This window comes from Terasakiella sp. SH-1 (assembly GCF_004564135.1).
GTDB lineage: Bacteria > Pseudomonadota > Alphaproteobacteria > Rhodospirillales > Terasakiellaceae > Terasakiella.
Window position 1 is genome coordinate 146,956 of sequence record NZ_CP038255.1, and the last position, 115,343, is coordinate 262,298.

Here is a 115,343-nt window from a genome sequence, read left to right on the forward strand (position 1 = left end):
TCCGGTGGCGATGGTGATGACCATATCCTTGGGGGCAGCGGCAATGACCGTCTGGATGGCAATGCCGGTGATGATGTGATCACTGGCGGTGACGGCAGTGATGTTCTTAATGGTGGTTCCGGTTCTGACACCTATGTGTGGAACAATGGCGATGACCGTGATGCCTATCGCGACAACGGCAAGGATGGTCAGGACACGATTGTCAGTACGTCGCAGAACTTTGATGGTCTGCAATCCAGCTTTAATGCCAAGAGCCACGGGATTGAAGCGATTGAACGCGACAATGGCGGTGATCTGACGGTTCGCGGTACGGACGGTAAGGAAAGCTGGAACTTCACTGGCGCAGATCTGCAAGACGGCAGCAAAATCAGCACCAAGGGCGGGAACGACACGGTCTATGGTTCGGCCAATTCTGAAACCATTGATGCCGGCAGCGGCAACGATTATGTCTCCGGCGGTGAAGGTGATGACCATATCCTTGGGGGCAGTGGCAATGACCGCCTTGATGGTAATGCCGGTGATGATGTGATCACTGGCGGTGACGGCAGTGATGTTCTCAATGGTGGTTCCGGTTCTGACACCTATGTGTGGAACAATGGCGATGACCGTGATGCCTATCGCGACAACGGCAAGGATGGTCAGGACACGATTGTCAGTACGTCGCAGAACTTTGATGGTCTACAGGCGAGCTTTAATGCCAAGAGCCACGGGATTGAAGCGATTGAACGCGACAATGGCGGTGATCTGACGGTTCGCGGTACGGACGGTAAGGAAAGCTGGAACTTCACTGGCGCAGATCTGCAAGACGGCAGCAAAATCAGCACCAAGGGCGGGAACGACACGGTCTATGGTTCTGCCAATTCTGAAACCATTGATGCCGGCAGCGGCAACGATTATGTCTCCGGCGGTGAAGGTGATGACCATATCCTTGGGGGCAGTGGCAATGACCGCCTTGATGGTAATGCCGGTGATGATGTGATCACTGGCGGTGACGGCAGTGATGTTCTCAATGGTGGTTCCGGTTCTGACACCTATGTGTGGAACAATGGCGATGACCGTGATGCCTATCGCGACAACGGCAAGGATGGTCAGGACACGATTGTCAGTACGTCGCAGAACTTTGATGGTCTACAGGCGAGCTTTAATGCCAAGAGCCACGGGATTGAAGCGATTGAACGCGATAATGGCGGTGATCTGACGGTTCGCGGTACGGACGGTAAGGAAAGCTGGAACTTCACTGGCGCAGATCTGCAAGACGGCAGCAAAATCAGCACCAAGGGCGGGAACGACACGGTCTATGGTTCTGCCAATTCTGAAACCATTGATGCGGGCAGCGGCAACGATTATGTCTCCGGTGGCGATGGTGATGACCATATCCTTGGGGGCAGCGGCAATGACCGCCTCGATGGCAATGCCGGTGATGATGTGATCACTGGCGGTGACGGCAGTGATGTTCTCAATGGTGGTTCCGGTTCTGACACCTATGTGTGGAACAATGGCGATGACCGTGATGCCTATCGCGACAACGGCAAGGATGGTCAGGACACGATTGTCAGTACGTCGCAGAACTTTGATGGTCTACAGGCGAGCTTTAATGCCAAGAGCCACGGGATTGAAGCGATTGAACGCGATAATGGCGGTGATCTGACGGTTCGCGGTACGGACGGTAAGGAAAGCTGGAACTTCACTGGCGCAGATCTGCAAGACGGCAGCAAGATCAGCACCAAGGGCGGGAACGACACGGTCTATGGTTCTGCCAATTCTGAAACCATTGATGCAGGCAGCGGCAACGATTATGTCAAAGGCGGGGACGGCTATGACACGTTGCTTGGCGGTTCTGGCAACGACCGTCTTTACGGTAATACGGGCAATGACTGGTTGAACGGTGGTTCTGGCAGTGATGTTGTTGATGGTGGTAGCGGCGTTGATGTGTCTGAGTTTTCAGGCAAGATTCAAAATTATGAAGTGACGAAGCTGTCTGGAGAAAAATATCGGGTTAAGAACTTACGTAATGGGGAAATCGATACTGTTGTCGGTGTGGAACGCCTTAAATTCGATGATGGATTTGTCTTCTTTCAGGAAAATCAGGAACCTGTTGCTGAATATTTTGAAACAATCATTGCTGAGGATGCACCTCTTTTAGAAAGTTCTGTCGTTGCCTCTGATCTTGACGGTGATCGCCTGGTCTTCTCTTTACTAAGTGATGTTCCTGCTGGACTCACATTTAATACGGATGGCACTTTCAGTTTCGATGCTTCTCATGCTGCTTATCAGCATTTGGCTGTGGGCGAAGAAGCAATTATTCAATTTACCTATCAGGTGGAAGATGGCTTTGGTGGAAGTGATAGCCAGAGCGCCAGTATTATCGTGACAGGGACAAATGATGTGCCTGTGGCTGTTATGGACGAAGCTACAACAGATGAAGATACGGCCATCTTGATTGATGTCTTGGCAAACGACACAGATGTTGATCAAAGCGATACGCATACCATTGAAAGTGTTGAGATCCTTTCTGGGCAAGGAAATGTTAGTATCGCTGATAATAAGCTTCGCTTTGATCCCGGTGCTGCATATCAAGAACTTGAAAGTGGGGATGTTGCTACAGTAACCCTTTCCTATACTATGCGTGATGCTCATGGCGCCCTGAGTACAGCCACGGTTGATATTAATGTTGATGGCTTGGCTGAGATGGGCCTTGGCCCCGTCATGCAGGCATCTGCTCATGAAGAGCTTGTGAACACGCGTGTGATTGATGCGCAGTCCAATCCGGATACGACGGCGTTGAAAGACGGTGGTTATGTGGTGAGCTGGACGTCGAACAATCAGGATGGGTCCGGTGCAGGGGTTTATGCCCAGCGTTTTGATAGCGATGGTCATCCGCAAGGTGTTGAGTTCCGTGCCAACAGCCGGACTTCTCATGGGCAATTCCATTCAGCGGTTGCCAGCCTTGAAGATGGCGGCTTTGTCATGACGTGGGAAAGCCAGCATCAGGACGGGTCGGATTCAGGGATTTACCATCAGCGTTTTGATGCACAGGGCAACCGGGTTGGTGCAGAAGGGCTGGTCAACAGCTATACCCCTCATAATCAGACCCGTCCGGAAATCACCGGTCTGGCCGATGGTGGGTATGTGATCACCTGGCAGTCGCAGCATCAGGATGGCTCTGGCTATGGGGCGTATGCGCAACGTTACGATGCGCAGGGCAACAAGTTTGGCAAGGAGTTCATGCTGAGTGATGTGGGCAGTGGTGATCAGGCTTACCTGGATGTTACGTCCCTTGAAGACGGTGGCTTTGTTGCAACCTGGGGCTCGCGTGGGGACATTCGAGCACAGGTGTTTGATGCCGACAGCGAACGTGTGAATGGTGGCGAGGTTCTGGTCAACCTGCAGACGCGTGACGATCAGAATGAACCGAAGATTTCTGCACTAAGTGGCGGTGGCTTTGTGGTGAGCTGGCACAGCAAAAACCATGATGGCGATGGGTATGGCGTTTATACACGTCGTTTTGATGCCAAGGGTCAGGCGATTGATACACGTGATGTGCTGGTGAACCAGTATGTTCGCTCCAATCAAATGCATAGCAGCGTGACGGGCCTGGATGACGGTGGTTATTTTGTGACCTGGTCGTCTTATGGTCAGGATGGCGACAACTGGGGTGTTTATGGGCGTCGTTATAGTGTTGACGGTCAGGCCATGGGCAATGAGTTCCGGATGAACAATTACACGGGCAGTTGGCAGATTGCCCCTGATGTGTCCAGCCTTGAAGACGGTTCTGTACTTGTAACCTGGCATTCCCATGGTCAGGACGGTTCCAACGACGGGATCTATAGCAAGATCTATCGCTTCACCGATGAAGGCATGCTGGTCGAAGGCACAAACGGCGACGACGTTCTGTCCGGTGCACGCGGTGATGACACTCTGGTCGGCGGTGCCGGTGATGATGTGGTTGAGTTCAGCGGGGCACGTGAGGATTATTCCATCGTGCAAACCAGCAACGGTCTGGTGGTCAGCGATAAGCGTCTGGTCGGTCAGGGCGATGGCCGTGACGTGCTGCAAGAGATTGAGACCCTGCGCTTTAGCGATGGGGACTATAGTGTGGCCGATGCTCTGGGTGTGCGTGATCTCGGTGCTGTCATGCAGGCATCTGCTCATGAAGAGCTTGTGAACACGCGTGTGATTGATGCGCAGTCCAATCCGGATACAACGGCGTTGAAAGACGGTGGTTATGTGGTGAGCTGGACGTCGAACAATCAGGATGGTTCTGGTGCAGGGGTTTATGCCCAGCGTTTTGATAGCGATGGTCATCCGCAAGGTGTTGAGTTCCGTGCCAACAGCCGGACTTCTCATGGGCAATTCCATTCAGCGGTTGCCAGCCTTGAAGATGGCGGCTTTGTCATGACGTGGGAAAGCCAGCATCAGGACGGGTCGGATTCAGGGATTTACCATCAGCGTTTTGATGCACAGGGCAACCGGGTTGGTGCAGAAGGGCTGGTCAACAGCTATACCCCTCATAATCAGACCCGTCCGGAAATCACCGGTCTGGCCGATGGTGGGTATGTGATCACCTGGCAGTCGCAGCATCAGGATGGCTCTGGCTATGGGGCGTATGCGCAACGTTACGATGCGCAGGGCAACAAGTTTGGCAAGGAGTTCATGCTGAGTGATGTGGGCAGTGGTGATCAGGCTTACCTGGATGTTACGTCCCTTGAAGACGGTGGCTTTGTTGCAACCTGGGGCTCGCGTGGGGACATTCGAGCACAGGTGTTTGATGCCGACAGCGAACGTGTGAATGGTGGCGAGGTTCTGGTCAACCTGCAGACGCGTGACGATCAGAATGAACCGAAGATTTCTGCACTAAGTGGCGGTGGCTTTGTGGTGAGCTGGCACAGCAAAAACCATGATGGCGATGGGTATGGCGTTTATACACGTCGTTTTGATGCCAAGGGTCAGGCGATTGATACACGTGATGTGCTGGTGAACCAGTATGTTCGCTCCAATCAAATGCATAGCAGCGTGACGGGCCTGGATGACGGTGGTTATTTTGTGACCTGGTCGTCTTATGGTCAGGATGGCGACAACTGGGGTGTTTATGGGCGTCGTTATAGTGTTGACGGTCAGGCCATGGGCAATGAGTTCCGGATGAACAATTACACGGGCAGTTGGCAGATTGCCCCTGATGTGTCCAGCCTTGAAGACGGTTCTGTACTTGTAACCTGGCATTCCCATGGTCAGGACGGTTCCAACGACGGGATCTATAGCAAGATCTATCGCTTCACCGATGAAGGCATGCTGGTCGAAGGCACAAACGGCGACGACGTTCTGTCCGGTGCACGCGGTGATGACACTCTGGTCGGCGGTGCCGGTGATGATGTGGTTGAGTTCAGCGGGGCACGTGAGGATTATTCCATCGTGCAAACCAGCAACGGTCTGGTGGTCAGCGATAAGCGTCTGGTCGGTCAGGGCGATGGCCGTGACGTGCTGCAAGAGATTGAGACCCTGCGCTTTAGCGATGGGGACTATAGTGTGGCCGATGCTCTGGGTGTGCGTGATCTCGGTGCTGTCATGCAGGCATCTGCTCATGAAGAGCTTGTGAACACGCGTGTGATTGATGCGCAGTCCAATCCGGATACAACGGCGTTGAAAGACGGTGGTTATGTGGTGAGCTGGACGTCGAACAATCAGGATGGTTCTGGTGCAGGGGTTTATGCCCAGCGTTTTGATAGCGATGGTCATCCGCAAGGTGTTGAGTTCCGTGCCAACAGCCGGACTTCTCATGGGCAATTCCATTCAGCGGTTGCCAGCCTTGAAGATGGCGGCTTTGTCATGACGTGGGAAAGCCAGCATCAGGACGGGTCGGATTCAGGGATTTACCATCAGCGTTTTGATGCACAGGGCAACCGGGTTGGTGCAGAAGGGCTGGTCAACAGCTATACCCCTCATAATCAGACCCGTCCGGAAATCACCGGTCTGGCCGATGGTGGGTATGTGATCACCTGGCAGTCGCAGCATCAGGATGGCTCTGGCTATGGGGCGTATGCGCAACGTTACGATGCGCAGGGCAACAAGTTTGGCAAGGAGTTCATGCTGAGTGATGTGGGCAGTGGTGATCAGGCTTACCTGGATGTTACGTCCCTTGAAGACGGTGGCTTTGTTGCAACCTGGGGCTCGCGTGGGGACATTCGAGCACAGGTGTTTGATGCCGACAGCGAACGTGTGAATGGTGGCGAGGTTCTGGTCAACCTGCAGACGCGTGACGATCAGAATGAACCGAAGATTTCTGCACTAAGTGGCGGTGGCTTTGTGGTGAGCTGGCACAGCAAAAACCATGATGGCGATGGGTATGGCGTTTATACACGTCGTTTTGATGCCAAGGGTCAGGCGATTGATACACGTGATGTGCTGGTGAACCAGTATGTTCGCTCCAATCAAATGCATAGCAGCGTGACGGGCCTGGATGACGGTGGTTATTTTGTGACCTGGTCGTCTTATGGTCAGGATGGCGACAACTGGGGTGTTTATGGGCGTCGTTATAGTGTTGACGGTCAGGCCATGGGCAATGAGTTCCGGATGAACAATTACACGGGCAGTTGGCAGATTGCCCCTGATGTGTCCAGCCTTGAAGACGGTTCTGTACTTGTAACCTGGCATTCCCATGGTCAGGACGGTTCCAACGACGGGATCTATAGCAAGATCTATCGCTTCACCGATGAAGGCATGCTGGTCGAAGGCACAAACGGCGACGACGTTCTGTCCGGTGCACGCGGTGATGACACTCTGGTCGGCGGTGCCGGTGATGATGTGGTTGAGTTCAGCGGGGCACGTGAGGATTATTCCATCGTGCAAACCAGCAACGGTCTGGTGGTCAGCGATAAGCGTCTGGTCGGTCAGGGCGATGGCCGTGACGTGCTGCAAGAGATTGAGACCCTGCGCTTTAGCGATGGGGACTATAGTGTGGCCGATGCTCTGGGTGTGCGTGATCTCGGTGCTGTCATGCAGGCATCTGCTCATGAAGAGCTTGTGAACACGCGTGTGATTGATGCGCAGTCCAATCCGGATACAACGGCGTTGAAAGACGGTGGTTATGTGGTGAGCTGGACGTCGAACAATCAGGATGGTTCTGGTGCAGGGGTTTATGCCCAGCGTTTTGATAGCGATGGTCATCCGCAAGGTGTTGAGTTCCGTGCCAACAGCCGGACTTCTCATGGGCAATTCCATTCAGCGGTTGCCAGCCTTGAAGATGGCGGCTTTGTCATGACGTGGGAAAGCCAGCATCAGGACGGGTCGGATTCAGGGATTTACCATCAGCGTTTTGATGCACAGGGCAACCGGGTTGGTGCAGAAGGGCTGGTCAACAGCTATACCCCTCATAATCAGACCCGTCCGGAAATCACCGGTCTGGCCGATGGTGGGTATGTGATCACCTGGCAGTCGCAGCATCAGGATGGCTCTGGCTATGGGGCGTATGCGCAACGTTACGATGCGCAGGGCAACAAGTTTGGCAAGGAGTTCATGCTGAGTGATGTGGGCAGTGGTGATCAGGCTTACCTGGATGTTACGTCCCTTGAAGACGGTGGCTTTGTTGCAACCTGGGGCTCGCGTGGGGACATTCGAGCACAGGTGTTTGATGCCGACAGCGAACGTGTGAATGGTGGCGAGGTTCTGGTCAACCTGCAGACGCGTGACGATCAGAATGAACCGAAGATTTCTGCACTAAGTGGCGGTGGCTTTGTGGTGAGCTGGCACAGCAAAAACCATGATGGCGATGGGTATGGCGTTTATACACGTCGTTTTGATGCCAAGGGTCAGGCGATTGATACACGTGATGTGCTGGTGAACCAGTATGTTCGCTCCAATCAAATGCATAGCAGCGTGACGGGCCTGGATGACGGTGGTTATTTTGTGACCTGGTCGTCTTATGGTCAGGATGGCGACAACTGGGGTGTTTATGGGCGTCGTTATAGTGTTGACGGTCAGGCCATGGGCAATGAGTTCCGGATGAACAATTACACGGGCAGTTGGCAGATTGCCCCTGATGTGTCCAGCCTTGAAGACGGTTCTGTACTTGTAACCTGGCATTCCCATGGTCAGGACGGTTCCAACGACGGGATCTATAGCAAGATCTATCGCTTCACCGATGAAGGCATGCTGGTCGAAGGCACAAACGGCGACGACGTTCTGTCCGGTGCACGCGGTGATGACACTCTGGTCGGCGGTGCCGGTGATGATGTGGTTGAGTTCAGCGGGGCACGTGAGGATTATTCCATCGTGCAAACCAGCAACGGTCTGGTGGTCAGCGATAAGCGTCTGGTCGGTCAGGGCGATGGCCGTGACGTGCTGCAAGAGATTGAGACCCTGCGCTTTAGCGATGGGGACTATAGTGTGGCCGATGCTCTGGGTGTGCGTGATCTCGGTGCTGTCATGCAGGCATCTGCTCATGAAGAGCTTGTGAACACGCGTGTGATTGATGCGCAGTCCAATCCGGATACAACGGCGTTGAAAGACGGTGGTTATGTGGTGAGCTGGACGTCGAACAATCAGGATGGTTCTGGTGCAGGGGTTTATGCCCAGCGTTTTGATAGCGATGGTCATCCGCAAGGTGTTGAGTTCCGTGCCAACAGCCGGACTTCTCATGGGCAATTCCATTCAGCGGTTGCCAGCCTTGAAGATGGCGGCTTTGTCATGACGTGGGAAAGCCAGCATCAGGACGGGTCGGATTCAGGGATTTACCATCAGCGTTTTGATGCACAGGGCAACCGGGTTGGTGCAGAAGGGCTGGTCAACAGCTATACCCCTCATAATCAGACCCGTCCGGAAATCACCGGTCTGGCCGATGGTGGGTATGTGATCACCTGGCAGTCGCAGCATCAGGATGGCTCTGGCTATGGGGCGTATGCGCAACGTTACGATGCGCAGGGCAACAAGTTTGGCAAGGAGTTCATGCTGAGTGATGTGGGCAGTGGTGATCAGGCTTACCTGGATGTTACGTCCCTTGAAGACGGTGGCTTTGTTGCAACCTGGGGCTCGCGTGGGGACATTCGAGCACAGGTGTTTGATGCCGACAGCGAACGTGTGAATGGTGGCGAGGTTCTGGTCAACCTGCAGACGCGTGACGATCAGAATGAACCGAAGATTTCTGCACTAAGTGGCGGTGGCTTTGTGGTGAGCTGGCACAGCAAAAACCATGATGGCGATGGGTATGGCGTTTATACACGTCGTTTTGATGCCAAGGGTCAGGCGATTGATACACGTGATGTGCTGGTGAACCAGTATGTTCGCTCCAATCAAATGCATAGCAGCGTGACGGGCCTGGATGACGGTGGTTATTTTGTGACCTGGTCGTCTTATGGTCAGGATGGCGACAACTGGGGTGTTTATGGGCGTCGTTATAGTGTTGACGGTCAGGCCATGGGCAATGAGTTCCGGATGAACAATTACACGGGCAGTTGGCAGATTGCCCCTGATGTGTCCAGCCTTGAAGACGGTTCTGTACTTGTAACCTGGCATTCCCATGGTCAGGACGGTTCCAACGACGGGATCTATAGCAAGATCTATCGCTTCACCGATGAAGGCATGCTGGTCGAAGGCACAAACGGCGACGACGTTCTGTCCGGTGCACGCGGTGATGACACTCTGGTCGGCGGTGCCGGTGATGATGTGGTTGAGTTCAGCGGGGCACGTGAGGATTATTCCATCGTGCAAACCAGCAACGGTCTGGTGGTCAGCGATAAGCGTCTGGTCGGTCAGGGCGATGGCCGTGACGTGCTGCAAGAGATTGAGACCCTGCGCTTTAGCGATGGGGACTATAGTGTGGCCGATGCTCTGGGTGTGCGTGATCTCGGTGCTGTCATGCAGGCATCTGCTCATGAAGAGCTTGTGAACACGCGTGTGATTGATGCGCAGTCCAATCCGGATACAACGGCGTTGAAAGACGGTGGTTATGTGGTGAGCTGGACGTCGAACAATCAGGATGGTTCTGGTGCAGGGGTTTATGCCCAGCGTTTTGATAGCGATGGTCATCCGCAAGGTGTTGAGTTCCGTGCCAACAGCCGGACTTCTCATGGGCAATTCCATTCAGCGGTTGCCAGCCTTGAAGATGGCGGCTTTGTCATGACGTGGGAAAGCCAGCATCAGGACGGGTCGGATTCAGGGATTTACCATCAGCGTTTTGATGCACAGGGCAACCGGGTTGGTGCAGAAGGGCTGGTCAACAGCTATACCCCTCATAATCAGACCCGTCCGGAAATCACCGGTCTGGCCGATGGTGGGTATGTGATCACCTGGCAGTCGCAGCATCAGGATGGCTCTGGCTATGGGGCGTATGCGCAACGTTACGATGCGCAGGGCAACAAGTTTGGCAAGGAGTTCATGCTGAGTGATGTGGGCAGTGGTGATCAGGCTTACCTGGATGTTACGTCCCTTGAAGACGGTGGCTTTGTTGCAACCTGGGGCTCGCGTGGGGACATTCGAGCACAGGTGTTTGATGCCGACAGCGAACGTGTGAATGGTGGCGAGGTTCTGGTCAACCTGCAGACGCGTGACGATCAGAATGAACCGAAGATTTCTGCACTAAGTGGCGGTGGCTTTGTGGTGAGCTGGCACAGCAAAAACCATGATGGCGATGGGTATGGCGTTTATACACGTCGTTTTGATGCCAAGGGTCAGGCGATTGATACACGTGATGTGCTGGTGAACCAGTATGTTCGCTCCAATCAAATGCATAGCAGCGTGACGGGCCTGGATGACGGTGGTTATTTTGTGACCTGGTCGTCTTATGGTCAGGATGGCGACAACTGGGGTGTTTATGGGCGTCGTTATAGTGTTGACGGTCAGGCCATGGGCAATGAGTTCCGGATGAACAATTACACGGGCAGTTGGCAGATTGCCCCTGATGTGTCCAGCCTTGAAGACGGTTCTGTACTTGTAACCTGGCATTCCCATGGTCAGGACGGTTCCAACGACGGGATCTATAGCAAGATCTATCGCTTCACCGATGAAGGCATGCTGGTCGAAGGCACAAACGGCGACGACGTTCTGTCCGGTGCACGCGGTGATGACACTCTGGTCGGCGGTGCCGGTGATGACACCTACTTGTTTGAGCTTGGTGATGGAAATGATTTAATTATCAACCATAATGAAGGCGCAAGTAACGATACCCTTTTGTTTGGAGAGCAAATTGACAAAGATCAGTTGTGGTTCTCGCGTGATGGCAATGACCTGAAGGTACAAGTTATTGGGACGAAGGATACTATCGTTGTTGATGATTGGTACGAGGATAATGGTGCCAATCAGGTTGCTGAATTTGAAACATCAACAGGTGACACGATAACGTCTACCAATGTGGAGAACCTCGTACAGGCAATGGCTAGCTTTACTGCACCAATTGAGGGCGAAATGGAGCTGTCTCAGGATTTGCAAGGAGCACTCGATCCGGTTATTGCTGCAAATTGGGAGTAATTGTTAGATCTCAAAGCCTATTTAAGGCTGATAGAGAATGAAGGGCATCTGAGTGTCCTGAAAGGAAAGTCCATTAGGTGTTGTGCTTAATGGACTTTTTCTGTTTTAATTTTTTTTGGGGGTAACAGACATCATTTCACTTTCCTTGGACAACCACTGGTTCAACGTGGGTATGCCAATGTCAAGATGAGCTGCAACTTGTTTGTGAGATAGCTTACTTGTCCGTGCAAGTGGAATAACGGCATGTTTAGATTTATCAGATTTTTTGAGACTCATTTATACCCCCCTGTAAATCTCAATTTAACAGAAGGTAATCTCCAGGTTTAAGGAGCATGTCCATGTTTTTGATCGGACGTGATTTTACGTATTTAATCAATCGGCAAGAAATATTTTTGAGGATTATTCAAAATAGTTTTCTGTGGCGCGGGCGAAGGCTTCCAGGACTTTGGGGGCATGAATGCCTCTTTTTTCCAGGGCGCTTTTGCGCATGGCAACAAGATATTGTTCTGATGAGGTAATCGGGATGTCTTTGATTTCTTTACCGTCTTTTAAAATATGCAGGGCATATTCGGCGGCGGTTTCGCCTTGTTCATAAGGTGAGGCCCCGACCGAGATCATGATGCCATCGCGTGTGTTGAAATCATTGATGCCAATCACGGGAATGGGGGAGTTTGCCTCCGTCCAGCTGCCGACTTCGGTGGATGTGACGAATTTCCGCTCATTGGCCTTATCTTCATCATTGCGATACATTTTACGATAGGCACCAACCAACAAGAGGTCAGCCGTGTTATCAACGGTGCGTACATAGCTTTGCCAAGCTTCAAACGTATCGAAGGCGATGGGAGACTGGAAGTCTAAAGCTGTCCATTGGTTATCGGTCAAAAATTTCGCATCAATTGAGGCGGAGAAAGACGTGTCGCTGGCAAAGACTGCCTTTGGCAGCTTGTCTTTGAAATGATCAGCAAAAAGCATTTTGACGAGTTCTTCAACGGCATCAACGGGTTTGCATTCCAAAATGCCTGTCGCATTTGTGGCTTCGCGATAGCCATAGGATTCCTGACAGCCATTGACCCCGGCAAAAACGATCTTCATTTTGGGATCGTTGATGTAATGTTTTGCGGCCAGTTTTTGTGCATTGTCATCAATGGCGATGAGGACATCGGGCTGCATATCATCAATGGCTTTGCGTGCGGCAACGCCTGCGCGGTGTTTAAAGTTTTTGCCGCCTTTTTTCTTGGTCCCCATATAATGGTAGCGAATATCCAGCCAGCTTTCCTGTTCCAGAATGCGCTCCAGCCCGACATTAATTTCACGGGTCCAGATATAGTCAGTCGAATAACTGTGCAGGATTAAAACAGTTGGTCTGGACATATTGAGCCACAGCACAAACAGAATAAACCCCAGAAAAAAAGCCCCCATTGTGAGGTTTCTTAAAATGACGGTCATTAGAGTAACCCCAGATACTGCCAGAAAGGAATAGAGGCATAAATTGCAATCAGCTTAAAGCCGAAGGTCAAAAAGTTCAGGATAACCAGCTTGCGATCATCAGCACGCCCCTGTGGCCCGACCAAAGAAACAAACATGGTGTAATAAGATGCCTGATAGGGCCATAGGAAGTTTTCAGCCAACAACAAAATAATAAAACCGACAACCCATGGGTTGACCCCGATATTGATGGCTGTGGGGATTAATAAAGTGGCGAAAATAATCACGGTGGCATTGATGGGCAGGGCCAAACGGATGACAAAAATCGTTGCGGCCAAGACGAGGATAAACAGGTTGAACTCGTTTTCCATATAAGTCCCAAGCCAGGAAATTTGCTGGCTGAGCCAGTCATCCAGTTCAACATAACGCATGGCCCGCACAACACCGATTAAGGCCCCAAGAAAAATCAGGAAGCTCCAGTCAATTTTCTCACGAAAAGCTTTTTTGCCAAGAAAGCCAAAAATCAGAAGGGACATGACAATGGCGAGGGCAACCCAAGGGATCTCAATGCCGTGTAATCCCGTGGTCAGGAAACTGGCAAAAAGGACGCCAAGGCCGAACATACAGGCCCATTCTGGCGGGGTGATCGGGCCTAAAATCCGCTTTTGTTGCAGGACCAGGGATTTGGAAATGGACGGATTGCTTTTGTTGCGAAACAGAAGCCAAAGCCCCAGAAAATAAAGTGCCATCAAAATCGCCCCGCAAAGGGAGGCTGCATAAAGCCAGTAGAGCCACTGAAAACGAAATTGCTCCTGAAACGGCAGCATACCGAAAATCACAAAATTAACGGATTTACTGCTGAGGAAAACTGCAGAGAGCAGGCTGACCCCACCAACGACACTCCCCGCCAGACGAGAGGCTTCGGCCTTGGCATCAGCGGGTTTAAAAGCGCGCAACAGGTCAGACATAAAGGGGGAGACAATGGCAATCCGCCCATTGGTCGTCGGTACCATAGGGGTCAGCGCTGTGCCTGTGATGAATAAACTGAAATTATACCACGCCTTATGGGCAGGGCCGAGTTGCAACAACCATAAAAGGGCACGGAAACTCAGACCTGAAAAGGTAATGACGGCACTGAGACCCAGAATACTTAAGGCCATAAAGAAACTGTCAGAGGCAAAACCACCCAGGGCAATATCTGGCGGGGCAACACCGGTTAGGATAATACTGAGAACGAGAAACAGGGCGGGGACGAAATCCGGCAGTAAACGAAAGACCCACATGCTAATGGCGGAACTGAGTGTGCAAAGCAAATAAAGCGCCTGCGTGTTGGGCAGGCTATCGCTTGCATGAAAATACCAAAACAGCAAAAGAGGGGCGCATAAGGCTACCAGCCAGCCCAGAAACAGGCGAGGGGAGTCTTTGCTTTTATTTGAGGCCGTATGATGCCGGGTGCCCGTTTCATTGGTATCGGGGTTTAAACGTCCGCCAAAAGAGGCGAGCAGACGACTTTTTAATGCAGGTTGTTCGGCCAGTTTGGAAATGGCCTTTGCTGGCATGACAAGAACTTTGGCAGGGGTCGAGGCTTTGATGGTTGCCCCATAGCGATCAAGGCCAATGGCGGCTTCTTCCCCAAGAAAACCATTTTGGATGGTGATTATTTGACCATCTTTTTCGATAATTTCAAAAGCCCCTTCCAAAATAAGAAACATTTCAGCAGCTGGGCGTTCTTCTTGTTGCAAGACCTCACCGGGTTGGAGAGAACGTTCTTTTACATAAGGCAGAAAGCGAGCCAACTCGGCAGGGGAGCAACTTTGAAAGGTTGCTTCTGATAACAATGCGCTTGCAAGGTTATGATGGTCCGGTGTCGGGAGGGCTGAAGCCGGGGCGACACGATCAGGCACCAAAGAGCGCATGCCACAGTTCCTTTAATTTTTTAAGAAAGAAGGGTTGGGTTTTTTCAATGTAGTAGGCCGTGGTGAGTTCATGGGCCACTTTCATAGTCATATTTTCAAGGTGGGTTTGGTCTGTTTTGCTGAAGGGACCACCTTGTTTGTTGAGCATCTGAGCAACACCGATAATGTCGCCTTCCAGTGTTTGGATCGGGACACATAGAATATTGCGTGTGGTAAACCCGGTGTTGGCATCAATCTCTTTATTAAACCGTTCATCATCATAGGCATCATCAATGATCAGGCTTTCCCCGGTGGAAAAAACATGACCTGCGATCCCTGTGTCGGGAGCAATGCGAATTTCTTCGGTCAGGTTGCCCATGGCAATGCGGGAAAACAGCTCGTGTGTTGTGTCGTCATAAAGAAACAGCGTGCCCCGTTCGGCGTTACTTTCCATTGTGGTGATTTCCAACAGGCAGAACAGGACTTCATCCAGACTATCCTTGTCAGAAATTTCCTGTGAAATGTCCAGCAACAGCTCGGTATGGCGGGGGTTTCGGCTTGTGGCATCAGGCGGCATCTGTTTGGAGGCTTTCAGTTTGCGGTGGTTTCAGTTCGTTGATGAACTGCCAGATTTCATTCCAAATGCGGTTGACCACATCTTTGTCGGCATCGGTGGCATGAACGATTTTAACCGCGTATTCGATATGTTTGGTGGTGACAGTTTTTACGCTAATGGCGATTTTATCTGTGCCATCAATAGCTTCACCAATTTCCTTGACCTTTGCCATGACCATATGGGGGTCAAAACAACGGTCCAGACTGATGGTCAGGTCGCCTTTTACCACGGCATTGGAACTGCTGAGGTTATTGATTGTGGTGTTGGCCATGGTGCCATTGGGCACAGAGATGATGGTTTTATCATTGGTTTTGATTTTGGTAGCTCGCCAGTTCATATCGACGACTTCACCGGAAATATTATTAACCTTTACCTTGTCGCCAATCTTGAAGCTTTTTTCCAGACTGATGGCAATGCCGGAGAAAATATTGATCAGGTTTGGTTGCAGGGCCAGACCAATGATCATGGCAAGCAGGCCAGAAGTCGCCAGCAGTTTGGTCAGATCTTGTTCAAAGACAAAGGCAAGCAGCCCGAGGACGGACAGGGCATAAATGATCACCATGCCAAAGTTGCGCACAATTCGGGGAATGGGGCGATCAGTTTTTTTCTCAAGAGGGGCCCAGACAAATAGGGCGACGGCGCGCTGAATGAAGTGTCCACCTATCAGCCACCAGGCAACTTCGAAACCATTGCTAATGGCTTGTAAATACATATGGCCCCAACGTTCAGCACACCATCCTAAAATAACGGCTTCGCCTGCTGAAAGGAGAACCATCCAGGTGAGAACATCAGACAGCCAGACAGGCCATTCTTTATGAATGCCGGGGTTCTTTTCAGCAATAAACATAAAACCAAGAACAGCCAGAATGCTCAGGGCAAGAGCTGTTCCCTGAATGGCTGGCGGGATAATGCCGCGCAGGCGCAAACGGTTTTCTGAAACAGAGAGCATCATGGTGAAACGGGAATAATCCGATAAATCTGAAACCGCTGATAAAAGTTCCGGGTTGCCGTAAGCTTCTTTACGCATGCTGTCTTGAAAAACAGCCGCATCACGAATGGCCCAGTCGGTCGATCCATCAAAGAGACGTTCTTTGCGTATTTTATTGCGCCAGTTTTGCATGCCTCCCATACCGATATCATCGGCAACATAAATCAGATTGGCACCGGGAAGGGACTGGTGGCGAAAGGAAATGCCGAGATTATATTCACCAAAGGCATCCCGGCCTTTGACGGCTTTGGCCTGAAAGCGCCCTTTGATCCGATAAAGCTGATAAGGGATTTGACCGTTCAGGCGTTTTTCAACCGCATCGCCAATTTCCAGATCACCAATGGCGTTGAGGAAATGAATGTTGTGTGGATCAAAATCAGCACCACCGCGAAACCACAGGTAAAAATCGGCTTCATAAGTCAGGGTGACAGGGTCAAAATTGGTTAGGTTGATGGGGGAAATACCTGTGTAAATGACATCTGTTTTATAAAACAGGTTATCATTCATTTCCAACACCCGCCCTTCGCTGAGGTCCAAAGACGAAACCAGGCGCGGGTTCTGGATATCTTGGAGCTGGGTGGTGGCCGAGACCAGACGATTGTCACGAAACATCCCAACATGAACGGATTTGGCCACATTACCGTTGTCGTCAAAGGAAATTAACCCTGTGATACCACGCATGGCGTTAGAGGGGCTTTTCATATCATGCAGATGGGCGTGAATGTTTTCTCGAACCTGTTGATGGTTCATGCCCTCTGTCCATGCCCCATTTTCCAGAGCCTGACCGATCAGATGAGCTGCGTCGTAATAAGCTGCGGCAGAAGAATCCGCCTCAATACCGTAGTGTTTTTCATAAAGGTGGGTGAAGTTTTGTGCCTTTTCACCCGCCACATCAAAAATCAAAGAGGAAAGGGCCAGAAGATTGTCGGTATAGAAACCCGGCTGTTTCTTTTCCTGAGGCAGGCCGTCAAACAGTTGGGGGAAGGTTTGCTTCCCGATTGAGGCACTGCCAATCATCGGCCAGTCAAACCCACGATTTTTAATATCACGAATGACAATCGCGCCTTCATCATCATGTAAGGCCAAAAAAATGAGATCGGGTTTGGGGCCTTGGGCAAGGGCACTGACAATGGCTTTGCTTTGTTCGTTGAGGTTTTTGACCTCCGTATCCAGCTTGTGGCTGGAAAAGGCATTCAACCCCAGTTCGTTTGCACTGTTTTTGAAAGATTCATAAAGGGAGGTCCCGTATGTATCACTATCATAAATGACGCTGATGTTCTGGTGCCCGTTGGATTTGGCGTAACGGGCGACAAACTGCCCCTGTAAGGTGTTGTCGGGCACAACCCGGAAAATCCAGTCCTTGTTTTTTGTAACAGCCGGGGCTGTCGCTGTTCCCGCAATCATGGGGGTTTTATGGGTATTATAAATGGTTGAAGCCGGGGTTGTGGTCCGGCTGGAACGGTGGCCCAGCACGGCAATCGTCTTGTTATCTGTCGCGATCTGCTGGGCGATTTTTTGAGCCTGTTCAGCGTTGTTGGCATCGTCATGGACAACAAGTTCCAGCGGGCGTTCTTCATTGCTGCGTTTGGCATTATATTCGTTAATATAAAGGCGTGCCCCGTTTTCCATCGCCTTGCCGTATACTTGATCCTTGCCGCTCATGGGGCCAACAAGGGCGATTTGATAGGGCTCGACCTGACGTTTGGTTGATAAGGATTTATCGGAAAAAACACTAAATCCCCAAACGCCTATGGTGAGTATTGCTGCCAATAAGATTAGTAAACGCTTCATTCTTTCCACCCAATGCACTTAGTCAGGGAAGGACTACCACAATAAGGTGAAAAACTCGAGTAAAGATGTAAATTTAAATAGTCTTACGCATTAATGGTTGAATGTTGGTTCGCTAAAGACATTGGGAATAGAGGATGGTACCATTCTACCAACGTGAAATAACAAAGTAATGCGTAGATATGGTTGAAGAGAGTGTTTCTATCACAAATTCTGTTTTCTTTGAGAAATCACAAGATGGGTTTCTGATTCTGAAGGAAGGCAAAATTTCATCGCTTAACCGGGCCGCTGTGACCTTGCTTGGTTATCAGGAAAAAGAGGACCTCCTTCATCAGGCATTTGTGGACCTATCTTTATCTGAACAGGCTGATGGTCAGGATGTTTTGCAAAAATGGACGCAGGTACAGGCACAGCTGGCAACATCTGGGGAGTGTGAAACAGGCTGGTTTTTTTGTGCACCATCAGGACAGTATGTTTATGTGGATGCTGTCTTTGCGCCCTCGCAAATACCGAATGATGAGGCGTTATATGTTATTTTAAAGTCTGCACAAACGGACAAGAATGAACATTTTCGCTTGCTTGTTGAAAATTCACCGGACTGGACATGGGAGGTTGATGCTCATGGAATTTATACTTATGTCAGCCCGCAAGTCTTTAATCTGTTGGGCTATCACAGTGAAGAATTGCTGGGGAAAACACCCTTTGATCTGATGCCTGCCCAAGAGGCGGAAGAACTCAGGGAAACATTTATTGAAATTGTTCGCGAAGCCAAGCCGTTTTATTCATTAAAAAATATCAACTTACATAAAAACGGCGAACAGGTCGTTCTGGAAACCAGCGGTATTCCTTTTTTTGCCCCCAACGGGGAATTGTTGGGTTTTCGCGGCATTGATCGTAATATTACAGAACGCCATAACAGCAATATCAAAGTCAGGAAATTACAAAGCCAGCTTAATCTGGCGATTGAAAGTATGTCTGAGGGATTTGCCCTGTTTGATGCCGATGACAAGATGGTGGCCTGTAATGATGTTTATCGGGAGATGTATGCCACCCATGTTCATGCAATCAAGCCCGGCAACAGCTTTGAAGCTATTTTACGGGCAGGTATTGCCGCCAATGCCTTTCAACAAGCCGTCGGGCGTGAAGAAGAATGGCTGGCAGAACGGGTGGAACAACATAAACAGGAACATGCACAGATTGAACAGCAGCTTAAGGATGGGCGCTGGTTGTTAATCAGTGAAAGACGTATCGCTGATGGTGGTTCGATCAGTGTGCGCCTTGATATTACAGACCTGAAAAAGAAAGAAGAAGAACTCCTTGAGGCGCAAAAACGCCTGGAAGATTTTGTCACGGCCTCTTCAGACTGGTTATGGGAAACCGATGAACAGAACCGTTTGATTTTTATTTCTGACATGTATGAGGAATATACAGGGATTAAAATTAAATCAGTCTTGGGAAAAACAAGGAAAGAGCTTTTTGCCAATAATGGAGTAAGAGAGGTTTGGGATAGCCATTTTGAAACAACGGATGCCCAAAAACCGTTTAAGGATTTTGCCTATAGCTTCACATCAGGCTCTGGTGAAAAGCTTCATATCGCCATCAGCGGAACTCCTTATTTCGATTCTCAGGGAGCGTTTAAGGGCTATCGTGGGAGCGGTAAAAATATTACCGCACAGGTGCGTGCAGAACACAAACTGCAGGAAACCCAAAGCGAATTGCGCAAAAGCAACGAAAATCTGGAAATGAAGGTTCAAGAACGCACCCTTGAACTTGAACGTTTGATGGAACAGGCGAGGCAGGCCAACGAAAATATTGCGGCTTCTCGGGCTTATCTGGATGCATTGGTCAATAACTTGCCTGATGGCGTTGTGGTTATTGATACCAAGGGGCGTATCATTGGCTTTAGTCCGGCGGCAGAAAAAATCTTTGGGTATCAGGAACATGAAATTCTGGGCAAGAATGTCACGATTTTGATGACGGAAGAAATGACCGCAAAACACGATGGTTTTTTAAGAGAAGCCTTAAACGGTAAAGCTGTGCGCGGCAGTCATGCCATTGAACTGGAAGCCGTGCATAAAGAAGGTCATGTAATCCCGGTTGATATTGCGGTCAGCATGGCCCAAACGGATAAAACGAAATTCTTTACAGGTATTGTGCGCGATATTTCCAAACGCAAGGATAATGAACAGGCGTTGATGGAAAAAGAAAATCAGTTGCGTGATGCGATTGAGAATATATCAGACGGTTTTATCACCTTTGACCAAAATGACCGTCTGGTTATCTATAACGAGATGTATAAGAAAATGTTCCCCCAATTGACCGATCAGGTCTTTGAGGGAAACAGTTATGCCAATATTTTGGATAAGTTTGGTTCAAGCGGCCTGATTGAATCAGAAGAAGATTTTGCTGCTTATAAAGAAAAACGCTTGCAGGAACATCTCTGTCCAACAGGTGTGCCTGATGTTCAACAGTTTCGCGATGGGCGCTGGATCCAAACCCGTGAATTTCCAACCCCCAGTGGCGGGGTGGTGGCCTTGCGTGCTGATGTGACGGAACAAAAAGAAATGGAACTGGCCCTTGCGCGGCAAAACAGAAATATCAATTTCTTGCACGAAGTTACCAATAACCTGTTTAAGGAAGAGAATTTATCGTCCACCTTTGAAATCTGTCTCAATGACATTCTGGCCTTCATGGATTGGCCTTTGGGATATCTGCACATGGTCCGCCAGACCTTAACCGGGATTTATCATTTTGATAGTTTCTGGACAGGAGAGCCTACCGGCAAAGCACGTGATATTCAAAATGAACTGAGCAAAGACAATAACAAGTTAATCGTAGAATTTGCAGACCGGGCCATTGATGAAAAACATGTGATCATTCAACACAAACAATTCTCATTTGAAAATGCGAACTTTATGGTCACTTCCAAACGCCACGTGCCGATGACGGTCGTGGTCGTTCCGATTTTTATGTTTAATATTCCTATTGCCGCCGCAGAAATCTTTATTGACCAAAAGGTGAGTGTGGATCGAGAAACCCTTAAGCTTTTAGAGTCAATTGGCAAGCAGCTTGGCGATAATATTGAAAGAAAAGTTTCCCGTCTGGAAATGGCGGAACGTTCGCGCAAGCTGAAAGACAGTATTGATAAAATTGAACGGGCGCGCAAAGCGGCGATTAATGTGATGCAGGATGCCCAGCTTCAAAAGAAACGGGCGGAAGAGACGGCTTATGAACTGGAAAAATCTCGTCAAAGCCTTGAGGTTGCCCGCCATCAGGCCGAAACGGCGAATGTGGCAAAGTCGGAATTTCTTGCAACCATGAGCCATGAAATTCGCACTCCAATGAATGCCATTATCGGGATGTCTGATCTGGCGTTGAAAACGGACCTGGATTCAAAGCAGCGCAATTACGTTGAAAAAGTCCATTATTCTGCGGAAGCCTTATTGAGCATTTTGAATGATATCCTCGATTTCTCCAAGATCGAGGCCGGCAAGCTTTCCATGGAGATGATCGACTTTAACCTGAGTGATGTGATTGATAACGTTTCACACCTTTTTGCCTATAAAGCGCGGGAAAAAGGGCTGACAATCCTGTTTAACATGGATGCCAATATGCCGCTGGGCCTGAAAGGGGACCCAACACGTTTGGGGCAGGTTTTGACCAACCTTGGATCAAATGCATTGAAATTCACCCATGAAGGGGAGATCGTGTTTGATATCAAGCTGCTGGAAGATCAAGGCCAGCAGGTCAAGCTGCATTTCCTTGTGCGTGATACGGGGGTGGGCCTGTCCAAAGAAGCACAAGGCAAACTGTTTCAGGCTTTCACCCAAGCTGATAGTTCGGTCACAAGAAAATATGGGGGCACAGGTCTTGGCTTGACGATTTCCAAGCGCCTGACAGAACTGATGGGCGGCGAAATCGGTGTGGAGAGTGAAGAAGGCAAGGGAAGCTGTTTCCATTTCACAGCTGTCTTTACCAAAGGAAAAATCATTGCGGACCAAGCTTATTGTGGCAGGTTGCCCCAAGGGTTGCGAGCCCTTGTTGTGGATGATAATGCCAGTGCGCGGGAAATTCTCTATGAAACCCTGAAAAGTCTGGGCTATGTGGTTGAGGTTTTATCCTGTGGTGATGAATGTTTACCAGCGCTATTGGCCGCAGAACAGGAAGGGACACCTGTTGACCTTCTTGTTCTGGATTGGCATATGCCGGACCTGAATGGTGTTGAGACATTCCAGCTGGTGCAGGAAAGCCAAAAACTGGTCCATAAACCACCAGCGATTATGGTGACGGCCTATAATGAAAATGAACTGGCTGAACAAGTAAAAGGGCTTGGCATTCAGGCGATTTTGTCCAAGCCTTTGTCTCCTTCCAGTCTGTATGAGGTTTTATCTAAACTCTATGATTCTTCTTCAATAAAGGGCACAGTTGAAGACGAGGTGGGGAGTGAACCTAAAACAGGGGCAGCAGCCCTTGTGGGAAGCCGGGTGTTGTTGGTGGAAGATAACGAGATCAATCAGGAGATTGCACGCGAGAACCTTGAAGAAATTGGCATTCGCTGTCAAATCGCCAATCATGGTCAAGAAGCTTTGGACTGGCTGGAAAAAGAAACGTTTGATGGGGTGTTGATGGATTTCAATATGCCGGTTATGGATGGTTTGACAGCGACCAAAATTATTCGGAAAACATATGGGTTCGATGATCTGCCCGTGATTGCTATGACAGCCAATGCCATGTCCAGTGATCGGGAAGATGCAATGGCCGTTGGGATGAATGATTATATTACCAAACCGATCAAATTTGAGGAAATGATTGAAACAATGGCGCGCTGGATTGCCCCAAAAGATGGGGTGGTCATTCAAACAGAAAGGGATCAACACCCCATGCAGACGGTGCTTGACGAGGAAGGTTTCCCTGCGATTGCTGGGGTGGATACAGCCTATGGCCTGAAAATTGTTCGGGATAATAAAAAGCTTTATTGCAAGCTGTTGGATAAGTTCCAGCAAACCCAGTCTGAATTTTTATCGCGTTTTTCCGATGCCTATAATGCAGGTGATGAGGAAACGGCCGTGCGAGAGGCCCATTCGTTAAAAGGGGTCGCTTCCAGCATTGGGGCGCAGGAAATTTCCACATCTGCGGCAAAGCTGGAACAAGCGGTCAAGAAAAAGCAGGAACGCCATGAGATTGACCCCTTGCTTCAGGAATTGGAAAGTTTGTTTAAGGTTGTTTTAGGCGGAATATCCCAGGCTTTGTCGCAGGTAACTGGAACAGTGCAAGGTCAGGTAAAGGGCGGGGATGTCGTTGCCTTGTCTGAAATGAAAGTACAACTATCAGTGTTGTTTGGTTTGTTGGAAGGCTTTGATACCGATGCGGTAAACCTTCTTGAGGAGTTGATGGCACAAAATATGGCACCGGACGTAACCTCTTGTATGGAAGAGATGAATGGGTTGGTGAATGAATATAATTTCGAACCTGCTTATGAACTATTGCAAGACTTACTCAAAAAAAATGATATAATCCTTGATAGATAAAAATAAAAAAACATCAACTTGCACAGGGCGCTATGAAGCAAACAGTTTTGGTCGTCGATGATACGCCGCTTAATATTGATCTTTTAAAAGACGCGCTTGGCGATGAATATAAAGTAATTGCCGCAACATCGGGTGTGACTGCGATCAAGCTGGCCTGTGGCAAACAGATGCCGGATTTAATTTTGCTGGATGTGATGATGCCGCAAATAGATGGCTATGAGGTGTGTGAAACCTTAAAGAAGAATCCATTAACCGCAAAAATTCCGGTTATTTTTGTGACAGCCCTTGAAAAAGTTGAAGATGAAGAAAAGGGGCTGATGTTAGGGGCAGTTGATTATATCACCAAGCCGATACGCCCCGCAATTGTACGTGCCCGTGTTGCAACCCATCTTGCGCTTTATGACCAAAATCGCACCTTGGAAAAACAGGTTTCCCAACGTACCGAAGAGCTGGAACAAACACGCCTTGAGGTGATCCATCGCTTGGGGCAGGCTGCGGAATATCGCGATAATGAAACTGGCCTGCATGTCATTCGAATGAGCCACTATTCCCGCCTGTTGGCCGAAGCATTAAACTTTCCCAAACATGTGGTTGATCTGGTTTTTCATGCCGCCCCCATGCATGATGTGGGCAAAATTGGTGTGCCGGACAGTATTTTGCTCAAGCCCGGTAAATTAAGCGATGAAGAATGGGCGATAATGCGTGAGCATCCGGCAATCGGTGCTAAAATCTTGGGGGAGGAATCATCTGAATTGATGCGGGCTTCCCATGATATTGCGATTGCCCATCACGAAAAATGGGATGGCTCTGGCTATCCCTATAATTTGAAGGGCGAAGATATTCCTTTGTTTGGTCGTATCATTGCCGTTGCTGATGTGTTTGATGCTCTGACAACGGCACGGCCTTATAAAAAAGCCTGGGCGGTGAAAGATGCTGTTCAATTTATCAATGAACAAAGCGGGCAGCATTTTGATCCGCAGTTGGTGGGACTGTTTAACAATCTCATTGATGAAATTTGTAAAATCAAAACTAAATATGAAGAAACAATCGAGTTTGCTTAGAGGTTGGAGGAAACGTGGCGTATAAAATCCTAACTGTTGATGACAGCAATTTTGCAAGAATGCTGCTTAAAAAAGCGATTCTGGAAGCTCAAAGTGATGTAGAGATCAGCGAGGCAGATTGTGCTGAGGCAGCGCTGAAAATGCTTGCGGGGAATTCCTATGATATTTTCTTCATTGATGTGAATATGCCGGGAACAAACGGTTTTGAGCTGGCCATGCAAATCCGGGAACAATTGCCTGAGGCCCATTTGGCAATTTTGACAGCCAATATTCAGGATGCAAGTCAGAAAAAAGCCCAGGAGTTGGGAGCAGCCTTTATTGCCAAGCCGGTAACGACTGAAAAAATCCGCAGCTTTCTCCAACAGGTGGGAGAAACGGATGGCTGAATTTGATGACCTTGAAAAAGATATATTTATCGAGCTGTTAAACATTGCCGTCGGGCAGGCCGCTGCGGGACTGAGTGAACTTGTTCAGGAAAAAATTGACATGTTTGTGCCCAATTTGCACACGCTGTCTGAACGCGAAGCTTCTGCTTTGGTCGATGAGAAACTGGGCCATCAGGCCACGGTGATTTCGGAACGTTTTTCCGGGATTGTACCCGGGCAGATTATGCTGCTTTTTCCACAAGCTGAAAGCCTGATCCTTGTACGTAAAATGCTGGGCGAAGAAATGGACGAGGCAAGCGCCTCGGAAGTGGAACAGGAAGCTTTATCTGAAATTGGCAATATGATTTTAAATAGCTGCTTGTCCAGTCTGGCGGATGCCTTTGAAGGGCGTTTTATCGGGGAATTGCCGGTTTATGCCTCTGGACAGGCCAGTCGACTCTTCAAGGGAAAGGAAGATCAGGAAATCCTGTTTATCGAGGTGAATTTCCGCCTGAGTGAAAGTGATATCAATGGCTATATCGTGATTATCCTGAGTATCGAAGGTATGGCTGAATTGCAGCAATATCTTAAAAACATTGTGACGCAGAATATATAGTGTGATCTATGGATAAGTTTGGTTGGTTATCACGTGCTGCTTTTGACGCTATTGTTGGCGGGGTTATTATTCTGGATACCCGCTTTAAGGTGGTGCTGTGGAATGACTGGATGTCGATTGTGACACACACGCATGCCCATGATGCAGAAGGCCAGAGGCTGATTGATATTTTTCCTGAACTGGAAAAAAGCCGAATTATCCAGTCGACAGAACGGGCCATTGATCAAGGTATGGCCTCCTTCTTATCTCATTCCCTTAATAAAAGGCTTTTCCCCTTAAAACGGAAAGATCAAATGGAGGGGAAACAGACTGAAATCTGTCAAAATGTGACGATTAAGCCATTTTTTGATGAGGAGGGGGAGAAATACTGCCTTATCCAGATTGAAGATGTCAGTAAGACAGTTATGAGGGAGAACCTGCTGAAAAGTGCAAGTGAGCGTTTTCAGGCTATTTTCAATACGGTAAAAGACGGGATTGTGATCACTGATCGAAGCGGGATTATTGAATCGTTGAACCCTGCTGCATTGGAAATTTTTGATTGTCAGCAGGATGATTTGATCAATCGTAAAATCACAGACCTGTTAACTGAAACTGATATGTATGGATTTTCCAAGGGGGAAAAGACCCCGCAGGAACACAGATATGAACAGGTGCTTACGACGAAAACGGGGAAAACAACGGTTATTGAATATGATGTCAATGTCATGACATTAGAGGGGCAAGCCCATTATGTCAGCATCATTCAGGATGTGACATTGCGCAAACAAAATGAAAAGGAATTGCGTTCAAGAACGCGAGAGCTTGAACAATTTAACGATGCCATGGTCGATCGTGAAATCCGCATGATTGAACTAAAAGAAGAAATCAATAAATTGACGAAAGAACTCGGCCGTCCCATTCCATATGAAGAAATCTGGAATGATCAGGCTGATTAAAGAGAGGCAGGAAGAGCAATGAGTGAAGCCCAAAACACAATTTTAGTGGTCGATGATACACCTGAGCACATCCAGATTATTTCAGAAAATCTCAAACCAGAATTTAAAGTGCTGGCTGCTAAAGATGGGAAACAGGCCCTGAAACTTGTTTCATCCAGTCATCCCGATATTGTGCTGCTGGATATTAATATGCCGGGCATGGATGGCTATGAAGTGTGTAAGGAAATCAAAAGCGATCTTGAAACGCAGGATATTGAAGTGATTTTCATTTCGGCCAATGATTCTTTGGATGAAATTATGGCAGGCTTTGATGCCGGGGCCAGCGATTATCTGATCAAGCCGATTGAACCTGCCCCTTTGCTGGAAAAAGTCCGTATTGCCATCAAGAATATCGAAAGACATCGCTCGTTAAGTGATGACAAAAACATGGCCTTTCAAACGGCCATGTCTGCGATGACTAATACGGCTGAACTTGGGGCGTTGCTGGAATTTGAAAAAGGGTGCCGCAAGGTGAAAGACCTGCCGGAACTGGCTGATCATGTTGTATCCTCTATGGAAAATTTCTCTTTAAATTGTTGTGTGCAAATTCGGGTCGATGATCTGGAACTCAATGAAAGCTCAACAGGGATTGTCTCGCCCTTGCAGCTGAATTTGATGAAACGCTCTTTGGAAGGGGACCGGATTAAGTCTTATAAGGACTGTCTGGTTGTTGCCTATCCTCATGTCACTGTTGTGATGTGGGGAATGCCTGTGGATGATGAAGAAAAAACCGGGCGCTATCGGGATCATCTGGCGGCTTTGGTGGATAGCTGCGATCAGACAATTCGCATTATTCTGGAACGTGAAGCTGTTAATAAGCGCAATAAGGAACTTCTGGCTTTGGTGGTTGAATCCGAACAGGAGTTGCTTGCCCTGCAAAAGGCACAGGAAGAACACAAGCGGGTTAACAAACATATCAGCGAAAATATGCTCGATGATCTTCAATCTTGTTTCCTGGCCTATGACCTGATGGAAGAACAGGAACAAGAGCTGATCCGCATGGTGAATGACAGCGTTGAAAAATCCCAGACCCATTATGAAGAGGGCCTTCACCTAGATAGCAAACTGAAGGATATTCTGAACCGTATTATGGATTTTGCGAAAAGCTGATTTTTCTTTCCTGTAGGGATCAATCACCATTGGCAACGGTTACAATCAGGTCCTTCTCGTTTGGATTGCCCTGTTTGTCTTTGATATGCATGCGAATGCGGTGGCGACCAGATGGGAAGGCTGCATCTTTAACATCCAGCTTGGTGCCGTGCAGATATTCACGCACGCGATCTGTAATATCAAAATCAAAGAAGCCCACGACGATAACTTTCAGGCTTTTCATATCCGGTTGATGGCCGCTTTGGCCCGGTGTGAAAGAGACCGAAATATCAATCGGCGGGGTGACTTTGGACAACAGCTTGGGATTGCTCACCAGAATTTTGGGGCCATTCCCCGGTTTGGAGGCAGCTGGTTCCTGCATCTGGGATTGTTTCCCGATCAGTTCAGCTTCTTGCGCGGTGAGGAGCCATTTGGCTTCAGCGCTGTGTGTGTTGCCCAGTAACAGGGCAACACCAAGAGCCAAGTTTGAAAAAGCACGATATATCATCATGCACCTTCCCTTCATTCATCAGTTGAGTTTGTTGCGTGCTTCCTGAATTTCGCGCTCTAAATCCTGAAAGGCTTTGGCTGAGCGGATCTTGGCTTCCAGTCGGGCGTTTTTCTTGATTTTATCAACCATGATGCGGTTGGCCTTGCCAAGGGGGAAGCGGATCATGGCATAGACACGATATTGCGTGCCCATGGGTTTGACCTCGACCTTTTCCCGCATGAAGCCGGATAGGTCCACCTCGGTAATCAGGTTGGCGGTGACACGTTCGACTTCGCTGATGACCTGGCTGTCTTCATCGGTACCGCTTTCAGTGACAAATTCTTTCATCTTGGAACTGATCTTGCCTTTCATGGCATCGGCCAGGGATCGTTTGGCATTGAGCATGGCCTTATCAACGGCCATTTGTACATCTGAGGAGGTGGCTGTGCCCACGCCATAGGCGCTGATGTCATCTTTGGGCGGGCTCAGATACCAGGATGGCAGTTCATCAATGGTGTCTTCGACATTGTCTGCCTTGGCTTCCATTTGCTGTTCATGGGCAAGAAGGGCGGCTTCCGGTGTGCCGGGTTCCGGGGTGGAGCAAGCGCTGACGCCTAAGGCAAGCGCGGTGAGAAGACAGGAGGTTTGTTTGAGTTTGAACATGTTATGTTTCCTTTTTTCCTAATGCGCTAATGGCATCATTGATCAGTTGAACTTCGCCTGAAACGTCAATCCCTTGTGTTGATAGATCGTTCAGATCGGTTAATGTTTTTTGCGCCTGCCCAAATCGTCCCTGTTTGATATAGGCCAGTGCGGCCCCGTAATAGGCATCTGCGGCTTCATTGAGTTCCCCGGCATTTTGTAATGTTACCCCCATGTTGTAATAGGCATAGCCATTGGCCGGGTCCTGTTTCAGCGCCATTTGATAGGCTGCAAAGGCTTTGTCAGGGTGGCCCAGAAGGGAATTTACATATCCAATACCGTTGAGATATTCGGCATTCTTTTCATTTAAGGCACTTGCCTTAAGATAAGCTGACAAGGCTTCTGGATATTGTGACGTTTTGCTGAGCAGGCGTCCTTGCAAGAAATGAATTTGGTCATCTTGCGGGTTGAGCGCGATGGAGTTTTGGGTCACGTTGATCGCTTCACTATAATCGCCTGCATGGGCGAGATAGCGGGCAAAATCATTGTGGCGTTGTGGGTTTTTAGCATCCAGAATAACCAGCTGTTCATGCAGGGCCTGGCGTTCCCCAAAGGGAAAGCGTTTGGTCTGGAGTGCATCTTCAAGGGTTTTAATCTGGGCTTCTGTTTCTTGATCTGACAGGGTGTTGAGGAAGTCTGAAAGTGTTTCTTCCTTATAGCGGGTGAGTACGATTTTTTCTTCGACAATGGGCTCATCCAGCACCGCAATATTGTCATCGGGAATGGTGCTGACCAGTCGGCGTGAAAGATCATCAATCAGACGCAGGGTCTGTTCTTCTTCCATATTGGTGGCCGCATCCAAAATGCCCATGGCCAAACCAATGGGAGACAGGGAAACACCACCGCCATGGCTTTGGGCGATATGGCGGGCTTTCCATAACAGCTCGCCATCAGAAAGGCGCACCATTTCCATTTCTGCGCCCACGGCCACACGGGAATAAACACCGAAGAACTGGCTTTCAAATTCAACAAGCTTGCCCCGGATGATGGCATCGCAATTGAGCACCCCTTTCATAGCCTCAAGCTTGTCGGTATCTTTCTCATCCAGTTTGTTGAGCAGAAAATCAACGCGCGGCAGTTCAATATCGCGTTTGCCCTGTGGGGCAAGATGGGCATAAAAAGCTTGACGCACAGCCTTGCCTTCATCAAAGGACAGGGAAGCCTTTTCGCTGTTGTCATGCTCATTTGTCAGGGGCAGGACAGCCACACAATTGGGGGGAGATTGCTTATAGCTGTCATAGACTTTGAAATGGACTTCATTTAACGGATTGAGCGACAGGTCGTCTTTACCTTCTTCCACATAAGATGGGGTCGTACAGGCATTTAAGGTGATGAGGCAGACCGCCAGTGTGAAGATATATTTCATAGGGAGCCTCCAAGGATGGTGTAACCTTTTTTAATGATGCGACTGTCGCTGCGCGGGATTTCCAACAATTTGGTGCGAAGCTCTGTCAGGCTATATTGGGAACGCAAAGACAGGGGCTGGCGTGTGGCAATGATCATGAGATATTCATCCCAGTGACGCTGTGTCGATTGAATGTGTGCAGGCGGGGCCAAGGCGAGTGCATAGGATTCCTTATGCGTGCTGCGCGGGATGGTCCCTGCGCCTTTGAAATGAGCATCCTTTTCAAATCGGTTGGGAAAAATGCGCAAGACGGGCTGGTCCTCCTCATAAGGGAGCCATTGAAAAACCTGAATATACATGGGCTGACTTGGGGCAAGGCTCAGGGTCAGTTCTTCACCGGGGCGAAACATGCTTTGATTGAGTGTGACCCCTAAATCAAAAGAGGCATCGTGAAATCCACGCTCTGTGGCAATATCGGCTTGCAGGTGAACGGTGCATTTACGTACGCCTTCAGCAATTTCAGAAAGGGAAGAGGTGCGGTTTTTAATCGACCGGATTTCCCCATCGGCCAGTGACCAGGTGAGGCGATTAAGGGTGCAGTTTGATTGTTCAGAACTTTCATTACAAATCATGAGGTCATCAGCAAGCAGCCTTTCCCCCGTGGTTTGTTCAAGGGCTGTGCGTTTGGCCTTGGCTTCGGCGCGCAGGCAGGCGGTGGATTGGGCGGTTTCGGGACCGAAGAAGCTGCTGCCTTGCACATTTACCCATTCCCCATAAGCGGGGAAATAAGTGACAAGCGTGATAAGGCAGGATGTGAGAAACTGTTTCATGAGACCCCCTTGGATGCAATCAGGACGACGCTTGGCAACATGCGCTGATAAAGGTCTTCCAGTGACATATTTTGTGGCAGGGCCGTTGTTGGTGTTGGTTTGCTTGCTATGAGGTCACGCAAGGAATTGGCCTTGATTGCCAAATTCATATCTTCGGCCAAATGGCCCCGTTCTTCATAGACACCCATGACATCCAGTTTTGCCACGGCAATACCGATCAAGGCCCCTTGCTTATTAAAAATCGGCCCACCGCTGTTGCCTTTGTTCATTTTTGAAGAAATTAAAAAGGTGCGCTGATCATCGCCCAGACCACTATCTTTACTGACAATGCCGTCTGTTAAAGAAGGCGTGTTCTGACCTAGAAGGTCCATTAAAGGAAAGCCCATCACAATGGCTTCTGAGCCCGGTGTTGCACGGGCAAGATGGTTTAAAGATACGGCATAATCGGCTTGAAACGGTTGATCGGTTTTTAAGATGGCAAGGTCGTCTTTGGTGGAGACCTTATAGATGGTTGCCATATGCAGTTCACCCAGACCATTGCGCACAGCGATTTTGTCATTGGGGGAGGACAAGTGGTCAATCACATGGCGGTTGGTGACGATATATTGGCCTTGCCCAATGATAAAGCCACTGCCTGTTTTAAGAGCTGTTCCCCGTTTAAAGGGAAGGGGGACGGGGCTTGCGAGATTCTTTCGCACAACTTTTTGAACCGGGGCAGCTTTGATCGGGGGAAGCTGTTGTGTTTGCTTGACAGGTTGTGCTTGTACGTGTCGGGTGGGGCTAAGGGCGGCAAACTGTTCAGCAAGCAGGTGATTGCCAGCCTGTTTATAAAGGTGGGCCGCCATTTTAAAATAGGTCTGTGCCTTATCGCTCAACCCCCATTGCTGATAGATATTGGCGAGCATTTTAGCCGCCTGGGCGCTGGTGGGGGTGGTTTGGAGAAAATGCTCTAAAACGCGGCTGGCTTCGTTGAGGGCCTGTTGTTTGACATTGAAAGAAGCATAGGCCAGAACAACCGCTTCGTGATTTGGATATTGACGATGGAGCTTTTCCAGCCTGTTGCGTGCTTGGGGGGCATGTGCGGACATTTCTTCGATAGCGGCCAGTACCAGTTCGGCGTCAACCTTGTGCGAAACGGAATGGCGCAGCATTTTTAAATGACGCCGGGCATGATCAAATTTGCCCAAGGCCAGTTTGGTTTTGGCAAGCCCGAGATAGACAGCTTCGTCATTATCCAGAACCTGAAACTGTGCGGCCTCAAAAACTTCCAATGCTTTGTGGATTTGCCCGGTTTGCAGATAGGCTTCACCGAGCAAAAGATTTTCTTCTCTGTCATTTGGGTCGGCTTGAGTGATGACCTGTTCTGGCTGGTCTGTTTGTAAGAACAGCTTAAAACGTTCTGTGTCATTTGCTGTCGCTGGTGAGGCTGATAGGCAAGCGAATGTCCAGAGACTGAGGGCAAAATATATCTTTGTCTTAAATGATCTGGTCATATCCAAACCCAATAGTTTTATAATTCAGGGTAAGGATGGCACGTGAAGCTGACTGCTAACTGACAGGATGATGTTTTTTAGAAAAAGTGACTGTAAAAACTGCCCCGCCTTCTGGATGGTTGTCCGCTTCGATTGACGCGTTGTGGAGTTTCACCGTTTGAGCAACGATGGAAAGCCCAAGGCCGGAGCCTTTCTGGGTATCTGTACGATCCGCACGCCAGAAACGTTTAAACAGATTATCCTTTTCCCCAAGAGGGATGCCGGGGCCATGATCGCGAATAATAAGGGCAGGGGTCTCTTTCAGGATCAAGGTGACGGTGCTGTCTTTGGGCGTGTAGGTCAGGGCATTTTCCAGAAGGTTGCGCATCATATGATAAATGGCATCATAATTTCCCTGAATGGGGGGGATTTCCCCCTCGCTTTCTACTTCCAGCATTTTACCCTGTTTAACCGCCAAGGGGGTCAGCAGGCTCACCACATCCTGACTGCATTCAAGTAAGTTGACCTGATCATCAGCTGTGATTGTCAGACTATCGAGCTGGGCTGCTTTGAGAAGCTGGGCCACCAGCCGGGTCATGACTTTGGTGTCTTTTTGTAATAGCAGGGCCAGTTTAGGGTCGTCTACACTTTCAATGCGGGCATTCAACACGGCCAATGGCGTGCGCAATTCATGGGCGGCATCAGCGGTAAAACGGCGTTGGAGCTGATAGCCTTCTTCTAACCTTTCCAAGGCGTTGTTGATCGCCTGGACCAAGGGTAGGACCTCTGTCGGGACGCCTTTTTCCGGCAGGCGGATATCGGTGTTGGAGGGGCCGATTTGTTGGGCCTTGCGCGATACGGTGTGGAGCGGGTTAATGGTGATACGCAAGATCAAGGTACTGCCAAGCAACAACGCAATGAAGAAAAAGGGCAGCATCCAGCCGATGTTTTCAAAGAATTCATCAGCCAGGGTATCGGCCAGAATATCATAATGACTTTCATCTTGCGCGACCTGAATCCAGACGGTACGGGTGTCAATCTGGACTTGATAACTTGCCCCGAAATAGGTCAGTTCCTGTGCGATATCTTCAAACTGGAAATATTGCGAATTTGATGTGTTGGGATCAAAGGGATAGAGCGGGAAGTTGCGTTCATCAGAGGCAAACAGAAGTTTGCCGTTTGTATCTGAGACCGTAAACAGATAAATACTGCCGCCTTTATAATAGGCTTGGGCAAGACTGTCGGGCAGGTCCAGAGAAAGAAGGTTATTGGCGTCAATATGAAGGGCACGGGAGATGTCTTCGGCCTGTGTACGCAAGGTGCCTTCACGTAAGTTTGCACCAACAGACTTATATTCATTATAAAGCATGCCAACGGCAATGGCGAAAAACAGACCAAGCAAAACAGCTTGTGAAAGAATAATGTTGCGTACCAACGAAGGGGCTTTAGTCGTCATCCGTATTATCCGCCAAAATATAACCTACGCCACGTATGGTATGTACGCTAATACTTGCCGTTGTTTTGTTCAATTTTTTTCTAAGCCGTGAAATATGGGCTTCAACAGAATTTGATCCCACGTCTTCGTTAAACCCATAAAGGCTTTCTTCCAGGGCTTGTTTGGAGACCACACGGCCATAACGACGCATGAGTTCTTCCAGCACATCCAGCTCACGTCGGGCCAAGGCAATGACATCACCATCGATTTGTACTTCGCGTGATACGGTGTCAAAGGTAAGATTACCGGCATTTAGCTCAACACCCAAGGCTCCGCCAGGGCGACGTAAAAGAGCGCGAATGCGGGCAATGAGTTCTTCCATCTCAAAGGGTTTGAGGCAATAGTCATCTGCCCCCAGATTTAAGCCTTTCACCCGGTCTTCCAATCCGTCACGTGCAGTGAGAATCAATACAGGTGTCATATTTTGTTTGGCCCGCAAGTCGGTGAGAATATCCAGCCCATCCCCATCGGGCAAGCCAAGGTCCAGCACGATGCAGTCATAGCGCATGGTGTCCAGAACGCTATAGGCATCCTCAGCCTCGTTGAAGGCATCAACAGCAAAGCCTTCTTTTTGCAGCCTTTCCTGTAACAGGCTGCAAAGTTCGGGGTTGTCTTCAACAATAAGCAGTTTCATGGTCTTTTTCCTTCACTCCCTGAGCGCCTCTAAGGGTAGGGTAGAAGTCTGACAGGGAGCTGACAATTATCCATTTTGCAATGCCTGAAGGAAATCATCCACACCTTTTGTTAATTCAATGCTGAGCTGAGAAATCTCTTCAGAGGCATTTAAGGTATGATTTGCCATGTCTCCAACATGATCTGAGGCTTGGATCACATCTTCTACGGCATTTAATGTCGTTGTGGTTTGGGTCGAGGCTTCATTCATATTATCGGTGATATTCGCGGTTTCTTTTGCCTGTTCATTGACCGCAATGGCAATTTCAGAGGCAATCTGGTTGGCCTCATCAATGGCATTACCCGCAGCCTGTACAGAACTAACAGCGGTTTGGGTGGCGGATTGAATGCTGTTGATCTGTTCGGAAATATCCTTGGTTGCCTGTGCTGTTTGATTGGCGAGATTTTTAACTTCTGAGGCCACAACGGCAAAGCCTTTGCCAGCTTCACCGGCACGGGCAGCTTCAATGGTGGCATTGAGGGCCAGCAGATTTGTCTGTTCTGCAATATCTGCAATCATGGAGGCGACTTCGCCAATTTTGCCAGCAGCACTGGCAAGCCCCTGAATTTCCGTATCAGCCAGTTGTGCACGTTCGGTAGCTTGTTTGGAATATTGTGCAGAACGATCCGTATTTGTGCGAATTTCATGAATGGACTGGTTCAGGCTGGAGGCACTCAGGTTTGCCTGATCAACACGGTGATGAGCGGTTTGTGAACTGGCCACCACATGATTGGCTTGAGACAGGCTTTGTTTGGAGGCAGAGGACAGGGACTGGGCTGTGTTTTGTAAGTTATGTGCCGCATGGCTCATGCTTTCCATAGCACCTGTGACGGTATTTCTGAAACGTTCAGCCATTTGGTGCATCATATCTGTACGTTCCTTGTCAGCCTTTTGTTTGAGCTGTTCTTGTTGCTGGCGCATGTCTTCCATTTGGGCGGCATTTTGTTGGAAAATCGCAAGAGCACGCGACATATCGCCAATTTCATTTTTCAGATCTTGCGCGGAGATAACAACGGAACGTTCCCCTGCTGCAATGCGTTTGGTGGTATCGACCAGATGGTGTAAGGGGGTGGAGATCGTTCGCCCGGTCATCAGGCTGAGGATAAGACACAGGCTTCCCCCAAAAGCGATCACCCCAAGGAAAACAAGGCGTCCTTTGGCCGCACCGGTTTCAAAGGCAGTGTCTGCTATAGCACTTTTTTCGGCGATGATTTTTTCAAGGGCGTCCAGATGTTTTCTGGCTGGCTTGTAGAAGGTTTTAAAAAGGCCCGCCTGTTCTCCCCGCTTAATATACAAAGATGCCATTTGGGTGAAGTCCGTTACATAACTGTTTAAGGTACGTTCCAGTGTTCTTTGGTCATTGTTTTGCAGGAAGTTGCTTTTCAGTATTTGTGTCAGAGCTTGGGCTTCTGAGGTGACTTCATGGATATATTTTGCATCTTTTCGGGCCAAAAGCTCCATCTCACCTCTGCGGATTTTGGCGACCATTGCAAATAAGGGGTCGTCTGACTGACCAAGGCTTTCCATGTAAGTTTCATTGCGCTCAAAAATATCATGGCTTGCTTTTGCCAAGCTTTTTGAGGCGTGGCGTGCTTTCCCATAAAGGCCGCTTTTTTTATTGTAGCCCAGTGTCTTATTAAGGCTGAGGAAGCGTTCCCAATGCAGGAAATACCCTCTCATCTTTTGATGGATTTCTTCAATATGGGTTTGTTCGTTGGGACTATTTAGCTCTTGGTCCAATTGGGCAATGAGCAGGTCAACCTGTTTGGCTGTATTGCCTTGGCGTTTTTCGTATTTGTCTTTGGGCTGAATGACATATTCTTTTTCCGTATAGCGTGCTGTCAGCATATGATTGCCAAGGGCGCGAATATTTTTGAGGGCCTGATTATAGCGCGATTTTTGCAAATAGGTTTCTTCCTGATAGGCGGTGAGCTGAAAATACACCCCCCCCAAGCTCAGAAATGAAAGCAAGAAGAAAACGGAGATTAAAACCAGTCGTTTCATCACACTCATATGCAGAAAAAGAGAAAGCATTTTTATCACCTAATACTGAAATCAATGTTGGGTGATATAATGAAGGTGTAAACTTACAGGTGCCTGACATATAAAAGTTTTTTCTATTATCCTATGTGTGTTTTGACACGGGTGTAGCGCCAAATGCCATCATTATGACGACAGACATTGCCAAAGAAATTACGCTGGAATTGACCAAAGCTAATCGACTGTTCAAAGGTGCGGCAAAACAGGGCACGATCTGTTCGATACGACTTGATGGGTTTAATGCGGCTTTGGGCGCGATTGCCTTTGCCAAACCAGGTGATCTCCATACCGCTGACATTTTGTTCCATGGCAAGCTGAAAGCTTTCTTGCAGTGATTTTTGGTCAGCGGCTGACAGAAATGTCAGGGAAGGGATATAGCTTGCCAATTCAATTTTATGGCTGGGGCGTGATCTGAATTGATCTTCGCGCAAGACATAGTGATTGATGGACGGGGCATAATAGAAAATGCGTTTTTGGCGCAACCAGGAACGATAAAAACGATAGCAGGAAATTTTCATGGTCTCAAACGCACCGGCGGCAACCGTGACCTGATAGCTTCCCTCGACAGAACAATCCCAGCGTTGATGATATTCTTTTTCGCTGTCTTCCAGTTTGTTGGTTACAGTGCGTGAAACGGTGAAACCTTCATCATTACCTTCATTTAAGGGGAACATCATATCGGGTGTTTCGCGAATGACGGCATGGGACTGTTTTTCATGATTATACCAGGAGAGGGAAGGCAACAGGAAATTGCGATAATTCACTATTTCTGTGGAACTGCCAGCTTGCCAGGTGACTTTTTCGCCCTCAACCTGTTTAACGGTTTCAGAATAGCCGTTGGTATAGATAAAGGTATCTCCAACATGATAAGTCGGCAGGGGCAAATTCTGTAATGTAGCTGTTTTTTTGTAAGGGCCATCTGTTGCACAGGCGGACAAGATGAAACACAGGCCAAGGGTTAGAAGAGTCTTTTTCATGATTTTGCCTCGGTAATCTGGACATGTTGTTCACGCCCAAAATAACGACGTGCCCAATATGTGGTGGTTTCATCAAGATAGGCTTTCAGCTCTGTCATGCTGACATCGCCATTTTGATTGCCATAAGGTGCACGGTCCGCCTCACCACTTACACCCAGCAGGAAATATTTACTAAACAGGCTGTGGGTGCCATCTGGTTCCCAGGATGCAATTTGTTGCGGTCCCCCTGCGGTAATAACTGTGATATTTTGCGGCACGGTTGTTTGACGGGAGCGAATAAAGACAGGGGAAGCTTTTTCGACGATCTGACCGCTTTGGCTATTACCTGAAAAACAGGCTTCTAAAACCACTGTTCTTTTGCGTGCGGGGATGAGAGACAGGTTGCGATAAAGCGTTTCAATGGAAAAGCCATTTAGCGAAATGCGCGCTGCATCGGCATCACTGGGGACAAGATAGCTCATGCCTGCCTTGGTATCTGGTGCGCCATGACCGACATAAAAGACATAGAGATTGGAGCGGTTGGGTTTGACCCAATCATAAAGCTGGGCTTGATGATTGTCCTTTGTGCCAAAAACGCGGATCATCTGGGCTTGGGTGGCATCTTTGATCTCGATGATGTTTTTGGGGTTAATGCCCAAGGTCTGTTCGGCATAGAGGCGATAGCCTTTGGCATCGGCATAAGCGGGGCGCACGTCGGGAATATCACTGGCGTTTTTGGAATAATCGGCATTTGAAATAATAACGGCAATGTCATCCGGGCGTGCATTGCCCTTGGGAAAATCCGAAATCACAGGTGTTTGGGGGAAGTTTGACAGGCCGGGACCCGCAGCGACTTGCGGGGCAAGAGGCTGTGCAGGTGTATTTCCTATATAATTTGGCATTTGCAGGCCAGCATATGTGGTGTTTTGCCAGCGACTGGCAAGATAGGATTTTTCTTCGCTCAGGGAAAAGGCAGAACCGATTTGGCGGGCTTCAATGAAACCACGGGCTTCGAGATATTCATTTTCCTGAACATAGAAATCCTCATCGAAACTATCGCCCCCATCAGCGCTGTCTCCGCCACCGCCGCTATCTCCTGAGGCACCCCCGTCTCCGCCGCCACCGTCTCCGCCGCCATCTCCGTCACCGTCTCCGCCGTCATCTCCGTCGTCACCATCATCCCCGTCTCCATCGCTGTCTCCATCCCCATCGGCCATTGCCGAGGAAATAAATAGCCCTTCATCAGGCCCTGTTATGGGGAGCGAGTAGAGGGACAAAAGCAGGAAAGCACACAGGATACGGCTGGGCAGGCTATTCATCATCAGGTCAACCAGTTTTCACAGAAATATAAATCTGGATTAACGCTAAAGGGATAACCTTACGAGAAGCTGACAGGCCCTGATTTTAACTGCGGGCACAAGCGATTAAAGCCTGACCAAGGGAAATTGCCCCATCATTGGCGGGGAACTTTTGGGGCAGGAGGAGAGTGTAGCCTTCTTTTTCCAGATAAGCCCGTGTCTCTTTGATCAACAGGCGGTTTTGAAACACACCGCCGCATAAGGCAATGGTGTCAAATTCATGCTTAGCACTCAGTCTGTTTACTTGTTGGCTGATGACAGAGGCTAGGGTCTTATGGAATTTCCGGGCTATGAGACATGGATCAACATTTTTATGTAAATCTTCTAATAGTCCCGCCCATAAGGGCGACCAGTCGGTGAGATATGTTTGATTGTAGGGACCGCAGGAAAGAGAAGTCTGTTCAGCCAGTTGTTCCAGCAAGATGGCGGCTTCACCCTCATAACTGATTTGGTCAAAACAAATATCAAGGGCAGCGGCCACCGCATCAAATAATCGTCCGGCACTGCTGGCAGGGGGGACGTTTAATTTCTTTTCCAGCATCTGTTCACACAGGCGCAGGTTCTTGCCGGTCAGTTTTTGGATGACAGGTAAGTCGGCGTAGCTTGTGTTCACCTGATCCCAACCGATGGCGTCAACCAGATGGGCATAAAGATTGCGCCAGGGTTGGCGCATGGCTTGTTCACCACCCAGTAATGGAATAGCCGGGATATGGGCAAGGCGGGTACCGATGGTATAATCGGCCCGTAAAAATTCACCGCCCCAAATATCCCCGTCTTCTGACAGGCCAAGCCCATCCAACACAATACCTAAAACAGGTGGGTGATCTTTGGGCAGGCCGTATTCTCCCATCACAGCGGCGATATGGGCATGATGATGTTGCACACCTTCGATGGGCACATCATGATCAGCAGCCAATTGTTGTCCCCATTTGGTTGGGAGAAAATCGGGGTGGAGGTCACAGGCAATGACGTCAGGTGTGAATTCATGTAAGGCGCTGTAAAGGTCGATATTCTTTCTGAAATCCTGATGGGCCAGCACATTTTCCTGATCCCCCATATGTTGGGAGACAATCAATTGTCCATCTTTGGCAAGGCAGAAGGTGTTTTTCAGTTCTGCCCCCATGGCAAGAACTTGTAAGTCCCGGTTAAATCCATCGGGCACGGCAATGGGGGCAGGGGCCATGCCACGGGCGCGACGCATCACATGCAGGGTTTGCCCATTATCACGTACAACGCAATCATCCAGCCGATTTTCAATGTCGCGATCATGCATGACGAAGAAATCAGCAATATGGGCAAGTTTGCCTTGTGCCTCTTGATTATGAATCACTTGTGGCTCGTGGCTCAGGTTGGCGGAGGTCAGAATAAGCGGGGCCTCCAGTTCTTGCATTAAGAGATAATGCAGGGGTGTATAGGGCAGCATGAAGCCTAAGGTTTTCTGATCCGGTGCAACACTGGGGGCAAGGGTATGTTTCTCTTTAGCTGGGAGTAAGACAATAGGAGCTGCGCTGGATGTCAGGGCCTTTTCTTCACGCACGTTGAAGATGGCAAAATGGGTGATCTGTTCCAGGTCTTTTGCCATTAAGGCCAGCGGTTTGGCAGGGCGTTTTTTGCGTTGTCGTAAGGTGGAAACAGCTTCTTGATTGCAGGCATCACAGGCCAAATGAAAACCGCCAATCCCCTTGATGGCGAGAATATGCCCTTCTTTGAGCAATCGAGCGGCTTCTTTTAATACATCTGAGGCCGGATATTTCTGTTTGTTTTTGTCTTCCAACCAGACTTTGGGGCCGCAGGTGGCACAGGCGTTGGGTTGGGCATGAAAACGACGATCAGCCGGGTCTTCATATTCCTTTTGACACTCCGGGCACATTTTAAAAGCAGCCATGGTCGTTTGTGCCCGATCATAAGGCAGGCCCTTGATGATAGACAGGCGTGGACCGCAATGGGTGCAATTGGTGAAAGGATAGCGGTAGCGTCGGTTTGTGGGATCAATGATTTCAGCACGGCATTCAGGGCACATGGCGGCATCAGGCACGATGTTGGTCTTGATTGTACTATGATCAGACTGAACGATGTTGAAATCATCAAACTCTTCAACGGGAAGGGGGGATGTTTCCATATGGTCGATGCGGGCCAATGGTGGGCAGCCCCTTTGCAGGCATTGGCAAAACTCTTCAAGCTGTGATGTGTTCCCAAAAGCACGGATCAGAACCCCTTCACCATCATTGAGAACTTCGCCGGTTAAGTCACACCCATGGGCGATATGCCAGACGTGGGGGCGAAAACCGACACCTTGTACCAACCCGTTAATGCGTATGAGAAGTCCGTCTTTTGCCATTAATGCACCGTACAGACCATGCAGGGATCAAAAGAGCGCACAATATGTTGAACGGCCACGGGTTCGGTTTCCCCTTCGCGTACAGGAGTGCTGAGTAAGGCTTTTTCCAGTGGTCCCATGATCTCATTTTGATCGCGAGGGGAGAAATTCCAGGTGGTCGGGGCGATGATTTGATAATTGGCAATCTGGCCGTTTTTAACTTTGAGCCAATGGCCCAGTGATCCGCGTGCAGCTTCGACCAATCCAAAGCCTTCGCCATCTTCATAGCCACCTTCGGGGTGATGGCAGAAGGTTTCGGTGGGGATGATTTGCTCAATCCAGTCTTCCATTTGTGGTAACAGTAAGGAAACTTCAAGCAGGCGGGCAATGACACGGGTGTGTACTGTCCCCCCATATTGGGCGATCAAATCTTCAATCAAGGGATGGCGGTTGATCAGGTGACGTGCCAAGGCACCGACCTCAACGGGCTGTCCATCCATACGCGGGGCCTTACACCAGCTATAGCCGCCATTATCTTCGCTAGCTGGCAGAGTTTGACCGTCAAAAGGATGCAGCGGTTTGGTGGCATGACGCATCCAGCTGTGTGAAACATCTTCGGTGATGAGAGCCGTGTTGAGTTGTTCAATGGTTTCATTTTGAAACAGACCCGCCTTGAAGAACTGTGCCTTGTTGCCATTTTCAACGCCATAACTCATGAAACGATCATAAGCCCGTCCTAACTTGTGGAGGTTAAGGGGCTTGCTGATCCGATAAAAACTCTGAAAATCTCCATTGCGCTCGGCTAAATTTTCAAGCTCCGTTTCATTTTTAAGGCTGTTAAATTCTTCAAGGGAGCAGGCAAAGAGGGTCTGTTCCAGAAAATGGCGCATGGCTGCAACGATGGCTTTCAGCTTGAACAGTTCCTGTTTTTCAAGGGCGCGTGTGACGCCACCGGGTTGTAGGCTCAGGGTATGGGGCCATTTCCCACCCATGAGTCCCACAAGATGGAAAAATTCAGCCCGTGCCTTTAAGAATTCTTTACCCGCTGTACCGCGAAGGGCACGAAAACGGGTATGGATTTTGTCATGCCACGGCTCATCCTGATAAATCTCGCGGGCAAAATCGGGCATGAAGAACATATAAAAGTGGGTTAGATGGTCGGCAGCATTTTCAGCAGCCAGAATGATATTCTGACTATAAAGCCCGTTATGGGGCACGGTGAGGTTCTGTACCGCTGCCAAGGCCCGTGCAGCAGCGATGGACTGGCTGATGGAACAAATACCACAGATGCGCGGCACATAAATCAGCGCATCACTTGGGTCGCGTCCTTGTAAGGTTTGTTCAAAGCCACGATAAAGCGGGGAGACCACTTCGGCGCGTTGCACCGTGTCGTTTTTAATGGTGAGGTTGACCTTTAAATCCCCCTCAACCCGGTTGAAGGGACCGACAATAAGCTTGCTCATTCCTCTTTCCCTTTGCTTTTGGGGGCATAGGTGATCTGTTCGGATACTGCATTAACGCTTAGGCGTTTGGGGGTTGCGGCCTTGGCGAGTGAGGCAAGCGCCACAAACCATGCTTTGGGCATATCGGTGGGCAGGCCGACAGGAATACCGGCGATTTTTGGTGTTTGTAAAAAGGCATGGCCGGGTTCTTCAAAACCGGGTTCGGTACAGGCAATGCAGGGATAGCCCCCTGTGATACAAGACCCGCTGCCATTCCAGGGGCGAATGTTGCAATCGCCTGCGGCCTGTGTGCCTTTACAGCCGATATTTTCCATTAAACAGCCTTGTTCACACAAGTTTTGCGCACTGGCCTTAAACTCATAAAATTCATTGCGCGAACAGCCGTGATGGACCAAGCGGTTGGACAGAAACCTGGGGCGATAAAAAGAGTCAAGATCGCTGTGTGATAAACTGTCAGCCGCAATTTGATAGAGTGTTTCCATTACCCAGTCAGGATGGATTGGACAGCCTGACAGGTTAATGACGGGAAGTCCGGCCCGGCTTAGAAAGTTTTTCCCCAGCAGGCCACCGCGAATATCGCCGTCAAAAACCATCCCGCGTGCTTCGGCTTCATTTAATCCGCCTGCGGTGATGCCGCCAAAGGCTGCGCAACTGCCCACGGCCATCACATAGTCACTGACATGGGCAAGCTCACTAATCAGGTCTTTCATGGGCTTGTTGTCAAAGCCACTGGCCATATGAAAGCGCCCGCTGCCATGGGGGCCAAACATGATGGACCCTTCAATACAGAAAATATCAATGCGAAGTTCCCCACTCAGGGCATCTTCCAATATTTTAACGGTTTCCCGTCCACTGGCCTGATTAAGGGAGGGGTGGGAGACAAGGCGGATATTGGCAAGTTCAAGGGCACTGTAAAGGTTCGGGCTTTCTGCACACATGAGTGAAAGCGAACAGCCGCCACAGCCCCCGGATTGCAGCCAGAGCATATTTTTCATCTCACTCATTGAGCAACCTCTGGTCTTGGTAGGCATAAGGTAAAGACCGTCCCGCCATTTGGGTGATTGGCTCCGCTTAATCGTCCCCCCAGTTCTTCGGCCATATTAAAGCTGACCGATAAGCCAAGGCCCGTGCCTTTACCAATGGGTTTTGTGGTGAAAAAGGGTTCGAAAATATGGGTGAGGATGTCTTCATCAATGCCGGGGCCGTTGTCGTGCACGGCGACACAAATATGATCATCTTCGTGCTGATAGGAAATGCGAATTTCCGGCTTTTCAATCCCATCAAGGATATCAACCGCATTTTGGATTAAATTAACGATAATCTGATGGACATATCCTTTTAAACCAAGGGCAACTCTTTCGCTGTGATCATCGTGAATGATCCTGGGTTTAACCTTGGCACTACGCACCACCCAGTTACTGGCTGTTGCAATGACAGGCACAAGATCAAAGGTGGATTTGGGTTCTGACTGTTTGGAAGAAAAGCGTTTCAGGTCATGGACAATATCACTGACCCGTTCTACCCCTTCAACTGTGCCTTCAATCAGGGAGCCAAGATCGCCTGTCACTTTATCGACCTTCATCTCTGTTTTCAGGCGGGCTAGTTCCGCAGGATCAACATGCTGTTCCAATTTTTCCAGATAATTCATCAACACACTGCCATAGCGTTGCAAGACATAGACATTGCCGGAAATAAAGCTGATGGGGTTGTTCAATTCATGGGCGACGCCTGCAACCAGGCGACCAAGGGCAGCCATTTTTTCGGTGAAGATCAATTGCTGTTGGGTATCGCGCAGGCTTTGGTGTGCCTTGTCCAGTTTACTATAGGCGGCTTTGAGTTCGCCAAGAGAGCGCCCGATAATTACCAGCCCAACAACCCGGTTGCGGTGGTCACGCAACCAGGAACAATTAAGCGACAGGCTGTAGGGGCGGTCATTATGATCGTTCAGGGCGATTTCAAAATCGGCCAGTTCCGTACTGTCGGCAATTGCTCCGCATAGGGTTTTAAAGGCTTCGTGATCTGAGATATGCACCAGATCGCCAAAGGTCAGGCTCAAAAGTTTTTCTTTGGACAATCCCGTTAATCCGACAAGGGCGGTATTGACCTGTTTGATGCGGCAATCCAGATCGCAGACCACCAGAATGTCGGTCATGGAACAGAGGATACTGTCAATGAACTGATGGGCCTCTTCCAGTTCATTATGTTTGTCTTCCAGCTGGACTTGCGACGTGACCAGATCGGAATAAATCCCATCCATTTTCTGAATGACATCAATCCAGACTTCATCGGAAGTCTCACCATCCTGGGCAAGTTTACCCATTTGTGCCGATGTTAGAAGCGACAGGGACTGTGCAAACTTTTCTGTCGTTTCCATTTAAACCTCGGCTTTATGCGTTGCTGGTTTCAGCAGCAGGGAGTAGTTCAACTTTTTCAAGTCCATAGCGTTCCAGCTTACCACGCAATCCGACCCGCGACAGCCCTAATTCTTCTGCGGCTTTGGTCTTGTTCCAACGGTGGCGCACAAGTGTTTCATAAAGAATTTTGACTTCGATATTTTCAATGCGTTCTTTCAATGTGCCATCAAAGGAATTGAGCAAGGACATTTCTTGTTGTTCTTCCGGTTCCACGGACATCAAAACGCGTGGGGAAAGCAGCTCAGCCCCCAGCATCTCGCCTTCTCTTGCCATGACGAGCATCCGTTGAACTTCATTTTGCAGTTCACGCACATTGCCGGACCAGTGATAGGCTTTCAGGCAATTCATGGCTTCTTGGCTGATGCCGCTGACCTTTTTACCCAGGTTGCTCATGGCTTGATCAAGCAGGTAATTGGCTAACACAGGGATATCATTGCGGCGCTCATGTAAGGGGGGCAGCTGAATGATCATGGCAGCAAGGCGGAAGTATAAATCTTTCCTAAACCGTCCCTCGCGTACTTCCTGTTCCAAATCCCGGTTGGTGGCGGCAATGACACGCACGTCAATTTTGCGGGTGCGTGTGGCCCCGACCGGGCGGATTTCACCTTCTTGTAAGACGCGCAAGAGTTTGACCTGAAAGGCTTGGGAGACTTCACCGATTTCATCTAAAAAAACCGTACCGCCATCGGCGCGTTCAAACAGGCCGGTGTGATCATTTACTGCGCCCGTAAAAGCGCCCTTTTTATGACCGAAGAGTTCGCTTTCCAGCAATTCATCAGGCAAGGCCCCGCAGTTTTCCACCACAAAGGCTTTATCCCATCTCAGTGAATTATAATGAAGCGCACGCGCGGCCAGCTCTTTACCTGTACCAGACTCCCCACATAACAGAACAGACACATCATAGCCCGCAATCTGTTGAATTTGATCACACACGCGGTCCATCGGGCTGTTTTGGGCGCGAATGATACCATTGTCATCCTGATAAGCATCTTTGAGTTTTTGACGCCGGGAATCCATAATCCGTTTGGCGCTATCCGCTGTCATTTTTAGCTCAATTGCCAGCAGTTCATTCTGGCGCTGGAGATCAAAAAGCTGTACGGCATTTTGTAAGGTCAGGATCAGTTTATCAGGTTGCCAGGGTTTGGTGATATATTGATAAATTCCAGCCTTGTTAATACCTGTGATGATGTCTTCGGCTTCGGTATAGCCTGAGATAATGATACGAATGGTTTCCGGCCATTTTTCACGGACTTCCTGTAAAAATTCCACCCCGGTCATTTCCGGCATAAGCTGATCACACAGGATCACCTGTATCCATTGTTCATTTAAGATTTCACGTGCTTGGCTGACGCTGGAGGCGGTGAAAACGGTGAAGTCAAAGGAAAGCGTGCGCTCCAATGTTTCCAGCGAACGAAGTTCATCATCAATGACAAGGATAGTGGCGTTGCTTTCAGACATATTTTCACCCTTTAGCAAATGCGCGGTAACTGTTCACCGTTGAGCCAATCCACCACCCGTGCCCCGCCAAAGGCAGTTTCCATGGTGACAAAATGATTGGGATCTTCATGCACGGTGCCAATCTGGGCGGCGTGTTGACCCAGTGGGTGATTGCGCATGATCTCTAACAACGTTTCAGCCTTGTCTTGGGGGCAAATGACAATCACCTTGCCCTCATTGGCTACATAAAGGGGATCAAGGCCCAGAAACTCACAAGCCGCATGAACATCGCTGCGCACTGGAATGTCATCTTCCATCAGCTTAATACCGACACCAGATTGCTGGGCAATTTCATTAAGGGTGGAGGCTAACCCGCCGCGTGTGGGATCACGCAGCACATTGATTTCCGGCACGGCCTTGACCATGTCCGCAATCACGCCGTTTAGCGACGCACTGTCAGAAATAATCTCGGTTTCAAAGGCAAGGTTTTCGCGATGGGACATGATGGCAACCCCATGATCACCAATGGTGCCATTGATTAAGACCGCATCACCAGGCTTGGCGTTTGCCCCGGAAATATCCAAGTCTATTGAGACCACACCGATCCCGGTGGTGGAGATAAAGACGCCATCGCCTTTGCCTTTTTCCACGACCTTTGTGTCGCCTGTGACAATGGCAACACCAGCCTCACGTGCAGCCTTTGCCATGGAAATGACGATCTTTTCCAAATCAGCGAGTGCGAAGCCTTCTTCCAGAATAAAGCCAGCTGAAAGATATAACGGTTTGGCACCTGACATCGCCACATCATTGACTGTGCCATGCACACTTAGGGCACCGATATCCCCGCCGGGAAAAAACAGGGGGGACACCACATGGCTGTCGGTTGCCATGACAATGCGTTCATTGGCCCCAAGGGCAGGCAGGATGGCCTGATCATTTTTTTGATTAAGGTAGTCATTTTCAAAATGTTTTTGAAACAGTTGTTCAATCAAATCATTCATGGCCCGCCCACCAGAGCCATGGGTCATATCAATACGACCGGATTTGATGTTCAGTTTGGCCTGAAAGCGTTTAGTCACTTCGTTCATGCGGCATTCTCCGAGCCCTTGTTATCCATGCGAAAACGCCCATAAGACCAATAGGCCGCACAGGACCCTTCAGAAGATACCATGCAGGCACCTTGCGGGTCTTCTGGTGTGCAAATGGTGCCGAAAAGTTTACAGTCAGTCGGTTTTTTCATGCCGCGTAAAATATCGGGGCAGGCACATCCCTTAACGTCACGTCCGGTGCTTTTGCTCAGTTCAAATCGTTTTTCTGCATCCCATTGTGCAAAGGGCGCACGGATTTGCAGGGCGCTTTTTTCCATCCAGCCTAGGCCACGCCATTCAAACGTATCGCGCAGTTCAAAGACTTCGGCGACCAGTTGTTGGGCTTTCAGATTGCCATCACGGGTGACGACGCGGTGATATTCATTTTCCACCTCGCAACGCCCTTCGTTAATCTGGCGAATAAGCATGAGGCTGGCCTGCATCACATCAAGGGGTTCAAAACCGGCGATGACCACAGGCTTTTTATATTTTTCAACAGCAGGTTCATAGGGCTTGGTGCCGATCACAGAACTAACGTGAGAGGGACCGAGGAAACCATCCAGGGCCACTTGGGCATCGGCTTGTGGGTCTTCACTATCGAGAATATGACCGATGGCGGAAGGGGTCAGGACATGGTTGCAAAAGACTGAAAAATTCATCAGCCGTTCTTTGCGGGCCTGTTGCAAGGCAATGGCGGTTGGTGGGGTTGTGGTTTCAAAACCGATAGCGAAAAATACCACGTCGCGTTCCGGATTTTGGCGTGCCAGTTCAAGGGCATTCTGTGTGGAATAGACCATGCGCACATCTGCACCTGCGGCTTTGGCCTTGATCAGGCTTTTTTTCTGACTGGCCGGTACCCGCATCATATCGCCGTAAGTACACAGGATGACATTATGGCGTTCGCACAGTTCAATGGCGTTATCAATGCGCGGGATGGGTAACACACAAACTGGACAGCCGGGGCCGTGAACATAATGTACGTTTTTCGGCATCAGGTCCTGTACCCCATAACGAAAAATCGCATGGGTATGACCACCGCAAAATTCCATGATGTGATAATCACGGTCCGGTTGGACTTCGGCTTTGATGTTTTCTGCAATCTTGTGGGCCAGTTCTTTTTGGCGAAACTCATTAACATATTTCATGACAGTTGTTCCTGTACAGACGGGGCGAGCAGGCCGCTTTCAGCCATGAGTTCAAGTGTTTTTTCAGCTTCTTGCGGGCTGATTTTATTGATGGCATAGCCCACATGCAGCAAGACGTAATCGCCCACTTGCACATCATCAATCAGGGCAACGGAAATTTCTTTTTTGATCCCGTCCAGTGATACCATGGCCGTATCTTTTTCCGGGTCTGTTGAAATCACTTCAACAGGAATGGCAAGGCACATAATCTACTCCCTGTGGCTTTTGTTTGTTGTAATCCACTCACACCAGTTTCCCATCCCTTCACCGGATTTAGACGACAGTTGGAAGACTTGAATGTTCGGGTTGATTTTACGGGCATTTTCAATGCAGGCATCCACATCAAAATCCAGATAAGGCAAAAGGTCGACCTTGGTCAGGATCATGATGTCAGCAGCATGGAACATATCGGGATATTTCAGTGGTTTATCTTCACCTTCTGTCACCGACAAGATCACCACCTTATGAGCTTCGCCCAGATCAAAACCGGCCGGGCAGACCAGATTGCCGACATTTTCAATAAAGAGGATGGCGTTTTCTGAAACACCCAGACTTTCCACCCCATGACCGACCATATGGGCATCAAGGTGACAGCCCTTGCCCGTGTTGATTTGCAGGGCAGGCACGTTGGTTTCACGAATGCGATCAGCGTCATTGGCGGTTTGTTGGTCCCCTTCGATCACAAACAGGTCGTGCTCGTCTTTCATGTCCAGCAAGGTGCGGGTCAAAAGCGTGGTCTTGCCGGAGCCTGGGGAGGAAACGAGGTTAAGAGCAAAGATGTTTTTCTCGCCAAAAAATGCGCGGTTTTTATCGGCGTAACTGTCGTTTTTAGACAGGATATTCTGTTCAATTTCCACCATACGTGATTGGGACAGGCCCGGTGCATGGGCATGGGCAGGGCCGTGGCCGTAATGATGGGTCTGGTCATCCACATGGATATGGTCATGTCCTTCTATTTTGGTTTCGCCGGGGGCGCATCCACAAACGCTACACATCAGTTGACCTCCATGTCTTTTATGCGCAGTTCATCACCGCAGCTGACTTGTAATTGATGGGACCCGCATTTCGGGCAGGCATCATATCTTTCTTTAATCTCGACCAGTTCAGCACATTCCATGCACCAGGCTTGGGCCTGGGTTTCAAGGATTTCAAGGGCGCAGCCATCGGCCAGTGTATTTCGCGTGACGACCTCGAAACCAAAACGTAGGGCCTCAATTTCCACACCGCTTAAGGGGCCGACTTCAAGACGCACAGATTGCACGGTTGTGAAATTTTGCTGCACCGCCTGTTCTTCCATAATCTGGAGAATGCTTTCACACAGGGACATTTCATGCATCAGTGGACCCTCACTTCAAAGCCGACACAGGGGTCAATGGCACGAATGATCATTTCCGCCTGTTTCTTGATCGTCTGTTCATCAGTGTAAGCCAGTTTTTGCAAGCTTTCCACTGCTATAGATGAAGGATGGAAATTCCATTGTGACGGCGATAGAATTTGATAGTCTGTCACAGCTTCCCCTTCAAGGCAAAGGGCGTGATAGAGCCGCCCGCGTGCGGTTTCCAGTGTGGAAATTGCACTATCATTACTGATTTGCGTTGTTTGGCACAGTCTTTCTTGTTTCCGCATCCGGCTGGGGATATGGGCCAGTTCAATGAGGCGGGCAACGTAACGGGTTAGCACGCCGTTGCCGAATTCTTGGGCAAGGGCTGTAATCAGCGGATGGTTGATCTGGCGGGCCAGGGCCCCGGTTTCAGCTGTTTTCTGGTCCAGCTTAGGTTTATTTGGAAAGTCCGTGTCATCAAATATCTTGTGATAGATCACATCGCTTGCCACGCCATTAAGAGGGGATATTTGCGTTTGGCCAAGGGTAGCTGTTTTTTTCCTGAGAAGGAGTTTCACCAGTTGGGCCGGAATGGTTTTGCTTCTTTCCATCCATTGGAAGAAATCTTCGCAGGTTGTCATTTTAACCCATTCTTCTGTGGGCTGGTTGAAGACGTGTTTGTGAAGATAGGTCTCTACGGCCTCGATTTCTTGTTTGACTTTCTCTGAATTGAAATGAAGCAGGGCATCAAGATGAAAGGGGGCTGTCTGTGCAAAGGTCGCATTGGCAAATTGTTTTCGCCATTGAGTAACCGGGGCAAAGCTTTTCAGGGCAGCTTGATCACTGCCCAGTTCTGCCCATTCCATCAGGTTGCGCAGGATATATTCTTTTGCCTGTTCGGCCAAAACGATCAGGCTGCGGGCTTGGCTACGCTCCGGATTATTTTTTTGCAAGAGATGTTCTGCTGCATCTACCGCGCAATAGCCTTGGGCGGCACCGCAGATGCTGAAAATCAGGGGGATGCGCTTGGTCACATCTTCAATATTTAACCCCTTAAAGCCACTCGCCAACTGGGCAGGGAGTTTGGTTTGAAGGCGCACGTCATGGGGCTGGTCTTGTTTAGATGAAGGGTGAATATCAATGAGGATATGTGTGTCCATCATGGCTGCTGGCCGTCATGTTGGGGCGATATATTATCTTCCTTCATACCAAGAAAGGCCCGGCGGGAGCGTTCTGGTTGGTCTTTGAGGTCTGTTTGATCAGCGGTTTTTTCTTCTGACCAGATATTTTCCATGCGGTTCTGGTTGTGCTTCTCCACGTCCAGTTCGTTGACTTCACGGGCTTGCATGATCAGCTCAAGAATATGCTCAGCCGTTTCTAGCGTGGTTTGTTGATCGACAAATTCAAACATGGGCGAATAGAGTGCACACATGTAATTTTTACCAATGAGCTGATCTTCGCCAAAAATGAATTCAAACTTACCAGCGGGAAAGGTGAAGGTCTTTTTCATGCCAGCGTCTTGATCCCAAATGTCCGGGTCATTTTTCACATCAGGCAGCAGCATGAGATTCATAAACCACGGGGTAATCATCACGCCCAACCACATGCCTTGATAGGGGCGAAACTCAACAGCCTGTACTTTTAGGACAGGGTTGAGGATCGGCACGCCAACCATGCGTTCCTTTTCAATCAAGCGATAGGCTACTTCCAGTTTCAGGGCAATGTGATCCGCTGGTGTATTCATGGGCTAACCACCATAAATTCTTCACGTTTTCCTTCGCAGGTCGGGCAGCTCCAATGATCGGGCAGTTGTGAGAAGGGGGTGTTTGGGGGGATTTGCCAATAACCATCACCTTCTTTCGGGTCATAGACATGCCAGCAGATTTTACATTCCAAAACAGCATCATCACTGATCTTGGAATTATCCCCGCCATATGATCCCCCGAAAAAGGACTGAGTCATTTGTAAACCTCCATGATCTCACTGAGGCGTTCTGCACTATCAAGGATATCTTCCTGAGCGGCACGCACCACGTCGGGCAGATCGACGATTTCAATGGAATTTAAAATGGTGGCATCCTGGGAGTTAAAATACTGCACCCACCAGACATTTTTCGTCATGGTCGAAGACACCCGGCAATTGCCATAGCCGCGCGACAAGATGATGGTGGTGCCAACCCCAAGCTTTTCTGCCAGATAGGCGATGTCTTCATCGGTTTGCGGCAACAGCGTCAGGTTAATGGCATGACATGGCTGGCCCGCTCTGTAGTTTGCCACCTTGTCTTTAATCTCGGATAAAACAGGCGGGGCGTTGCGCACACCTTCCGGGAAGGTACTGTCCAGTTCAATGGTCTCAGCTGCTGTTTTAAAAGTTTCGTTGAAAATACTGTCTGGGTAGGCGGCGACTTCGATGTTGTCAGAAATTTGATTATCTTTGCCTGTGATTTCAACCACCCGCCAGACCCCGGCCAGTACGGACTCTTGGGCTTGATAGCGGGTGCCACATACGATAGAAACTTCGCCTTCGCCCATGATCTGGTTGATTAATCCCAAGTCTTTCGGGGCAAGGCTATTAAGGCTATAGGTAAGTGCGGAAGAATCAATCTTATAGTTCGCCAGATCATCAGCCATTTGATTAAGCAACGCCTTGGCTTCTTCCATGCCAAGGGTGTCTTCCGGTTCCGGGGCAAGGGGCTGATGGAATGTGACCATATCACGCGGCATTTCCATATAATCCAGTGTGGCACCATCTTCGTTTTCAGGTTGCGTGCCAGGGCCGACCAGACCGGGAATGATTGTTTCTGCTGTCATGTCTCTCTACCTGTTATTGCGCCGCATTGGTGCGTAGGTGGTGGGCCACAATCTCATTTGTTTTGGTGATGAATTCCGACCATTCCATGATGCCGGAAATGGTGCCCAGCATGTCCTCACCTTTTAGGAAAACAAGGGTGGGCAGCAAAACGAAATTGAATTTGGCCTGAAAGGCGGCTTCGGTTTCACGTTGGGAAATACAGGGTTTAAACTGTCCCTGATAGGTCTTGACCAGTTCCGGTAAAATCACAGCGAGATCATTGGCGGTGCTGACCCGTTTATAGTCACCTGTGACCATCAAAACGACAAGTTCATTGTCGACACAAAAAGCCTCAAGGCCCGTTTCATCTACAACCGGGATGGCATCGCGTTCAATAATAGATTCAAGGAGGGGGGAAAACATGCTTGTTCCTCTTTTACTTCTGGACCAGATCGGGAAAATATTGATCAAGTTGATCATTGCCTGACATGGCTTGTTCAAGGGCGCTTAAGGCATCAATGATTTGCTTGGCAGTGGTTTCATCCAGTACTTCGCGTGCAGCACCTAAAAAGGTCATCACCCATGTACCTGCGGGCTGTTCACCGGTGAGAACCATATCAATGGTGTGCCGTGTACCGTTGTTATCTTCGCAAAGGGCTTGAAACAGGGTGCTTTCCAGCACTCTCATAGGTATGCCGACACACATTAGACAGGGACTCCTAAAATGCGTCCCTCAGTGTCTTCTGCAAGGACGGCTTCCAATTCGCCATCAAAATCTTCAGGGGCTTTCCAGCGGCTGTCGTTGATTAGCCGTTCATCGCCAACGCGGCAGGCTTCTGCCTCAGCAGGGCGTTCATTTTCATAACGCTCCATTTGCATGACCTGACAGCCTAATGTGTGCTGATGGTCCAAAGGTTGGGCACGTTTTTGGCCTTCAATGCCGTGTTTTTTCAGGAAAGAAAGGGCTTCATCAATAGAAGGGGTAATCTGTGCCTTAACCACATCGCGCAGGCTACCACCATAATCTTCCAGCTCTTTGGGCTGCACACCAATCAGGAACAGGTGGCTTGGGGCCTCGTCAAACATTTCGGCCATGGCGAGCACTTCCTGAAAGCCGGTTTGATGCAGGCTGACTTTTTTAGCCCCGAGAAAGCGGGGAACCTCATCGCCTTCCACCAGTTTCAGGGTACCCGGTTCCAGCCCGTAATCTACCGCATCAAATACCACAAGGATATCGGCGTCACGTACATGTTGAACAAGGTAAATTCCTTGGGTGCCGCCATCCATCAGTTTGACATTATCGCCAAACTCATAAAGACGGTTAAGTTCTTCAATGGCGCGCACGCCAAAGCCTTCATCGGCCCACAAAAGATTGCCAATGCCCAAGATCAACACATTTGTTTGAGCTGCATCACCTTCCATAATGAAGCGACCTCCCAACCTGTCTTTGTTTTTCCATTTTTTTTGCATCAAGAAAGCAAAGAGCAGGCCAGTTTTTTAAGTGGCTGTTTTTTATAGAAAATATGGGAATAGGATACAGAAGGGCATAAAAAAAGAAAAGAAACCTTCCGGTTATTTGTAAGTAATGGAAGGTTTCTTTTCAGTCGACCGAGAGAGGTCTAGGGATACGAGAAAGTGGATTAATCGTTTGGACGGGAGTCCTTGAACGTCCGCCAGCCTGAAATCATGGTGCCGATCAAGGATTGGCGTGACATGATGTCTTCACGCAAGGCTGCATAAATATGGGTGATGGCAAAACAGATCATGATCCACATGACGAGACGATGCCATGTGTGCACGTCCTGACTTTGACCAAACAGGGGGATGACCCAGCTGGAGAAATAGTCAAACTGCCAGCTGCCTATGCCTGTGCCTTCGCCATAAAGGGCAAGGCCGGTGATGATCATAAAGACCAGTCCCCACAAGAAGATGAAATGCATGACCAGTACGGCCAATGGGTTGTGACCGTCGTATTTCTTGGGTTCCGGGACGATAAAGGCATACCACAGCAGTTCGTGAACCACGCCGGCCCACCAGCCTGACTTATGAACAGGCGGCAGAAAGATCTGGCGGGCATGTTTGTTGCCCACGCACGCCGAATAGAGGCGGAAGACAAAACCGACAATCAGAATATAGCCGGAGACAAAGTGAATCCAGCGGATATAGCCCATCATGTAATGGTCGCTGGCTTCGCCGTGAATTGCAGGCAGGGGCTTACCGATCAGATAACCGGTAATGCACAAGGCCACGATGGCAAAGGCATTGATCCAGTGCCACAGGCGCACGGGTGCCTCGTAAATATAATGGGCCTCTTCCTTATGTGCTTTCATTTCGGTACTCATGGCGCACCTCCTTAGCGAACTTTGACGACTGCCAGCTCATCACCGTCTTCAGACATGACGTGAGTTGAACATGCCAGGCAGGGATCGAAACTATGCAGGTTACGCAAGATTTCCACAGGTTCTTCTGCGCGTTCCACCTTGGTGTTGAGAAGGGCGGCTTCAAACGCACCGATGTTGCCCTGATTATCACGAGGCGAACCGTTCCATGTGGTTGGCACGATACATTGATAGTTGTCGATCTTGGTATCCTTGATGCGGATCCAGTGACCCAAGGCCCCACGCGGGGCTTCGGTAAAGCCAACGCCTTTAACCTCTGTCGGCCATGTGCTGGGATCAAAATTACCGGAATTGGCCGTTGCCGTATCACCATTTTTGATATTGGTGATCAGCTTGTCGATGAAGTACAGCTGCATATCGGCACACCATTCGGCCTCAAGGGCACGCGCTGCTGTGCGACCTAATGTGGTGAACAGCGCATCCACCGGCGCATCCAGTGTTTTAAGCAGGCGGTTGACCTGATCGGTGATGACTTCATGACCTTGGGCATAGCCAATAACGTAACGCGCCAGTGGGCCGACTTCCATGGCATGGCCTTTCCAGCGTGGTGCCTTGATCCATGAATATTTGGCGTTTTCATCCACCTGTTTGATGTTGGTCTTGGTCCCTTTGAAGTTGGCACCTAGATCGAAGTTTGGTTCTGTGACCCCATCCCACGGATGTAGACCCTTGGCCTCGTCCGGGTAGGAATACCAGGAATGGGGAACGAATTCCTGAATTTCGTTTGGATCACGCAGATCAACCGGGTGCACTTCTTTCAGATTGCCATTGATGATCGCACCGCGTGGCATCATCAGGTTGGCGGCTGAATAATCATTGGCCTTATCAGGAATGTCGCCGTAAGACAGTACGCTCGTGCCGGAAATTCCGCCCCCATAGAGCCAGTCTTTATAGAAGCTGCCAATGGCAATCAGGTCAGGGATGTAGACATCCTTGATGAACTTGCGTGCACGCTCTGCAATTTGGCGCACATAGTTCAACCGTTCCATATTAATCGGTGCACCTGCCCCGTTCATATTGATGGCACAGGGCACACCGCCCACCAGCCAGTTCGGGTGGGTATCTTTTCCGCCAAAGACGGTCCGCACAGTCATGATCTCTTTTTGGAAATCAAGCGCTTCAAGATAGTGGGTGACGGCCATCAGGTCGGCTTCTGGCGGCAATTTATAAGCTGGGTTTGTCCAATAGCCGTTTTTAAATGGACCCAGCTGACCACTTTCTACAAACTTGCGAATACGGGTTTGTACATCACGGAAATAGCCTGGAGAGGATTTGGCGTGATGAGGGGAGACTTTTTGTTGCAGCTCAGAGGTTGCTTTTGGGTCAGCCTTCAGGGCATTGACCGGGTTCACCCAGTCTAATGCGTGTAGGTGATAGAAATGCACCAGATGATCATGAACCTGCAAGGATAGCTGCATGATGTTACGAATGGAGTTGGCATTTTCCGGAATGTCGATGTTGAGGGCATCTTCAACCGCACGCACAGATGTCAGGGCGTGTGTTCCGGTGCAAACACCACAGATACGCTGGGTGAAGGCCCAGGCATCGCGTGGGTCGCGACCTTTAAGGATGACTTCCAGGCCACGCCACATGGTCCCGGTGGAAACGGCGTTACGAATGACATTTTCAGAATCAATGTTAACTTCGCAGCGCATGTGGCCTTCGATCCGGGTGACAGGGTCGACAACAACGCGCTGCCCGGATGTATCCAAAGAAAAGCCATTAGGTGTGTTTACTGTAGACATTAGGCATCATCTCCTTTTTGGGCTACGCGTTTGATTGTACTGGCAGCGGCGTGGATGGCTGCGGCACCACCAACGATGGCGGCGGCCTTGCCCCCGATTTCATCGGCATCGGCTTCAATGCCAAAGCCGTGAACATTGCTCAGGCGTTCATAGAAACCGCCCTTATCCCAGAAGCCATCTTCGGAACAACCAATACAGGGATGACCGGATTGGATCGGGAAGGAAATGCCACCATTCCAGCGGGTGGTGGAACAGGCGTTGTACGTTGTCGGGCCTTTACAGCCGACTTTATAAAGGCAGTAGCCCTTGCGTGCGCCTTCATCATCGAATTCTTCAACAAACTGTCCGGCATCAAAATGCGGGCGGCGATAACATTTGTCGTGGATACGCTGGGAATAGAACATTTTGGGGCGACCTTGATTGTCCAGTTCCGGCAGCTTTTCAAAGGTCAGGATATAAGTGATGACCGCTGTCATGACTTCTGAAATCGGCGGACAGCCCGGTACCTTGATGATCGGCTTGTTGGCCAGACCGGGGACTTTGTGAACCGGGGTGGCCTGGGTCGGGTTTGGACGTGCGGCCTGCACGCAGCCCCATGACGCACAAGAGCCCCAAGACACGATCGCCTTGGCATGTTCTGCGGTATGTTTCAGTTGTTCCACAAAGGGTTTGCCGTTGATGAAACAATACATGCCGTCTTCGTTTAATGGCGGATTGCCTTCAACGGCGAGAATGAAGTTACCATCATATTTCTGGATGGTTTCTTCAATGATGGCTTCGGCCTGATCGCCGGCTGCGGCCATGATGGTATCGTCATAATCAAGGGAGATCATGGACAGAACCACATCCTTTGCCAGCGGGTGGGCAGAACGGATGAAGGATTCTGAACAACAGGTACATTCCAGACCATGCAGCCAGAGCACAGGAATGCGGGGTTTGGTTTCCATCGCATGGGCGATTTTTGGTGCAAAGCTTGGCCCCAACCCCAAAGCTGCAGCGGCCAAACTGCAATATTTCAGAAAACTACGTCGCGTAATGCCCTGGCGACGCATGACCTCGTAAAATGTTTCGTGCATATCATGCCTCCCTTAATAATCCTCACACCATTTCAGGCGTTAGGGACTTATCAGCAAGGCTTGTGCCAGTTTATTAATTAATTGTTTTATAAGGGGTTTATCTGTTTTACTGGGGCAGTAGGGTAAGCGGAGCTTTCAACCTAAAGGGTGGGGTGGAAAGTCTCTTTCCGGTTATTGGGGAATTCAGATAGGCTTTAGGCATTTGCTGGAAAATATGCTATACTCCCAACTGACCGATTAACTGAAAAAGACAATCAAAAATAACCATTTTTAAGGGCGGGCTGGACTGAAAGGGAGGATACGGTGAAGTTCCCCATATATCTCTGCTGCATATGTTTTTTGTATGCTGTAACAGTGCAGGCAGAAACGGATTTACAGAATTATTGGTCCTATGATGAATATTTATCCCTGAATCCAACGCAGGTTGAGGTCGTAGACCATTTTGCACAGCGTGTACGATCGGATGTGACGGAACATTCCTTACATCTTCAAAAGCCCATTGAAATTGCGGTAATCTATCCCGGCATTCAGGCCAGTGATTATTGGCGCAGAAGTGTGTCTTCTTTTGAGGCGCGCCTGAAAGAACAGCGACTGCCTTATCGCATCACACCTCATTTTACCAAACCTGCTGTTGAAGTTCGTTTACAGGAAAAAATTATCGAAAAAGCCTTGCAAAATGATCCAGACTATCTGGTCTTTACACTGGATGCGGTGCGCCATGAACGCATTATTCAGCGATTGATCAAAAAAGGGCGTCCCAAAGTTATTATTCAAAATGCAACCCGTCCGCTAAAACAATGGGGCAGCGATCAGCCGTTCCTGTATGTCGGGTTTGATCATGCGGTTGGGAGCCAATTGCTTGCAGACAAGTTTATTGCAGAGTTTCCCAAGGGAACCGATTATGCCCTGTTTTATGGATCACGCGGTTTTGTAAGTGCGGCGCGTGGAGATACATTTAGGGATCGGGTGGCAAAAGATCACAACGCCCATCCCACAGTGTCTTATTATCTGGATTTTGACCGGGAACGTTCGCGCAAAGCAGCCTTGCATTTGATCTCCCGTCAAAAATTACCCCGCTATATTTATGCCTGTTCGACCGATATTGCCCTTGGGGTGATTGATGCGGCAAAAGAAACCGGGCAGCTGGATCAGGTCAGTGTCAATGGCTGGGGGGGCGGCGGTGATGAGCTGGATGCCCTGTTAAAAGGCGAGCTGGATTTCACGGTGATGCGCATGAATGATGATAATGGTGTGGCTATGGCTGAGGCCATTTATCTGGATATGTCCGGGCGTAGCTCTGAAGTGCCTTTGATCTATTCTGGTGATATTGTTCTGGTTGATAAAACGACCTCGCCGCAGGATGTTGAAAAACTCAAGAAAAGGGCTTTTCGATATTCCAGCTGGTGGCGCAGTGATGTTGAAGGTGTTTTGCAATCCACATTAATTAATTAGGTCAATCTCTCTTTTTCCCTTATAACCTTTATTGTCACGTTCTATGATGAAGGGCGGACTTATCGGGTTGTATCGGTTTTTTGTGGTGCGATTATTCCTATATGGGGACTGTTTTAACACTCAAAAAACGGTACAATGCCCAAGACTTGGATTTCGTGTGCTGTAAAAGGGGCCTTTTGAGATGCCAACAATTCTTTTTGTCGATGATGAAATTAATGTCCTTGGGGCAATGAAACGCAGCTTCCGCCATATGGGGGATAACTGGTCTTTTTTGTTTGCCGATTGCGCACCTTTAGCCATTGATATCCTTAATCGTATTGAGAAAGTCGATGTGGTTGTGACCGATGTCATGATGCCACGCGTAGATGGTAAGGAATTGGTCAAAAAGATTTTGGCAGAATATCCGCAGACGAAACCCATTGTCCTGTCAGGTCAATGTGATGATGCTGCGAAGGCGGAATTTGAAAGAATGAAGGTGCCTTTTTACAACAAGCCATTTCCAATGGAAGAATTGAAAGAAAAGATCGTGGAGATGACAAAATCATAAGTTGTGCTTATGGTTGTAAAGGTGAAGAGGCCCTATGCTGTAATGCGTAGTGGCCTTTTTTATTACAAGGCTAAAGAAGGCCCGAAATCCATCAAATTCCGACATTTTGCATGTTTTGCTTCTTTGTTATGGCAGTTCTTTTATATAATGAGCCCCACTCAGGGGTGAGTATTGGAATAGGAACAGTATAAGCGATTTTAATCGCGGGGCACTGAAACTTAAAAAATGAAACAAGTGAACGCTCACATTATCGTTGCGGATGATAACGAACTTTATGCCCGTTCGTTGGCTGATTTTTTCAGCTCAAAAGGCTATCGGGTTTCTTGTGTTGAGACCGGGTGCCAGTTGCTTGAACTTATTGATAAAGAAGTGTTTGATGTCGCTATTCTGGATGTCGTGCGCGAAGCCGAAGACGGATTGGATATTGCCTCAGCATTAAGGCAGAAATCGGATATCGGCATCATCATACTGACAGGGCACCATACGACTGAACAGGATCAGGTTGAAGGGTTGCGGGTCGGCGCAGATGCCTATTTATCCAAATCCAGTGATCTATCTGTTGTTGAGGCAACGGTCCAAAGTGTTTTGCGCCGCTTGCGCAAGGACCAAGGCAGTGCTGAGCAAAAAAATGAGGCTGAAGGCTGGGCGCTGGATGTTTTGACCTGGCAGTTGACCACCCCGACAGGCAATACTCTGAAAATGACCCGACAGGAAGTCGGGATTCTGAAAAGCTTGTTCAAAGTATCGGGGGAACCTGTGGAACGCAGTGAAATTCTGTCTGAACTTGGAAAAAAAGACACGGAATTTGCACGTCGCAATCTGGAAACTGCGGTGCGTCGCTTACGGGTCAAAGTGGAGCGTGAGATTGGGGAAAGTCTGCCGATTGTAACGGTATATGGTCTTGGCTATGCCTTTACAGCGCTGGGTGAAATTGCCCAGAATGCGGGATAAGCCCCCTTACGTACTTTTCCTTAGGGTTTAAATCTATTTACAGTTATGCCCCTTATCGGCTAAAACCGAAGCGGGAACAAGGGAGGCGGTCATGAAAATAGTGACAGCTTATTCGGTCGAAAAAGACCAAAGCAAAGCGTTAGAAGCCATTGGGGAAGAGATCCAGAAAAAATTGGGAACAAATCCCGATTATATGATGGCTTTCTATACTGAAAATTATAATGCCAAAGAAATTGCTGCCGATTTGGCCGGGCAGTTTGAAACCGCACAGTTACAAGGCTGTTCATCCTGTCAGTTTGTAATGACCGATGAAGGGATTCATGGGGAAGATGGTTATGCCATTGGCGTGTTGGCGATGGCCGATCACGATGGTGATTTTGGTGTTGGGCATGCCGATATGGGGGAAGACCCCAACCAGGCAGCAACTGATGCATTACTGGCAGCCATTGAAAACAGTGGCCGGATGGGAGAAACCCCATCCTTGGTTTGGCTGACATCTTCACCAGGGTGTGAAGAACAGGTGATTGAAGGCATTACAAATGTCATTGGTGCAGATGTACCGATCTTTGGGGGCAGTGCTGCCGATAATACGGTGGCGGGCAACTGGTCGCTGATCGCCAATCAGGATGTGGTGGAAAATGGGGTGACACTGGCCGCCTTTTATCCCTCAGATGAAGTGAATGGATATTTCCATAACGGGTATTCTCCAACCGATAAAGTTGGTACCGTTACCCGTGCAGAGGGGCGCTCAATCCTTGAAATTGATGGTCAGCCAGCCGCGCAAGTCTATAACGACTGGAGCGGAGGGGTAATTGAGACACAGCTCAAAGAAGGCGGGAATGTCTTGATGGATACCACCTTCCAGCCATTGGGCCGTGTGGTCGGTAATGTGGGGGGCGTGGATTATTTTAACCTCAGCCATCCGGAATCTATTGGCGAAGGTGGGCGTTTGAACCTGTTCACCAATATCAGCGAAGGGGATGAAATCGTCTGTATGACCGGTGCGCGCGATGGACTGATTGCCCGTGCAGGCCGTGTGGCTAAAACAGCACAGGAAATGCGCACAGATGATACGACACAAACAGCCGGGGCATTGATCATCTATTGTGCAGGCTGTATGCTCAGTGTCGGTGAACAGAAAGATGAAGTTGTTTCTTCGATTAAAGGCGCCTTGGGAGATGCACCGTTTCTGGGGGGCTTTACATTTGGGGAACAGGGTTGTTTTAATAATGGCAAAAATGGCCACGGCAACTTGATGATTTCAGCGGTGAACTTTGCGACCAAAGGTTAAGACGTAGGGACCTCAGTTTGATTGATGACTACAACAAACTTCAAAATGAAGACTTGCGAGCGATCATTTTGGAGTTGGAAGCAGCACGGGAACACGAACGCCAGCAACGTAAAATTGCGGAAGTTATGCTGGACGGGATTACGCTGCTGAATTCGTTGCGGAGTCTGGAAGAGGTTTTCCCAAAACTGCTGTCGACCATTAATAGCCTGATTGAATTTGAATATGCCTTTGTTCTGTTGGAAGAGGCAAATGGGGATTATGCCGTCGTCAGTGCAACGGATGATTTGTTTACCCATACATATTGGCAGCCGGAAAAGACATTTGCCCGTGTCTTACAAGGTCATACGCTGGCGAGCTTTAATGTCAGGATGATCCCGGAATGGAGCCGTCAACCCCAAGAGGTTCTGGACAAGGTGACATCGGCCTTGCATGTATCTGTTGCCAGTCCGCGATTGAATGGGTTGTTGGTCTGTACCCACTCAGAAAGCGGGTTCTTTAATAAACAACATGTTGCCATGTTTGAAAAATTTGCTCCACTGGTGACGCAGGCGTTGATTAACCTGGAGGATCGTCAAGGGCTGGAAAAGGCGGTGGAGACACGCACACGTGCCTTGCGCAATAGTGAGCGACGCTTGCGGGTCTATAGTGAAACATCTTCGGACTGGTTATGGTCAACCGATCAGGAACATCGTTTTTCTTTTTTATCAGAACGTTTTGAAACAACCACCGGGATTAATCCACAGAAGGTATTAGGCAAGTGTCGCTGGGATATTATTCCAAGTCAAAAAGAAGCAGACAGTCCAAAATGGCGCGAACACCGTCAACTTGTTGAAAATCAGAAACCGTTCAAAAATCTGGAATATTCGACGCATCTGAATGACAAGGATGTGCGTTGGGTGAATATTTCCGGGACACCGATCTTTGATGAAAATAATATTTTTCAGGGTTATCTGGGTACCGGGCAGGAAATTACCCAGCGTAAATTACATGAAGAAGAACTCAACCAAAACAGAACTGTTTTGGCGAGTAAGGTGCGTGAGCTGGATTTCCAGAAATATGCACTGGATCAACATGCTATTGTCAGTATCGCTGATTACGATGGCACGATCACGTATGTGAATGAAAAATTTTGTGAAATCAGTGGGTATGATGCTGATGAATTGATTGGTCGCAACCACCGTATGCTGGAAACGGCAGATTACATTGACCAAACCTATGACGATATCTGGGCCTTGGTGAGCCGCGGTCAGACCTGGCATGGCGAAAGCCGGAACCTGACCAAGGCCGGGGAAACCTTTTGGCTGGATAACACCATCGTCCCTTTCATGAATGATGAGGGCAAGCCGTTTCAGTTTATCTGTATTCAGACCGATATTACCGAACGGGTCAAGGCCAAGAACGAGGCTGACCGGGCCAGTGAGGCCAAATCTGAATTTCTGGCATCCATGAGCCATGAAATCCGCACCCCCATGACAGCGGTGATTGGCTATGCCGACTTGTTGCTGGATGATGATTTACCTAAAGACAGTCTGGGGAAAGTGCAAAATATCAAGGGATCGACCAATTCCCTGTTGCGCCTGTTGAATGATATTTTGGATATGTCCAAGCTTGAAGCCGGGAAAATGGTGATTGAGCGTATGGATTTTGACATTCATAAGCTGGTGCGTGAAACCGTTGAACAAACACAGCGTTCCCGCCCGCAAGGTTTCCCGATTGAGGTCGAGGTCCATATCGCACCAAACCTGCCGCGTGATGTGAAATCGGACCCGACCCGCTTGCGCCAGATTGTGGTCAACCTGTTTGGCAATGCTTTGAAATTTACCCGTGAAGGCACCATTACGGTTTATGCGCAATTGCAGCCTGCTGCTGCCCCCACCCATAGCCCCATGATCAAGATCAGTGTTCAGGATACGGGCATTGGTATGGGAAAAGAAACGCTCAGCCGATTGTTTCAGGATTTTGTGCAGGCTGATGCGTCTATTTCACGAAAATTTGAAGGTACGGGGCTGGGGCTTGCCATTTGTCGGCGTCTTTCCCACCTGATGGGTGGGGAAATCGGGGTGGAGAGTGAAGAAGGGGTTGGCAGTACTTTCTGGTTTACCATCCCTTATGAGCAGGCATCTTCTGAAGTGTCTCACGAGAAATCCTTACCAACCAGCACACATTATAAAGCCAATCGTATCTTGAATATTTTATTGGCCGAAGACAATAAGATTAATCAGGTTGTAATTCAGAAGCTGTTGGAAAAGGTGGGCCATTGCGTCAGTGTTGCCAATAATGGCATCGAAGCCGTTGACCGTTATCACAAGCAAGACTTCGACCTGATTTTGATGGATATTCGCATGCCGGAAATGAGTGGGATTGAAGCCACTCGCCTGATCCGCCAAATGCGAGGCGAGAAGGCGGTTGTACCGATTATTGCAGCCAGTGCTGATGCCATGAAAGAGAATGTGCTTTCATATCTGGATGCCGGGATGGATGGGTATATTGCCAAACCGATTGACCTGACAGACATGTTTGAAACCATCAATGAAGTGATGGGGGAAGAGGTTCAGAGCCCTATTCTTTAAAACTTGGGGTGAGCAACACGGTGCGGATCAGTTCAGGCTGACCGCTGGTATTGGTTTTTGAGAAAATCCGTTTTAAATAGGTCCGGGCCGACCCTTCGGTAATGCCCTGAATAGGGGCGGCTTCCTGTAACGAATAGCCTTGAATAATCAGGCGTAAAAGCTGGGCTTCTGATGGGGCCAGGTCGTAGAGGTCTTGCAGGTTCTCCACACTGGGGGGATTGTGTTTTTCCGGGTCTGCAACCAACATCAACACCTTGCCATCAATGGACGAAATGATGATGCGCAGGGAGGTTTCACTGCTGTTTCGTTCAAGGGACAGGGCGGTTTCAGTCTCAATGCCATTGGCAATGGCGTCTTGCAGTTCGTTTCTGTTGGTGCTGGACAGGCTACGAATAAAGTTGCCGCTATCAAGGGAGAGCCCATCTTGTTCGCTACAGATTTCAGCAGCAAACTGATTGAGGTGGAGAACACGGGCATCTGTATCACAAATGATCACACCAACTTGCAGGCGATCCAGTACATGCAGGCCAATTTCGGCACTTTGGGCATTTGGGGATTTCAGGGCCTCAAAACGGTTCAGGCAGTCCTCAATTCCCCTGCCAAGGTCAGCTGCCGGGCAAGGTTTTGTATAAAAACGGAAAATGGGTGTTTTATTGATAATATCCATTGCCGTATTCAGGTCAGCCGTTCCTGTCAGCATGACATATTGGGTGGAAGCATCAATATCGTTGAGATGGGTTGCCAGTTGCAGGCCATTGATCTTTGGCATTTTCAGGTCGGTGACGACAACATGAAAGGGAGCCTCTTTTTGCATTTCAATGGCTTTTTCCGGTGAAGATTCAAACGTCATTTCCCAGTCATTGCGATGGGAACGCATAAAGCCGCGACGCAATGCCTCCAGCAAGAGGGCATCATCATCAACAAACAGAATGCGGGGTTTGATCTCTTCCATGTAATCTCCTTTTTTGCCACAGATTAGCGCATAAAATCAGAAACTCAAGACCTGCTGTCCCCATTTGGGAATAGAATTTCATTCATAAACTACAGAAACTGTTCCATGCTCTATATGGATATTGTGCCCAAGAAAGGTGTCGGAAGAATGGAAAGATTTAAAAGAATTTATATCACCTTGATATTATTCATCTTCTTTTATTCTTTTTCAGCTGGCGCCAATCCTGTCTTTATCGGTTTGGATGCAGATATGAGTTCTGGGTCTGCGCGTTCCGGCATTGCAATTCAGCGGGGAATTGAAATTGCTCTTGAAGAAATTAACTCTAAAGGCGGTGTTTTAGGGCGTCCTTTGCAATTATTGGTCAAAGATCATCATGGGAATCCTGCCCGAGGGGCCGATAATATTGATGATTTTGCCAAAATTGATGATCTGGTGGCCGTGGTTGGGGGATTGCATACCCCCGTTGCCTTATATGAATTAAAGAATATTCATGTTCATAAAATGATTTACCTGTCCCCTTGGGCGGCAGGGACACCGGTTGTGGAAAATGGTTATCGCCCCAATTATGTCTTTCGCCTGTCTGTGCGTGATGAATATGCCGGGGGGTTTTTGGTTGAAAAAGCCCTGGCACGTGGATTCAAACGCATTGCTCTGGCATTGGAAAATACCGGCTGGGGACGTTCGAATGAACGGGCGATGAAGGCGGCTTTGGAAGCCAAGGGGATACGCCCGGTTGCACTGTCGTGGTTTCATTGGGGAACAGCCACGGCTGCGGATGCTTTAAACGATGTGATGAAATCAAAGCCGGAGGCGATTTTGCTGGTGGCCAATGCACCGGAAGGTATGGCAATTGTTGAAGCCATGGCTGCACGCCCGGAACATGAACGCATTCCCATCCTGTCGCACTGGGGGATTACCGGGGGGACTTTTTTTGATGCGGCCAAACAGGCCATTGCCAAAACCGATCTGACATTCCTGCAAACCTATTCCTTTATTGATCGCCAGAAAGAGTCTAAAGCCCAACATGTGATCAATGCATATTTACAACGCTATCGTGATGTGAAAGATGTGCGTTCCATTTTTGCCCCTGTGGGAACGGCTCATGCGTATGACTTGACCCATTTGTTGGCGCGTGCCATTGAAAAAGCCGGATCGACGGATCGTCCCTCTATTCGCACGGCCTTGGAAAGCTTGCCTACCTATCATGGTTTGGTCCGGGTATATAACCCGCCGTTTTCAGATCAAAAACATGATGCACTGGATGTGGGGGATTTTAACCTGTCCCAGTTTGCCCCAGATGGTGCGATTGAGCATCTGCGCCTGGAGTAGACAATGAGCGTCAAGACACGGGCACCTTCCATTTTTATTTATCCTTTGCGCTATGTGTTGCCCATTGGGGTGGTGTTGATGGTCGCCCTGTGGTTTGGGGGAAGTCGTTATCTGGAAATGGTGTTGCGTGATCAGCTGGGCCAATATATTCAGGAAATCGGTATTCTGGAAACCGACAGCATTCAGGAACGTCTTGATGATGTGCATGAATTTGCCCGTTCCATTGCAGAAAATGAATTGACCATTAACGGGATCATCGACCTTCAGGGGAATTCGTCTTATTTGCCGGCCTTTTTTCGTTCCTTATCCCTGCCGGCCTCATCCAAGGCACAACTTTATTTGGTGGATTATCGGGGGCGCCTGATTGCATCGCATAAGGCGGGGCCTGCTGATATGAGCAATGTGCCCAGCTATTATGATATGGAAACCCTGATTATTGACACGTTCGGGATTGTGATGGTGCAGCCGATTTATTATGGCAGCAGTGCAGAAGGGGCCATTGTGGTGAAATATCCACCGGAAGCCTTTGCTGAATTGTTTGAGCGCAACACGTTTAATAATGAACTTTTCATTGTGAACGGGGAAAACCGGGTGATCTATAGCACGAACCCGAAGCTGGCGAAATATGGCAGTTTTGCACCTAAGGAAATTGAAGGCTGGGTGCAGGTTCAGAACAAATTGTTGGTCAATAATACCGGGGTGATTGTCGCAAGCTCGGTTGATGAAGCCACTCGTTTATTGCGTACTTTCCAGATTGTGCAGCTTGCGGGGTTGATCCTGTTTCTGTCTCTGGCAGTTGGACTGGTTGTCTTATGTGCCTATTTGATTTCCCGCCCCCTTGAGGGTTTTGCCAAGAGCATTGCTTCTGTGCGGGATATGGGCGGATTGAATATGCGTTTGAAGACGGAAGGGCCAAAAGAGATTGTGCGTTTTGCCGAAGCCTTTAACCATATGGCTGAAGAGCTGGAAGCGGCCCTGAAAGAACAAACCTCGCTGGCAAAGGAATTACAGCAGGCCCAGAAACTGGAAGCCATCGGCCAGTTGGCAGGGGGCATTGCCCATGAAATCAACACACCCTCGCAATATATCGGGGATAATTTGCGCTTTTTACTTGATAGTGAGAAAGACCTGATTGCCTTGTTGATGCAAACCATTGCCTTGAAAGAAGAATGTCGCATGCATGGTTATTGTGAACAACGGGTTGCTGAAATTGATAAAATGATTGCCGAAGTTGATCTGGATTTCTTGTTGGAAGAAACCTCTTTGGCGACAGAACAGTCATTGAACGGTATTCGCCAAATTTCAAAAATTGTTTTGGCGATGAAAGAATTTTCACACCCCGGTTCGAAAGAGAAAAAGCATGTGGATTTGAACCGGGCACTACAAACAACCCTGACCGTTTCCAAAAATGAATGGAAAAACCTGGCAACCGTAAAAGAACAATTCGATGAAAAACTGCCCGCTGTGAAATGCCATGCCGGAGAAATCAATCAGGTCTTCTTGAATTTGATCGTAAATGCATCACATGCAATTGAAGAGGCAGAGCGGGGAATGGATGGTGAAATCACCATTAAAACACAAAAAATCGGGGATATGGTGGAGATCAGCGTGAAGGATAATGGATGTGGCATTAAGGCACAAAATCAGGATCGCGTTTTTAATCCGTTTTTTACAACAAAAGAAGTGGGGCGTGGGACAGGGCAGGGGCTGTCATTGTCACATGATATTATTGTGAATAAACATCAGGGAAGTTTGTCATTTGAAACGCAAGAAGGGGAGGGGAGTACCTTTATTGTGCGTTTGCCATATCAGGGGGGCAATGGCAAAGGGCAGGAGGCAAGTAATGGTTAAAATTGCAACAGCGGGCAATACGCATTCTGATACGTTAAAGGCATTGGAAAGTGCTGTTCAAGAATTGCGTCGTGAGCTTGGGGCCAAGCCGAAATATGTCATGGTGCAAATGAATGCTGCGCTGGATGCAGATCTTGTTCGAACGTACTTACATCAAATGTGGCCCCAGTGTCATGTTCATGGGGCAACATCCTGTTTGGGGACGATCACTGATAAAGGGGTGATGAGTGCCCCGGATGGCGGGTTGGCACTGTATGGTGTAGCTGATGATGAGTCTTCTTACGGGGTTGGGTTTTGTGATGCGTCCCTCAATATGAAACAGGCTGCCGTTGATGCCTTGCACCTTGCCTTAACCCAGATTGATCGGGAAGGAGAAATGCCGGATTTGGTTTGGACCACCTGCAGTCCGGGTTCAGAAGAAGAGGCATTGGAGGGATTGCAGGGGGTTCTGGGGCAGGATATTCCGATTATCGGCGGGTCGTGTGCCGATAATGAAATTGCCGGAAACTGGTCGTTATTTAATCAGCATGGCGGGGCTCAAAATGGATGTGTGGTAACAGCCATTTTCAGTGAAAATGCTATGGGGAACAGCTTTCAAAGTGCCTATATTCCCACAGATACATCTGCCACGATTACATCCAGCGACAAGCGTATTGTCAAAGAACTGGACCATCAACTGGCCGGGGAGGTTTATGCACGTTGGACAGGGATAGATTTAAAGGCAGGGCGTGAAGACAGTCTCAATATTTTGGGGCAGACAACCTTGGCTCCCCTTGGGCGGCGTGTCGGAGATTTAAGCGGGGCAGATATGTATTTGATGTCTCATCCAGAAACCATTACCCCGGAAGGGTATCTGACCCTTTTTACAGATGTGGAAGAGGGGCAGATCGTTACCTTGATGAGTGGCAACAAGGACATGTTGCTGAACCGGGCTTCGCGTGTTTGTGAATTTGCCAGAAATATTGCCGATATTTCCACAGATCAGATTGCCGGGTCGATTATTGTTTATTGTGCGGGCTGCATGTTGACTGTCCGTGATGATTTGGAAGAGCTTCACAAGCGGATTACCCAAACGCTGGGCGGGAAGCCTTTCATGACGGCTTTTACCTTTGGCGAACAAGGCCAGGTGATTGCCGGAGAGAACTGTCATGGTAATTTGATGGTGTCTTCCTTGATGTGGGGGCAGTCTTAAATGACGGAAACCATCGTTCTTCTGGAATCAATTGCAGAACTTGAACATCTTCGCCAGCATGAAATCCAAAAAGTGCAAGAAAAAGATGCTCAGCTGACAGCGGTGTCAAAACTGTTGGACCTGTTTAATGAGGATGAGGGGCAACTGAAGGGCTTTCTCAATATCTTACGAGATATTTTTCATGCTGATTGTGTTTCCTTATATGAGGAAAAAGAAGAGGGGCAGCTCAGTGTACGCACAACATTTCAAGGCGCAGATGATACCCATGTGGCCCCTTGTGAAGGATGCGCTATTTATAAAAAATCCCTGTCCGGGCGATGTGTCAATATTCCCGATACGTCCAAGTTTTCTTGTGTGAAAGAGCAGACCTGCACGCTTTTACATGATATCCATGCATCATTACTGATTTCTGGAATTCAGCATCAGGACGTACATTATGGCTTATTTATCGAACGGGCCGGTGGCAAACCTTTTAGTCGATCCGAACTTGGGATGTTTCAGGGGCTGCTGCCTATTTTGAAACAGGCCATTTCCATTTCTGTTGTGCGTCAGGAAAAAAATCACTTGTTGAGCGAGTTGAGAAACGCACAAAAACTGGAGGCTGTGGGCCATCTTGCGGGGGGGATTGCCCATGAAATTAATACGCCGTCCCAATATATCGGGGATAATTTACATTTCCTGAAAGAAGGGGCTGAAGACATCAGCAAGGTTTTGGAACTTGCTGTTACCTTGTCCAATGCCTGTTCTCAGGCAAAGGTTTGCGCCGATGAAAATCAGCAATTGCGCCATATGCTGGAAGAAAGCGATGTTGCCTTTTTGATGGAAGAAATCCCTCAGGCGATTGATCAGTCCATTGTCGGGATACAGCAAATTGCAAAGATTGTACTGGCGATGAAGGAATTCTCCCACCCCGGTGTGAAAGACAAGGTTCCCATGGATATCAACCGGGCAATTCAGACCACATTAACTGTTTCGCGCAATGAATGGAAAAATGTGGCAAAAGTTGAGACGGACCTTGATGAGCAGATCGGTCCGATCACCTGTTTGGTTGCAGAGATTAACCAGGTGATTTTGAATCTTATCGTGAATGCGGTTCATGCGATTGAAGATACAGGGCAGGAACGACTCGGTCATATCAAGATTGCGACCAAACGTTTGGAAGATCGTGTTGAGGTTCGTGTCTCAGATGATGGCAGCGGCATTGACCCTGAACATCAAGACCATGTATTTACACCTTTTTATACGACCAAGGATGTGGGCAGGGGAACGGGGCAGGGGCTGGCTTTGGCACGCGATATTATTGTGAATAAACATAAGGGGAGTCTGTTTTTCGAAACAGAGGTTGGCGTGGGAACAACTTTTATTATTCAATTACCTATTGTCTAAGAGCGATCAAGGCTTGTCCCCATATGGGGGTATACAATTAAAGTAGAATATGAAATCCTGTATATATAAATGAAGAAGGGTCATCATGGATAAGAAGCCACATATTTTGTTTGTCGACGATGAAAGCAACATCTTGATGGGCTTGCGTCGTGGGTTGCATGGCAAGCGGAAGAAATGGCAAATGAGCTTTTGCGAAAGTGGCCGTGATGCTTTGGCATTGATGGAAAATGAAACCATTGATGTGATTGTCAGTGATATGCGGATGCCGCAAATGGATGGTGCGCAGTTATTGGAAGAGGTCTGTAAAATTTCACCCGATACGGCCCGTGTTGTCTTGTCTGGTTATTCAAAAGATGAAACCATCCTTAAGGTCGTAGGGGCTGCACATCAGTATCTTGCCAAGCCATGTGATTTTGATTTGTTGGAAGATACGCTGGAGCGGTTAATCACTTTTCGCGCCAATATGGTTAAGTATGAGGTCCGCGAACGGATTACAAAGATGAAGTCTTTGCCCAGTCTGCCGGAGATCTATCACGAACTGATGGCGGAGCTGGAAAACGATTATTCCACCAATAAATCAATCGCGGCGATTATGGAAAAAGATGTGGGCATGAAGGCTCAGGTCTTGAAAGTATGCAATTCAGCCTTTTTTGGTTTGCCGCAACGGGTCAATGATCTTTCTGCTGCTGTCAGCCTGTTAGGGTTGGATACACTCAAAAGCATGTCATTACTGAGTGGGGTGTTTTCGTCTTTTGAAGGCAGTGCACAGGAAATTGTGGTGTTGGAAAATATCTGTAATGAAAGTATGCAGATTTCACTTGTGGCTCAAAGGGTAGCCAAAGAACTGGAATTTGATCAGATGGATTGTGATCAGGCAGGCTGTGCGGGAACACTGTCTCATGTCGGGTCACTTTTAATGGCGATTTCCTGGCCGAAGGAATTTAAGCAGGCCATGGTTTTATCTGTGCAAAAAAACAAGCCTGTTCAGGACGTTGAGAAAGTTATTTTAGGGGTCGATCATGCCTGGGTCGGGGCATATTTTCTGGGGTTATGGGGTTTTTCTTTTCCGGTATGCGAAGCCGTCGCCTACCAACATAATCCAAAAAATTGCCCGGATGTACCGCAGCCGATTTTGGCGGCTTTATATCTTGCCCATGAATTGATGGAATTTTCACATTCGGATCAGCCGAATTTTGAAGAGTTTGCTGATACTCTTGATCAAGAGTTTTTAAGTCAGCAAAAAATCGACATTTCATCTTTGAAGTGGGAAGACATTCTGGCCTTAAATTCCAACTAAGGAGGATGGCATGACAGAGAAACTGCTGATCATTGATGATGATGTGAATTTGCTAAGTGGGTTAAAACGGCAATATCATAAACGGTTTAACGTGCTGACTGCTGAAGGTGGGGCACAAGGGCTGGAGCTTCTGAAAGAAAACCCGGATATTGGTGTGGTGGTCACTGATATGCGTATGCCCGAAATGGATGGGCTGGAAACCCTGAAACATATTCGTGAAATTTCCCCAGATGTGGTGCGTATTATGTTGACGGGTAATGCCGATCAGCAAACGGCGATTGATGCGGTGAATGAAGGGGCGATTTTTCGTTTTTATTGTAAACCCTGTGAAGCAGATGTTCTGGCGAAAGGGATTGATGCCGGGTTTGAACAGTTTCGCCTGATCCATGCAGAACGTGAGCTTTTGGAAAATACCTTGTCGGGGACGGTCAAAGTGTTGGTGGATTTGTTGGCCTTTTCCAATCCAGAAGCTTTTGCCCGTTCGTCCCATATTAAGGAATGGTGTGAGATTTTGGCCCCGGAACTGGGGATCAAGCAGAAGTGGGTTTTAAAACTGTCTGCCATGTTGCTTCCCTTGTGCGATTTGATTATCCCGCAAGAAATGATGGTGAAATTAAAATCGGGTGAATTCCTGAAACCCGAAGAAGAAGCGATCTTGCAACAAGGGGCGCAAACCGTTCATGACATGATTAAGCAAATCCCGCGCCTTGAAAAAATTGCCGAAATTATCACGCAGGTGCGTCAGCCCCTTAAAGTTAAGAATCCGGAAGAAATTGCCAAGCTGCCTTTGGAAGCGCGTTTGTTACATGTATTGGAGGATTTATCCTGGGTCTCTTCAGAATTGATGCTCAGCTCGCGCGAATTTGACAAACTGCGGGTTCATTTAGATACCTATGATAAAACGGTGTATGAGGCGGTACGCACCCATTTGGTCAATCATGAATTCGCCCTTCAAGACCATTATGAAGGCAGGCGTGTGCCGATTAATCATCTGGTGGCCGGACAAATTCTTTTATCGGATATTTTGACAGATGATAACCGTAAGCTTTTATCGCGTGGTGTTATTTTGTCAAAAGTCCAAATTGAAAAACTCAAAATGATTGCCAAGCGTTCCCCGATGACCGGGCTGGTTTCCGTTGCCGAACTTAAACGTTATTCCCCATCTATGCGTAAATTGAGTTAGTGGGGCCTCTCTCCCCGCATTTCTACGTAGGTTTATTTTCTTTCTTAAATTAAATTTTAAATTAAGATAAACTTTGAAGTAATTTATGAAATGTGCTTTTGAGAGGGCTCGTCATGCTTGGTATTGTATTTTCTGAATTCACAGAAATGGTGGAAGAGGTTTTTTCCGCCGATATGGTTGACGATATTCTGGATGATTGCGATCTGGAAAGTGGTGGTTCCTATACAGCTGTGGGGGCTTATAGCCACACCGAAATTATTGCTCTTGTGGTTGCTTTAAGCAAACGCACCGGTGTGGAAGTCGATGATCTGGTCAAGGCGTTTGGTAAGCATTTGCTGAAAACATTTAGCACACGCTATCCGGTGTTTTTTATCGAGGCTAAAGATTCGTTTGAATTTTTTAAATCAGTAGATGGTCATATTCACAAAGAGGTCTTAAAGCTCTATCCCAATGCCACACTGCCGAAATTCACCTGTGAGCAACCGGATGATGCGACTTTGCGTATGGTTTATACGTCTGTTCGCCCCTTTAGCGTGCTGGCAAAAGGCTTGATTGAAGGGACATTAGAGTATTATGGTGAACAGGCTGAGGTCGAAAGCGTAAACCATTCTACTCAAGAGGAAAGTAAGGTTGAATTTATCATCCGTAGAACAAGTGCACAGTGATGGATGAAGCCAGATTTCAACGACGTATAGAGCGGGAAAAAAAAGCACGTAAAGAAGCCGAACGGCTCTTGGAAGAAAAAAGTGCCGAACTATACGAGGCCAACCAGAAGTTGAAAAATTCGCACGACGAATTGGAAGAACTTGTGGCAAAACGCACACAAGAGCTAAGTCGTGCGCTTGAACAGGCCAAAGACGCCAATAAGGCGAAATCTGAATTCCTTGCGACGATGAGCCATGAAATCCGCACTCCGATGAATGGGGTTATCGGTATGACTGGATTGTTGATGGATACGGATTTGGATGATGAGCAAACTCATTATGCCAACACCATTTCTCAATCTGGTGAGGCCCTGCTGCGTATCATCAACGATATTCTGGATTATACCAAGATCGAAGTGGGCAAGCTTGAGTTGGAAGAGGCCGATTTCAATCTGGTACAGGTTTGTGAAAGTGTTGTTGACCTGATGGCATCCAAGGCATTGGACAAGCAGTTGGAATTTGGGTCCATTATTTCGCCTACGCTGGATGGCACCTATCGTTCTGATCCGGGGCGTATTCGTCAGGTTTTGCTAAATTTGATTAACAATGCCATTAAGTTTACGGCCAGTGGGTCGGTTGCTTTGCGCGTGCATGGGGTAGAAAAAGGTATTTGTTTTGAAATTCAGGACACGGGTATTGGGATCAGTGCTGATGATCAGGAAAAACTGTTTCGACGGTTTTCTCAAGTTGATGCCTCCACCACGCGTAAATATGGTGGAACGGGCCTTGGCCTTGCCATTTCCCAATTGATTGTTCAGGCCCTTGGCGGTGAAATCTATGTGGAAAGTGCGCTGGGCAAAGGCAGTAAATTCATTTTTATCCTGCCGCTGGAACGGATTGAAGGTGCGTCTGCGCTTTCCCATTCCATTTCCGATGACGCCTTGCTGGGCAAGAAAGCGCTTATCATTGATGATATTGATGTCAATCAGGAGATTTTTGATGTCAATATGTCCAGCTGGGGCATTCAAAATACCATTTGTTCTTCGGTTGAAGAGGCACTGGATAAGGTGCATGAAGATCAGTTTGATGTGATCATTCTTGATTTTAATATGCCTGGTTATGATGGGGCTCATTTTTTAGCGAAATATCGCCAGTTGCCTGTTCTGGAACAAGTGCCTGTGATTTTAGCCTCTTCCTCTCCTAATGTGGGGGAAAAGCTGGATTATGATGCCTTTGTTGCAAAGCCAGTTCGCCAGCAGGTATTGAAAAATGTGTTGTTAACCACTCTGTTTAAAACTGCGCCTGCACAGTCTTCTGCGTCGCAAGGACAGGAGAAAAACAATACCCCACCTCAGGTCAGGTTACGTATTTTGGTGGCCGAAGATAATCAGGTCAATCAGATGGTTGCGCGCGGGTATTTGGAAAAACTTGGTCATTATGTTGATATCGCAGGCAATGGTTTTGAAGCAATAGATGCTGTATCACGCCTGCCTTATGATCTGGTCTTTATGGATGTTCAAATGCCTGAATGCGATGGCTATCAGGCCACCCGTGAAATTCGGGCGCAAACCGCTGAATATGCCAATATCCCGATTATTGCAATGACGGCAAATGCCATGGCCGGGGACAGGGAAAAATGCCTTTTGGCCGGGATGAATGATTTTCTCTCCAAGCCTGTCAGCCGCGATAGAATTGAACAGGTCATTGCTGATACGCTTGGTGTGATGGGACAAGATACAGAAGGGGGTATGCAACAAACGACCGGAATAGCCCCTGTTGCAGCAAATTTATGGGATGAAGAGATTGTTCAAACCATGATCAGTGATCTGGATTTGGATGGGTATAAAATGCTGCTGCGTGCTTTTCTCAGCAACAGTATCTTGCGGATTGAAAATATACATAGTGCTTGGCGCAACAATGAAAACAGCCAGCTTAAACGGGAGGCTCACAGCTTAAAAGGGGCGGCCGCCTCTATTGGTGCCAAGATTTTGGCGCAACAGGCTGGGGACCTTGAAACAAGACTGATGAATGGGGAGGTCAGCCCCGCCCATCTTTCCCAGTCTTTTGATGAATTTGAAGCCGAAGCGGAAAAACGTTTCCTGACATAAAAAAAGCCGGGCTCATAATTATGGAGCCCGGCTTTTTAGATGAAGTGCTAAGTGCGTTTAACCGCGCAGCTCACCACCTGTGTTTTTCGCAACAGAGGCCACAACCTTGTCACAAACCGCCTGGATTTGTTCATCGGTCAGGGTTTCTGTCGTTGGTTGCAAGGTGATGTTAATAGCCACAGATTTCTTGCCTGCTTCCATATTATCACCTTCGTAAACGTCAAACACATTGGCGGCTGTGATCAGTTTCTTATCTGCTGTTTTGGCAGATTGAATGATCTTGGCTGCGGGAACATCGCTATCGACTACAAAGGCAAAGTCACGTTCCACAGGTTGGAATTGAGACAAAACCAATTGCGGACGAAGGGCCCCTGTTTTCTTGGCCTTACCTGCTGGAATGGCATCCAGTGAAATCTCAAAACCAACAGCCACACCCTTGTAGCCCATTTTCTTGAGCACACCGGGGTGAAGTTCACCAAAATAAGCCAGTGTGTTCTTCGGACCCAGCTTTAAGGCACCGGAGCGACCCGGATGGTAATGGGCAGGTGCACTTTCAGGGTCAACTTGCAGATTGTCCACTTTGGCACCTGCTGCTTCCAAAACAGCCAGTGCATCGGCCTTGGCATCAAATACGTCTACACGGCGCGGACCATCCGCCCAGTTGCGTGGGCCTGTCTGACCTGTACGCACCCCAGCCACGATAATCGGCTGTTCATCGGCTGTGTCGCCATCAAATTGTGGACCAACTTCAAACAGGCAACCGTTGGGGTAGCCATTGTTGTTGTTGCGCTGACAGGCCGAAATCAGGTTCGGCAGCAGGCTTGGGCGCATGATTTCCAGATCTTTGGAGATTGGATTGGTCAGGCGCAGGTTTTCATCAGACCAGCCAAACAGCTTGGCTTCTTTTTCCGCCAAAAACGCATAAGTCACCGCTTCGTTCATGCCACGTGACACCAGTGTGCGACGTGAGATATCACGTTTGAGCTGCATGGGCGTATAGGCCACGCTGGGCAGGTTGCTTTCACGTTCCAGTGAAATTTCTTCGATATGGTCATAACCAAAGACACGAATGACTTCTTCTACCAGACAAGCTTCCAGCTCAATATCAGAGCGCCAGCTTGGTGGCTGTACATCAAAGGTTTCCCCGTTATCTGTCAGCTCACAACCCAGTGTTTTCAGGATGCGGGCCATTTCTTCTTCCGGTACATCCACACCTGTGAGCTGCTGTACACGTGCTTTGCGAAGGGTAATGGAACGTTGCCATTTGGGCTCATCCCCAGCAACCACCAGATTTGAGGCTTCACCGCCACAAAGTTCAATGATCAGGCGGGTTGCCATTTCTGTCATATCGACAACAGCGGCTTCATCCACACCACGTTCAAAGCGGTAACGCGCATCAGAAATGATATCGAGCTTGCGCCCCGTCATCGCCGTGCGGATCGGATCGAACAAGGCACATTCGAGGAAAACATTTGTTGTTTCTTCGCTACAGCCAGACTCTTCACCGCCCATGATACCAGCAAGCGCGTGCGGTGTTGTATCATCACACACAACGGTCATATCATCATCAAGGCTGTAGTCTTTCTCATCCAGTGCCTTCATGGTTTCACCGGATTTAGACAGGCGCACGTTAATGTCACCAGAAAGTTTATCTGCATCAAACACATGCAAGGGACGGCATAGACCTTGGGAGAAATAGTTGGTTACATCCACAAGGGCTGAGATCGGGCGCAGGCCCACAGCCAAGAGCTTGTCTTGCAGCCATTTGGGCGAAGGGCCATTTTTCACACCACGGATGTAGCGACCTGCAAATTGTGAACAGATCGCGGGGCCTTCTGTCGGGTTATGCAGATTGATTTTGATCGGGCTTTCAAAGCCGCCTTCAACCACATCAGTATTGATCGGTTTTAAGGAACCAAAACCCGTTGCAGCCAGATCGCGTGCAATCCCACGTACACCGGCACAGTCGCCACGGTTTGGTGTGATGGCGATTTCGATGATTGGGTCTGTCAGACCCATGATGTCTACCGCACGGGCACCAACTTCGGTGTCAGCCGGCAAGTCAACGATCCCGTCATGATCTTCAGACAGCTTCATTTCGGCTTCTGACATCATCATGCCTTCAGATGGCACACCGCGAATTTTTGTTGGTTTCAGGGTGACGTCCAGACCGGGGATGTAAGAACCAGATGTGGCAAAGACACCTTTCAGGCCCGCACGTGCGTTTGGCGCACCACAAACAACATCATATTCTTTTTCGCCGTCAAAGACTTTCAGAACTTGAAGCTTGTCTGCATCCGGGTGACGTTCAGCAGAAAGGATTTCGGCAATTTTAAAGGTTTCCAGACCACGGGAACGGTCTTCAACACCTTCAACTTCCAAACCAATCATGGAGAGTTTTTCAACGATCTCGTCACAGGACTTATCTGTTTCAAGATGCTCAAGAAGCCAGCTTAATGTGAATTTCATCGGGTCAGCCCCCCTACCATTGACGGAATATCCAAGGCCTTAAAGCCATAGTGACGCAACCAGCGAAGGTCAGATTCATAGAATGTACGCAAGTCTGGAATGCCATATTTCAACATGGCGATACGTTCAATCCCCATCCCGAAGGCAAAGCCTTGGTATTTGGATGAATCAATGCCACAGTTTTCCAGAACTTTCGGATGCACCATGCCGCAGCCCAAAATCTCCAGCCAGTCATCCCCAGCCCCGATTTTGAATTCGCCGCCTTCACGGGTGCAGCCGATATCCACTTCCGCAGAGGGTTCTGTGAAGGGGAAGTAAGACGGGCGGAAACGAACGGGCAGGTCATCCACACCGAAATAAGCCTTACAGAAATCAATCAGCGTGCCCTTCAGGTGGCCGAAGTGTGATTTCTCATCAATCACCAGACCTTCGATCTGATGGAACATGGGTGTGTGTGTGGCATCATAATCACAACGATATGTGCGACCCGGGCAAACGATACGGATCGGCGCACCTTTTTCCTGCATGGAACGGATTTGTACAGGAGAGGTGTGGGTGCGCAGCACCATGCGGTGACCGTCTTGTTCGCGCGGCAGATAGAAGGTATCGTGGTCCTGGCGTGCGGGGTGTTCCGGGCCAATGTTGAGCGCCCCGAAGTTGCGCCAGTCATCCTCGATATTCGGGCCTTCGGCAACGGTGAAACCCATTTCACCGAAAATAGCGATGGCTTCATCAATGGTTTGGCTGACCGGGTGAACTGTACCTGTGCTTTCAGGGCGTGTGCTTAGGGTCACGTCAACTTTTTCAGCCATTAGGCGGGCGTTCAGTTCCGCATCTGCCAGTTCAGTTTTGCGCGCTTCAATGGCCTGAGCCACTTCGCCTTTGACCAGATTCAGCTTTTGGCCTGTTTCTTTGCGTTCTTCGGGGCTCAAATCCTTCATGTTTTTCATCATGGAGGTGATTGAACCTTTTTTACCCAGTGCATTGACGCGAATATCGTCCAGTGCCTTGGAGTCTGTCGCAGCCGCAACCGCGCTTAAGACATCTTCTTTAATTTGATCGAGGTTTTCCATATCCGTTCCTAAATGGAAAAAAGGGGGTAACAAGCAAAAAGGAGACTAAAGCCCATGAAGGCTTCAGTCCCCTTTTCCAAGATTTCTATGCATTGCAAGGGCAATACATCAGCATTTAATTACTTGGCAAGAGCGGCCTGAGCCTGTTCTACCAAAGACTTAAATGCTTCCGGCTCACGTGCAGCCAGGTCAGCCAGAACTTTACGGTCCAGCTCGATACCAGCCAGCTTCAAGCCGTTCATGAATTGAGAGTAAGAGACGCCGTACTGACGAGAACCAGCGTTGATACGCTGAATCCACAAAGAGCGGAAGTTACGCTTTTTATTGCGACGGTCGCGATACTGATACTGGAGGCCCTTTTCGACCTTTTCCATAGCGACGCGCAGGACGTTATTATTACGACCGCGATAACCTTTGGCTTTGGCGATAATCTTTTTGCGGCGAGCGCGAGAAGCAACAGCTACTGTAGAACGCATGTCTTTAAATCCTTATGTGTATTACGAGTCGTAAATTAAGCGTACGGCATCATGGATTTCGCCATGCGTGCATCAGCAGCGCACAGAACGAAAGAACCACGAGCTTGGCGTTTCATCTTCTGAGAACGCTTGCGCAGGTTGTGGGATTTGAATGCGTATGCACCGCGAACTTTACCAGTCGCAGTAATCTTGAAGCGCTTCTTAGCACCAGACTTTGTCTTCATCTTAGGCATTTTATTATCCTTTATATATTTACATTAAACCCGACGCTTTGGCATGCCTTAGCCTCAGATCGTCTGTGTTTAATGCCACTAATAAAATATGCGTCGCGAAAAATAACTCTCGCAACGAGGTAGCGGGTTATAGACTCAAGATATACGGATTGCAAGGGGAAAATACGGTCGTTCAATTGACCGTATGGGCTTCAAAGGGGCTATCCAGCAGGAATGTGGGAATGGTCACATGCAAACGTTCTCCGGCGGAACTGATCATCTCATATGATCCGCCCATAAACCCGCTGGGGGTTTGTAAGGGCACACCGCTGGTATATTCATAAGAACCACCGGGTTCCAACAGGGGTTGTTCACCCACAACACCTTCGCCACGGACCTCTTGAGTCCGCCCCAGGCCATCGGTAATTTTCCAATAGCGTGAAATCAATTGAATGGACTCATATCCATCATTTTTGATTTCAATATGATAGGCCCAGACAAAAGTGCTTTTTTCCGGATCAGATTCATCTTCCAGAAAAATCGGTTCGACCGCAACGGTCACCATACGGGTGGTTTCTTCAAATTTCATAGATAATATGATGGGGGCTTCTTGGAGATTAGGCAACAAAGAAATGGGCTCGTGCAGTGGCAACCGGGCGATTTTCATCTTTTTGCCAGGCAGTCACCCGTACATTGGCGATGCGTTTGCCCTGTTTGATGATTTGGGCACGGGCATAGGTTGCGTGATGAAGGGCCGGGCGCAGGTAATCGACCGAGATATTGATGATACGAGGGGGGACAGCCTCTTCACCCAAGGCATCCAGTAGGTGAAAAGAAGCAGCATGTTCCATCAATCCGGCAACCACACCGCCATGAACGGCACCGATAATTTCGTTACCGATATTGTCCCGGTTTTCTTTTAAAACAGTCAGCAGACCCTGAGTATCTTCATACAGGGTCAGTCCGACAAAATCGGCATAAGGGATACTGTCGTTTAAAGGAGAAAGGCGCAAATGTGGTTTCATCACTGTTCCTCGCCCGCCTGGAGTTGAAAATGACCGTTTGTTTTAAAGCTTCCCAAGGCGGTGGTGAGTTGTCTTTGTTCCTCTCCTTGCCAGGCAAAGCCGCGTACAAAGGCAATGTCGTCATCAAAATGGAAACATTCAGCTTCGGCATAAAGGGGGCTATCAGCGCAGGCCGGGGTTAAATGGTCCAGACGTAAGTCTAATGTTGCTACAGTTCGTCCCTCAGGATAAATGGAAGAGGCAACGGTTCCACATAAAGTATCAAGCAAGGTGGTGACAATGGCACTATGTAACAGGTTTTTGGCTGGGTTGCAGATCAATTCGGGACGGGGGCTTAATCTCATGCGGCCTTTGCCTTGTTCCAGATTGTCAAATTTCAGACCGAGTTTTTTACAATGGGGTAAATTCTCTACGGTTGTGCGCATGAAATCATGAAGGGCAATGGACATGTGCTTCTTTCCTGACAAGTCGTGATGAAATAATGTATGGTATGCGAACAGTTTTTGTAAAGGCTTTTGTATGCAGGGACGCTTTTGTTTACATTTCCGTGGGGAGCTGGCATTCTGTACAACAATTTTGAGAGGAGAGAGTTTATGGCACATCTTTTGATTGTTGATGATGATCGAACTCTTTTACGGGCAATGGTTGAGGGGCTGAAGAGAGCAGGCTTTGATGTTCAGGGCGAAGCCAGTGGTCAGGGGGCGCTTGCACAGCTAGAAAGCCATTCGTTTGATCTGTTGATTACGGATCTTCTCATGCCGGAAATTGATGGATTGAAAGTGATCGAACAGGCCGTTTCGGCGAACCAAAATATACGGATTCTTGCAATTTCTGGGGGTGGTCCTGATCGTGATGGTGGGGATTTGCTCGATACCGCTTTGGGGTGCGGAGCCGATGCCATTTTACAAAAACCGTTTAAACCAGATGAATTTATTCAGACGGTTCAGGCGTTGTTGCGCTAAGCCATTATTCGTCGTCTTCGCGAAGGCGGGGACCTCCTTCAGGCGGAAAAAGATCCCCGATCAAGCCGGGGATGACGGTGGGATTAGGAAGGGAAGGACTTATAAGCTGAAAACCCTTTGCTCCATGGATCACGGCTGTTTGTCGGCTTTTCTTCTCCTAAAGCCCCTTGTTTACCGTAGGTCTTGAATTTCTCCATCACCTCATCCATTTCCGTATCGCTGAGGATATGAGGCTCGCCCACTTGCAAGGCGGTGAGATATTGTTCACAGAGCAGTTCCAGTTCCTGTGCGATCTTGAGTGCCTTATCCAGATTGGGTGCGGCCACGATCATACCGTGATTGGCAAGCAGACAAGCGTTGCGGCTTTGCAGCGCTTCAAGGGCAACGTCTGACAATGCTTGCGTGCCGAAGGTGGCGTAAGGTGCACAGCGCACATTTTTGCCGCCACACACCGCAATCATATAATGAAAGGGGGGCAGGTCGCGGCGCAGGCAGGCCAGTGTGGTGGCGAACTTGGAATGGGTATGAATGATGGCATTGACGTCTTTGCGTGCGGCCATGATATCGCGGTGAAATAGCCATTCGCTGGACGGTTTCCAGCGACCCAGGTAGCTGCCGTCTTCGCGTACCTCGACAATATGGCTGGGGTCTAGCTTATCATAATCCAGCCCGGACGGCGTGATGAAAAAGCCGTTTTGGGATCGGGCAGAGACATTGCCGCTGGTGCCCTGATTAATGCCAAGGGCATTCATTTTCAGGGCGGTATCAATGACAGCTTGGCGCAAGGGCATCAGACTTTATCCGGGAACATGGCGGCGAGTGCCTCTTTGGAGGCTTCGGAGACCCCACGTTCCGTAATCAGTCCGGTGACATATTTGGCAGGGGTGACATCAAAGGCATAATTGCCTGCCGTGCAGCCTTCTGGCGTGATGGTGACGGTGGCAACCGTGCCATCTTTTAAGCGGCCTGTCATTTCGGTGACTTCAGTGCCATCGCGCTGTTCAATGGGGATTTCCTTCACCCCATCATCCACCGTCCAGTCAATGGTGGGCGAAGGTAGGCAAACGTAGAAAGGCACGTCATTATCATGGGCAGCGAGTGCTTTCAGATACGTGCCGATCTTGTTACACACATCACCGGAGGCCGTGGTGCGGTCCGTGCCGACAAAACAGATATCGACTTCGCCATGCTGCATCAAATGACCGCCGGCATTATCCACGATCAAGGTGTGCGGCACACCATGATTACCCAGCTCCCATGCGGTGAGGGAGGCCCCTTGATTGCGCGGGCGGGTTTCATCGACCCAAACATGAACGGGAATACCCGCATCATGGGCTTTATACATGGGCGATGTTGCCGTCCCCCAATCTACGGTCGCCAGCCAACCGGCGTTACAGTGGGTGAGGATGTTCACCACCCCTTGCTTGCCCTTTTTCTCCCAAATCTCTTCGATGAGCTTGAGGCCATGATCGCCAATGGAGGAGTTCTGCGCCACATCATCCTCACAGATTTGCGCCGCAAGTTTGTAAGCCGCTGCTTCGCGCTCGCCTTCTGGCAAGGGCAGGATTTGATCACGCATCTCATCCAAGGCCCAGCGAAGGTTTACAGCCGTGGGGCGGGTGGCATACAGTTCCTTATAAGCCTGATCAAATCCACCATCAGTGGCATCATGGCGCAAAGCCAAAGCCATGCCGTAGCCAGCTGTCGCCCCAATCAATGGGGCACCACGCACCAGCATGTCAAAAATGGCATGACAGGCATCAGCCAATGTTTCCATACGCACAATTTCATAAGTGTGGGGCAGTTTGGTCTGATCAATAATATTCACCCCCCAGCCATCATGATCCAGCCAAATCGGGCGCGTCGGGATACCGTTAACTTTCATGTGCTTGTTCCTTAAATATCCATGTCGTCCTCGCGAAAGGCGGGGACCTTTATCCAATAGGGGAGGGAGATCCCCGATCAAGTCGGGGATGACATATCGGGTGTTATTTCAAAACTCGACCTGCAACCGCATCCAGTTTTTTCATCACTTCTGGATCACGGGCATCGGGTGCTGTGATCAGGGCGTATTCGAGGGCGTTGTGACAGCCGCTTGGGCAGGGCAGGGGGGCCGCGGCGATTTTCGGGGCGGCAGCCTTGACCAGATTGCGGCCTTTTTCGGCATTTTCCAGCAGGACTTTGATCACTTGTTCCACGGTCACATCGTCGTGGTCTTCGTGCCAGCAGTCATAATCTGTGACCATGGCGACAGTGGCATAGCCCATCTCGGCTTCACGCGCCAATTTGGCTTCAGGCATGTTGGTCATTCCGATGACGGAACAGCCCCAACTACGATAGAGGTTTGATTCGGCCTTGGTGGAGAACTGCGGACCTTCCATGGCGAGGTAGGTGCCGCCACGGGTATAGTCAATGCCTGTTTCTTTCAGGGCGTCTTCCAGGCAATCAACCAATCGTTTCGATACCGGTTCACCAAAAGCCACATGGGCAACACAGCCGGTGCCAAAGAAAGATTTTTCACGGGCAAAGGTGCGGTCAATATAATCATCGGCCAGCACAAAATGCCCCGGTGGCAGTTCTTCTTTTAAAGAGCCACAGGCTGATACAGATACAATGTCTGTTACGCCTGCACGTTTCATCGCATCAATATTGGCGCGGTAGTTGACCTCAGATGGTGAGATTTTATGGCCGCGACCATGGCGGGGTAGAAAACGCATTTGTACGCCATCCAGTTCCCCAAAGAGAATATCGTCAGACACAGTGCCAAAAGGTGACGTGATGGTCTCCCAACGGGTGTTTTCCAACCCGTCAATTTCATAGATGCCGCTACCACCCATAACGCCGATAATTGTTTCTGACATATCCAAGAGTCCCTTTGATTAAATCTGTGTTGGAACGATTTTTGGCATGGAATGGGGTGAAAATCCATGAAAAAGAAAAAAGGTAAGATTCTTTCGTGTGAGCGCTTAAAAAATGGTCAGTCAGGGCCTGTCATTTGATCAGTTGCTTACGTTGCAATGCACAATAATGCCTTAAAAACATTCAGCTATTGCGAAAAGATACCCATTACTACGCAGAAAATTTGAGTGGTTGGTCAAAAAAATGAAAACTTGTGAAATTTGGTCTTGCCAATCGGTTAATTAAGGGTAAAGCTGCTGAATGTGCATTTGAAATTCGGTGATCGGTTTCAAAGGTGAAAAGATAATTTTTTAAAAGGCCGTTTGGGTCTTTTTTGACAGGTGTTTCGATAAGTATCTTTGTGGTTAGGGAGCTTAAGTGTCTGTTTTTAGATGAGGGCAAAACTCATCAGGGCGGACAGTCGGAACATTTTGTTTTTATGTAAATCACGGGAGATTTCTAACATGAAAAAAACTCTATCTGTCCTGACAGGTGCATTTGTTGCAACTGCTGTTTCTGCAACAGCTGCCATGGCGGCAAGCACACTGGACACTGTTAAGGCACGTGGCGAATTGCTGTGTGGTGCTTCAACAGGTCTGCCGGGTTTCTCTCTGCCCGACGAAAAAGGTAACTGGACAGGTCTGGACGCAGATACTTGCCGTGCGGTTGCTGCCGCCGTTCTGGGTGATGCGAACAAGGTTAAATTCATTCCGTTGACAGCCAAAGAACGTTTCACAGCACTGCAGTCTGGTGAAATTGACGTGCTGTCTCGTAACACAACATGGACACATACACGTGATACGTCCTTGGGTCTGAACTTTGCAGGCGTAAACTATTACGACGGTCAGGGCTTCATGGTTCAAAAAGAACTGGGTGTGAAGTCTGCGCTGGAACTGGATGGCGCATCTGTTTGTATTCAAGCAGGGACAACAACGGAACTGAACCTTGCGGATTATTTCCGTCTTAACGGTATGAAGTTCAGCCCGGTTGTTTACGATACATCTGACCAAACTGTACAAGGTTTTGCCGCAGGTCGTTGTGACATTTTGACATCTGACCAATCGCAGCTTTATGCGCTTCGCTCCAAACTGGATGATCCGTCAAAAGCAGTTGTTCTGCCGGAAGTTATTTCCAAAGAACCGCTTGGCCCGGTTGTACGCCAAGGTGATGACCAGTGGTTCAATATCGTGAAATGGACATTGTTTGCACTGGTGAACGCTGAAGAAATGGGTGTGACATCTGCTAATGCTGATGACATGCTGAAAAGCACAAACCCAGGTGTTCAGCGTCTGGTCGGTACATCTGGTGATGCAGGTGCAAAACTGGGCCTTGGTGCAAACTGGGCATATGATGCCGTTAAGCAAGTTGGTAACTACGGCGAAATGTTTGACCGTAACGTTGGCCCGAACACACCGCTGCAAATCTCTCGTGGTTTGAATGCGCTGTGGTCTAAAGGTGGCTTGCAGTACGCACCGCCGGTTCGCTAAGAGCTGACGGGTAGACGTATAATTTAGGGGTGGGTGTGTTGTGACGCGAGGGAGCCTTCGCAAAGATCAACACACCCACTTTTTCTTTTTATAAGAGTTTGGAGTGTGCATATGTCGCAAGAAAAGAACGACACAGCCACCAAGCCCAAACAAAATTCCTCGGCACTGTATGACCCGCGTGTGCGTGCGGTCGTCTTTCAATCGCTGTTATTTGCCTTCCTCATCTGGCTGGGCTGGACAATTTTCCAGAACACGCTTCAGAATATGGAAAGCCGGGGGATCACCACGGGCTTTGATTTTTTAAGTAATCCCGCCGGCTTTGAAATTTTGATGAGTCTGGTCGACTATGATGCGTCTCATACCTATGGGCGTACCTTCCTTGTCGGCTTGCTCAATACTGTTTTAGTTTCATTCTTAGGCATTATTCTGGCCACAGTGCTTGGTTTTGTGATGGGGGTTGCCCGTCTGTCCAAGAACTGGCTGATTGCCAAAATTGCATCGGTTTATGTGGAAACCCTGCGCAACATCCCTTTGTTATTGCAGATTTTCTTCTGGTATTTCGCGGTGCTGCAACCATTGCCGAGCCCGCGTGGCAGTCTGTCAGCTGGTGATGCTATTTTCCTCAATAACCGGGGTCTTTATTTTCCAGAACCTATCGCAGGAGAGGGTTTTAGCGTTGTCTGGATTGCCTTGATCGTTGGTATTGTGGGGGCGGCCGGCTTATCGCGCTGGTCGACAAAGCGTCAGGAAGAAACGGGTGAACAATTCCCGGCCTTTTGGGCGGGGGCCGGGCTGGTGCTCGGTTTGCCGTTGCTGGTCTTCCTTGTGATGGGTGCCCCTTTGACGTGGGAAATGCCAGAGCAGACACGCTTTAACCTGAAGGGCGGTGTGCAGGTCATTCCTGAATTAATCGCGCTTTTGCTGGCTTTATCCACTTATACGGCGGCCTTCATTGCCGAGATCGTGCGTGCCGGTATTTTGGCTGTTCCCCATGGGCAGACAGAGGCTGCGGAAAGCCTGGGCTTACGTCGCAGTGTGACATTGCGCCAGATCATTATCCCGCAAGCCATGCGCGTGGTGATCCCACCGCTGACCAGCCAGTATCTCAACCTTGCGAAGAACTCTTCGCTGGCAACGGCCATTGGCTATCCAGATATCGTGAATGTCTTTATGGGGACAACGCTGAACCAGACAGGTCAGGCGGTTGAAATTGTCGCCATGACCATGGCGGTCTATCTGACCATTAGCCTGATCCTATCGGTTGTGATGAACTGGTATAACAAAGCCATGGCCTTGAAGGAGCGTTAAGATGGGAAAATTTGTCGAAAAAGAAGCGCTCCCGCCGCCCGTATCAACAACGGGTCCGGTTGCGTGGGTACGTCAAAACTTATTGTCCTCACCGATCAATACAGCGTTGACTCTGGCGACCCTTTATTTGCTGTATGAAACACTCCCGCCGATTTTGGACTGGGCGTTTTTCAGTGCAAACTTCACCGGTGATGGGCCAAGTGCCTGTAGTGACAGCGGGGCCTGCTGGGTCTTTATTCAAAGTCGTCTTGGTTTCTTCACCTATGGTTTTTATACCGAGGCTGAACGCTGGCGGGTAGATTTGAGCTTCTTTTTGCTTGCCCTTGTGGTCGTGCCGCAATTCTTTGATCAGGTCTCTAGCGAGATCAAAAAATGGCTGGGTGTTGCAGGTTTAACCATCCTGCCTGTGATCGTTGGCATTTTGCTCATCGGGGGCTGGTTCGGTCTTCCCCATGTGGAAACACATCAATGGGGCGGCTTGATGCTGACATTGGTGCTGTCCTATGTGGGGATCGTGGCGGCCTTGCCCTTTGGTGTGGTGCTGGCCTTGGGCCGTCGTTCTGAAATGCCCATGGTGCGCATGGTTTGTGTGGCCTTTATTGAACTGTGGCGCGGTGTGCCGTTGATCTCGGTTCTGTTCATGGCCTCTGTGATGCTGCCACTGTTCTTGCCGGAAGGCTGGGATTTTGAAAAGCTGCTGCGCGCCTTGATCGGGATTACCATGTTCCAGTCGGCTTATATGGCCGAAGTGATCCGTGGGGGGCTGCAAGCCATCCCGAAAGGGCAGTTTGAAGCTGCTGATTCACTGGGGCTTGGCTATTGGCAGTCCATGGGGTTGATCATTTTACCGCAAGCCTTGAAGCTGGTTATTCCGGGCATTGTGAACACCTTTATCGCCCTGTTTAAAGACACCACCCTTGTGTTGATCATTGGTCTGCTGGATGTTTTGGCGACTGTGCAGTCTTCCATCGTCGATCCGGCCTGGGGCGGGGTGGCGACCGAGGGATACGTATTTGCCGCGTTCTGTTTCTGGGTTTTCTGTTTTGGCATGTCCAAATACAGCCAAGCACTGGAGCGCAAACTTCACACCGGACACAAACGCTAATAGCAAATTTCGAGTAGCCGGTTTTTCCGGCTACATTGAGCATTTGCGCCATGAAAGAGCAAAGAATTAGAGGATAAAATGACAAAAGATCCTGATGCAATTACTGATACTGTGACCGAAGCCGAACTGCGCGCTGGTCACAATCTTGATCATGAAGTCGCCAAAGAAGATGTCATCCAATTGATTGGCATGAATAAATGGTATGGTGATTTTCATGTGTTGCGCGATATCAACCTGAATGTGCACAAAGGCGAACGTATCGTCATTTGTGGCCCCTCAGGTTCCGGTAAATCCACCATGATCCGCTGTATCAACCGCCTTGAAGAACATCAGGCCGGACAGATCATCGTGGATGGGGTGGAACTGACCAATGATTTGAAGAACATTGACAAAATCCGTCGCGAAGTGGGGATGTGCTTCCAGCACTTCAACCTATTCCCCCACTTAACCATTTTGGAAAACTGCACACTGGCTCCTATGTGGGTGCGCAAAGAGTCCAAGGCGGAAGCAGAAGAGCGTGCCATGCATTATCTGGAACGGGTGAAAATCCCTGATCAGGCCCATAAATATCCGGGGCAGCTTTCGGGTGGTCAGCAACAACGGGTGGCCATTGCGCGTTCTCTATGTATGCAGCCGAAAATCATGCTGTTTGATGAACCCACTTCCGCCCTTGATCCTGAAATGATCAAGGAAGTGTTGGATACCATGGTGCAATTGGCCGAAGAAGGCATGACCATGTTGTGTGTGACCCATGAAATGGGCTTTGCCAAAACGGTTGCGGATCGGGTGATCTTTATGGCGGACGGTCAGATTGTAGAACAGAATGAACCCCATGCATTCTTCGAAAATCCACAAGAAGAACGAACCCAAGAGTTCCTCAGCCAGATTATTGGTCATTAAAATTCGGGGTCGGGGGTGACGATGTAAGGCGTCACCCTCGGACTTGATCCGAGGATCTCTTTCAAGCTTACTCAACCCCCATGAGCTTCTTGATGGGTTTGAAGCTTTTGCGGTGATGTGGTGTCAGGCCCAATGTGGCTAAACCTTCCTGGTGAAGCTTGACACCGTAGCCCGCATTCTTTTCCCAGCCATACCCCGGATATTCTTCGGCCAGATTTGCCATTTGTTGATCACGCGTCACCTTGGCAATAATAGAGGCCGCCGCAATGGAACAGCTTAAGCTATCGCCCTTGACCACCGGATGGCCGGGCACACCAAGTTTGGGGGGCATCTTATTGCCATCAATCAGGGCATAATCGGGTTTTGGGACGAGACCTTGCACGGCACGGGTCATGGCAAGATAGGTGGCTTGCAGAATATTGACATCATCAATTTCTTCCACACTGGCTTCGCCCACTGCCCAGACGCTTTCTGCCTTGATCTGATCAATCAGGGCTTCGCGTTTTTTTGCGGATAACTTTTTGGAATCGTTCAGGTTTTGGGCCAGCTCAGGGCTTAAGGTCGCTTGATCAAAAATCACAGCGGCTGCCGTGACCGGGCCAGCCCAAGGACCGCGCCCGGCTTCATCCACGCCACAAACAAGGCCGCTTTGTTCGTTTTCCAGTTCAAAATCAGGCATATTTCCCTCAATGTGTGTTATGACGCACAGCGCAGATGGTTAAACTCATGTAAATCTATGATCATCCTATAAATGATTGAGAGCCCCATGTTAAGTATTGTCATTCCGACCTACAATAGTGCAGCTGATCTGCCTGAAACAGTACAGTCTCTGGTTCCACCACCTTATGTGCGTGAAATCATTATTGTGGATGGCGGTTCAGAGGATCAGACATGTTCTATTGCACAACAGTGTGCTGACCAACTGATAAGGGGAGAAAGGGGACGGGGGCAACAGATGAAAGCCGGGGCGCAGGTGGCTCGTGGGGACTGGTTGTTATTTCTTCACAGTGACACCCGCCTGCCAGAAGGCTGGGGGGCGGCAGTGTCGACTTTTATGGCGATGGACCGTGAAAAGGCACAAGCTGCCTATTTCACATTCGCTTTGGATGATGAACAGGTACAGGCCCGACGTCTGGAAAAAATTGTGTCCTGGCGCTGTCGTTTTCTGGGCCTGCCCTATGGTGATCAGGGATTGTTGATCAGCCGTACCCTTTATGAACAGGTCGGCGGCTTTCATGATCTGCCCTTGATGGAGGATGTGGATATGGTGCGCCGAATTGGCAAAAGCCGCTTAAGGCAGCTCCCTGTCAAGGCGCTGACATCGGCACGGAAATATCAAAAGAGGGGCTATATGATACGTAGTTTGCGCAATGTTGCTTGTCTCAGCCTATATTTTCTTGGATTATCACCTGCACGGATTGCCAAATTGTACGGATAATTGATCTTTGCGGAATCATCTGGTTATTTTTGTGAAAGAACCTCGTCTTGGGCGGGTGAAAACGCGCTTGGCTCGTGATATCGGACTTGTTGCGGCCTGGCGGTTTTACCGTTTAATGCTGGCACGGATACCTAAGGGGTTAACAGGGAAAGGTCCTTGGCACACATGGGTGGCCTATAGTCCGGATGATGCCAAGAGAAAACTGTTTGGGCCTGTTGTGAAACTTGTCCCTCAAGGCGGCGGTGATCTTGGACAACGTATGTTGCGTCCGGCGCAATATTTACCCACAGGGCGGTTTATTGTGATTGGAAGTGATATTCCTGATGTGAGTGCGGGACATATTCGCCGTGCGTTTCAGCTTTTGGGTAAAAATGATGTTGTTTTCGGTCCGGCAACAGATGGAGGCTTTTGGCTGGTCGGCTATAAACGTCACCCGATTATGGTCAACCCTTATCGAAAATATGTTCGTTGGTCCCATCCTGAGACTTTGGAGGATTGCTTGGCAAACCTTCAAGGCAAAAAGGTTGCTTTCGTTGATACACTTTCTGATGTGGATTGCGGGGCGGATTTGGGGCAAAGGGGAAAGGACGAAAAATTAGTGTGAGAAATCCTTTGATCGTCTGGTAAGGGATGTTACATATAACGAAGCCATTTTCTTCATGTTTAAAGGTGTTTCGTGAAAGTTCTGCTTGCTGATGACCATTCCATTGTTCGTACCGCTCTGAAATATGTTCTGTCTGAACTTGCGCCCGAATTGAATGTCGTTGAAGCGCGCAATAACAATGATATTTTGAGAGCATTGGACGAAAACCCCGATGGGTTTGATCTGGTGATGCTTGACTTGCGTATGCCCGGTATGGATGGCAATGGTCAGGCGATTGCCCAAGTGGTTGAACGTGTTGATCCCACCCCGGTTTGTGTCTTTACCGTATCGGAAGACCCCGATGAAATGCGTGCGGTTCTTCAGGCGGGGGTACGGGCCTATATCCCTAAAACAACAGATGACGCATTGATCGCAACCATCTTGAAATTGGTTTTATCTGGGGGGTCTTATGTCCCACCTGTTTTAGGGGGGCTGGAGAAGGGGCAGGAAATGGCAAATTCTGCGTCGACGACTTCGGCATCCATGGCGACCAAGGATCTTTTCCCTGATTTGACCCGTCGCCAGCGGGAGGTTTTGGTTTTGTTGGCAGAAGGTCTGTCCAATCAGGAAATCGGCGAGCGTCTGGATTTGAATTTAAGCACGGTAAAAAGCCATGTAACGGCAATTTTGCGGACTCTGGATGTGGATAACCGTACGCAGGCGGTGTTGAAATTTCAAAACGCTATGGGGAAGTAGTTGTCTTTTAATCTTGCTCAATCGGCAGGATAATGGCGAATTTCGATCCTTTACCAACTGTTGAATGGCAGGAAATCTCGATTTCCAGCAGATTGGCAAGGCGTTTTACAATGGCAAGGCCAAGGCCAATCCCTTCGCTTCGATCACGTTCCGGGTCATCAAGCTGGGAAAATTCGGTAAAGATATTTTCCAACCCTTCTTCTGGGATGCCGGGACCTGTATCCCAGACTTCAATGGCAACATTACTTCCCATACGACGACAGCCCAGAAGGATGCGCCCTTCCTTGGTATAGCGAATGGCGTTGGACAGGAAGTTTCGCAAAATCCGTTCCAGCAAGAGCGGGTCTGTTTGTAGGCGAACAGACGAAGGCACCATACGCAGGCCCAGCCCTTTGGAATGGGCTGATACGCGATATTCCCGTGTCAGTTGACGCAACAGGGGCTGGAGTTCAAAAGAGCTTGGGTTGGGTTCAATAACGCCAGCTTCAAGCTTGGATAAGGAAAGGATGGAGTCCAGCAGGGAACGCATGGAACGTTGGGCACCATGCATGTCTTTCATAATCGCCTTGCTGCGCTCATCTGGCATGCGCTTTTCCAACATGCCGGAAAACATGCCGATGGCTTCCAGCGGTTGTTTCAGGTCATGTCCGGCAGCGGCCAGAAATTTGGATTTGGCCGTATTGGCCTTGACGGCCCCGCGTCGGGCTTCTTCCAATTGCTGGGTGCGTTGCTTGACCGTTTCTTCAAGGTCTTTTGAAAAATCCCTGATTTGTTTCATTTGCGAGGTTACATGGCGGACCATCGGGCGGAAAATGAAAAAGGCTTCAACGCTTAGAACCAGAATGGTCAGGCTGAGAAAGACAGCTTCCAGCCAGCGCAGGAAATCAAAGGCATGTTCGCCTTCTTCCTGATAAAATTTCACCATGGAATCCAGCGAGGCAACCAGTTGTCCGGGGGCAATCTCAAGAACATATTTCACAGAAGGATGTTCTGGTGAAATATCCTCAATCGGCATTTCTAGAATTTCCTGGAGGATAACAATATAGCCGCGCATCTGGGCGTTGAGAGGATAGGCCCCTTTAAAATAGCGTTTGCGTGCCTCCGGTGACATTTCTACCGACATATTAATCGCATTGGCCCGTCCGGTCAGGGCCAAATGAGCCTGTTCCAGAAGATGGGTGGCTTCGCGTAATTCATCACGGAACTTTTTTTGTTGGGCAATTGTCTCGGCTTGGGCCAGTTGGGCGACAAACAAGGCTGTGCGCTGAGACAGCATGCGTTGGCGCCCGGAGATATTCACAATGGACAGGGTGCTTTTATGTTCTGCAATCAAAAGCCCAACGGTGCCAAAGGCAGACGCCGCCAAAATCGCAATGGCTGTGAGCGCAAAAATATAGCGCTTCGTCATCCAGAGTCCGGGGTTTTCTTCATCGGGTTTGAGTAATCTATCCATGAGATTGTTATAGGCTAGAACATTTAAAATTAACAGAAAATTCGAACTGGTAGTACCGATATGGGGTTGTGGGTTGAATTTGAATTATTCTAATTATACAGTACTTAAGTATGAGTTTTTCTTGCGTTTCTTATCTGGATGTGGTACTGATTTTTACATCCAAAGTACGATTTTTTGGTGTGGGAGGGGGTCCCATGGAACAGGAACTTTCACGACGAACTTTATTGTTCGGTCATTCCGGCTTGACAGGGCAAGACGATGTTATTCGTCCGCCTTGGGCCTTAACACCGGAAGACTTTGCAAAGAAATGTACTGGCTGTGGCGAGTGTGTTTCCGCATGTCCTGAAAAGATTCTCAAAATAGATACGCATAATTTGGCGAAAGTGGATTTCTCACAAGGGGAATGTACCTTCTGTCGTGATTGTGTGGCTTCGTGTCGTGATGGCGCATTGGTGATGTTAGACCCTGAAACACCCTGGTTACTGGATATTTCTATTGAGGGGAAATGTCTGGCGATGAAGGGGGTGGAATGCAGGGCCTGTGATGATCAGTGCGAACCCCGTGCCATCCGTTTTAAACTTACCCCGGCAGCTGTCGCAATGCCGCAGCTTAATGAACAGGAATGTACAGGCTGTGGGGCCTGCATTTCGGTTTGTCCAAGTGAGGCGATTGTGTTGAAACCTGCCATTCAAAAGGAGGGGGAATAGGTTGAAGGTTAATAGCCGATTTTTAGCTGAAGGACAGGAGCAGGCAACACTGCCCGGTGCCTTACCCTCAGCAGAAAAACCGTTCAATGTGTGTGGCTTGCTGGCCCATGTGGCTGATGGTCAGATGGACAGCGTGCGCGCTGCATTGAACGAACTGGCCGGTGTGGAAATCCATGCCGAGACAGAAGATGGCCGTTTGGTCATCACCATCGAAGATAGCGAAGACTGTCTGGCGGCCGATATGATCACAAATGTGGATCGTACACCGGGCGTGATGAACAGCTCTCTCGTTTATCATCAATTTGAATCACAAGACTCGCTTGAAATGGAGGAGGTTTCCTCATGAAACTGACCCGGCGTGAATTTATGAAGGCCAATGCTGCTGCAGCGACTGCTGCCGTTGCTGGCGTTTCTCTCCCCGCCAAAACTGTTGATGCTGCTGTACCCAATTCAATTCGTTGGGACAAAGGCGCCTGTCGTTTTTGTGGCACAGGCTGTGGTGTTCTAATCGGGACACGTGACGGTAAAATCGTTGCGACCCAAGGGGACCCGGATGCACCTGTGAACAAAGGTTTGAACTGTATCAAGGGCTATTTCTTGTCCAAGATCATGTACGGTAAGGACCGTTTGACACAGCCGTTGCTGCGTAAAACAAATGGTAAATTTGACAAAGAAGGTGATTTCGAACCGGTAAGCTGGGACGAAGCTTTCGATGTCATGGCTGAAAAGTGGAGAGAAGCACTTAAGAAAAAAGGCCCGACATCTGTTGGTATGTTCGGTTCCGGTCAATGGACAGTTTGGGAAGGCTATACGGCTTCTAAACTGATGAAGGCGGGTTTCCGTTCCAACAACCTTGACCCGAACGCACGTCACTGTATGGCTTCTGCCGTGGGTGCTTTCATGCGTGCCTTTGGTATTGATGAACCGATGGGATGTTATGACGATCTGGAACATGCCGATGTGTTTGTGCTTTGGGGCGCAAACATGGCGGAAATGCACCCGATCCTGTGGTCGCGTATGACAAACACACGTTTGACCAAACCAGGTTGTGAAGTGCATGTTCTGTCGACTTATGAGCATCGCTGCTTTGAGCTGGCTGACAACGATATGGTGTTTGAGCCGCAGACTGATTTGGCGATCCTCAACTATATCGCCAACTACATCATTGAAAATAAGGCTTACAACAAAGACTTTATTTCCAAACACGTAAACTTTAACGCCACCACAACCGATATTGGTTACGGTCTGCGTCCGGAACACCCGCTGGAACAAGCTGCGGCCAATCCGGGCAAAGGCAAATTCAACAAAATTTCCTTTGAAGAATATGCCAAGTCTGTTTCCAAATATACTTTGGACTATACGGCGGAATTGTCTGGCGTTTCCAAAGAGAAGCTGTTGAAGCTGGCTCAAGCGTATGCGGATCCGAACAAGAAGGTGTCTTCTTACTGGACCATGGGCTTCAACCAGCATACCCGTGGTGTTTGGGTGAACGGTCTGCTTTATAACGTTCACTTGCTTATGGGCAAAATCTCTGAGCCGGGCAACAGCCCGTTCTCATTGACGGGTCAGCCTTCAGCTTGTGGGACGGCACGTGAGGTTGGTACCTTTGCCCACCGTCTACCAGCCGATCTGGTTGTTAAGAAAGAAGCGCACCGCAAATTTGCTGAAAAAATCTGGAAATTGCCGGAAGGTACCATTCCGGGTAAAGTGGGCTACCACGCGGTTTTGCAGCACCGTATGTTGAAAGACGGCAAGCTGAATGCCTATTGGGTACAATGTACCAACAATATGCAGGCGGCCCCGAACATCAACGAAGAAGGCTATCCGGGTTATCGTAACCCTGAAAACTTCATCGCGGTATCTGATCCGTACCCGACTGTGACAGCCTTGGCGGCTGACTTGATCCTGCCCACAGCCATGTGGATGGAAAAAGAAGGTGCTTATGGTAATGCTGAGCGTCGTACACAGTTCTGGCGTCAGCAGGTGAAAGCACCGGGTGAAGCCAAGTCTGACCTGTGGCAGATGATGGAATTTGCCAAACGCTTCAAAATCGAAGAAGTCTGGCCGGAAGAGCTGCTGGCAAAAATGCCGGAACATCGTGGCAAGACCATGTATGAAGTCCTGTATGAAAACGGTAACGTCAACAAATTTCCTGTTGAAAAAGTCACCGATGATGCGGGCAATGTCTATGACAACGACGAAGCTGAACATTTCGGTTACTACGTTCAAAAAGGTCTGTTCGAAGAATACCGTTTGTTTAACTCTGCCCCTGATATTCTCAAGAAAGGTCACGAGATGGCCGATTTTGCGACTTATCACAAGGCACGTGGCATTCGTTGGCCTGTTATTGACGGTAAAGAAACTCTGTGGCGTTTCCGCGAAGGCTATGATCCGCACGTTAAGGCGGGTGAAGGCGTCAAGTTCTACGGCAAGCCAGATGGTAAAGCCAATATCATCTTTGCCCCGTACGAGCCGCCAGCGGAAAGCCCGGATAGCGAGTTTGACCTGTGGCTATGTACAGGGCGTGTTCTGGAACACTGGCATTCAGGTTCCATGACCCGTCGTGTCGAAGAGCTGCACCGTGCCTTCCCGTCTGCGGTTGTGTTTATGCACCCCGCTGATGCGAAGAAACGTGGGCTTCGCCGTGGTCAAGAAGTCAAAGTCTCCAGTAAACGTGGTGAAATTAAGGTCCGTGTGGAAACACGTGGGCGTAACCGCGTGCCTGAGGGCCTCGTCTTCATTCCGTGGTTTGATGAAAGTGCACTTGTGAACAAACTGACCTTGGATGCAACTGATCCGTTGTCCAAGGAAACAGATTTCAAGAAGTGCTCTTGTAAAATCGAAAAAGTCTAAACATCAATTTTAGTCCTTCCTTAAAGGGAGGGGAGAACCATGACACAGAAAACGCATCAAAATAAGAAAAAGGTCTCACGCCGGGATTTTCTCGGCGATGCGGCCAAGGGTGCCTGCGGGGTCGGACTGTTCAGTCTGGCTCTCGGCACTGTGGTGCGTGAAGCGGAGGGTAAACTGCCAGCTGATGCAATCCGTCCACCGGGCGCGATTGGTGAAGGTGACTTCATGTCAGCTTGTGTGCGTTGTGGTTTGTGCGTGAGGGACTGCCCTTACGACACATTGAGCTTGGCCGATTTGGGCTCTTCTGTGGTTTCCGGTACGCCGTATTTCGTTGCACGCGATATTCCATGCGAAATGTGTGAGGATATCCCGTGTGTCGAGGCGTGCCCCACAGGGGCTTTGGACAAGTCACTGACCAATATTGATGATGCCAAAATGGGTGTTGCCGTGTTGGTCGGTCATGAGACATGTCTTAATTATCAAGGTTTGCGCTGTGATGTTTGTTACCGCGTTTGTCCCTTGATTGATGAGGCAATTACACTGGAACGTTCCGCCAATGAACGAACCGGGAAACATGCTGTTTTCATCCCAACGGTGCATAGTGATAAATGCACCGGTTGTGGCAAGTGTGAAAAGGCATGTGTTTTGGAAGAAACCGCTATTCGCGTGCTTCCTGAACGCATTGCTCTTGGTCAACTTGGTGCACATTATCGCTGGGGATGGGTTGAAAAAGGCAATAAAGGTGAATCTCTCATTGAGGGACAGGGGATTATTGATCTGCCTGATCGCGGCTATAACCCGGTCTCACCTTTCCCGGAAAAAACGGCCACTGGCGGCTATAAGGGGTTTAAGCCATGAGTATGCAAAATCCCGGCGTAGCTGCCGTTGAAAAGAAAGGCTGGTTGGCCGCCCATAAGTGGCTGATCTTGAGACGCTTGTCTCAACTTACTTTTATCGCTGTGTTTTTGGTCGGGCCGTTTACAGGCTTTTGGCTGGTGAAAGGAACCTTGGCGTCATCTCTGACATTGGATGTGTTGCCATTAACTGATCCTTTCATTTTCCTCCAGTCCTTGGTGGCAGGCCATATGATGGAAGCAAGTGCCCTCATTGGGGCAGGGATCGTGTTGCTGACCTATTTTGTGGTTGGTGGACGTATCTATTGTTCCTGGGTCTGTCCGATCAATGTGGTTTCTGATGCTGCTGGTTGGTTGCGTCGTAAACTGGGCTGGAAGAAAACAGGCATCCGTTTAAGCCGGGGAACCGCCCTGTGGGTGACAGGTGGTGTGCTGGTCACATCGCTGATCACGGGGACCCTGGCGTGGGAGTTTCTCAATCCGGTGACGATCTTGCATCGTTCTATCGTGTTTGGGGCTTTTGGTACGGTTGGTCTGATTGCCTTGCTGATCTTTTTAATTGAACTGGTTGGGGGGGATAACATCTGGAGTTCCCGCCTGTGCCCGGTTGGCGGTTTTTACGCCCTGATTGGGAAAGTCAGTTTGATCAAGGTCAGTGCGCGCAATCGCAAAGCCTGTAATGACTGTATGGATTGCTATACGGTTTGCCCGGAATCTCATGTCATCTCACCTGCCTTGAAAGGGGAAAAGGACGAAAAAGGCCCCGTTATCCTGTCTGGTGACTGCACAAATTGTGCACGCTGTATGGATGTCTGTGCCGAAGATGTTTTTGAATTTTCGCTTCGAACTAAAAATAAATTGGATGATGTCCGTCCTCATGAAAAGTGTGCTGAAAAGAACAGTACAGAGAGGGCGGCATGAGACTTGAAGGAGATATGACTGTGAAACGAGTCCTAATCCCTGTTGTCTGCTTATTTGCTGCGGTATTTATGATGATGAATGCAGCAAGTGCAGAAAGCGTTAAATCCTTGCGTGGGCAAGTTGACATTGAAACGACAAATACTGCAGCCCCTGTGACGCAGGTGGTTGAAGGTCAACGCCAGCCGCAAAACTACCGTCAGCAACCCCCGCTGATCCCGCATAAGATTGAGAAATACCAGATCAATCTGAAAGTCAATCAGTGCATGCGTTGTCATAACTGGCAGTATGCGGCCAAGGAAGGTGCGCCCAAGATCAGTGAAACTCACTATCTGGACACCCGTACAGGCCAACCGATGGACGATGTGGTACCGGGGCGCTGGTTCTGTACACAATGTCACGTACCGCAAGTGGATGCCAAGCCGCTGGTGGAAAATACTTTCTCACAATAAGGCCAAGGGGAACTTGTTATGAGTGAACTTAAAGAAAAAGGCGGCTTGTTTAACCGCATCTGGGCCTTGTTAAACAGGCCCAGTAAAAAGACCTCGGCAGGTAAGCTGCTGTTGGTTGGTTTGGTTGCCGGTATTGTTTTCTGGGGCGGGTTTAACTGGTCTTTGGAACTGACGAATACGGAAAGTTTCTGTATTTCCTGTCATGAAATGGAACAGAACCCTTATCGTGAATATGTGGGAACTGTGCATGATGCCAACGCCTCTGGCGTGCGTGCGACATGCCCGGATTGTCACGTGCCGCGTCCCTGGATTTACAAAATCCAACGTAAAATTCAGGCTTCAAACGAGCTGTGGCATAAAATGCTGGGCACGATTGATACGCGTGAAAAATACGAAGACCAACGCCTGAAAATGGCGACACGGGAATGGAAACGGATGAAAGCATCTGATTCTCGTGAATGTCGGAACTGCCATAACTTTATGTCTATGGACGTATCCAAACAAAACCGCCGTGCGCGCAATCGCCACCTTGAAGCACAAGAAGACGGGAAGACCTGTATTGATTGTCACAAAGGCATTGCCCACGAACTGCCAGCCGGGGCTTTCACGGCTGAACAGGAACTGGAAAACGCCCATTAAGGTGTGAACCGGATAGAGGGTGGACCAGGACAATCCTTACCCCTTCCAAATCCTGGTCAACCTCTTAACCGACCCTCCCGCCCTTTACGTTATAAAAGGGGAGGGTCGGTTTCTTTTTTGCTGTAAAAAATGCCCTAAGAGGGCTATATCCATTGTCAACACCCACAGACAAACGACCGTCATTCCGGCTATGTGAATGACATGTGAAGATAGATGGATATAACATGATCCCCGTTTTGACCCCTGATCGTGGCCTTGATGATGTCACGGCCCGTTTCTTAAAAGCTCTGGAAAGTTCTCCGTTTCAAGGAGAGATCAAGGCGGACTATCCCACCCGTTTGCTCAGTGCAACAGATAACAGCGTCTATCAGGTCATGCCCCAAGCCGTGGTTTATCCAGTTTGTGCAGAAGACCTCAACGTGGTGGCGGAACTGGGTGCGAAAGAAGAATTTCGCAGTCTTTCCTTTGCCCCGCGCGGCGGTGGGACAGGGACAAATGGCCAGTCACTGAACCGGGGCGTGGTGGTTGATACGTCCAAACACCTTAATAACATTCTTGATTTTGATGCGGACAAGCAATTGGTCACGATTCAGCCCGGTGTCGTGCTGGATCAGCTCAATGCGTTTTTGAAAGAACGCGGTTTCTTTTTCCCGCCAGCTGTTTCCACATCTTCACGCGCCACATTAGGCGGCATGACTGGGACCGATGCATCGGGGAAAGGTTCACGCATTTACGGCAAGACGTCGGATTATATCGAAGAGATGGATGTGGTCTTAAGTGGGGGGCAAACATGGACGTCCAAACCCTTAAGTGCCGATGAGATGAAAGAGGTGATGGAACGTGACGATATTATTGGGGATATCCACCGCCAGACCTATACTTCCATCGTTGAAAATGAAGAGCTGATCGAACAGACTTTCCCGAAAATGAACCGGGGCCTGACAGGCTATAACCTGCAACATGCGCTGGATAATAACGGTACCTTTAACCTGTCTTATCTGCTGGCGGGTTCAGAAGGCTCTTTGTGCTTTACGCAAAAACTGACGTTCCGTGTGATCCCGCTGCCCTCTCATAAAGGCTTGGTGACGGTGCGCTATTCCACCTTTAACCAAGCGTTGGAAGGGGTGCAGTTGATCTTGCAGGCTGATCCGGCGGCGGTCGAAGTGGTGGATGATAAAATCATGACCATGGCCCAGCAGGATATCATCTGGACGCAAGTCGGCGATATGCTGGGTGGGGAAGAGGGTGAGCCCCCGGTCATGGGCATGAACTTTGTGGAATTCGTTGGCAATTCTAAAGATGAAGTGGATGCCCAGATCAAGAAGCTTGAAAAGCTGCTCGATGATGCCTTGGAACTGGATGGTCAAGCCACAGGCTGGCGTGCCACATCGGATGGGGCACAAATCTCAGCCCTGTGGGAAATGCGCAAAAAATCAGTGGGCTTGCTTGGGGCGTTACAAGGCAAACGCCGCGCTCTTCCGTTTGTAGAAGATACCGCCGTTCCACCGGGAAATCTGGCACCTTATATTCGGGAATTTCGTGAATTGCTGGATGGGCATGGGGTGGATTATGGCATGTTCGGTCACGCCGATGTGGGCTGCTTGCACGTGCGTCCAACCCTAGATTTGACCGATGTGATGGATGAACCCAAGCTGCGTGAAATTTCTGACGGGGTGGCAGACCTGACCAAGAAATATGATGGCTTGTTGTGGGGTGAACATGGCAAGGGTTTTCGTGGCGAATATTCCCCGAAGTTTTTTGGCCCGGAACTCTATGACGAGCTGCGCAAAATCAAGTCTGCCTTTGATCCTCATAACCTGTTTAATCCGGGCAAAATCGCGACACCCTATACCATGCCAGAGGTCGAGCTGATTGCCATTGATGAAGCCCAATTGCGTGGGCAAGTGGATCGCACGTTGGATGAAGACTTAAAAGCGGCTTATCCCAAGGCGACCTTGTGTAACGGTAATGGGGCGTGCTTTACATGGGATGCGTTTGATCCCATGTGTCCAAGCTACAAGGCAACGCGTGATCGGGTGCAATCACCCAAAGGGCGTGCGGGCTTGTTGCGGGAATGGTTGCGTTTGCGTTCCATCGTTGAAAAAGATGGAAGCGGTGAAGGCAAAGATTTCAGCCAGGATGTTTATGAGGCCATGAAGACCTGCCTGTCATGTAAGACATGTGCGACCCAGTGTCCGGTCAAGGTGGATATTCCGGAAATGAAGGCCCAGTTCCTGGAAGCCTATCATGAACGTTATGATCGCCCCAAGCGTGATGAATTGGTGGCAAAACTGGAAGAACTTGCCCCTTTGACGCAAAAATTTGCTGGACTGACGAATTTTTTCCAGTCCTTGGGCCCGGTGAAATCGGTGATGAAAAATGGCTTTGGGCTGGTGGATCTGCCCAAGGTGAGTTCTTCAACAGTTGCCAGCGGTTTACAGCAACGTGATGCCCCGGCCTTTGATTTGGACGCCATGAAAGCCTTGCGTTTGGATGAAAAAGCCAAGTCGGTCATTTTGGTGCAAGATACCTTTACCACACATTATGATGTGGATGTTGTGCTGGCTCATTATGATCTGTTGGTTGGGTTGGGGTATCAGGTGTTTGTGGCGCCTTATCGTCCCAATGGCAAGCCGCTGCATGTGAAAGGCTTCTTGAAAGAATTTGATCAGCTGGCTGCAGATAATGATGGCTATTACGCCAAACTGGCAGAAACTGAAATTGACATGGTCGGGATTGAGGCCGCTGTGACCTTGATGTTCCGTCAGGAATATAACCAGCGTCTGGACAATCGCCCGGATTATACCATTCATCAGTTCCATGAATGGCTGCATGACAAATTGTCATCTGGCAAGGTGACTGTGCCTGAGGTTTCAACCTCACAAAGTTATACCTTGTTTGCCCATTGTACGGAAAAAACATCCCTGCCGCAGACCCCCAGCCAGTGGAACGATATTTTTACCGCTTTTAACCAATCTTTGAGTTTGGAAAAAACAGGCTGTTGCGGGATGGCAGGCATGTTCGGCCATGAGGCGGAAAATGAGGCCATGTCGAAAAAGCTTTATGACATGAGCTGGAAAGACAAGGCGGTCAAGGCCGGGGCAGATCGTATGCTGGTAACAGGTTTTTCCTGTCGCTGTCAGACCAAACGCTATGGTGATTTCAAACCGCGTCACCCGGTAGAAGTCTTGGTGGAATTGTTGAAGTAAGTGGTGTCATCCCCGACTTTGATCGGGGATCTTTTCCCCATGAGATAAAGGTCCCCGCTTGCGCGAGGACGACAGCTTTGGGTCTTTAAACCTCATCCTCAATATGGCGGGATACTTCGCCATAGAGATTGACATATCCGGCATCCAGAACAGGGATGGCGCGAAAGGTGATGAGGGTGGCGTCGTTACAGCGGATATCACCAAAGACTTCCTTGCTCTCATAAAAAGCTTTGCGCACCAGTTCAGCCAAAGCCGGGGCGACGAACTCTTTACTGTCATCGCCAAATAATGCCGTTTGGTTCTTCGCCGCCACATTGGCATATAGGACCTTGCGGTTTACGGAACATCGCAACAATGCATAAGGTGTTTCGTGTAGGAAACGGGCCTGAAAATCAGATGCGGCCTTGGCTTCACTGATTTCTACTCGTAAGGCTTCGATTTGTTTGGCAAGCAGGGCGTTGTCATCATCTTTCTGGGTCAGTTCCTGTGCAATCGGTGTGCTGGCGAACTTACCGCTGTTGCTTTTCAGAAACTCTTGCAGGCGTTGTTGCGGACGGACGTGGAAGATAGCATAAAGCCATAGGCTGGTGAGCCCGAGAAGGAGGGAGATAATCGGTGCAACCACCCAGTTTAAAAGACTTCCCCAAAACGGATGGGCCATCAAATGCCCCCCGTTCAATCGCAGGATAAGCCAGTCAAAGGCCAGCCCGTCTTGCAGGCGCAAGGCAATATCCAGTTTTGTTTTGTTTTGGTCCCATTGGGTCAGTTGGAGGTGTGTCGTGCGTGGTGGTGGGAAATTATCACGGGTTTCCCCGACACTTAAGGGAATATCTTTTGCTTGTTGCAGCTTGACCCCTAAAACGGCATCGACATTAAGCAGGTCATTGACCTTGAGCAGGATATCATCCGCTTCACCGCCACTGCTAAGCGCCGTAGAAGCCAACGTGCGGGCAAAGGTGGTGAGGGTGGTTTCACGCAACTGTTCTTCTTGATGGCGCAACAAGCTGCCCAGTGCGACCAGCAAGATAAAGCTCAGCCCCATGATGATCCATGTGGCTTTACGTGCGTTCTTGGATTGCCATGCAAGTTTGATCATTGGGGAAGCCTTTTGTTACTCAGGTCCGCGAGTTAGAACTTAAAACCAATGCGAATGCCCAATGTATCCATGCCTTCATTGGGACTTGCCAGCCAGGCGTTGGAAACATGATCAAAGAATAATGAGACATTGGTTGTTTCTGTGATGTGATAGCCAAGTTCGATTGGGAAATGGAACAGAACCTTGGAACCAAGAGCTTTGCGCTTCACATTGGTCAGTTTTTTATTTCCGTTATGGACAGCGCCGCCAACCCCAAGGGCAAAATAAAAATCATCGGCGAATTCCTTTTGCCAACGTGCATCCAGATATGCTTTGGATGTATCGCCTTGTGAATTTACAGACAGGCCGATGGCTGGGCTCATGGTGCCACCCCAAAAGTTCAGGTCATGGTTTAAAATGACTTCGCCATTGATATCCAGACCACCTTCGCGGTTAAAGCCACTCCACAAATTATCCGTATCATGATCAAGCAGGCCGAGCTTGACCTCTTTGATCATATCGGCCTGTGCAGGGTTGTTTGTTCCGATGAAAAGAAGGGCGCTTAAGGCAAAAAGAATGCGTTTCATGAAAAGGAACCTTATTTACTGCAACTACTCAAAGCTTGTGTCACCGCTGCGGCAGTCATGACACTGGTTTGATTAAAAGACAGTTTAGCGTCATTGGCAAGAAATGTCGCAAGGGCTGCGGGTGCAACAGTTTGCATGACGTGTTTGAGCGCACAATTACACAGCGGTTCTGAATTGGATTTTGCTCCTGTGCACCAACTGGTGAATTGTTGTTGCTGTGCATCGCTATAGGCTTCTACTGCCAAAGCGCTGGTGATATTCAGACAAAAAAAGCTGACGATCAGTGCAAGTGTGAGTTTTTTCATGGCCTATCTATTCCTTTTTTTCGTGATGACCTAGATCAACGAGCATCTAATTCTTACATGGTATAGTCAGAATACAGTAAAAGAAAAACACTATCCACTGAATAGGGATAGGGAGGTGTGCCATGAAATATCTCAGCGCTGACAGTGTCTTTTACATTATTGTCAAGGCACGTGAATTTGATGTGAAGGTTGCCCCGGAAGGGCTGGACCGCGAGTCTGATTCTGTCGATGATGGTTGTGTGGAAATTCTGGAAGATTATGCCGACGATCCCACCGAAGACGAACTTCACGAGGCGCTTGCCAATCTTAATCAAGACCAGCTTCATGAATTGGTTGCTCTGGTCTGGCTGGGCCGGGGAACCTATTCCAAAGACGAGTGGGAAGAGGCGGTGAAAGAGGCCCAACAGGCGGACCCTACATCCAAATCCACCCCTGAATATCTGATGGGAACCCCCCTTCTGTCAGATTATCTGGAAGAAGGTCTGGCAGAAATGGGGGTATCCCTTGAAGAGTTTGAAGTCGGACGCTTATAGCATTTGTGATTAGGCTGACTTCACATCAGAGAGGAAGCTTTCTACAATCTTGCGCAAGGACACAGACTGGTCATTGAGCATGGAAGACGCATTTAGCACTTCTTTTGAGGCTTGGCCCGTATTATTGGCCGCCTGGTTCACCTCAATGATGTTCTGGTTCACCTCCGATGTGCCTTGGGCGGCCTGTTCGATATTGCGTGAAATTTCAGACGTGGCAGCACTTTGTTCTTCCACCGCAGCGGCCACGGCAGAGGCGATATTGTTCATATCTCCAATGACCTGGTTAATTTCATTGATGGCTTCAACCGTATCCAGACTGACAGACTGAATGGCACGGACCTGAGCGTTGATTTCTTCGGTTGCCCGGCCTGTTTGTGCAGCCAGTGATTTGACTTCATTGGCAACAACGGCAAACCCTTTGCCCGCTTCACCTGCGCGTGCTGCCTCGATGGTGGCGTTGAGGGCCAGCATGTTGGTTTGTTCGGCAATATCACCAATCAGAGCGGATGCAGAACTAATCCGGCTGGCTGTTTCAGACAGGCTGTTGACCGTTGCCTGACTTTCCTGCGCTTTTTGGGCGGCAGTCTGGGCAATCTCGGTGGAGGTTTGGACTTGTTGACCCACTTCGCGAATAGAGGCTGTGAGTTCTTCCGAAGCGGCGGCAACGGTTTGAACATTGTTGGATGTTTCTTCAGAGGCCCCGGCAACAATTGTTGCCTGTGTACTGGTCTGTTCTGCCGTTGCCGACATCCCGTGGGCAGTACTATCCAGTTGGTTGGCCGCAGAAGAAACAGAATTCAGAGCGGCGTTAATACCTGTGTCAAAGTCAGACGCCAGTTCTTCGATTAGGCGGGCACGTTTTTTCTGAGCTTCTTCAGTTGCACGTTGTTGCGCGGCCATTTTTTCATTTTCAATAAGGCGGGCACGGAAATATTCAACTTCCTTGGCCATATTACCAATGGCGTCTTTGCGCTCTTGTAAAGGGGTTTCGTGGGTCGTATCCCCATTGGATAAGGCTTGCATTGTATTGGCAATGGTCAAGATGCTTTGGCGGATATCACGTGAAATAAAGAAGGCAACGATCAGGATAATCAATGTAATGGCAACAAAGATTTCAATTTCCTGAATGGCAATGTCCCAAAAAGCAACATCAACATCATCCATATAAATCCCTGTTCCGATGACCCAGCCCCAGGGTTCAAACAGTTTTACATAGGCAAGTTTGGCAATCGGGGTGTCATTGCCGGGTTTGGGCCAGTGGTACGAAACAAAACCTTCGCCCTTGTTTTTTGCTGTTTTAACAATCTCGCCATAAACGCGCACGCCATTTGGGTCTTCAAATTTTTCAAGGTTTTTACCACTGAGGGAAGGCTTGATTGGATGAGTGATGACCACATGGTTCAAATCGTTAATCCAGAAATAGTCTCCATCGCCATAGCGCATGGACAAGACAATTTCCTTGGCTTCATTTTGTGCTTCCAGAAGCGTTAAGTGCCCCGTATCCACTTCATGTTGCAGGCTTTTAAAAACACTGTGAACGGTTTGCACGAGATTGCGTGTTTGATTTTCGCGATCTTCATGAAGGGAGTTGTTAAGAGCATATAACCCCAAAGAGGCTGTGGCGAGCAGCCCAAGGATAGAAAGCAGAACGATAATGCTCAGCTTTGTGCTGATTTTTATATTGCCAAGAGACATTGCACGATTCCTAATATAGCACGATTTGATGCTTACACGTGTAAGCATCTTTTTTCATTATAGGGGGGATTTATGCAATGTATGTGACTTACTTCACCAAAGCAACGAATAATAGGTGTAATTTTATCAAAAGTTGAAGGCTTATTGACGTATGATCCAGCTGTCAGGCACACCGCGATCAGAGGCTGTGGCCCGTGCGCTTTCGGCCTCGCTGGCACTCATGGGGCCAACCATGACACGTTGATAGGTGTTGCCGTTGACATCAATGGATTTGATAAAGGCATTATTCATGCCCACCATGGTAATGCGATCTTGCGCATAAGCTGTTTCTGCAAAACTGCCAAGCACCACATAAAAGCCGCTTTCATCACCTGCTGCCGGGCCAAGTTCAATGGGGCCTGTCGGTGCGCTTTCCGGGGCGAGTTCATCACTATAAGGCGCCCCATGTGCAGATTCAAAGGCGGCCATATCGTTATAGCCTTCCTTACGGCCTGTTGTGCTGGCGGTTTCCAGCTGCATCGGAGCCATTTCATCATAATTAGTTGTCGGGGCCAATTGGGTCGGCTGGTTCATTCCTACTCCACGTTCCAAGGCATCTTGGGCTGAGAGTTGCGGGGAAGGTGTTTTCTTAAGCGCATCGCCTTCAAGCAGTTTTTTAATCAGCTTGTTATCATCTGCTACAGCAGGTTGAAGGGTGCTTTCAATAACCAGCTTGCCAATGGAATCCTGATTAAGCTGCCCGGTGGCGAGAAGGAGTTGGTAGTTTGCCAGTCGATGGGCGTAATCAGATGACGTCACTGCAATACGGACATTGAGCAACTCAAGGGCGGTATCCAAGACCGTAATGATGGTTTCCTTGCCGCTTTCCATCATTTCGTGGCGTGCATTAAAGGCTTCGGCTGCAATGGTTTCCGCTTCTTGCAAGGTGCGATAGCGACGGCGTTCCGTCTGGATAATGGAAAAAGCGTTGCGCACCTGTTCTTCAACTTCCAGATGTTTGTGACGCAAATCCATCATCGCGGCGTTGTGGCGAAGGGCAGCAGCCCTGCTTTGTGAGCGGGTGCGATCCCCATCAAACAGGTTCCAGTTCATTTTCAACAGAACGCTACCTTCGTTTTCTGCCCCATCTGTCCCATCCACATTATATTTGGCATCGGCAGAAGCCTCGAGATCGACACGTGGATAAAGCGCGGATTCAACAGACCCGACACGGCTGGAGGCTGCTTCGGCCAGAAGGGAGGCACTTTTCAGCATCGGATTATGCTTGCGTGCCACACGGATGGCTTCTTCCAAGCTTTCAGGGACCACTTCTTGTGGGGCCAAGGGGTCTTGCATGCGCCCGGCAGGGGGCACACGCTGGAAAAGATGGAAATAGCGGTTTTGGCCTTGACGTTGGGACCCTTGATAAGCTGTCAGGGCTTCGCGAGCCTGAGCCAGACGGGCGCGAGCTTGCAGCAAGTCGGCTTGTGACATACGACCCACATTGGATTCAGATTCAATGAAGGTTTTGATCTGTTCCACCAGTTTGACGTTGGTCTGGGAAATTTCCACCATTTTGTTTTGCAGAACAAGATTCAGATAGGCTTGAATGCCTTGAAACAGGATCAGCTGTTTGGTGGTGTCCAGATCAGCCAGGGTACTTTGATGGGCGACCTGAGCGCTTTTGGTTTCAAAAACACTGTAATGACCATCAAACAGGTTATAGGTTGCCGTCAGGTTCCCCTGTACCCGCATATCATTTTTACCGGGATTATCTGTGCGCTGATACCCGGTATCGCCACTGAGTGCAATGACGGGGGCCGTCAGCCCATAAGCAGCCTTGATATCTTCGCGTGCGGCATCACTTAAAGAGGCTTTGGCACGGATGGCCGGGTAGTTTTCCAAAAGATAGACGAGTTCAGCTGACAACGGATTAGCTTGTGCCTGAGGGGCAAAGCCAACAGCTGCAACCATCACACAGGCGCTGACTGTATTGCGCCAAAATCTTTTTAAACCCAGTCCCATATCTGTACCTTCATGGATGAATCAGATTCATAATTAGAACCTACGATATAGGGGAAGGTTTAAAATATGATTAACGGAAGGGTTTATCTTTCCCGAAAAGCTTCGTCTTTTAGGCGCAACAGCGGGCGCAGGAAATATTCCAGTACACTGCGTTTCCCTGTGACAATATCCACCTGAGTTTCCATCCCTGTGGTAATGGGCAAGCGGGTGATGGCACCATCGCCCAAAAACGTACGTTCTGTGGCGATAATGACCCGGTAATAAGGCGTGCCGTCTTCGGTTTTATCGGTATCTGGCGCAATTTGAATAACCTGACCGGGTAGGGCACCATAGCGTACAAAATCATAGGCACTGACCTTGATATTGGCATGAAGGCCCAGCTGAACATAGCCACGGTCTGTTGGGCTAAGGCGTGCTTCTACTACCAGACTGTCACGCACCGGAACCAGTTCCATAATCGGTTCACCGGGGCGCACCACAGCCCCCATATTGGTGTATTTCAGGTTTTTCACTGTGCCATCAATGGGGGCACGGATAACGGTGCGTTGTTCTTGTTCGGTCGCTTCGCTCAAGACTTTTTCAATCTTGGAAATCTCGCGTGCCACTTTACTGAGTTGATCAGAGGCTTTGCGGCGATATTTCAGGCGTGTCTCATTCAGCCGTGCTCTGGCTTCTTCAATATCGGCGTGTGCTGCCGGGATTTCAGCATCAATGGTGCGAATTTCACCAAGCAGGCTTTCAACCTGTGAGCTGAGTTCAAGGTATTCAGCACGCATGCCCATGCCTTTATTCATGGCATCTTGGGCAAGGGCCTGACTTTCTTCACTAATCGCAAGCTTATTGGTGGCGGCATTGCGCCGGGTGCGAAGTGATCCGATGGAAAGTTCTTTTTGTTTGATCTGTTTGCGAATAACGCTGAGCTGCCCGGACAGTTCAGAACGGCGGGCTTCAAAAGCGGTTTGTTCGCGCTCCGCAATTTGGGGGCGGCGCTGCATACTGTCTGCGGGGAAGGTTAGGCGGTCTGCACCCTTGCTTTCGGCTAACAGGCGTGCTTCGACCAGGCGAAAACCATCCAGTTCAGTCAGCAGCTCTTGTTCGTTGAGCTTGCCCACCCCAAGGGTCAGCGCCATCAAGGCATCACCTTGTTTGACCACAGAACCTTCGGTAATATTAAGCTCTTTGATAATACCGCCTTCAAGATGTTGAACCGTTTTGACCTTGCTTTCTGGCACCACACGGCCCGGTGCGATAGCGACTTCATCCAAAATGGTGGTATGGGCCCAATAGCCCACCGCACCAAGCAAGAGAATGATAAAGCGCGAGGGATAGAGCCATTTTGACTTTTTCTTCTTTTTGATCAGTTTATGAAGAGCACTCATCGGCGTACTCCTGTCAGGCGAGGCAGGATATCACTGGCTTTGCCCCCTGCCTTGATCTGTCCGCGTTCTAAAACCATGATGCTATCGGCAACTTGCAGAAGGCTCAGGCTATGTGTCACCATGACGACGGTGCGTTCTTTGGCAAGTTTTTTGAGTAAGCGGGCCAGCCTGATTTCTGCTGTTGTATCCAGATTGTTTGACGGCTCATCCAGCAAAAGCACCACCGGGTCAGCAACCAGCGTGCGGGCAATGGCTAGACGTTGGCGCAACCCACCTGAAAGATTATCCCCATATTCGCCCACTTGAGTGTTGTAGCCATGTTTCATAGCCATGATTTCATCATGAATGCCGGCCAGTTGGGTAGCCTTGATAATGTCTTCATCGCTGGGCGGGGTAGTCCCCATGGACAGGTTGTCTTTAATGGTACCGCTGAGCAGTCGGGTATCCTGAGGAAGATAGCCAAACCATTGTAGTTTCTCACGATCACTAAACTGGGCCATGTCGGCCTGATCCAGCATAATGCGCCCGGCATGGGGGGGATAGAGGCCGCGTATCAATTTTAAAAGGGTGCTTTTGCCACTGCCGTTGGGACCGACAATGGCATGAAGCCCGGTTGCGCCCAATGTCGCCCCGATACCCCGAATGACAGGGGTGTTGTCTTCATCGGCAAAATGAAAGGCAATGCCTTCCATCGTCAGTTTGCCCTGGGGGCGTTCCAGGGTCAGGGCAGGGTCTTGCAAGTCTTCGGGATAGTCCAGTACCTTCATCACCCGTTTGTAAGACTGGCGTGCAGCACTTAAGGATTTCCATTGCAGGACGAGCTGGTTTAACGGCTGTAAAATCCGTGAGACCAGCATATTGGCGGCAATCAAGGCCCCAACGGTGAGTTCCTGATTGATGATGGCAATGGCCCCAAAACCGGTCAGGGCAACGGTGGATGAAAGCAGCAGGGTCTTGCCCAGATTATGATAGCGATCAGCGCGGGCTGCTTTTTTGATGGAACTGTCAATGGTTTTGGCCTGACGCTCTTCCCAAATTTTGCCCAGATACCCACCCATGCCCAGGGATTTGATGGTGGTGCGATCTGCAATCATTTCTGAAACAAGGGCATCTCGGCGCATGGTGGCGCTACGTTCTTGCTTGGTGGATTGTTTGGCGGACCAGCTTGATAGAAAAGCCAGTAAAATAAATAGGGGAACGATGATCAACAAGGCCCATGCCAATGGTTTGGCTAAGGCCACAATCAAGGCGATGCCAATGATGCTAAAGGGCAGGTCAGCCAGCAGGATGACAGCAATGCCGGAAAGGGCGGTGCGGATATTATCCACATCATGAAACAGGGATTGCCAAAAGGCACTGGGGCGATGTTCTAAAATCCGTAAAGGCAGGCTGGTGAATTTGTTAAACAGTTGTTTGGCAAGGGTGGCATCAATGCGCATGGCGGCATTTTGCAACAAACCGGAACGGGCCTGGCGCAGGATAAAATCAAAAACAATCACCCCGATCATGCCAAGGATCAGGCCCTGCAAGGTGGAAATACCTGCCTGAGCAATCACCCGGTCATAAACTTGCAAGATGAAGACGGGAATCGCAAAAGCCAGCACATTGATGACCAATGTCGCGGCAAAAATCTCCCCTAAAATCGGAAAGATCGGGGCAAAAATGGCTTTTGAAACCTCTTTATCGCCGTCGTCTTCCATGCTTCGTACCTTTAAGTTTCGTCTTATTTCAACCCATTATGGCTGGCAGATAAAGATTTATTTTTCATTAAGCCCCTTTTTTAGAGGGGAAATAACCAAAGATTGAAGATTTGACCAGAAGGCGCTATAATCAGTTTGATTTCCAGAAAGGAAACATAAATGACGGCATATTCCAGAAGGACGCAAAAAAATGCCTGAAGATAGATTATTTGACCTCAACGCCATGGGCGACAGGGGTGTTGAACTTGCGCAGCTGGCTGGCAGTAGCGAGGCTGCAGGGCGTATCGAAACTCTCAGTGGTATTGTAAATGTGCAACGTGCAAATGGCGAAATGGCTGTTTTGCGCGAAGGCGATGCTATTTTTATGGGCGACAACCTTGATGTGGCTGACGGGGCCAGCGTCGGGTTGATCTTTGCCGATGATACCACCGTGGCGCTGGGTTCTGGTGCCCAGATGTTAATCGACGAAATGGTCTATGATCCGGCAGGTGAAAGCGGATCTTTGTCTCTCAGTATCGCAGAAGGGGTCTTTTCCTTCGTCAGCGGGCAGATTGCCAAAACGCAGGATGAAGCCATGGTGCTGAACACGCCTGTGGCAACCATTGGTATCCGGGGGACGCAAGGCGCAGGTGTGGCTGCACCGGAAGGGTCGCAAAACCAGATTACCCTGATGCCGGAAGCCGATGGCCATTTAGGCGAGATTGTGGTGCGCAATGATGCTGGTGTTCAGGTCTTAAATCAGCCCAATCAGTCTTTGGCGATGACCAGCCGTTTTGAAGCCCCGCCTCCCCCCGTGGTGATGAGTGCTGAACAAATCCAGCAAGCTTATGGCACGGCCTTGTCCGTCATGCCCGCCCCACCCAAACGTAAAACAGATGGGGAAAACGGGGCTGAGGGTGAAGGCGAGGACACAGCCGAGACTGCTGAAGAAGCAATTGAAGAAGAGGCCGTCGAAGAAGGGGAAGTGGAGGCGGAAGCCGGAACAGAGGAAGCAAGTGAAGAATTTGTTGAAGGCGAAGAAGAAAAACTGCCTCCCGAAGAGGCCCCCGAACCCATGTTCGCTGAAACAGGTGGGGCTTTGGGTGCCCCGATTGTCGGTGGCGAGGGCGAAGCTGAATTAATTGGCGGGGCAGGCCATGAC

General features: G+C 49.1%; 92 protein-coding genes (2 of these 92 only partly in view). 38 read left to right on the forward strand and 54 right to left on the reverse strand.

The annotated features are described in order from the left end of the window. A protein-coding gene (locus E4K71_RS00740; RefSeq protein ID WP_135075106.1) for an Ig-like domain-containing protein crosses the window boundary here: on the forward strand, nucleotides 1-11,454 show its 3' portion. Its footprint begins 546 nt before the window's first position; 11,454 of the gene's 12,000 nt are visible here — the last part of the coding sequence; its start codon lies beyond the left edge, outside the window; it ends in the stop codon at nucleotides 11,452-11,454. 399 nt (nucleotides 11,455-11,853) lie between these two features. On the opposite strand, the gene E4K71_RS00745 is transcribed toward E4K71_RS00740, so the two are convergent. From E4K71_RS00745 to E4K71_RS00760, 4 genes are read right to left on the reverse strand one after another with little or no spacing between them, the layout of a single operon-like run. Then, on the reverse strand, nucleotides 11,854-12,873 hold the full coding sequence (locus E4K71_RS00745; protein ID WP_167730167.1) for an ABC transporter substrate binding protein: 1,020 nt from the start codon (nucleotides 12,871-12,873) through the stop codon (nucleotides 11,854-11,856). Between the two features lie 26 nt (nucleotides 12,874-12,899). Beyond that, nucleotides 12,900-14,795, reverse strand: a complete 1,896-nt coding sequence (locus E4K71_RS00750) for an SLC13 family permease (protein ID WP_135075115.1) — start codon at nucleotides 14,793-14,795, stop codon at nucleotides 12,900-12,902. After that, nucleotides 14,776-15,351, reverse strand: coding sequence for a GAF domain-containing protein (locus E4K71_RS00755; RefSeq protein WP_135075118.1), 576 nt, complete (start codon nucleotides 15,349-15,351; stop codon nucleotides 14,776-14,778). The genes E4K71_RS00750 and E4K71_RS00755 overlap by 20 nt, the downstream gene beginning before the upstream one ends. Continuing rightward, nucleotides 15,341-18,169, reverse strand: coding sequence for an ABC transporter substrate-binding protein (locus E4K71_RS00760; protein WP_135075121.1), 2,829 nt, complete (start codon nucleotides 18,167-18,169; stop codon nucleotides 15,341-15,343). Before E4K71_RS00760 ends, E4K71_RS00755 begins: the two co-directional genes overlap by 11 nt. Before the next feature lie 179 nt (nucleotides 18,170-18,348). Here E4K71_RS00760 and E4K71_RS00765 point away from each other — a divergent pair, with 179 nt between their 5' ends. Genes E4K71_RS00765 through E4K71_RS00790 form a run of 6 tightly spaced genes read left to right on the forward strand, consistent with a single transcriptional unit; the run spans nucleotide 18,349 to nucleotide 27,820 of the window. After that, on the forward strand, nucleotides 18,349-23,694 hold the full coding sequence (locus E4K71_RS00765; protein ID WP_135075124.1) for a PAS domain S-box protein: 5,346 nt from the start codon (nucleotides 18,349-18,351) through the stop codon (nucleotides 23,692-23,694). A gap of 32 nt (nucleotides 23,695-23,726) precedes the next feature. Then, nucleotides 23,727-24,755: a two-component system response regulator gene (locus E4K71_RS00770; protein WP_135075127.1), complete on the forward strand. Its 1,029-nt coding sequence runs from the start codon at nucleotides 23,727-23,729 to the stop codon at nucleotides 24,753-24,755. Between the two features lie 14 nt (nucleotides 24,756-24,769). Further along, nucleotides 24,770-25,141 carry a response regulator gene (locus E4K71_RS00775; RefSeq protein WP_135075130.1) on the forward strand — a complete coding sequence of 124 codons (372 nt, stop codon included), beginning with the start codon at nucleotides 24,770-24,772 and terminating at the stop codon, nucleotides 25,139-25,141. After that, nucleotides 25,134-25,736, forward strand: coding sequence for a chemotaxis protein CheX (locus E4K71_RS00780; RefSeq protein WP_135075133.1), 603 nt, complete (start codon nucleotides 25,134-25,136; stop codon nucleotides 25,734-25,736). The genes E4K71_RS00775 and E4K71_RS00780 overlap by 8 nt, the downstream gene beginning before the upstream one ends. A gap of 8 nt (nucleotides 25,737-25,744) precedes the next feature. Next, nucleotides 25,745-26,671 carry a PAS domain S-box protein gene (locus E4K71_RS00785; protein WP_135075136.1) on the forward strand — a complete coding sequence of 309 codons (927 nt, stop codon included), beginning with the start codon at nucleotides 25,745-25,747 and terminating at the stop codon, nucleotides 26,669-26,671. Nucleotides 26,672-26,689: 18 nt separating this feature from the next. Further along, nucleotides 26,690-27,820 (forward strand): response regulator, encoded by a 1,131-nt coding sequence (locus E4K71_RS00790; protein WP_135075139.1) that lies wholly within the window; start codon nucleotides 26,690-26,692, stop codon nucleotides 27,818-27,820. A gap of 19 nt (nucleotides 27,821-27,839) precedes the next feature. Here E4K71_RS00790 and E4K71_RS00795 read toward each other — a convergent pair whose 3' ends face one another. The 30 genes from E4K71_RS00795 to E4K71_RS00940 all read right to left on the reverse strand — a co-directional run bounded on the left by E4K71_RS00795 (nucleotide 27,840) and on the right by E4K71_RS00940 (nucleotide 58,394). After that, complete coding sequence (locus E4K71_RS00795) at nucleotides 27,840-28,310, reverse strand: hypothetical protein (protein WP_135075142.1); 471 nt, start codon at nucleotides 28,308-28,310, stop codon at nucleotides 27,840-27,842. An 18-nt stretch (nucleotides 28,311-28,328) separates the two neighbouring features. Further along, on the reverse strand, nucleotides 28,329-28,952 hold the full coding sequence (locus E4K71_RS00800; RefSeq protein WP_135075146.1) for an LPP20 family lipoprotein: 624 nt from the start codon (nucleotides 28,950-28,952) through the stop codon (nucleotides 28,329-28,331). A gap of 1 nt (nucleotide 28,953) precedes the next feature. Continuing rightward, nucleotides 28,954-30,357: a tetratricopeptide repeat protein gene (locus E4K71_RS00805; RefSeq protein ID WP_135075149.1), complete on the reverse strand. Its 1,404-nt coding sequence runs from the start codon at nucleotides 30,355-30,357 to the stop codon at nucleotides 28,954-28,956. Further along, nucleotides 30,354-31,166, reverse strand: a complete 813-nt coding sequence (locus E4K71_RS00810; protein WP_167730169.1) for a DUF4384 domain-containing protein — start codon at nucleotides 31,164-31,166, stop codon at nucleotides 30,354-30,356. Before E4K71_RS00810 ends, E4K71_RS00805 begins: the two co-directional genes overlap by 4 nt. Beyond that, nucleotides 31,163-32,659 (reverse strand): serine protease, encoded by a 1,497-nt coding sequence (locus tag E4K71_RS00815; protein WP_135075155.1) that lies wholly within the window; start codon nucleotides 32,657-32,659, stop codon nucleotides 31,163-31,165. Before E4K71_RS00815 ends, E4K71_RS00810 begins: the two co-directional genes overlap by 4 nt. Nucleotides 32,660-32,714: 55 nt before the next feature. Next, nucleotides 32,715-34,094, reverse strand: coding sequence for an ATP-binding protein (locus tag E4K71_RS00820; RefSeq protein ID WP_135075158.1), 1,380 nt, complete (start codon nucleotides 34,092-34,094; stop codon nucleotides 32,715-32,717). Continuing rightward, a complete protein-coding gene (locus tag E4K71_RS00825) occupies nucleotides 34,084-34,767 on the reverse strand; it encodes a response regulator transcription factor (RefSeq protein ID WP_135075161.1) in 684 nt (227 codons plus the stop codon). The genes E4K71_RS00820 and E4K71_RS00825 overlap by 11 nt, the downstream gene beginning before the upstream one ends. 66 nt (nucleotides 34,768-34,833) lie before the next feature. Further along, a complete protein-coding gene (locus E4K71_RS00830) occupies nucleotides 34,834-36,840 on the reverse strand; it encodes a HAMP domain-containing methyl-accepting chemotaxis protein (RefSeq protein ID WP_135075164.1) in 2,007 nt (668 codons plus the stop codon). An 86-nt stretch (nucleotides 36,841-36,926) separates the two neighbouring features. Beyond that, on the reverse strand, nucleotides 36,927-37,823 hold the full coding sequence (locus E4K71_RS00835; protein ID WP_135075167.1) for a hypothetical protein: 897 nt from the start codon (nucleotides 37,821-37,823) through the stop codon (nucleotides 36,927-36,929). After that, nucleotides 37,820-39,124, reverse strand: coding sequence for a caspase family protein (locus E4K71_RS18120; protein WP_167730134.1), 1,305 nt, complete (start codon nucleotides 39,122-39,124; stop codon nucleotides 37,820-37,822). The genes E4K71_RS00835 and E4K71_RS18120 overlap by 4 nt, the downstream gene beginning before the upstream one ends. An 82-nt stretch (nucleotides 39,125-39,206) precedes the next feature. Beyond that, a complete protein-coding gene (gene hypF, locus E4K71_RS00845) occupies nucleotides 39,207-41,498 on the reverse strand; it encodes a carbamoyltransferase HypF (RefSeq protein ID WP_135075170.1) in 2,292 nt (763 codons plus the stop codon). Continuing rightward, nucleotides 41,498-42,940 carry a nickel-dependent hydrogenase large subunit gene (locus tag E4K71_RS00850; protein WP_135075173.1) on the reverse strand — a complete coding sequence of 481 codons (1,443 nt, stop codon included), beginning with the start codon at nucleotides 42,938-42,940 and terminating at the stop codon, nucleotides 41,498-41,500. Before E4K71_RS00850 ends, hypF begins: the two co-directional genes overlap by 1 nt. Next, nucleotides 42,937-43,944 carry a HupU protein gene (locus tag E4K71_RS00855; protein WP_135075176.1) on the reverse strand — a complete coding sequence of 336 codons (1,008 nt, stop codon included), beginning with the start codon at nucleotides 43,942-43,944 and terminating at the stop codon, nucleotides 42,937-42,939. The genes E4K71_RS00850 and E4K71_RS00855 overlap by 4 nt, the downstream gene beginning before the upstream one ends. Further along, on the reverse strand, nucleotides 43,941-45,314 hold the full coding sequence (locus tag E4K71_RS00860) for an ATP-binding protein (RefSeq protein WP_135075180.1): 1,374 nt from the start codon (nucleotides 45,312-45,314) through the stop codon (nucleotides 43,941-43,943). Before E4K71_RS00860 ends, E4K71_RS00855 begins: the two co-directional genes overlap by 4 nt. 13 nt (nucleotides 45,315-45,327) lie before the next feature. Then, complete coding sequence (locus E4K71_RS00865) at nucleotides 45,328-46,812, reverse strand: sigma-54 dependent transcriptional regulator (protein WP_135075183.1); 1,485 nt, start codon at nucleotides 46,810-46,812, stop codon at nucleotides 45,328-45,330. Between the two features lie 11 nt (nucleotides 46,813-46,823). Continuing rightward, nucleotides 46,824-47,879, reverse strand: coding sequence for a hydrogenase expression/formation protein HypE (gene hypE / locus E4K71_RS00870; protein WP_135075186.1), 1,056 nt, complete (start codon nucleotides 47,877-47,879; stop codon nucleotides 46,824-46,826). Further along, nucleotides 47,876-49,024, reverse strand: coding sequence for a hydrogenase formation protein HypD (gene hypD, locus E4K71_RS00875; RefSeq protein ID WP_135075190.1), 1,149 nt, complete (start codon nucleotides 49,022-49,024; stop codon nucleotides 47,876-47,878). Before hypD ends, hypE begins: the two co-directional genes overlap by 4 nt. Beyond that, nucleotides 49,021-49,269, reverse strand: a complete 249-nt coding sequence (locus tag E4K71_RS00880; RefSeq protein ID WP_135075193.1) for a HypC/HybG/HupF family hydrogenase formation chaperone — start codon at nucleotides 49,267-49,269, stop codon at nucleotides 49,021-49,023. Before E4K71_RS00880 ends, hypD begins: the two co-directional genes overlap by 4 nt. A 3-nt stretch (nucleotides 49,270-49,272) precedes the next feature. Continuing rightward, nucleotides 49,273-50,058, reverse strand: coding sequence for a hydrogenase nickel incorporation protein HypB (gene hypB / locus E4K71_RS00885; protein ID WP_135075196.1), 786 nt, complete (start codon nucleotides 50,056-50,058; stop codon nucleotides 49,273-49,275). After that, complete coding sequence (gene hypA / locus E4K71_RS00890; RefSeq protein WP_206201930.1) at nucleotides 50,058-50,399, reverse strand: hydrogenase maturation nickel metallochaperone HypA; 342 nt, start codon at nucleotides 50,397-50,399, stop codon at nucleotides 50,058-50,060. Before hypA ends, hypB begins: the two co-directional genes overlap by 1 nt. Further along, nucleotides 50,399-51,547, reverse strand: coding sequence for a nickel-dependent hydrogenase large subunit (locus tag E4K71_RS00895; RefSeq protein WP_135075199.1), 1,149 nt, complete (start codon nucleotides 51,545-51,547; stop codon nucleotides 50,399-50,401). Before E4K71_RS00895 ends, hypA begins: the two co-directional genes overlap by 1 nt. After that, nucleotides 51,544-52,128 carry a [NiFe]-hydrogenase assembly chaperone HybE gene (hybE, locus tag E4K71_RS00900; protein ID WP_135075202.1) on the reverse strand — a complete coding sequence of 195 codons (585 nt, stop codon included), beginning with the start codon at nucleotides 52,126-52,128 and terminating at the stop codon, nucleotides 51,544-51,546. The genes E4K71_RS00895 and hybE overlap by 4 nt, the downstream gene beginning before the upstream one ends. Continuing rightward, nucleotides 52,125-52,346: a rubredoxin gene (locus E4K71_RS00905; RefSeq protein ID WP_135075205.1), complete on the reverse strand. Its 222-nt coding sequence runs from the start codon at nucleotides 52,344-52,346 to the stop codon at nucleotides 52,125-52,127. Before E4K71_RS00905 ends, hybE begins: the two co-directional genes overlap by 4 nt. Continuing rightward, nucleotides 52,343-53,194: a hydrogenase expression/formation protein gene (locus E4K71_RS00910; RefSeq protein ID WP_135075209.1), complete on the reverse strand. Its 852-nt coding sequence runs from the start codon at nucleotides 53,192-53,194 to the stop codon at nucleotides 52,343-52,345. Before E4K71_RS00910 ends, E4K71_RS00905 begins: the two co-directional genes overlap by 4 nt. A gap of 13 nt (nucleotides 53,195-53,207) precedes the next feature. After that, nucleotides 53,208-53,597 (reverse strand): hydrogenase-1 expression HyaE, encoded by a 390-nt coding sequence (locus tag E4K71_RS00915; protein ID WP_167730171.1) that lies wholly within the window; start codon nucleotides 53,595-53,597, stop codon nucleotides 53,208-53,210. 13 nt (nucleotides 53,598-53,610) lie between these two features. Further along, a complete protein-coding gene (gene hypC, locus E4K71_RS00920; RefSeq protein ID WP_135075215.1) occupies nucleotides 53,611-53,880 on the reverse strand; it encodes a HypC/HybG/HupF family hydrogenase formation chaperone in 270 nt (89 codons plus the stop codon). Continuing rightward, nucleotides 53,880-54,596 (reverse strand): HyaD/HybD family hydrogenase maturation endopeptidase, encoded by a 717-nt coding sequence (locus E4K71_RS00925; RefSeq protein ID WP_135075218.1) that lies wholly within the window; start codon nucleotides 54,594-54,596, stop codon nucleotides 53,880-53,882. Before E4K71_RS00925 ends, hypC begins: the two co-directional genes overlap by 1 nt. Nucleotides 54,597-54,814: 218 nt before the next feature. Beyond that, nucleotides 54,815-55,516 (reverse strand): Ni/Fe-hydrogenase, b-type cytochrome subunit, encoded by a 702-nt coding sequence (gene cybH, locus E4K71_RS00930; RefSeq protein ID WP_167730173.1) that lies wholly within the window; start codon nucleotides 55,514-55,516, stop codon nucleotides 54,815-54,817. Nucleotides 55,517-55,527: 11 nt separating this feature from the next. Then, entirely contained in the window at nucleotides 55,528-57,318 is a 1,791-nt protein-coding gene (locus E4K71_RS00935) for a nickel-dependent hydrogenase large subunit (RefSeq protein WP_135075221.1), read from the reverse strand. Beyond that, a complete protein-coding gene (locus tag E4K71_RS00940; RefSeq protein WP_135075224.1) occupies nucleotides 57,318-58,394 on the reverse strand; it encodes a hydrogenase small subunit in 1,077 nt (358 codons plus the stop codon). The genes E4K71_RS00935 and E4K71_RS00940 overlap by 1 nt, the downstream gene beginning before the upstream one ends. A 339-nt stretch (nucleotides 58,395-58,733) precedes the next feature. Here E4K71_RS00940 and E4K71_RS00945 point away from each other — a divergent pair, with 339 nt between their 5' ends. The 5 genes from E4K71_RS00945 (at nucleotide 58,734) to E4K71_RS00965 (ending at nucleotide 65,205) form a co-directional block, all read left to right on the forward strand. After that, the gene (locus E4K71_RS00945; RefSeq protein ID WP_167730175.1) at nucleotides 58,734-59,846 is read left to right on the forward strand and encodes a substrate-binding domain-containing protein; all 1,113 of its coding nucleotides are present in this window, start codon (nucleotides 58,734-58,736) and stop codon (nucleotides 59,844-59,846) included. Nucleotides 59,847-60,027: 181 nt separating this feature from the next. After that, on the forward strand, nucleotides 60,028-60,393 hold the full coding sequence (locus E4K71_RS00950; protein ID WP_135075230.1) for a response regulator: 366 nt from the start codon (nucleotides 60,028-60,030) through the stop codon (nucleotides 60,391-60,393). Nucleotides 60,394-60,618: 225 nt separating this feature from the next. Then, a complete protein-coding gene (locus E4K71_RS00955) occupies nucleotides 60,619-61,344 on the forward strand; it encodes a response regulator transcription factor (protein ID WP_135075233.1) in 726 nt (241 codons plus the stop codon). A 91-nt stretch (nucleotides 61,345-61,435) separates the two neighbouring features. After that, nucleotides 61,436-62,635 (forward strand): FIST N-terminal domain-containing protein, encoded by a 1,200-nt coding sequence (locus tag E4K71_RS00960; RefSeq protein WP_135075235.1) that lies wholly within the window; start codon nucleotides 61,436-61,438, stop codon nucleotides 62,633-62,635. Between the two features lie 17 nt (nucleotides 62,636-62,652). Then, nucleotides 62,653-65,205 (forward strand): PAS domain S-box protein, encoded by a 2,553-nt coding sequence (locus E4K71_RS00965; protein WP_135075238.1) that lies wholly within the window; start codon nucleotides 62,653-62,655, stop codon nucleotides 65,203-65,205. Here E4K71_RS00965 and E4K71_RS00970 read toward each other — a convergent pair. Continuing rightward, nucleotides 65,195-66,157, reverse strand: a complete 963-nt coding sequence (locus tag E4K71_RS00970; RefSeq protein WP_135075241.1) for a DNA-binding response regulator — start codon at nucleotides 66,155-66,157, stop codon at nucleotides 65,195-65,197. The genes E4K71_RS00965 and E4K71_RS00970 overlap by 11 nt on opposite strands. A gap of 249 nt (nucleotides 66,158-66,406) precedes the next feature. Here E4K71_RS00970 and E4K71_RS00975 point away from each other — a divergent pair, with 249 nt between their 5' ends. The 8 genes from E4K71_RS00975 to E4K71_RS01010 all read left to right on the forward strand — a co-directional run bounded on the left by E4K71_RS00975 (nucleotide 66,407) and on the right by E4K71_RS01010 (nucleotide 77,147). Then, nucleotides 66,407-67,486, forward strand: coding sequence for an ABC transporter substrate-binding protein (locus E4K71_RS00975; RefSeq protein ID WP_167730178.1), 1,080 nt, complete (start codon nucleotides 66,407-66,409; stop codon nucleotides 67,484-67,486). 3 nt (nucleotides 67,487-67,489) lie between these two features. After that, nucleotides 67,490-69,337 (forward strand): sensor histidine kinase, encoded by a 1,848-nt coding sequence (locus tag E4K71_RS00980; RefSeq protein WP_135075247.1) that lies wholly within the window; start codon nucleotides 67,490-67,492, stop codon nucleotides 69,335-69,337. Continuing rightward, a complete protein-coding gene (locus tag E4K71_RS00985; protein WP_167730180.1) occupies nucleotides 69,330-70,529 on the forward strand; it encodes an FIST N-terminal domain-containing protein in 1,200 nt (399 codons plus the stop codon). The genes E4K71_RS00980 and E4K71_RS00985 overlap by 8 nt, the downstream gene beginning before the upstream one ends. Beyond that, complete coding sequence (locus tag E4K71_RS00990) at nucleotides 70,530-71,915, forward strand: ATP-binding protein (protein WP_135075253.1); 1,386 nt, start codon at nucleotides 70,530-70,532, stop codon at nucleotides 71,913-71,915. A gap of 85 nt (nucleotides 71,916-72,000) precedes the next feature. Beyond that, nucleotides 72,001-73,212 (forward strand): response regulator, encoded by a 1,212-nt coding sequence (locus E4K71_RS00995; RefSeq protein ID WP_135075256.1) that lies wholly within the window; start codon nucleotides 72,001-72,003, stop codon nucleotides 73,210-73,212. A 10-nt stretch (nucleotides 73,213-73,222) separates the two neighbouring features. Beyond that, nucleotides 73,223-74,395 (forward strand): response regulator, encoded by a 1,173-nt coding sequence (locus tag E4K71_RS01000; RefSeq protein ID WP_135075259.1) that lies wholly within the window; start codon nucleotides 73,223-73,225, stop codon nucleotides 74,393-74,395. A gap of 113 nt (nucleotides 74,396-74,508) precedes the next feature. Then, entirely contained in the window at nucleotides 74,509-75,060 is a 552-nt protein-coding gene (locus E4K71_RS01005) for a heme NO-binding domain-containing protein (RefSeq protein ID WP_135075262.1), read from the forward strand. Next, the gene (locus E4K71_RS01010) at nucleotides 75,060-77,147 is read left to right on the forward strand and encodes a response regulator (protein ID WP_135075265.1); all 2,088 of its coding nucleotides are present in this window, start codon (nucleotides 75,060-75,062) and stop codon (nucleotides 77,145-77,147) included. The genes E4K71_RS01005 and E4K71_RS01010 overlap by 1 nt, the downstream gene beginning before the upstream one ends. A gap of 57 nt (nucleotides 77,148-77,204) precedes the next feature. Here the strand turns inward: E4K71_RS01010 and pheT are convergent, their stop codons facing one another. The 7 genes from pheT to E4K71_RS01045 all read right to left on the reverse strand — a co-directional run bounded on the left by pheT (nucleotide 77,205) and on the right by E4K71_RS01045 (nucleotide 82,851). Next, nucleotides 77,205-79,616, reverse strand: a complete 2,412-nt coding sequence (pheT, locus tag E4K71_RS01015) for a phenylalanine--tRNA ligase subunit beta (protein ID WP_135075268.1) — start codon at nucleotides 79,614-79,616, stop codon at nucleotides 77,205-77,207. Then, nucleotides 79,613-80,689 carry a phenylalanine--tRNA ligase subunit alpha gene (gene pheS, locus E4K71_RS01020; protein ID WP_135075271.1) on the reverse strand — a complete coding sequence of 359 codons (1,077 nt, stop codon included), beginning with the start codon at nucleotides 80,687-80,689 and terminating at the stop codon, nucleotides 79,613-79,615. The genes pheT and pheS overlap by 4 nt, the downstream gene beginning before the upstream one ends. Nucleotides 80,690-80,808: 119 nt before the next feature. Continuing rightward, entirely contained in the window at nucleotides 80,809-81,165 is a 357-nt protein-coding gene (gene rplT, locus E4K71_RS01025) for a 50S ribosomal protein L20 (RefSeq protein ID WP_135075274.1), read from the reverse strand. 35 nt (nucleotides 81,166-81,200) lie between these two features. Further along, nucleotides 81,201-81,398, reverse strand: coding sequence for a 50S ribosomal protein L35 (rpmI, locus tag E4K71_RS01030; RefSeq protein WP_135075277.1), 198 nt, complete (start codon nucleotides 81,396-81,398; stop codon nucleotides 81,201-81,203). Between the two features lie 172 nt (nucleotides 81,399-81,570). Next, the gene (apaG, locus tag E4K71_RS01035) at nucleotides 81,571-81,966 is read right to left on the reverse strand and encodes a Co2+/Mg2+ efflux protein ApaG (protein WP_135075280.1); all 396 of its coding nucleotides are present in this window, start codon (nucleotides 81,964-81,966) and stop codon (nucleotides 81,571-81,573) included. Between the two features lie 28 nt (nucleotides 81,967-81,994). After that, nucleotides 81,995-82,402, reverse strand: a complete 408-nt coding sequence (locus E4K71_RS01040; protein ID WP_135075283.1) for a PaaI family thioesterase — start codon at nucleotides 82,400-82,402, stop codon at nucleotides 81,995-81,997. Continuing rightward, complete coding sequence (locus tag E4K71_RS01045) at nucleotides 82,402-82,851, reverse strand: PaaI family thioesterase (RefSeq protein WP_167730181.1); 450 nt, start codon at nucleotides 82,849-82,851, stop codon at nucleotides 82,402-82,404. The genes E4K71_RS01040 and E4K71_RS01045 overlap by 1 nt, the downstream gene beginning before the upstream one ends. Nucleotides 82,852-82,995: 144 nt before the next feature. Here E4K71_RS01045 and E4K71_RS01050 point away from each other — a divergent pair, with 144 nt between their 5' ends. Beyond that, nucleotides 82,996-83,364, forward strand: coding sequence for a response regulator (locus E4K71_RS01050; protein ID WP_135075289.1), 369 nt, complete (start codon nucleotides 82,996-82,998; stop codon nucleotides 83,362-83,364). Nucleotides 83,365-83,447: 83 nt separating this feature from the next. On the opposite strand, the gene E4K71_RS01055 is transcribed toward E4K71_RS01050, so the two are convergent. The 3 genes from E4K71_RS01055 to E4K71_RS01065 all read right to left on the reverse strand — a co-directional run bounded on the left by E4K71_RS01055 (nucleotide 83,448) and on the right by E4K71_RS01065 (nucleotide 86,225). Beyond that, on the reverse strand, nucleotides 83,448-84,155 hold the full coding sequence (locus tag E4K71_RS01055) for a class II aldolase/adducin family protein (RefSeq protein WP_206201932.1): 708 nt from the start codon (nucleotides 84,153-84,155) through the stop codon (nucleotides 83,448-83,450). Continuing rightward, nucleotides 84,155-85,249 (reverse strand): S-methyl-5-thioribose-1-phosphate isomerase, encoded by a 1,095-nt coding sequence (gene mtnA / locus E4K71_RS01060; RefSeq protein WP_135075295.1) that lies wholly within the window; start codon nucleotides 85,247-85,249, stop codon nucleotides 84,155-84,157. The genes E4K71_RS01055 and mtnA overlap by 1 nt, the downstream gene beginning before the upstream one ends. 103 nt (nucleotides 85,250-85,352) lie before the next feature. Beyond that, on the reverse strand, nucleotides 85,353-86,225 hold the full coding sequence (locus tag E4K71_RS01065) for an S-methyl-5'-thioadenosine phosphorylase (RefSeq protein ID WP_135075298.1): 873 nt from the start codon (nucleotides 86,223-86,225) through the stop codon (nucleotides 85,353-85,355). 501 nt (nucleotides 86,226-86,726) lie between these two features. On the opposite strand from E4K71_RS01065, the gene E4K71_RS01070 reads away from it, so the two are divergent. The 4 genes from E4K71_RS01070 (at nucleotide 86,727) to E4K71_RS01085 (ending at nucleotide 91,062) form a co-directional block, all read left to right on the forward strand. Continuing rightward, nucleotides 86,727-87,749, forward strand: coding sequence for an amino acid ABC transporter substrate-binding protein (locus tag E4K71_RS01070; RefSeq protein ID WP_135075301.1), 1,023 nt, complete (start codon nucleotides 86,727-86,729; stop codon nucleotides 87,747-87,749). A 111-nt stretch (nucleotides 87,750-87,860) separates the two neighbouring features. Further along, nucleotides 87,861-89,057, forward strand: coding sequence for an amino acid ABC transporter permease (locus E4K71_RS01075; RefSeq protein ID WP_135075304.1), 1,197 nt, complete (start codon nucleotides 87,861-87,863; stop codon nucleotides 89,055-89,057). Between the two features lies 1 nt (nucleotide 89,058). Further along, nucleotides 89,059-90,162: an amino acid ABC transporter permease gene (locus tag E4K71_RS01080; RefSeq protein ID WP_135075307.1), complete on the forward strand. Its 1,104-nt coding sequence runs from the start codon at nucleotides 89,059-89,061 to the stop codon at nucleotides 90,160-90,162. 78 nt (nucleotides 90,163-90,240) lie between these two features. Continuing rightward, nucleotides 90,241-91,062, forward strand: coding sequence for an amino acid ABC transporter ATP-binding protein (locus E4K71_RS01085; protein WP_135075310.1), 822 nt, complete (start codon nucleotides 90,241-90,243; stop codon nucleotides 91,060-91,062). A 67-nt stretch (nucleotides 91,063-91,129) separates the two neighbouring features. Here E4K71_RS01085 and E4K71_RS01090 read toward each other — a convergent pair whose 3' ends face one another. Further along, on the reverse strand, nucleotides 91,130-91,741 hold the full coding sequence (locus tag E4K71_RS01090; protein WP_135075313.1) for a ribonuclease HII: 612 nt from the start codon (nucleotides 91,739-91,741) through the stop codon (nucleotides 91,130-91,132). Between the two features lie 87 nt (nucleotides 91,742-91,828). On the opposite strand from E4K71_RS01090, the gene E4K71_RS01095 reads away from it, so the two are divergent. From E4K71_RS01095 to E4K71_RS01105, 3 genes are all read left to right on the forward strand, one after another. After that, nucleotides 91,829-92,500 carry a TIGR04283 family arsenosugar biosynthesis glycosyltransferase gene (locus tag E4K71_RS01095; RefSeq protein ID WP_135075316.1) on the forward strand — a complete coding sequence of 224 codons (672 nt, stop codon included), beginning with the start codon at nucleotides 91,829-91,831 and terminating at the stop codon, nucleotides 92,498-92,500. Between the two features lie 31 nt (nucleotides 92,501-92,531). After that, entirely contained in the window at nucleotides 92,532-93,104 is a 573-nt protein-coding gene (locus tag E4K71_RS01100) for a TIGR04282 family arsenosugar biosynthesis glycosyltransferase (RefSeq protein WP_206201934.1), read from the forward strand. A gap of 72 nt (nucleotides 93,105-93,176) precedes the next feature. Next, nucleotides 93,177-93,839: a response regulator transcription factor gene (locus E4K71_RS01105; protein ID WP_135075322.1), complete on the forward strand. Its 663-nt coding sequence runs from the start codon at nucleotides 93,177-93,179 to the stop codon at nucleotides 93,837-93,839. A gap of 7 nt (nucleotides 93,840-93,846) precedes the next feature. Here E4K71_RS01105 and E4K71_RS01110 read toward each other — a convergent pair whose 3' ends face one another. Further along, nucleotides 93,847-95,292: an ATP-binding protein gene (locus E4K71_RS01110; RefSeq protein WP_135075325.1), complete on the reverse strand. Its 1,446-nt coding sequence runs from the start codon at nucleotides 95,290-95,292 to the stop codon at nucleotides 93,847-93,849. A gap of 194 nt (nucleotides 95,293-95,486) precedes the next feature. On the opposite strand from E4K71_RS01110, the gene napF reads away from it, so the two are divergent. The 8 genes from napF to E4K71_RS01150 all read left to right on the forward strand — a co-directional run bounded on the left by napF (nucleotide 95,487) and on the right by E4K71_RS01150 (nucleotide 104,924). Further along, nucleotides 95,487-95,999, forward strand: coding sequence for a ferredoxin-type protein NapF (gene napF, locus E4K71_RS01115; protein WP_167730183.1), 513 nt, complete (start codon nucleotides 95,487-95,489; stop codon nucleotides 95,997-95,999). 1 nt (nucleotide 96,000) lies between these two features. Continuing rightward, entirely contained in the window at nucleotides 96,001-96,345 is a 345-nt protein-coding gene (locus tag E4K71_RS01120) for a chaperone NapD (protein ID WP_135075331.1), read from the forward strand. Next, entirely contained in the window at nucleotides 96,342-98,852 is a 2,511-nt protein-coding gene (gene napA, locus E4K71_RS01125) for a nitrate reductase catalytic subunit NapA (protein WP_135075334.1), read from the forward strand. Before E4K71_RS01120 ends, napA begins: the two co-directional genes overlap by 4 nt. A gap of 39 nt (nucleotides 98,853-98,891) precedes the next feature. Beyond that, the gene (gene napG, locus E4K71_RS01130; RefSeq protein WP_135075337.1) at nucleotides 98,892-99,710 is read left to right on the forward strand and encodes a ferredoxin-type protein NapG; all 819 of its coding nucleotides are present in this window, start codon (nucleotides 98,892-98,894) and stop codon (nucleotides 99,708-99,710) included. Further along, complete coding sequence (gene napH / locus E4K71_RS01135) at nucleotides 99,707-100,627, forward strand: quinol dehydrogenase ferredoxin subunit NapH (protein WP_135075340.1); 921 nt, start codon at nucleotides 99,707-99,709, stop codon at nucleotides 100,625-100,627. Before napG ends, napH begins: the two co-directional genes overlap by 4 nt. Continuing rightward, nucleotides 100,624-101,076 carry a nitrate reductase cytochrome c-type subunit gene (locus tag E4K71_RS01140; RefSeq protein WP_240796855.1) on the forward strand — a complete coding sequence of 151 codons (453 nt, stop codon included), beginning with the start codon at nucleotides 100,624-100,626 and terminating at the stop codon, nucleotides 101,074-101,076. The genes napH and E4K71_RS01140 overlap by 4 nt, the downstream gene beginning before the upstream one ends. An 18-nt stretch (nucleotides 101,077-101,094) precedes the next feature. After that, nucleotides 101,095-101,715: a NapC/NirT family cytochrome c gene (locus E4K71_RS01145; RefSeq protein WP_135075343.1), complete on the forward strand. Its 621-nt coding sequence runs from the start codon at nucleotides 101,095-101,097 to the stop codon at nucleotides 101,713-101,715. A gap of 224 nt (nucleotides 101,716-101,939) precedes the next feature. After that, a complete protein-coding gene (locus E4K71_RS01150) occupies nucleotides 101,940-104,924 on the forward strand; it encodes an FAD-binding and (Fe-S)-binding domain-containing protein (RefSeq protein ID WP_135075346.1) in 2,985 nt (994 codons plus the stop codon). 85 nt (nucleotides 104,925-105,009) lie between these two features. Here E4K71_RS01150 and E4K71_RS01155 read toward each other — a convergent pair whose 3' ends face one another. From E4K71_RS01155 to E4K71_RS01165, 3 genes are read right to left on the reverse strand one after another with little or no spacing between them, the layout of a single operon-like run. Further along, on the reverse strand, nucleotides 105,010-106,020 hold the full coding sequence (locus E4K71_RS01155; RefSeq protein WP_135075349.1) for a hypothetical protein: 1,011 nt from the start codon (nucleotides 106,018-106,020) through the stop codon (nucleotides 105,010-105,012). 32 nt (nucleotides 106,021-106,052) lie between these two features. Continuing rightward, nucleotides 106,053-106,586 (reverse strand): acyloxyacyl hydrolase, encoded by a 534-nt coding sequence (locus tag E4K71_RS01160; RefSeq protein WP_135075352.1) that lies wholly within the window; start codon nucleotides 106,584-106,586, stop codon nucleotides 106,053-106,055. A gap of 11 nt (nucleotides 106,587-106,597) precedes the next feature. Further along, nucleotides 106,598-106,891 (reverse strand): hypothetical protein, encoded by a 294-nt coding sequence (locus E4K71_RS01165; protein ID WP_135075355.1) that lies wholly within the window; start codon nucleotides 106,889-106,891, stop codon nucleotides 106,598-106,600. 122 nt (nucleotides 106,892-107,013) lie between these two features. Between E4K71_RS01165 and E4K71_RS01170 the strand changes: the two genes are divergently transcribed. Then, entirely contained in the window at nucleotides 107,014-107,424 is a 411-nt protein-coding gene (locus E4K71_RS01170; protein ID WP_135075358.1) for a DUF3775 domain-containing protein, read from the forward strand. Nucleotides 107,425-107,433: 9 nt separating this feature from the next. On the opposite strand, the gene E4K71_RS01175 is transcribed toward E4K71_RS01170, so the two are convergent. From E4K71_RS01175 to E4K71_RS01190, 4 genes are all read right to left on the reverse strand, one after another. Then, nucleotides 107,434-109,119, reverse strand: coding sequence for a cache domain-containing protein (locus tag E4K71_RS01175; protein WP_167730185.1), 1,686 nt, complete (start codon nucleotides 109,117-109,119; stop codon nucleotides 107,434-107,436). Nucleotides 109,120-109,260: 141 nt separating this feature from the next. After that, entirely contained in the window at nucleotides 109,261-111,123 is a 1,863-nt protein-coding gene (locus E4K71_RS01180) for a TolC family protein (RefSeq protein WP_135075364.1), read from the reverse strand. A gap of 83 nt (nucleotides 111,124-111,206) precedes the next feature. Beyond that, entirely contained in the window at nucleotides 111,207-112,502 is a 1,296-nt protein-coding gene (locus E4K71_RS01185; RefSeq protein ID WP_135075367.1) for an HlyD family type I secretion periplasmic adaptor subunit, read from the reverse strand. Continuing rightward, a complete protein-coding gene (locus E4K71_RS01190; RefSeq protein ID WP_135075370.1) occupies nucleotides 112,499-114,202 on the reverse strand; it encodes a peptidase domain-containing ABC transporter in 1,704 nt (567 codons plus the stop codon). Before E4K71_RS01190 ends, E4K71_RS01185 begins: the two co-directional genes overlap by 4 nt. 190 nt (nucleotides 114,203-114,392) lie before the next feature. On the opposite strand from E4K71_RS01190, the gene E4K71_RS01195 reads away from it, so the two are divergent. Next, a protein-coding gene (locus tag E4K71_RS01195; protein WP_135075373.1) for a hypothetical protein crosses the window boundary here: on the forward strand, nucleotides 114,393-115,343 show its 5' end (the start). The gene runs 1,404 nt beyond the window's last position; the window shows 951 of its 2,355 coding nt (coding positions 1-951); the start codon lies at nucleotides 114,393-114,395; its stop codon lies off the right edge, out of view.

Bases quoted from the DNA above. Each gene is read 5' to 3' on its own strand.
- E4K71_RS00745 (WP_167730167.1), bottom strand. From the start codon at position 12,873: ATGGGGGCTTTTTTTCTGGGGTTTATTCTGTTTGTGCTGTGGCTCAAT.
- E4K71_RS00750 (WP_135075115.1), bottom strand. From the start codon at position 14,795: ATGCGCTCTTTGGTGCCTGATCGTGTCGCCCCGGCTTCAGCCCTCCCG.
- E4K71_RS00755 (WP_135075118.1), bottom strand. From the start codon at position 15,351: ATGCCGCCTGATGCCACAAGCCGAAACCCCCGCCATACCGAGCTGTTG.
- E4K71_RS00760 (WP_135075121.1), bottom strand. From the start codon at position 18,169: ATGAAGCGTTTACTAATCTTATTGGCAGCAATACTCACCATAGGCGTT.
- E4K71_RS00765 (WP_135075124.1), top strand. From the start codon at position 18,349: ATGGTTGAAGAGAGTGTTTCTATCACAAATTCTGTTTTCTTTGAGAAA.
- E4K71_RS00770 (WP_135075127.1), top strand. From the start codon at position 23,727: ATGAAGCAAACAGTTTTGGTCGTCGATGATACGCCGCTTAATATTGAT.
- E4K71_RS00780 (WP_135075133.1), top strand. From the start codon at position 25,134: ATGGCTGAATTTGATGACCTTGAAAAAGATATATTTATCGAGCTGTTA.
- E4K71_RS00785 (WP_135075136.1), top strand. From the start codon at position 25,745: ATGGATAAGTTTGGTTGGTTATCACGTGCTGCTTTTGACGCTATTGTT.
- E4K71_RS00790 (WP_135075139.1), top strand. From the start codon at position 26,690: ATGAGTGAAGCCCAAAACACAATTTTAGTGGTCGATGATACACCTGAG.
- E4K71_RS00795 (WP_135075142.1), bottom strand. From the start codon at position 28,310: ATGATGATATATCGTGCTTTTTCAAACTTGGCTCTTGGTGTTGCCCTG.
- E4K71_RS00800 (WP_135075146.1), bottom strand. From the start codon at position 28,952: ATGTTCAAACTCAAACAAACCTCCTGTCTTCTCACCGCGCTTGCCTTA.
- E4K71_RS00805 (WP_135075149.1), bottom strand. From the start codon at position 30,357: ATGAAATATATCTTCACACTGGCGGTCTGCCTCATCACCTTAAATGCC.
- E4K71_RS00810 (WP_167730169.1), bottom strand. From the start codon at position 31,166: ATGAAACAGTTTCTCACATCCTGCCTTATCACGCTTGTCACTTATTTC.
- E4K71_RS00815 (WP_135075155.1), bottom strand. From the start codon at position 32,659: ATGACCAGATCATTTAAGACAAAGATATATTTTGCCCTCAGTCTCTGG.
- E4K71_RS00820 (WP_135075158.1), bottom strand. From the start codon at position 34,094: ATGACGACTAAAGCCCCTTCGTTGGTACGCAACATTATTCTTTCACAA.
- E4K71_RS00825 (WP_135075161.1), bottom strand. From the start codon at position 34,767: ATGAAACTGCTTATTGTTGAAGACAACCCCGAACTTTGCAGCCTGTTA.
- E4K71_RS00830 (WP_135075164.1), bottom strand. From the start codon at position 36,840: ATGCTTTCTCTTTTTCTGCATATGAGTGTGATGAAACGACTGGTTTTA.
- E4K71_RS00835 (WP_135075167.1), bottom strand. From the start codon at position 37,823: ATGAAAAAGACTCTTCTAACCCTTGGCCTGTGTTTCATCTTGTCCGCC.
- E4K71_RS18120 (WP_167730134.1), bottom strand. From the start codon at position 39,124: ATGATGAATAGCCTGCCCAGCCGTATCCTGTGTGCTTTCCTGCTTTTG.
- hypF (WP_135075170.1), bottom strand. From the start codon at position 41,498: ATGGCAAAAGACGGACTTCTCATACGCATTAACGGGTTGGTACAAGGT.
- E4K71_RS00850 (WP_135075173.1), bottom strand. From the start codon at position 42,940: ATGAGCAAGCTTATTGTCGGTCCCTTCAACCGGGTTGAGGGGGATTTA.
- E4K71_RS00855 (WP_135075176.1), bottom strand. From the start codon at position 43,944: ATGAGTGAGATGAAAAATATGCTCTGGCTGCAATCCGGGGGCTGTGGC.
- E4K71_RS00860 (WP_135075180.1), bottom strand. From the start codon at position 45,314: ATGGAAACGACAGAAAAGTTTGCACAGTCCCTGTCGCTTCTAACATCG.
- E4K71_RS00865 (WP_135075183.1), bottom strand. From the start codon at position 46,812: ATGTCTGAAAGCAACGCCACTATCCTTGTCATTGATGATGAACTTCGT.
- hypE (WP_135075186.1), bottom strand. From the start codon at position 47,879: ATGAACGAAGTGACTAAACGCTTTCAGGCCAAACTGAACATCAAATCC.
- hypD (WP_135075190.1), bottom strand. From the start codon at position 49,024: ATGAAATATGTTAATGAGTTTCGCCAAAAAGAACTGGCCCACAAGATT.
- E4K71_RS00880 (WP_135075193.1), bottom strand. From the start codon at position 49,269: ATGTGCCTTGCCATTCCTGTTGAAGTGATTTCAACAGACCCGGAAAAA.
- hypB (WP_135075196.1), bottom strand. From the start codon at position 50,058: ATGTGTAGCGTTTGTGGATGCGCCCCCGGCGAAACCAAAATAGAAGGA.
- hypA (WP_206201930.1), bottom strand. From the start codon at position 50,399: ATGCATGAAATGTCCCTGTGTGAAAGCATTCTCCAGATTATGGAAGAA.
- E4K71_RS00895 (WP_135075199.1), bottom strand. From the start codon at position 51,547: ATGATGGACACACATATCCTCATTGATATTCACCCTTCATCTAAACAA.
- hybE (WP_135075202.1), bottom strand. From the start codon at position 52,128: ATGAATACACCAGCGGATCACATTGCCCTGAAACTGGAAGTAGCCTAT.
- E4K71_RS00905 (WP_135075205.1), bottom strand. From the start codon at position 52,346: ATGACTCAGTCCTTTTTCGGGGGATCATATGGCGGGGATAATTCCAAG.
- E4K71_RS00910 (WP_135075209.1), bottom strand. From the start codon at position 53,194: ATGACAGCAGAAACAATCATTCCCGGTCTGGTCGGCCCTGGCACGCAA.
- E4K71_RS00915 (WP_167730171.1), bottom strand. From the start codon at position 53,597: ATGTTTTCCCCCCTCCTTGAATCTATTATTGAACGCGATGCCATCCCG.
- hypC (WP_135075215.1), bottom strand. From the start codon at position 53,880: ATGTGTGTCGGCATACCTATGAGAGTGCTGGAAAGCACCCTGTTTCAA.
- E4K71_RS00925 (WP_135075218.1), bottom strand. From the start codon at position 54,596: ATGGAAGGTGATGCAGCTCAAACAAATGTGTTGATCTTGGGCATTGGC.
- cybH (WP_167730173.1), bottom strand. From the start codon at position 55,516: ATGAGTACCGAAATGAAAGCACATAAGGAAGAGGCCCATTATATTTAC.
- E4K71_RS00935 (WP_135075221.1), bottom strand. From the start codon at position 57,318: ATGTCTACAGTAAACACACCTAATGGCTTTTCTTTGGATACATCCGGG.
- E4K71_RS00940 (WP_135075224.1), bottom strand. From the start codon at position 58,394: ATGCACGAAACATTTTACGAGGTCATGCGTCGCCAGGGCATTACGCGA.
- E4K71_RS00950 (WP_135075230.1), top strand. From the start codon at position 60,028: ATGCCAACAATTCTTTTTGTCGATGATGAAATTAATGTCCTTGGGGCA.
- E4K71_RS00955 (WP_135075233.1), top strand. From the start codon at position 60,619: ATGAAACAAGTGAACGCTCACATTATCGTTGCGGATGATAACGAACTT.
- E4K71_RS00960 (WP_135075235.1), top strand. From the start codon at position 61,436: ATGAAAATAGTGACAGCTTATTCGGTCGAAAAAGACCAAAGCAAAGCG.
- E4K71_RS00970 (WP_135075241.1), bottom strand. From the start codon at position 66,157: ATGGAAGAGATCAAACCCCGCATTCTGTTTGTTGATGATGATGCCCTC.
- E4K71_RS00975 (WP_167730178.1), top strand. From the start codon at position 66,407: ATGAGTTCTGGGTCTGCGCGTTCCGGCATTGCAATTCAGCGGGGAATT.
- E4K71_RS00980 (WP_135075247.1), top strand. From the start codon at position 67,490: ATGAGCGTCAAGACACGGGCACCTTCCATTTTTATTTATCCTTTGCGC.
- E4K71_RS00985 (WP_167730180.1), top strand. From the start codon at position 69,330: ATGGTTAAAATTGCAACAGCGGGCAATACGCATTCTGATACGTTAAAG.
- E4K71_RS00990 (WP_135075253.1), top strand. From the start codon at position 70,530: ATGACGGAAACCATCGTTCTTCTGGAATCAATTGCAGAACTTGAACAT.
- E4K71_RS00995 (WP_135075256.1), top strand. From the start codon at position 72,001: ATGGATAAGAAGCCACATATTTTGTTTGTCGACGATGAAAGCAACATC.
- E4K71_RS01000 (WP_135075259.1), top strand. From the start codon at position 73,223: ATGACAGAGAAACTGCTGATCATTGATGATGATGTGAATTTGCTAAGT.
- E4K71_RS01005 (WP_135075262.1), top strand. From the start codon at position 74,509: ATGCTTGGTATTGTATTTTCTGAATTCACAGAAATGGTGGAAGAGGTT.
- E4K71_RS01010 (WP_135075265.1), top strand. From the start codon at position 75,060: ATGGATGAAGCCAGATTTCAACGACGTATAGAGCGGGAAAAAAAAGCA.
- pheT (WP_135075268.1), bottom strand. From the start codon at position 79,616: ATGAAATTCACATTAAGCTGGCTTCTTGAGCATCTTGAAACAGATAAG.
- pheS (WP_135075271.1), bottom strand. From the start codon at position 80,689: ATGGAAAACCTCGATCAAATTAAAGAAGATGTCTTAAGCGCGGTTGCG.
- rplT (WP_135075274.1), bottom strand. From the start codon at position 81,165: ATGCGTTCTACAGTAGCTGTTGCTTCTCGCGCTCGCCGCAAAAAGATT.
- rpmI (WP_135075277.1), bottom strand. From the start codon at position 81,398: ATGCCTAAGATGAAGACAAAGTCTGGTGCTAAGAAGCGCTTCAAGATT.
- apaG (WP_135075280.1), bottom strand. From the start codon at position 81,966: ATGAAATTTGAAGAAACCACCCGTATGGTGACCGTTGCGGTCGAACCG.
- E4K71_RS01040 (WP_135075283.1), bottom strand. From the start codon at position 82,402: ATGAAACCACATTTGCGCCTTTCTCCTTTAAACGACAGTATCCCTTAT.
- E4K71_RS01045 (WP_167730181.1), bottom strand. From the start codon at position 82,851: ATGTCCATTGCCCTTCATGATTTCATGCGCACAACCGTAGAGAATTTA.
- E4K71_RS01050 (WP_135075289.1), top strand. From the start codon at position 82,996: ATGGCACATCTTTTGATTGTTGATGATGATCGAACTCTTTTACGGGCA.
- E4K71_RS01055 (WP_206201932.1), bottom strand. From the start codon at position 84,155: ATGCCCTTGCGCCAAGCTGTCATTGATACCGCCCTGAAAATGAATGCC.
- mtnA (WP_135075295.1), bottom strand. From the start codon at position 85,249: ATGAAAGTTAACGGTATCCCGACGCGCCCGATTTGGCTGGATCATGAT.
- E4K71_RS01065 (WP_135075298.1), bottom strand. From the start codon at position 86,225: ATGTCAGAAACAATTATCGGCGTTATGGGTGGTAGCGGCATCTATGAA.
- E4K71_RS01070 (WP_135075301.1), top strand. From the start codon at position 86,727: ATGAAAAAAACTCTATCTGTCCTGACAGGTGCATTTGTTGCAACTGCT.
- E4K71_RS01075 (WP_135075304.1), top strand. From the start codon at position 87,861: ATGTCGCAAGAAAAGAACGACACAGCCACCAAGCCCAAACAAAATTCC.
- E4K71_RS01080 (WP_135075307.1), top strand. From the start codon at position 89,059: ATGGGAAAATTTGTCGAAAAAGAAGCGCTCCCGCCGCCCGTATCAACA.
- E4K71_RS01085 (WP_135075310.1), top strand. From the start codon at position 90,241: ATGACAAAAGATCCTGATGCAATTACTGATACTGTGACCGAAGCCGAA.
- E4K71_RS01090 (WP_135075313.1), bottom strand. From the start codon at position 91,741: ATGCCTGATTTTGAACTGGAAAACGAACAAAGCGGCCTTGTTTGTGGC.
- E4K71_RS01095 (WP_135075316.1), top strand. From the start codon at position 91,829: ATGTTAAGTATTGTCATTCCGACCTACAATAGTGCAGCTGATCTGCCT.
- E4K71_RS01110 (WP_135075325.1), bottom strand. From the start codon at position 95,292: ATGGATAGATTACTCAAACCCGATGAAGAAAACCCCGGACTCTGGATG.
- napF (WP_167730183.1), top strand. From the start codon at position 95,487: ATGGAACAGGAACTTTCACGACGAACTTTATTGTTCGGTCATTCCGGC.
- napA (WP_135075334.1), top strand. From the start codon at position 96,342: ATGAAACTGACCCGGCGTGAATTTATGAAGGCCAATGCTGCTGCAGCG.
- napG (WP_135075337.1), top strand. From the start codon at position 98,892: ATGACACAGAAAACGCATCAAAATAAGAAAAAGGTCTCACGCCGGGAT.
- napH (WP_135075340.1), top strand. From the start codon at position 99,707: ATGAGTATGCAAAATCCCGGCGTAGCTGCCGTTGAAAAGAAAGGCTGG.
- E4K71_RS01140 (WP_240796855.1), top strand. From the start codon at position 100,624: ATGAGACTTGAAGGAGATATGACTGTGAAACGAGTCCTAATCCCTGTT.
- E4K71_RS01145 (WP_135075343.1), top strand. From the start codon at position 101,095: ATGAGTGAACTTAAAGAAAAAGGCGGCTTGTTTAACCGCATCTGGGCC.
- E4K71_RS01150 (WP_135075346.1), top strand. From the start codon at position 101,940: ATGATCCCCGTTTTGACCCCTGATCGTGGCCTTGATGATGTCACGGCC.
- E4K71_RS01155 (WP_135075349.1), bottom strand. From the start codon at position 106,020: ATGATCAAACTTGCATGGCAATCCAAGAACGCACGTAAAGCCACATGG.
- E4K71_RS01160 (WP_135075352.1), bottom strand. From the start codon at position 106,586: ATGAAACGCATTCTTTTTGCCTTAAGCGCCCTTCTTTTCATCGGAACA.
- E4K71_RS01165 (WP_135075355.1), bottom strand. From the start codon at position 106,891: ATGAAAAAACTCACACTTGCACTGATCGTCAGCTTTTTTTGTCTGAAT.
- E4K71_RS01170 (WP_135075358.1), top strand. From the start codon at position 107,014: ATGAAATATCTCAGCGCTGACAGTGTCTTTTACATTATTGTCAAGGCA.
- E4K71_RS01175 (WP_167730185.1), bottom strand. From the start codon at position 109,119: ATGTCTCTTGGCAATATAAAAATCAGCACAAAGCTGAGCATTATCGTT.
- E4K71_RS01180 (WP_135075364.1), bottom strand. From the start codon at position 111,123: ATGGGACTGGGTTTAAAAAGATTTTGGCGCAATACAGTCAGCGCCTGT.
- E4K71_RS01185 (WP_135075367.1), bottom strand. From the start codon at position 112,502: ATGAGTGCTCTTCATAAACTGATCAAAAAGAAGAAAAAGTCAAAATGG.
- E4K71_RS01190 (WP_135075370.1), bottom strand. From the start codon at position 114,202: ATGGAAGACGACGGCGATAAAGAGGTTTCAAAAGCCATTTTTGCCCCG.